115 protein-coding genes and 1 tRNA gene (1 of these 116 only partly in view) are annotated in these 111,246 nt (G+C 69.4%); 41 read left to right on the forward strand and 75 right to left on the reverse strand.

All coding sequences use genetic code 11. The features are described 5' to 3' along the window. Nucleotides 1–78: 78 nt before the first annotated feature. From EHW97_RS11010 to EHW97_RS11035, 6 genes are read right to left on the reverse strand one after another with little or no spacing between them, the layout of a single operon-like run. Entirely contained in the window at nt 79–432 is a 354-nt protein-coding gene (locus EHW97_RS11010; protein ID WP_124237223.1) for a hypothetical protein, read from the reverse strand. Beyond that, the gene (locus EHW97_RS11015) at nt 429–1,502 is read right to left on the reverse strand and encodes a serine hydrolase domain-containing protein (protein WP_243696409.1); all 1,074 of its coding nucleotides are present in this window, start codon (nt 1,500–1,502) and stop codon (nt 429–431) included. The genes EHW97_RS11010 and EHW97_RS11015 overlap by 4 nt, the downstream gene beginning before the upstream one ends. Continuing rightward, a complete protein-coding gene (locus tag EHW97_RS11020; RefSeq protein WP_124237224.1) occupies nt 1,502–1,987 on the reverse strand; it encodes an ArsR/SmtB family transcription factor in 486 nt (161 codons plus the stop codon). The genes EHW97_RS11015 and EHW97_RS11020 overlap by 1 nt, the downstream gene beginning before the upstream one ends. A 42-nt stretch (nt 1,988–2,029) precedes the next feature. Continuing rightward, nucleotides 2,030–3,139 (reverse strand): FUSC family protein, encoded by a 1,110-nt coding sequence (locus EHW97_RS11025; protein WP_166367485.1) that lies wholly within the window; start codon nt 3,137–3,139, stop codon nt 2,030–2,032. Beyond that, nucleotides 3,136–3,459 carry a GroES family chaperonin gene (locus tag EHW97_RS11030; RefSeq protein ID WP_124237226.1) on the reverse strand — a complete coding sequence of 108 codons (324 nt, stop codon included), beginning with the start codon at nt 3,457–3,459 and terminating at the stop codon, nt 3,136–3,138. The genes EHW97_RS11025 and EHW97_RS11030 overlap by 4 nt, the downstream gene beginning before the upstream one ends. 2 nt (nt 3,460–3,461) lie before the next feature. After that, nucleotides 3,462–3,710 (reverse strand): DUF3618 domain-containing protein, encoded by a 249-nt coding sequence (locus tag EHW97_RS11035; RefSeq protein ID WP_243696410.1) that lies wholly within the window; start codon nt 3,708–3,710, stop codon nt 3,462–3,464. A 47-nt stretch (nt 3,711–3,757) separates the two neighbouring features. On the opposite strand from EHW97_RS11035, the gene bcp reads away from it, so the two are divergent. Together bcp and EHW97_RS11045 are read left to right on the forward strand one after the other, a co-directional pair. Then, nucleotides 3,758–4,231 carry a thioredoxin-dependent thiol peroxidase gene (gene bcp / locus EHW97_RS11040; RefSeq protein WP_124237228.1) on the forward strand — a complete coding sequence of 158 codons (474 nt, stop codon included), beginning with the start codon at nt 3,758–3,760 and terminating at the stop codon, nt 4,229–4,231. Nucleotides 4,232–4,350: 119 nt separating this feature from the next. Next, nucleotides 4,351–4,432 (forward strand) — tRNA-Leu (locus tag EHW97_RS11045). A 17-nt stretch (nt 4,433–4,449) separates the two neighbouring features. On the opposite strand, the gene EHW97_RS15560 is transcribed toward EHW97_RS11045, so the two are convergent. Beyond that, a complete protein-coding gene (locus tag EHW97_RS15560; protein WP_208002001.1) occupies nt 4,450–4,923 on the reverse strand; it encodes a hypothetical protein in 474 nt (157 codons plus the stop codon). Nucleotides 4,924–4,945: 22 nt separating this feature from the next. After that, nucleotides 4,946–6,307, reverse strand: a complete 1,362-nt coding sequence (locus EHW97_RS11055) for an MFS transporter (RefSeq protein ID WP_243696411.1) — start codon at nt 6,305–6,307, stop codon at nt 4,946–4,948. 147 nt (nt 6,308–6,454) lie between these two features. Between EHW97_RS11055 and EHW97_RS11060 the strand changes: the two genes are divergently transcribed. The 4 genes from EHW97_RS11060 to EHW97_RS11075 are packed head-to-tail and all read left to right on the forward strand — an operon-like array spanning nt 6,455 to nt 9,573. Then, nucleotides 6,455–7,252, forward strand: a complete 798-nt coding sequence (locus tag EHW97_RS11060; protein WP_166367486.1) for a hypothetical protein — start codon at nt 6,455–6,457, stop codon at nt 7,250–7,252. 32 nt (nt 7,253–7,284) lie between these two features. Next, nucleotides 7,285–7,746 carry a tRNA (cytidine(34)-2'-O)-methyltransferase gene (locus EHW97_RS11065; RefSeq protein WP_124237231.1) on the forward strand — a complete coding sequence of 154 codons (462 nt, stop codon included), beginning with the start codon at nt 7,285–7,287 and terminating at the stop codon, nt 7,744–7,746. A gap of 51 nt (nt 7,747–7,797) precedes the next feature. Continuing rightward, nucleotides 7,798–8,742: a 2,3,4,5-tetrahydropyridine-2,6-dicarboxylate N-succinyltransferase gene (gene dapD, locus EHW97_RS11070; protein WP_124237232.1), complete on the forward strand. Its 945-nt coding sequence runs from the start codon at nt 7,798–7,800 to the stop codon at nt 8,740–8,742. Nucleotides 8,743–8,745: 3 nt separating this feature from the next. Then, complete coding sequence (locus tag EHW97_RS11075; protein WP_124237233.1) at nt 8,746–9,573, forward strand: hypothetical protein; 828 nt, start codon at nt 8,746–8,748, stop codon at nt 9,571–9,573. 20 nt (nt 9,574–9,593) lie between these two features. On the opposite strand, the gene EHW97_RS11080 is transcribed toward EHW97_RS11075, so the two are convergent. From EHW97_RS11080 to fdxA, 6 genes are all read right to left on the reverse strand, one after another. Further along, the gene (locus tag EHW97_RS11080) at nt 9,594–10,400 is read right to left on the reverse strand and encodes an ABC transporter permease (protein WP_124237234.1); all 807 of its coding nucleotides are present in this window, start codon (nt 10,398–10,400) and stop codon (nt 9,594–9,596) included. Next, complete coding sequence (locus tag EHW97_RS11085; protein WP_124237235.1) at nt 10,397–11,311, reverse strand: ATP-binding cassette domain-containing protein; 915 nt, start codon at nt 11,309–11,311, stop codon at nt 10,397–10,399. The genes EHW97_RS11080 and EHW97_RS11085 overlap by 4 nt, the downstream gene beginning before the upstream one ends. Nucleotides 11,312–11,373: 62 nt before the next feature. Further along, nucleotides 11,374–12,015, reverse strand: coding sequence for an ATP-binding protein (locus tag EHW97_RS11090; RefSeq protein WP_208002002.1), 642 nt, complete (start codon nt 12,013–12,015; stop codon nt 11,374–11,376). Continuing rightward, nucleotides 12,012–12,485 carry a pyridoxamine 5'-phosphate oxidase family protein gene (locus tag EHW97_RS11095; RefSeq protein ID WP_124237236.1) on the reverse strand — a complete coding sequence of 158 codons (474 nt, stop codon included), beginning with the start codon at nt 12,483–12,485 and terminating at the stop codon, nt 12,012–12,014. The genes EHW97_RS11090 and EHW97_RS11095 overlap by 4 nt, the downstream gene beginning before the upstream one ends. Before the next feature lie 113 nt (nt 12,486–12,598). Continuing rightward, nucleotides 12,599–13,696, reverse strand: coding sequence for a succinyldiaminopimelate transaminase (gene dapC, locus EHW97_RS11100; protein ID WP_124237237.1), 1,098 nt, complete (start codon nt 13,694–13,696; stop codon nt 12,599–12,601). 7 nt (nt 13,697–13,703) lie between these two features. Continuing rightward, nucleotides 13,704–14,027, reverse strand: a complete 324-nt coding sequence (gene fdxA / locus EHW97_RS11105) for a ferredoxin (protein ID WP_124237238.1) — start codon at nt 14,025–14,027, stop codon at nt 13,704–13,706. A gap of 101 nt (nt 14,028–14,128) precedes the next feature. Here fdxA and EHW97_RS11110 point away from each other — a divergent pair, with 101 nt between their 5' ends. Continuing rightward, complete coding sequence (locus EHW97_RS11110) at nt 14,129–14,956, forward strand: GNAT family N-acetyltransferase (protein ID WP_124237239.1); 828 nt, start codon at nt 14,129–14,131, stop codon at nt 14,954–14,956. A 243-nt stretch (nt 14,957–15,199) separates the two neighbouring features. Here EHW97_RS11110 and EHW97_RS11115 read toward each other — a convergent pair whose 3' ends face one another. From EHW97_RS11115 to mshB, 4 genes are read right to left on the reverse strand one after another with little or no spacing between them, the layout of a single operon-like run. Then, nucleotides 15,200–16,957, reverse strand: a complete 1,758-nt coding sequence (locus EHW97_RS11115) for a VanW family protein (protein ID WP_124237240.1) — start codon at nt 16,955–16,957, stop codon at nt 15,200–15,202. Then, nucleotides 16,954–17,487, reverse strand: coding sequence for a flavin reductase family protein (locus EHW97_RS11120; RefSeq protein WP_124237241.1), 534 nt, complete (start codon nt 17,485–17,487; stop codon nt 16,954–16,956). Before EHW97_RS11120 ends, EHW97_RS11115 begins: the two co-directional genes overlap by 4 nt. Before the next feature lie 9 nt (nt 17,488–17,496). Continuing rightward, on the reverse strand, nt 17,497–17,841 hold the full coding sequence (locus tag EHW97_RS11125; RefSeq protein WP_124237242.1) for a hypothetical protein: 345 nt from the start codon (nt 17,839–17,841) through the stop codon (nt 17,497–17,499). Further along, the gene (gene mshB / locus EHW97_RS11130; protein WP_124237243.1) at nt 17,838–18,743 is read right to left on the reverse strand and encodes an N-acetyl-1-D-myo-inositol-2-amino-2-deoxy-alpha-D-glucopyranoside deacetylase; all 906 of its coding nucleotides are present in this window, start codon (nt 18,741–18,743) and stop codon (nt 17,838–17,840) included. The genes EHW97_RS11125 and mshB overlap by 4 nt, the downstream gene beginning before the upstream one ends. A gap of 72 nt (nt 18,744–18,815) precedes the next feature. On the opposite strand from mshB, the gene EHW97_RS11135 reads away from it, so the two are divergent. Then, on the forward strand, nt 18,816–20,894 hold the full coding sequence (locus tag EHW97_RS11135) for a S9 family peptidase (protein WP_124237244.1): 2,079 nt from the start codon (nt 18,816–18,818) through the stop codon (nt 20,892–20,894). A gap of 51 nt (nt 20,895–20,945) precedes the next feature. On the opposite strand, the gene EHW97_RS11140 is transcribed toward EHW97_RS11135, so the two are convergent. Genes EHW97_RS11140 through EHW97_RS11155 form a run of 4 tightly spaced genes read right to left on the reverse strand, consistent with a single transcriptional unit; the run spans nt 20,946 to nt 24,862 of the window. Continuing rightward, entirely contained in the window at nt 20,946–21,959 is a 1,014-nt protein-coding gene (locus tag EHW97_RS11140; RefSeq protein WP_124237245.1) for a DctP family TRAP transporter solute-binding subunit, read from the reverse strand. Between the two features lie 26 nt (nt 21,960–21,985). Next, nucleotides 21,986–23,260 carry a TRAP transporter large permease gene (locus EHW97_RS11145; protein ID WP_124237246.1) on the reverse strand — a complete coding sequence of 425 codons (1,275 nt, stop codon included), beginning with the start codon at nt 23,258–23,260 and terminating at the stop codon, nt 21,986–21,988. Beyond that, complete coding sequence (locus EHW97_RS11150) at nt 23,257–23,802, reverse strand: TRAP transporter small permease (protein ID WP_124237247.1); 546 nt, start codon at nt 23,800–23,802, stop codon at nt 23,257–23,259. The genes EHW97_RS11145 and EHW97_RS11150 overlap by 4 nt, the downstream gene beginning before the upstream one ends. Then, entirely contained in the window at nt 23,786–24,862 is a 1,077-nt protein-coding gene (locus EHW97_RS11155; protein WP_124237248.1) for a Gfo/Idh/MocA family protein, read from the reverse strand. The genes EHW97_RS11150 and EHW97_RS11155 overlap by 17 nt, the downstream gene beginning before the upstream one ends. Before the next feature lie 102 nt (nt 24,863–24,964). Here EHW97_RS11155 and EHW97_RS11160 point away from each other — a divergent pair, with 102 nt between their 5' ends. Further along, nucleotides 24,965–25,723 carry an IclR family transcriptional regulator gene (locus EHW97_RS11160; protein ID WP_124237249.1) on the forward strand — a complete coding sequence of 253 codons (759 nt, stop codon included), beginning with the start codon at nt 24,965–24,967 and terminating at the stop codon, nt 25,721–25,723. Nucleotides 25,724–25,729: 6 nt separating this feature from the next. On the opposite strand, the gene EHW97_RS11165 is transcribed toward EHW97_RS11160, so the two are convergent. Next, nucleotides 25,730–26,020, reverse strand: a complete 291-nt coding sequence (locus EHW97_RS11165) for a hypothetical protein (RefSeq protein WP_124237250.1) — start codon at nt 26,018–26,020, stop codon at nt 25,730–25,732. Nucleotides 26,021–26,086: 66 nt separating this feature from the next. Next, on the reverse strand, nt 26,087–30,304 hold the full coding sequence (locus tag EHW97_RS11170) for a lamin tail domain-containing metallophosphoesterase family protein (RefSeq protein ID WP_124237251.1): 4,218 nt from the start codon (nt 30,302–30,304) through the stop codon (nt 26,087–26,089). A 321-nt stretch (nt 30,305–30,625) separates the two neighbouring features. On the opposite strand from EHW97_RS11170, the gene EHW97_RS11175 reads away from it, so the two are divergent. Next, nucleotides 30,626–32,206: an ABC-F family ATP-binding cassette domain-containing protein gene (locus EHW97_RS11175; protein ID WP_124237252.1), complete on the forward strand. Its 1,581-nt coding sequence runs from the start codon at nt 30,626–30,628 to the stop codon at nt 32,204–32,206. Nucleotide 32,207: 1 nt separating this feature from the next. On the opposite strand, the gene EHW97_RS11180 is transcribed toward EHW97_RS11175, so the two are convergent. The 3 genes from EHW97_RS11180 to EHW97_RS11190 form a co-directional block, all read right to left on the reverse strand. Further along, nucleotides 32,208–33,146 (reverse strand): bile acid:sodium symporter family protein, encoded by a 939-nt coding sequence (locus tag EHW97_RS11180; RefSeq protein ID WP_124237253.1) that lies wholly within the window; start codon nt 33,144–33,146, stop codon nt 32,208–32,210. A gap of 373 nt (nt 33,147–33,519) precedes the next feature. Continuing rightward, nucleotides 33,520–34,296, reverse strand: a complete 777-nt coding sequence (locus tag EHW97_RS11185) for a phosphotransferase (RefSeq protein ID WP_124237254.1) — start codon at nt 34,294–34,296, stop codon at nt 33,520–33,522. 23 nt (nt 34,297–34,319) lie between these two features. Further along, nucleotides 34,320–34,712, reverse strand: coding sequence for a VOC family protein (locus EHW97_RS11190; protein WP_124237255.1), 393 nt, complete (start codon nt 34,710–34,712; stop codon nt 34,320–34,322). Nucleotides 34,713–34,780: 68 nt separating this feature from the next. Here EHW97_RS11190 and EHW97_RS11195 point away from each other — a divergent pair, with 68 nt between their 5' ends. Both EHW97_RS11195 and EHW97_RS11200 read left to right on the forward strand, forming a co-directional pair. After that, nucleotides 34,781–35,482 (forward strand): YwaF family protein, encoded by a 702-nt coding sequence (locus EHW97_RS11195; RefSeq protein WP_124237256.1) that lies wholly within the window; start codon nt 34,781–34,783, stop codon nt 35,480–35,482. A 47-nt stretch (nt 35,483–35,529) separates the two neighbouring features. Then, nucleotides 35,530–36,810, forward strand: a complete 1,281-nt coding sequence (locus tag EHW97_RS11200) for a YibE/F family protein (protein ID WP_124237257.1) — start codon at nt 35,530–35,532, stop codon at nt 36,808–36,810. Here EHW97_RS11200 and EHW97_RS11205 read toward each other — a convergent pair. After that, nucleotides 36,800–37,210: a hypothetical protein gene (locus EHW97_RS11205; protein WP_124237258.1), complete on the reverse strand. Its 411-nt coding sequence runs from the start codon at nt 37,208–37,210 to the stop codon at nt 36,800–36,802. The genes EHW97_RS11200 and EHW97_RS11205 overlap by 11 nt on opposite strands. A 128-nt stretch (nt 37,211–37,338) precedes the next feature. On the opposite strand from EHW97_RS11205, the gene EHW97_RS11210 reads away from it, so the two are divergent. Further along, the gene (locus EHW97_RS11210; RefSeq protein ID WP_124237259.1) at nt 37,339–38,733 is read left to right on the forward strand and encodes an amino acid permease; all 1,395 of its coding nucleotides are present in this window, start codon (nt 37,339–37,341) and stop codon (nt 38,731–38,733) included. A gap of 57 nt (nt 38,734–38,790) precedes the next feature. Here the strand turns inward: EHW97_RS11210 and EHW97_RS11215 are convergent, their stop codons facing one another. The 7 genes from EHW97_RS11215 to thiO all read right to left on the reverse strand — a co-directional run bounded on the left by EHW97_RS11215 (nt 38,791) and on the right by thiO (nt 43,052). After that, nucleotides 38,791–39,441 (reverse strand): hypothetical protein, encoded by a 651-nt coding sequence (locus tag EHW97_RS11215; RefSeq protein WP_124237260.1) that lies wholly within the window; start codon nt 39,439–39,441, stop codon nt 38,791–38,793. A 192-nt stretch (nt 39,442–39,633) separates the two neighbouring features. Then, nucleotides 39,634–39,849 (reverse strand): hypothetical protein, encoded by a 216-nt coding sequence (locus tag EHW97_RS11220; RefSeq protein WP_124237261.1) that lies wholly within the window; start codon nt 39,847–39,849, stop codon nt 39,634–39,636. Nucleotides 39,850–40,127: 278 nt separating this feature from the next. Beyond that, entirely contained in the window at nt 40,128–40,553 is a 426-nt protein-coding gene (locus EHW97_RS11225; RefSeq protein WP_166367487.1) for a magnetosome magnetite crystal formation protein family, read from the reverse strand. Nucleotides 40,554–40,587: 34 nt separating this feature from the next. After that, nucleotides 40,588–40,905: a YchJ family protein gene (locus EHW97_RS11230; protein WP_243696412.1), complete on the reverse strand. Its 318-nt coding sequence runs from the start codon at nt 40,903–40,905 to the stop codon at nt 40,588–40,590. Further along, complete coding sequence (locus EHW97_RS11235) at nt 40,902–41,705, reverse strand: thiazole synthase (RefSeq protein WP_166367488.1); 804 nt, start codon at nt 41,703–41,705, stop codon at nt 40,902–40,904. Before EHW97_RS11235 ends, EHW97_RS11230 begins: the two co-directional genes overlap by 4 nt. After that, entirely contained in the window at nt 41,677–41,931 is a 255-nt protein-coding gene (gene thiS, locus EHW97_RS11240; RefSeq protein WP_124237264.1) for a sulfur carrier protein ThiS, read from the reverse strand. Before thiS ends, EHW97_RS11235 begins: the two co-directional genes overlap by 29 nt. Continuing rightward, nucleotides 41,928–43,052: a glycine oxidase ThiO gene (gene thiO, locus EHW97_RS11245; RefSeq protein WP_124237265.1), complete on the reverse strand. Its 1,125-nt coding sequence runs from the start codon at nt 43,050–43,052 to the stop codon at nt 41,928–41,930. The genes thiS and thiO overlap by 4 nt, the downstream gene beginning before the upstream one ends. A gap of 104 nt (nt 43,053–43,156) precedes the next feature. Between thiO and thiE the strand changes: the two genes are divergently transcribed. After that, on the forward strand, nt 43,157–43,831 hold the full coding sequence (thiE, locus tag EHW97_RS11250) for a thiamine phosphate synthase (protein ID WP_124237266.1): 675 nt from the start codon (nt 43,157–43,159) through the stop codon (nt 43,829–43,831). Nucleotides 43,832–44,380: 549 nt separating this feature from the next. On the opposite strand, the gene EHW97_RS11255 is transcribed toward thiE, so the two are convergent. The 5 genes from EHW97_RS11255 to EHW97_RS11275 form a co-directional block, all read right to left on the reverse strand. Continuing rightward, a complete protein-coding gene (locus EHW97_RS11255; RefSeq protein WP_208002003.1) occupies nt 44,381–45,085 on the reverse strand; it encodes a toll/interleukin-1 receptor domain-containing protein in 705 nt (234 codons plus the stop codon). Between the two features lie 76 nt (nt 45,086–45,161). Continuing rightward, nucleotides 45,162–45,503, reverse strand: a complete 342-nt coding sequence (locus tag EHW97_RS11260) for a hypothetical protein (protein ID WP_124237268.1) — start codon at nt 45,501–45,503, stop codon at nt 45,162–45,164. 264 nt (nt 45,504–45,767) lie between these two features. Beyond that, on the reverse strand, nt 45,768–46,226 hold the full coding sequence (locus EHW97_RS11265) for a hypothetical protein (RefSeq protein WP_124237269.1): 459 nt from the start codon (nt 46,224–46,226) through the stop codon (nt 45,768–45,770). Nucleotides 46,227–46,228: 2 nt separating this feature from the next. Next, nucleotides 46,229–47,335 (reverse strand): redox-regulated ATPase YchF, encoded by a 1,107-nt coding sequence (ychF, locus tag EHW97_RS11270; RefSeq protein WP_124237270.1) that lies wholly within the window; start codon nt 47,333–47,335, stop codon nt 46,229–46,231. Nucleotides 47,336–47,346: 11 nt separating this feature from the next. After that, on the reverse strand, nt 47,347–47,895 hold the full coding sequence (locus EHW97_RS11275) for a GNAT family N-acetyltransferase (RefSeq protein WP_124237271.1): 549 nt from the start codon (nt 47,893–47,895) through the stop codon (nt 47,347–47,349). An 18-nt stretch (nt 47,896–47,913) separates the two neighbouring features. On the opposite strand from EHW97_RS11275, the gene EHW97_RS11280 reads away from it, so the two are divergent. Beyond that, a complete protein-coding gene (locus tag EHW97_RS11280; RefSeq protein WP_124237272.1) occupies nt 47,914–48,663 on the forward strand; it encodes a methyltransferase domain-containing protein in 750 nt (249 codons plus the stop codon). A 63-nt stretch (nt 48,664–48,726) separates the two neighbouring features. On the opposite strand, the gene EHW97_RS11285 is transcribed toward EHW97_RS11280, so the two are convergent. Further along, nucleotides 48,727–49,284: a GNAT family N-acetyltransferase gene (locus EHW97_RS11285; protein WP_166367489.1), complete on the reverse strand. Its 558-nt coding sequence runs from the start codon at nt 49,282–49,284 to the stop codon at nt 48,727–48,729. A 157-nt stretch (nt 49,285–49,441) separates the two neighbouring features. Between EHW97_RS11285 and EHW97_RS11290 the strand changes: the two genes are divergently transcribed. After that, the gene (locus tag EHW97_RS11290; protein ID WP_124237274.1) at nt 49,442–49,768 is read left to right on the forward strand and encodes an antibiotic biosynthesis monooxygenase family protein; all 327 of its coding nucleotides are present in this window, start codon (nt 49,442–49,444) and stop codon (nt 49,766–49,768) included. Between the two features lie 30 nt (nt 49,769–49,798). On the opposite strand, the gene EHW97_RS11295 is transcribed toward EHW97_RS11290, so the two are convergent. The 9 genes from EHW97_RS11295 to EHW97_RS11335 all read right to left on the reverse strand — a co-directional run bounded on the left by EHW97_RS11295 (nt 49,799) and on the right by EHW97_RS11335 (nt 60,832). Further along, nucleotides 49,799–52,696: a PQQ-dependent sugar dehydrogenase gene (locus tag EHW97_RS11295; protein WP_243696413.1), complete on the reverse strand. Its 2,898-nt coding sequence runs from the start codon at nt 52,694–52,696 to the stop codon at nt 49,799–49,801. A gap of 80 nt (nt 52,697–52,776) precedes the next feature. Continuing rightward, on the reverse strand, nt 52,777–53,709 hold the full coding sequence (locus tag EHW97_RS11300) for a sugar phosphate isomerase/epimerase family protein (RefSeq protein ID WP_124237275.1): 933 nt from the start codon (nt 53,707–53,709) through the stop codon (nt 52,777–52,779). Further along, nucleotides 53,706–54,863: a dihydrodipicolinate synthase family protein gene (locus tag EHW97_RS11305; RefSeq protein WP_124237276.1), complete on the reverse strand. Its 1,158-nt coding sequence runs from the start codon at nt 54,861–54,863 to the stop codon at nt 53,706–53,708. The genes EHW97_RS11300 and EHW97_RS11305 overlap by 4 nt, the downstream gene beginning before the upstream one ends. Then, nucleotides 54,860–56,032 carry a Gfo/Idh/MocA family protein gene (locus EHW97_RS11310; protein WP_208002004.1) on the reverse strand — a complete coding sequence of 391 codons (1,173 nt, stop codon included), beginning with the start codon at nt 56,030–56,032 and terminating at the stop codon, nt 54,860–54,862. The genes EHW97_RS11305 and EHW97_RS11310 overlap by 4 nt, the downstream gene beginning before the upstream one ends. After that, nucleotides 56,025–56,816, reverse strand: a complete 792-nt coding sequence (locus tag EHW97_RS11315) for an ABC transporter ATP-binding protein (protein WP_124237277.1) — start codon at nt 56,814–56,816, stop codon at nt 56,025–56,027. Before EHW97_RS11315 ends, EHW97_RS11310 begins: the two co-directional genes overlap by 8 nt. After that, nucleotides 56,806–57,579, reverse strand: a complete 774-nt coding sequence (locus EHW97_RS11320) for an ABC transporter ATP-binding protein (protein WP_124237278.1) — start codon at nt 57,577–57,579, stop codon at nt 56,806–56,808. The genes EHW97_RS11315 and EHW97_RS11320 overlap by 11 nt, the downstream gene beginning before the upstream one ends. Then, a complete protein-coding gene (locus tag EHW97_RS11325) occupies nt 57,576–58,664 on the reverse strand; it encodes a branched-chain amino acid ABC transporter permease (RefSeq protein ID WP_124237279.1) in 1,089 nt (362 codons plus the stop codon). Before EHW97_RS11325 ends, EHW97_RS11320 begins: the two co-directional genes overlap by 4 nt. Nucleotide 58,665: 1 nt before the next feature. Continuing rightward, nucleotides 58,666–59,550 carry a branched-chain amino acid ABC transporter permease gene (locus EHW97_RS11330; protein ID WP_124237280.1) on the reverse strand — a complete coding sequence of 295 codons (885 nt, stop codon included), beginning with the start codon at nt 59,548–59,550 and terminating at the stop codon, nt 58,666–58,668. 4 nt (nt 59,551–59,554) lie between these two features. Then, nucleotides 59,555–60,832 carry an amino acid ABC transporter substrate-binding protein gene (locus EHW97_RS11335; RefSeq protein WP_124237281.1) on the reverse strand — a complete coding sequence of 426 codons (1,278 nt, stop codon included), beginning with the start codon at nt 60,830–60,832 and terminating at the stop codon, nt 59,555–59,557. Between the two features lie 128 nt (nt 60,833–60,960). Between EHW97_RS11335 and EHW97_RS11340 the strand changes: the two genes are divergently transcribed. From EHW97_RS11340 to ggt, 5 genes are all read left to right on the forward strand, one after another. After that, on the forward strand, nt 60,961–61,989 hold the full coding sequence (locus tag EHW97_RS11340; RefSeq protein ID WP_124237282.1) for a LacI family DNA-binding transcriptional regulator: 1,029 nt from the start codon (nt 60,961–60,963) through the stop codon (nt 61,987–61,989). Then, entirely contained in the window at nt 61,986–63,113 is a 1,128-nt protein-coding gene (locus tag EHW97_RS11345; protein ID WP_124237283.1) for a glycerate kinase, read from the forward strand. Before EHW97_RS11340 ends, EHW97_RS11345 begins: the two co-directional genes overlap by 4 nt. A gap of 39 nt (nt 63,114–63,152) precedes the next feature. Continuing rightward, nucleotides 63,153–64,217, forward strand: a complete 1,065-nt coding sequence (locus tag EHW97_RS11350; protein ID WP_124237284.1) for a DNA recombination protein RmuC — start codon at nt 63,153–63,155, stop codon at nt 64,215–64,217. Between the two features lie 2 nt (nt 64,218–64,219). Next, entirely contained in the window at nt 64,220–64,639 is a 420-nt protein-coding gene (locus EHW97_RS11355) for a DUF6542 domain-containing protein (protein ID WP_124237285.1), read from the forward strand. A 75-nt stretch (nt 64,640–64,714) separates the two neighbouring features. Next, nucleotides 64,715–66,541 carry a gamma-glutamyltransferase gene (ggt, locus tag EHW97_RS11360; protein ID WP_124237286.1) on the forward strand — a complete coding sequence of 609 codons (1,827 nt, stop codon included), beginning with the start codon at nt 64,715–64,717 and terminating at the stop codon, nt 66,539–66,541. 83 nt (nt 66,542–66,624) lie between these two features. On the opposite strand, the gene EHW97_RS11365 is transcribed toward ggt, so the two are convergent. Then, nucleotides 66,625–67,611, reverse strand: a complete 987-nt coding sequence (locus tag EHW97_RS11365; protein WP_124237287.1) for a 4-hydroxy-3-methylbut-2-enyl diphosphate reductase — start codon at nt 67,609–67,611, stop codon at nt 66,625–66,627. A 130-nt stretch (nt 67,612–67,741) separates the two neighbouring features. Between EHW97_RS11365 and xseA the strand changes: the two genes are divergently transcribed. Then, on the forward strand, nt 67,742–68,968 hold the full coding sequence (xseA, locus tag EHW97_RS11370; protein WP_124237288.1) for an exodeoxyribonuclease VII large subunit: 1,227 nt from the start codon (nt 67,742–67,744) through the stop codon (nt 68,966–68,968). Further along, nucleotides 68,958–69,200 carry an exodeoxyribonuclease VII small subunit gene (locus tag EHW97_RS11375; RefSeq protein WP_124237289.1) on the forward strand — a complete coding sequence of 81 codons (243 nt, stop codon included), beginning with the start codon at nt 68,958–68,960 and terminating at the stop codon, nt 69,198–69,200. Before xseA ends, EHW97_RS11375 begins: the two co-directional genes overlap by 11 nt. Here the strand turns inward: EHW97_RS11375 and EHW97_RS11380 are convergent. Beyond that, complete coding sequence (locus EHW97_RS11380; RefSeq protein WP_124237290.1) at nt 69,140–69,685, reverse strand: DUF4245 domain-containing protein; 546 nt, start codon at nt 69,683–69,685, stop codon at nt 69,140–69,142. The two genes, EHW97_RS11375 and EHW97_RS11380, sit on opposite strands and share 61 nt — an antisense overlap. A 67-nt stretch (nt 69,686–69,752) precedes the next feature. On the opposite strand from EHW97_RS11380, the gene glpX reads away from it, so the two are divergent. Beyond that, on the forward strand, nt 69,753–70,760 hold the full coding sequence (gene glpX, locus EHW97_RS11385; RefSeq protein ID WP_378079946.1) for a class II fructose-bisphosphatase: 1,008 nt from the start codon (nt 69,753–69,755) through the stop codon (nt 70,758–70,760). Then, nucleotides 70,760–71,377, forward strand: coding sequence for a polyamine aminopropyltransferase (locus EHW97_RS11390; RefSeq protein ID WP_124237292.1), 618 nt, complete (start codon nt 70,760–70,762; stop codon nt 71,375–71,377). Before glpX ends, EHW97_RS11390 begins: the two co-directional genes overlap by 1 nt. Here EHW97_RS11390 and EHW97_RS11395 read toward each other — a convergent pair. After that, the gene (locus tag EHW97_RS11395) at nt 71,319–72,248 is read right to left on the reverse strand and encodes a LysR family transcriptional regulator (protein ID WP_124237293.1); all 930 of its coding nucleotides are present in this window, start codon (nt 72,246–72,248) and stop codon (nt 71,319–71,321) included. The genes EHW97_RS11390 and EHW97_RS11395 overlap by 59 nt on opposite strands. A gap of 81 nt (nt 72,249–72,329) precedes the next feature. On the opposite strand from EHW97_RS11395, the gene EHW97_RS11400 reads away from it, so the two are divergent. Continuing rightward, nucleotides 72,330–75,743, forward strand: coding sequence for a proline dehydrogenase family protein (locus EHW97_RS11400; protein ID WP_124237294.1), 3,414 nt, complete (start codon nt 72,330–72,332; stop codon nt 75,741–75,743). 182 nt (nt 75,744–75,925) lie between these two features. Further along, entirely contained in the window at nt 75,926–77,311 is a 1,386-nt protein-coding gene (locus EHW97_RS11405; RefSeq protein WP_124237295.1) for a class II fumarate hydratase, read from the forward strand. Nucleotides 77,312–77,379: 68 nt separating this feature from the next. Here the strand turns inward: EHW97_RS11405 and EHW97_RS11410 are convergent, their stop codons facing one another. Both EHW97_RS11410 and EHW97_RS11415 read right to left on the reverse strand, forming a co-directional pair. Continuing rightward, nucleotides 77,380–78,798 carry a sodium:solute symporter family protein gene (locus EHW97_RS11410; protein ID WP_124237296.1) on the reverse strand — a complete coding sequence of 473 codons (1,419 nt, stop codon included), beginning with the start codon at nt 78,796–78,798 and terminating at the stop codon, nt 77,380–77,382. Nucleotides 78,799–78,852: 54 nt separating this feature from the next. Beyond that, nucleotides 78,853–79,701, reverse strand: coding sequence for a MurR/RpiR family transcriptional regulator (locus EHW97_RS11415; protein WP_124237297.1), 849 nt, complete (start codon nt 79,699–79,701; stop codon nt 78,853–78,855). Between the two features lie 83 nt (nt 79,702–79,784). Between EHW97_RS11415 and EHW97_RS11420 the strand changes: the two genes are divergently transcribed. Beyond that, entirely contained in the window at nt 79,785–81,029 is a 1,245-nt protein-coding gene (locus EHW97_RS11420; RefSeq protein ID WP_166367490.1) for a metal-dependent hydrolase family protein, read from the forward strand. On the opposite strand, the gene EHW97_RS11425 is transcribed toward EHW97_RS11420, so the two are convergent. Continuing rightward, nucleotides 81,026–82,339 carry a DUF2079 domain-containing protein gene (locus EHW97_RS11425; RefSeq protein WP_124237298.1) on the reverse strand — a complete coding sequence of 438 codons (1,314 nt, stop codon included), beginning with the start codon at nt 82,337–82,339 and terminating at the stop codon, nt 81,026–81,028. The genes EHW97_RS11420 and EHW97_RS11425 overlap by 4 nt on opposite strands. 125 nt (nt 82,340–82,464) lie before the next feature. On the opposite strand from EHW97_RS11425, the gene EHW97_RS11430 reads away from it, so the two are divergent. From EHW97_RS11430 to EHW97_RS11440, 3 genes are all read left to right on the forward strand, one after another. Beyond that, on the forward strand, nt 82,465–82,815 hold the full coding sequence (locus EHW97_RS11430; protein WP_124237299.1) for a PadR family transcriptional regulator: 351 nt from the start codon (nt 82,465–82,467) through the stop codon (nt 82,813–82,815). Continuing rightward, nucleotides 82,815–83,558, forward strand: a complete 744-nt coding sequence (locus EHW97_RS11435) for a hypothetical protein (RefSeq protein ID WP_124237300.1) — start codon at nt 82,815–82,817, stop codon at nt 83,556–83,558. Before EHW97_RS11430 ends, EHW97_RS11435 begins: the two co-directional genes overlap by 1 nt. Before the next feature lie 73 nt (nt 83,559–83,631). Next, nucleotides 83,632–85,104, forward strand: coding sequence for a hypothetical protein (locus EHW97_RS11440; protein ID WP_124237301.1), 1,473 nt, complete (start codon nt 83,632–83,634; stop codon nt 85,102–85,104). 88 nt (nt 85,105–85,192) lie between these two features. On the opposite strand, the gene EHW97_RS11445 is transcribed toward EHW97_RS11440, so the two are convergent. Both EHW97_RS11445 and EHW97_RS11450 read right to left on the reverse strand, forming a co-directional pair. Next, complete coding sequence (locus EHW97_RS11445; RefSeq protein ID WP_279432315.1) at nt 85,193–86,518, reverse strand: RNA 5'-3' helicase PhoH2; 1,326 nt, start codon at nt 86,516–86,518, stop codon at nt 85,193–85,195. A 198-nt stretch (nt 86,519–86,716) separates the two neighbouring features. Further along, nucleotides 86,717–87,478, reverse strand: a complete 762-nt coding sequence (locus tag EHW97_RS11450; protein ID WP_124237303.1) for an isoprenyl transferase — start codon at nt 87,476–87,478, stop codon at nt 86,717–86,719. 52 nt (nt 87,479–87,530) lie between these two features. Here EHW97_RS11450 and trhA point away from each other — a divergent pair, with 52 nt between their 5' ends. Continuing rightward, complete coding sequence (gene trhA / locus EHW97_RS11455; RefSeq protein ID WP_243696414.1) at nt 87,531–88,226, forward strand: PAQR family membrane homeostasis protein TrhA; 696 nt, start codon at nt 87,531–87,533, stop codon at nt 88,224–88,226. A gap of 98 nt (nt 88,227–88,324) precedes the next feature. Here the strand turns inward: trhA and EHW97_RS11460 are convergent, their stop codons facing one another. From EHW97_RS11460 to mca, 5 genes are all read right to left on the reverse strand, one after another. After that, a complete protein-coding gene (locus EHW97_RS11460) occupies nt 88,325–90,304 on the reverse strand; it encodes a thioredoxin domain-containing protein (RefSeq protein WP_124237305.1) in 1,980 nt (659 codons plus the stop codon). 81 nt (nt 90,305–90,385) lie between these two features. Continuing rightward, nucleotides 90,386–91,810: an alanine/glycine:cation symporter family protein gene (locus EHW97_RS11465; protein ID WP_124237306.1), complete on the reverse strand. Its 1,425-nt coding sequence runs from the start codon at nt 91,808–91,810 to the stop codon at nt 90,386–90,388. A 160-nt stretch (nt 91,811–91,970) separates the two neighbouring features. Further along, nucleotides 91,971–92,408 (reverse strand): ASCH domain-containing protein, encoded by a 438-nt coding sequence (locus tag EHW97_RS11470; protein ID WP_124237307.1) that lies wholly within the window; start codon nt 92,406–92,408, stop codon nt 91,971–91,973. After that, nucleotides 92,405–92,641: a hypothetical protein gene (locus tag EHW97_RS11475; protein WP_124237308.1), complete on the reverse strand. Its 237-nt coding sequence runs from the start codon at nt 92,639–92,641 to the stop codon at nt 92,405–92,407. Before EHW97_RS11475 ends, EHW97_RS11470 begins: the two co-directional genes overlap by 4 nt. A 48-nt stretch (nt 92,642–92,689) precedes the next feature. Continuing rightward, nucleotides 92,690–93,568, reverse strand: a complete 879-nt coding sequence (gene mca / locus EHW97_RS11480; protein WP_124237309.1) for a mycothiol conjugate amidase Mca — start codon at nt 93,566–93,568, stop codon at nt 92,690–92,692. 56 nt (nt 93,569–93,624) lie between these two features. Between mca and EHW97_RS11485 the strand changes: the two genes are divergently transcribed. Further along, complete coding sequence (locus tag EHW97_RS11485) at nt 93,625–94,002, forward strand: DUF4307 domain-containing protein (RefSeq protein WP_124237310.1); 378 nt, start codon at nt 93,625–93,627, stop codon at nt 94,000–94,002. A 66-nt stretch (nt 94,003–94,068) separates the two neighbouring features. Further along, a complete protein-coding gene (gene greA / locus EHW97_RS11490; RefSeq protein ID WP_124237311.1) occupies nt 94,069–94,569 on the forward strand; it encodes a transcription elongation factor GreA in 501 nt (166 codons plus the stop codon). Between the two features lie 161 nt (nt 94,570–94,730). Here the strand turns inward: greA and ilvA are convergent, their stop codons facing one another. From ilvA to EHW97_RS11515, 5 genes are all read right to left on the reverse strand, one after another. Then, entirely contained in the window at nt 94,731–95,921 is a 1,191-nt protein-coding gene (gene ilvA, locus EHW97_RS11495) for a threonine ammonia-lyase (RefSeq protein ID WP_208002005.1), read from the reverse strand. Between the two features lie 108 nt (nt 95,922–96,029). After that, a complete protein-coding gene (locus tag EHW97_RS11500) occupies nt 96,030–96,941 on the reverse strand; it encodes a glycine betaine ABC transporter substrate-binding protein (RefSeq protein WP_124237313.1) in 912 nt (303 codons plus the stop codon). Between the two features lie 58 nt (nt 96,942–96,999). Beyond that, nucleotides 97,000–97,956: an ABC transporter permease gene (locus tag EHW97_RS11505; RefSeq protein ID WP_124237314.1), complete on the reverse strand. Its 957-nt coding sequence runs from the start codon at nt 97,954–97,956 to the stop codon at nt 97,000–97,002. A gap of 52 nt (nt 97,957–98,008) precedes the next feature. Beyond that, on the reverse strand, nt 98,009–99,247 hold the full coding sequence (locus tag EHW97_RS11510) for a quaternary amine ABC transporter ATP-binding protein (RefSeq protein ID WP_124237315.1): 1,239 nt from the start codon (nt 99,245–99,247) through the stop codon (nt 98,009–98,011). 176 nt (nt 99,248–99,423) lie between these two features. Further along, nucleotides 99,424–100,539, reverse strand: a complete 1,116-nt coding sequence (locus EHW97_RS11515; RefSeq protein ID WP_124237316.1) for an AI-2E family transporter — start codon at nt 100,537–100,539, stop codon at nt 99,424–99,426. Between the two features lie 83 nt (nt 100,540–100,622). Between EHW97_RS11515 and msrA the strand changes: the two genes are divergently transcribed. After that, entirely contained in the window at nt 100,623–101,264 is a 642-nt protein-coding gene (gene msrA / locus EHW97_RS11520) for a peptide-methionine (S)-S-oxide reductase MsrA (protein WP_124237317.1), read from the forward strand. A 26-nt stretch (nt 101,265–101,290) separates the two neighbouring features. Then, complete coding sequence (locus EHW97_RS11525; RefSeq protein WP_124237318.1) at nt 101,291–101,857, forward strand: mismatch-specific DNA-glycosylase; 567 nt, start codon at nt 101,291–101,293, stop codon at nt 101,855–101,857. Here EHW97_RS11525 and EHW97_RS11530 read toward each other — a convergent pair. Then, the gene (locus tag EHW97_RS11530; RefSeq protein ID WP_124237319.1) at nt 101,854–102,207 is read right to left on the reverse strand and encodes a winged helix-turn-helix transcriptional regulator; all 354 of its coding nucleotides are present in this window, start codon (nt 102,205–102,207) and stop codon (nt 101,854–101,856) included. The two genes, EHW97_RS11525 and EHW97_RS11530, sit on opposite strands and share 4 nt — an antisense overlap. A gap of 74 nt (nt 102,208–102,281) precedes the next feature. On the opposite strand from EHW97_RS11530, the gene EHW97_RS11535 reads away from it, so the two are divergent. The 3 genes from EHW97_RS11535 to EHW97_RS11545 all read left to right on the forward strand — a co-directional run bounded on the left by EHW97_RS11535 (nt 102,282) and on the right by EHW97_RS11545 (nt 104,199). After that, nucleotides 102,282–103,139, forward strand: a complete 858-nt coding sequence (locus EHW97_RS11535) for an SDR family oxidoreductase (protein WP_124237320.1) — start codon at nt 102,282–102,284, stop codon at nt 103,137–103,139. 124 nt (nt 103,140–103,263) lie between these two features. Continuing rightward, nucleotides 103,264–103,746, forward strand: a complete 483-nt coding sequence (locus EHW97_RS11540; RefSeq protein WP_124237321.1) for an Hsp20/alpha crystallin family protein — start codon at nt 103,264–103,266, stop codon at nt 103,744–103,746. 30 nt (nt 103,747–103,776) lie between these two features. After that, on the forward strand, nt 103,777–104,199 hold the full coding sequence (locus tag EHW97_RS11545) for a VOC family protein (protein WP_124237322.1): 423 nt from the start codon (nt 103,777–103,779) through the stop codon (nt 104,197–104,199). Between the two features lie 3 nt (nt 104,200–104,202). Here EHW97_RS11545 and EHW97_RS11550 read toward each other — a convergent pair whose 3' ends face one another. From EHW97_RS11550 to EHW97_RS11565, 4 genes are all read right to left on the reverse strand, one after another. Further along, complete coding sequence (locus EHW97_RS11550; RefSeq protein ID WP_124237323.1) at nt 104,203–105,672, reverse strand: cytochrome P450; 1,470 nt, start codon at nt 105,670–105,672, stop codon at nt 104,203–104,205. After that, nucleotides 105,672–106,490, reverse strand: coding sequence for an SDR family NAD(P)-dependent oxidoreductase (locus EHW97_RS11555; RefSeq protein ID WP_124237324.1), 819 nt, complete (start codon nt 106,488–106,490; stop codon nt 105,672–105,674). Before EHW97_RS11555 ends, EHW97_RS11550 begins: the two co-directional genes overlap by 1 nt. Nucleotides 106,491–106,553: 63 nt before the next feature. Beyond that, complete coding sequence (locus tag EHW97_RS11560) at nt 106,554–107,453, reverse strand: pirin family protein (protein ID WP_124237325.1); 900 nt, start codon at nt 107,451–107,453, stop codon at nt 106,554–106,556. Beyond that, the gene (locus EHW97_RS11565) at nt 107,450–108,130 is read right to left on the reverse strand and encodes a tyrosine-protein phosphatase (RefSeq protein WP_166367491.1); all 681 of its coding nucleotides are present in this window, start codon (nt 108,128–108,130) and stop codon (nt 107,450–107,452) included. Before EHW97_RS11565 ends, EHW97_RS11560 begins: the two co-directional genes overlap by 4 nt. Nucleotides 108,131–108,224: 94 nt before the next feature. Here EHW97_RS11565 and EHW97_RS11570 point away from each other — a divergent pair, with 94 nt between their 5' ends. Then, nucleotides 108,225–109,130 (forward strand): SGNH/GDSL hydrolase family protein, encoded by a 906-nt coding sequence (locus EHW97_RS11570; RefSeq protein ID WP_124237327.1) that lies wholly within the window; start codon nt 108,225–108,227, stop codon nt 109,128–109,130. A gap of 160 nt (nt 109,131–109,290) precedes the next feature. On the opposite strand, the gene EHW97_RS11575 is transcribed toward EHW97_RS11570, so the two are convergent. Next, nucleotides 109,291–110,127: a Bax inhibitor-1/YccA family protein gene (locus EHW97_RS11575; protein ID WP_124237328.1), complete on the reverse strand. Its 837-nt coding sequence runs from the start codon at nt 110,125–110,127 to the stop codon at nt 109,291–109,293. Nucleotides 110,128–110,227: 100 nt separating this feature from the next. On the opposite strand from EHW97_RS11575, the gene trmB reads away from it, so the two are divergent. Then, on the forward strand, nt 110,228–110,947 hold the full coding sequence (gene trmB, locus EHW97_RS11580; protein ID WP_124237329.1) for a tRNA (guanosine(46)-N7)-methyltransferase TrmB: 720 nt from the start codon (nt 110,228–110,230) through the stop codon (nt 110,945–110,947). 115 nt (nt 110,948–111,062) lie between these two features. On the opposite strand, the gene EHW97_RS11585 is transcribed toward trmB, so the two are convergent. After that, nucleotides 111,063–111,246 carry the 3' end of a VOC family protein gene (locus EHW97_RS11585; protein ID WP_124237330.1) on the reverse strand. Its footprint extends 320 nt past the window's final position, so the window shows 184 of its 504 coding nt (coding positions 321–504); its start codon lies off the right edge, out of view; it ends in the stop codon at nt 111,063–111,065.

Here is a 111,246-nt window from a genome sequence, read left to right on the forward strand (position 1 = left end):
GAAACGGAACCTAGACAGCTCCACTCTCACCCGGAGGCCTTCACCTATCCAGAGAAACAACGTCCCTGGACATCACACCTAGACGAAGCTCAGAGTGACGGCCCCGCCGATCACGACGAGCGCCGCCGCGTAGACGACGGAGCCGGCGGTGCGCCACGTGGCGCTGCCGTGCTGGATCGTGGGCAGCTCACGCCAGCGCATCGCCGCGAGCGCCGAGCCGGCACAGAAGACGGCGACGCCGAGAACCCAGATCCATTGCGTCCACGCATCCCAGCCCACCAGCGCGCGCACGACGATCACGGTGACCAGCGCTTCGAGCACGACGACTGCTAGCCGGACGCGCGAGGGGGCATTGGGGCCGCCGAGACCCGCACGCACCAGCGCGCCGAGCTCGATCAGGAGTACCGCGATGAGAAACCAGCTGATGATCATGAGCGAGCAACGTCCCTGAGCAGGGCGAAACCGATCTCGTCCAGATCCACGGTGGTCGCGCCGGCGAGGTAGACCGCGACGCCGTGCTCGCGGTCCATGCCGAACCACGACCGGAAACCGCCGGTGCCTCCGTTGTGCCACGTCACGGTGCGACCCCCGACCTTCTCGGTGAACCAGGCCGCCCCGATCTGCAGCCCATCGCCGAAGTCGGCCTGCGGGTCCAGCGCCGCGACACCCGGGGCCGTCTGGTCGAGCAACCCCTGAGCAAGCGTGGCCATGTCGGCCGCACTCGCCCGGATACCGCCTGCTGGGGCGAAGCCCTCGTCCGCCCACGCCTGCTGCGCCCGGCCCGCGCGATCGCGGCCCTGTACTGCGTCGTCAGCTAGTTGGTCGGGGCTGAGCGGGACCGTGAAGGACGACAACCCCAGCGGCTCCGCGATGCGTTCGGCGACCAGTTCCGGGTACGTGGTGCCGGCGGCCGATGCGAGGGCGTGGCCGAGCACCGCGTAGCCGAGGTTGGAATACACCGGCTCCTTGTCCCCCACCTTGGCGGCTCGAACCTGGTCGACGACCTCGTCCGGCGTCTCCGCATAGGGGTTCCGGGCAAGCAGCGTGTCGAGCGCCGTCCGGGCGAAGAAACCGAGGCCACCCCCGAGCCGGGGCAGTCCGGAACGCTGCTGGCTCAGCTCCTCGAGCGTGATGTCGGCGGCGTCCGCGTCCCCGAGGTCGAGAAGATCGCCGAGTCGGGTCTCGGGACGCACCTCGCCCCGCTCGACCATGTCGGCGTAGAGCAGCCCGGTCACGCCCTTGGTGATCGACCCGATCTCGAAGGTCCCGTCCAGCGGGGCGCCGACCGTGGCGGTGCGCTGCCCCTCGGGTGTGACGGCCGCGATCGACAGCGCGTGCACTCCGACCGAGGGTACGTGGCCGACGGCCATCTGCCCGAGTTCCTCGTCGCCGGAGACGGGTGAATCCGGCGTGACCGCGCCCGCACCGGGGCGCAACCAGAACCCGACCGCGAACCCGACAACGGCCATGACCGCGGCCGCGATGGTCATCTGACGCTTCATCAACTGCTCACTCCCACGGCGACGAGAAGGGGTACGACGCGCTCAGCTGGCACCGTGACGTGACCGCGCGCCGCCTGGCGCAGCCATCCGGCGGCCGTGAGCGCCTTGATGTGGTGGTAGATCTGCCCGGTCGAGGCCAACTCGAGCTGCTCGGCGAGGTCCGTGACCTTGGTGGTGCCGCGCACGACGGCCAGCACCAAGGCGAGCCGAACCGGGTGTCCGAGCGCCGCGAGCCGCTCGGCGAAGTCGTCGAGGTGTCCAGGGTCGATGAGGTCGGCGACCGGACGGCCCATCTGCCACTCCACGGGACCCGCGCCGGTCTCGACGACGCCGGCCCACACCACGACGCCCTCGTTGCCCTGAGCAGCGGGCCGCAGGCCCTCCAACACCCAGAAATCGCCCGCGGAGAGGCCGGAGGGAACCGGAGTCTCCTCCAGTGCGGCGACCCGCTCCTCCAGGCGCGCGAGACGCTCTTCGATCGACATATTCCGAAACTACGAAATTTTGGAACTTTTGTCGAACGGGAGTCAGTCGAAGTCGAGACGCTCGTCCAGCTCGGACCGCGTGGCCCCGCTGGCGAGCATGAGATCCGCGGACAACGACCGGATCTGCGCGGCGATCGAGGCGGTGTTGACGGTCACGATCTCCGGCAGCGACGACATCGCGATGCGCGCGGCCTCGACGAGTTCCTCTCGCGCTTCGTCGAACTCGTCGCTCTGCGCGAGCTCGTCGGCGAAGATCCCCACGGCGGTGACGAGGCGGTCGACCGCCTCGTCGAGACCTGACGGAGCGCTCTCGTCGTGTCGCAGCATGGCCGAGACGCGCCGGGCGAGGACACGCGCGTCGCGGACGGCGTTGTCGAGGTCGGTCACCGAGTCGACGTAGCGGGCGACGTCGTCGCGCTGACGCCAGCGCATGGGCGACATCCGCGCGACCTCGGCGACATTGGTGGCGGTGTCGGAGACGGTGTCGACGAGGCTCTGCGCGGCTCGCGCCTCCTCGAGCGCCAGATCGGCCAGCGCCGCATCGTCGGTACGCAGAGCCTGAGCGATGCGACTGAGCACTCCGCCCAGACGCCGCAACAGCCGCTGCACGTCGACGTCGATGTCGCGAACCGGATTGCGCGGGATCAGCACGACCATCGCGAGGCCGAACAACCCGCCGACGAGCGCGTCGAGGAACCGGGTCAAGGCCGGGTCCGTGGCACCGGGCAAGGGGACGACGGCGGCCAGCAGCAGGCCGGAGTTGACCGCTTGGGTGAGCGCCATGCCCTTGATGCCGAGCAGGGTCGCGATGGCCACGGTCAACGCGGAGACGAGCGCGATCTGCCAGGCTCCTCGCCCGATGCCGAGGATCAGCAACTCACCGATGAGGACGCCGACGGCGACACCGAGCACGAGTTCGAAGGTCACCCGCACCCTCATGCCGACGCCCGCCATGAGCGCGAGCACCGCGGCGATGGGGGCGAAGAAGGCTTGCTGGTGGCCGAGGATGTAGGTCGCGACCGCGAACGCCCCGCCGGTGGCGATGCTGATCCGCAGGATCAGGCGCCAGCGATGACGCAGTGTCATGGCCCGGTCGGCGAACGTCGTCTGGGGCCGGGGAACCCTCAGCCGACGAAACGGGAGTTCACTCACAGGTACAGCCCGGTCTGCCCTTCCTCGATGCGCTCCGACGCGACGGCATGGAGGTCGCGTTCGCGCAGCAGGATGAAGCTCTCGCCACGCACCTCGACCTCAGCACGGTCCTCGGGGTCGAACAGCACCCGATCGCCGATCTGCACGCTGCGGACCTGCGATCCGGCGGCCTCCACCCGGGCCCACGCCAGGCGGCGGCCCATGGCGGCGGTCGCGGGGATCACGATGCCCCCGGAGGATCGGCGATCGCCGGCGCCCTTGTCGACCGACACGAGGAGCCGGTCATGCAGCATGCGGATGGGAAGTTTGGCGTCGGACATGCTCAGTCCAACAGGCGACGCACGACGATGATTCCGCCAACCACGGCGGCGGTGATGGCCACGACGGGGACGACGTTCTCGACGCGCACGGAACCGTCGGGAGCGACGAAGTGCGCCTTCACCTGCGCGATCTGGCGCCTGACGATGTTCTTGGGATTGGAACGGTCGATGAGTTCGTCGATCGTGCCCGCGAGCCGCACGCGGATGTCCTCGATCTCGTCGACGAGCTGGTCCGGGCTGGCTTGTGACACGTCATGCCTCTCGTTCGGTCCTTCTGTCATGAGCCAGGATAGTGCGTATGAGCACCCGACTGCAGCCCGGCGACACGGCACCCGACTTCACCCTCCCGACCGACACGGGCGACGAGGTCACGCTCTCGGATCTGCGCGGCCGGCGCGTCATCGTGTACTTCTACCCCGCCGCGATGACGCCCGGTTGCACCAAGCAGGCGTGCGACTTCAGCGACTCGATCGACCGGCTGCGCGGCGAGGGCTTCGAGGTCCTCGGCATCTCCCCCGACAAGCCGGAGAAGCTCGCGAAGTTCCGCGAGCGCGACGGCCTCACGATCACGCTGCTGTCCGACCCGGACAAGCAGGTACTGTCCGCGTACGGCGCGTTCGGTGAGAAGAAGCTCTACGGCAAGGTCGTCGAGGGCGTCATCCGGTCGACCTTCGTCATCGCCCCCGACGGCACGATCGAGCTCGCCCAGTACAACGTCAAGGCCACCGGCCACGTCGCCAAGCTCCGCAAGGACCTCGGCCTCGGCGCCTGACCCGCTCGGCGGCACGAGGCTTCGGCGCGGGTCGCGCGGTACCGGCGCTTCCCGCTTCGCTCGCGGGAGCGACGCAGGGGTCACCCCGCAAGAGCGCGTCGCCTATTCTTTGGGTCGGGGCCGGTGTGGTGGAACTGGTAGACACGCAGGATTTAGGTTCCTGTGTCCTTGGACGTGCAGGTTCGAGTCCTGTCACCGGCACCCTGGAGGCGCGGCGATCACCGCAGGGATCGGCGCGAAGGTGAGCGCCACAACAGCACGCACGCCGCCAGCCCGGGCAGGCACGGCCCCACCCCGATCCAGCTCAGCAACGGCGGCAGCCCCGTGTCGCCGGACGTGTCTTCGACGAAGACGTTGAACAGGGCGACGCTGGCGGCCAGCGCGAGGATCGCGGGCGCGACCATCCGCACCCACCGCTTCCCCTTGACGGTGGCCCAGATGGTTGTCGTCCACGCGACCACGCCGAGCGCACCCAGCGCCGTCAGGTAGATCAGGTACATCCGGGCGGCGCTGTCGATCTGGTCGTCCGAGTAGGACGGGTACCCCTCCCGGATGTGACGGGCGAGGATGTTCGCCCCGGCGTGGTCGACGTAGACGACGGCCAGCGCCACGACGGTCAGGACCAGTCCGATGAACATGGCCGCGAGCGCTCGGCGTCGATGGCGTACCGGTTCGGTGCTGATGGTGGTCATAGTGTGTCCTTTCTAACGCTGATCAATGGAGTGGGAGCTCGTCGCGGTGGCGTGGCAGCGCGACGACGGCGACGAGTACGGCCAGCGCGAAACTCGCGGCACACAGCCACAGGCCGAGGGCATACCCGTCGGCGAGGTCCGCTCTGCTCAGCGTCGCTCCGGTGCGCTGGGACGCTGCGGTCCCGAAGACGGCCAGGCCGAGCGCCGCGCCGATCTGACGAGAACTGTTGAGGAGCCCTGACGCCACTCCGACTTCGGCCACTCGCACGCCGATCGTGGCGACGGATACCAGTGGGCCGAGGCACAGCCCGAAGCTGCTGCCGGTGAGCACGGAGGGCCCGAGGACGTCGGCGAGGAAGGAGCCGTCCGCCCCGATGAACCCGAACCAGGCGAAACCGAGCGAGGCGCCGACCCCTCCGATGACCAACAGCGTGCGCGGCTGCACGCTCGCCCCCATCCGGACGGCGAGGAACGAGCCTGCGATGACGCCGCCGGTGAAGGGGAGGAACATCGCGCCCGCCGACGCCGGTCCGTGCCCGAGCACCTGCTGCAGATACAACGAGACGAAATAGAAGGCGGACGCCATCGCGGCGCCGAGGAGCAGGTTGTAGGCGTTCGCTCCGGCGACGGACCGAGTGGTGAGGAGCCCCAACCGGACGAGCGGGTCACGCGTCGTCGTCTTCTCGACGATGACGAAGGCGACGAGAAGGACCAGGCCGAGGGTCACCCCCAGGATCGTCGGCAGCGACGTCCACGACCCCTGATCGGAGTTGACGATCGCGAACACGACGAGCGTCATCCCACCGGTCGCGAGCAGCGCACCGGGGATATCGGGAGAGACATGGCGTTCCGGCCTCTCCCGCACCGCGACGGCGCGCCAGGCCAGGCCGAGAGCGGCCAAGGCCATCGGAGCGTTGACGAACATGACCCACCGCCAACTGACGTACTCGGTGAGCAGCCCGCCGATGAGGATGCCCAGCGCTCCCCCGGCGGCGTTGGTCGCGCTCCACACGCCGAAGGCGCGGCGTCGTGCCGCTCCCGAAGGAAACGTCTCGGTCAGCAGCGCGAGCGCGGCCGGCGCCACGGCCGCAGCGCCCACGCCTTGAACAGCGCGCGCCGCCACCAGGTGGCTGGCCTCCTGCGCGAATCCCCCCGCCAGCGAAGCCGCCGCGAAGAGCGTCAACCCGATGAGCAGGACGCGCCGTCGTCCATAGCGATCCGCCGCTTTGCCTCCGGCGAGCAGAAGCCCGCCAAACGTCAGCGCGTACGCATGAATCACCCACGTGACACCGGCACCGTCGAAGCGCAGGGCTGCGGCGATCTCGGGAAGCCCGACGTTCACCACGGAAAGATCCAGCGACACCATGAACTGGACCACCGACACCGTGAGTAGTGTCAAGCCCGCTGGTGTAGTTCCGCGAACCCTCGCGTCCGTCGATGTGCTCATCTCGTCCCCTCATTGCGACATCATGTCTCAAACTTCACGGTACAGTTAAGAGACACGATGTCGCAAGAGGCGGGAGTGAGAATGATGAGTCGGCGACCCCGACGCAGTGAGCAGGAGACGCGTGACTTGGTGATGCGAGCGGCGGTTCAGCACGTTTCGCTCCATGGACTGCGCGCCACCCTCGATCTGCCCATGGAGGAGGTGATCGCGGCGGCGGATGTGCCGCGCGCGGCCGCCTATCGGCTCTGGACGTCGCGGGAGCGCTTCACGAGCGACGTCCTCGAACAACTCGCCTTGGGCCAGACGCTGCCCAGCACGCTGCGCCCCGACGAGATCGACATCGTCGTCGACGAGGTGGCAGCTTCGACGAGCCCGCAGGACGATGCCCGCACTGTTCTGTGTTCGTTGACGGCGCTCGCGATCGAGCGCGAGTTCGACCTCCTGACGGACTCGGACGCCTGGCGCGCCTTCCTCGCCCTCGAGGCTGCCGTCGCCTCGCTGCCCGATCCCGGCCGCCGCACCACGTTGGTGCGCCGGTTCATCGAGGCCGAGGCAGCCAACGCGGCGCGGATCGCGGAGATCTACCGGGCGGTGGGCGCCGCGCTCGAGCTGCGGCCGAACTCCGAGCAGGCGCTCCTCGACGCGGCGCACGCCGCACGAATCCTGACCCGCGGCCTCATCGGTGAGGCGATCCGTGAGGGAGTCTCGCCCGCCGAACGCGCGGCGCTTCGGCGTCGCCTCAGTACCAGCACGTCGGCCATCTTCGGGCAGACGTTTCAGCCGGACGGCGACGGCACCGCTCCCGTCGATTGGCAACAGTCCGTGCTCGCTGTCTTTCGCCGCTCGCGCTCGACCGAGCGCGACCTGAGGAACACGACCTGATTCTCTGGCCGCGCCGGCAGTAAGCTGCCCGGGTGTTCCGGATTCTCTTCTTCGAGCCGCGCATCGCGGGCAACACCGGGAACGCGATCCGGCTGGCGGCCGCGACCGGCTCCGAACTGCACCTCGTCGACCCGCTCTTCGACTTCGAGGACACCAAGCTGCGACGTGCCGGCCTGGACTATCACGACCTCGCCGTCGTCACGGTGCACCAGACCCTCGCCGACGCCTGGGCCCAGCTCCTCCCCGCTCGCGTCTTCGCGTTCACGACGCAGGCCACCCGGCGCTACACCGACGTCGCCTACGAGCCCGGGGACGTGCTGTTGTTCGGTCCCGAGCCGACCGGGCTTCCGACCGAGGTGCTCGACGACGAGGCGGTCACCGACCGGCTCCGCCTCCCTATGCAGCCCGCACGCCGATCGATGAACCTCGCCAACTGCGCCTCGATCGCCGTGTACGAGGCGTGGCGGCAGCACGACTTCGCCGGCGGCGTCTGAGCGTCGGGGACGACGTCCACCGGCTGCGCCTCGCCCGATAGGTTGGGGGCCATGACGACCCCCGACCATCCCGGAGCATTCGGTTACGGCCTGGCCACCGTCACCCCCGACGGCACCGTCCTCGACGTCTGGTACCCCGAGCCGCAGCTCGGCGCCGCCCCCGAGAACCCCAGCGAGCCCGACGAGCTCACCGCGGCCGCCGGCGACGACCCCATCCGACAGGTGACACGCGCCGTCGTGTTCACCGTGATCGACGACCTCCAAGCGCCGCCGGCCGACGCCTACGACGTCTACCTGCGCCTGCACCTGCTGTCGCACCGACTCGTCGCACCGCACGGCCAGAACCTCGACGGCATCTTCGGCCTCCTCGCCAACGTCGTGTGGACGAACCTCGGGCCCTGCGCCGTCGAGGGCTTCGAGAGCACGCGCGCCCGCGCTCGCGCCGCCGGCCACCACCTCTCGGTCACGAGCGTCGACAAGTTCCCGCGGATGACCGACTACGTCGTGCCGTCCGGTGTGCGGATCGGCGACGCAGATCGCGTCCGCCTCGGCGCCCACCTCGCCTCGGGCACCACCGTCATGCACGAGGGCTTCGTGAACTTCAACGCCGGCACCCTCGGCACCGCCATGGTGGAAGGCCGCATCTCCGCGGGCGTCACCGTGGGCAACGGCTCCGACGTCGGCGGCGGCGCGTCCATCATGGGCACGCTGTCCGGTGGCGGCAAGGAAGTCATCTCCGTCGGCGAAGGCTGCCTCATCGGCGCCAACGCGGGCATCGGCATCTCGCTCGGCGACGACTGCGTCGTGGCCGCCGGCACGTACGTCACGGCCGGCAGCAAGGTCACGCTGCCTGACGGACGCGTCGTCAAGGCGGCCGAACTGTCCGGTGCCAGCGGCATCCTGTTCCTCACCAACAGCGAGACCGGCGCCTTGGAAGCCCGGCCGCGCGAGGGCCGCAGCAGCGTCGAACTCAACGCCGCACTGCACGCCAACTGAGCCGTGCGCTTCCGGTGGGTCCTCGTCGGCGGCCTGCTCGTGGCGGGTGGGCTCGTGGCCGCCGTCATCAACGACGCTGAGCCACGTCGCACCCAGTACTGCGTGGCCCAGGTGGGCGACCTCAGTGCTCGGACCGATCTCGAGCAGGCGAAGTGGACCACCCTGATGTCGGCGATCGCGGATCGTCGCGGCCTGCCACCGCGGGCCACGACGATCGCGATCGCCACGGCGTATCAGGAGTCGCGCATCCACAACATCGACTACGGGGACCGCGACTCGCTCGGGCTCTTTCAGCAGCGCCCGTCTCAGGGATGGGGTGCGCCGGAGCAGGTGATGGATCCGACCTACGCCATCAACCGGTTCTACGACGGGCTCGTGCAGGTGCCGGACTACGTCAATCTGCCGATCACGGAGGCCGCGCAGGCCGTGCAGCGGTCCGCCTATCCGGACGCGTACGCCGATCACGAACCGTTCGCCCGGGCCCTGGCGTCAGCGCAGCGGGGCCACTCCCCCGCGAGCTTCACGTGCCACATCAATCCCGTCGCGGGTGGCTCGGTCACCGCGATCGTGGCAGCTCTCGAGGGGGCCTACGGTCCGCTCCCGAACGAACCCGCGGAGGACGGCAACAGCGTGCGGCTTCCCGTCGGCGATACCGCGGAACCGTCCGTCCGAGGCTGGGCGCTCGCGCACTTCCTGGTCGGCAACGCCGCGGAACTGCGGATCGAGCAGATCGCCTTCGACGGGATGTCCTGGTCCGCGGACGACTACGAGCAGGGCTGGACCGAGGACGACGAGGCGCCTGCTGACGCCGTCGTCGCCCGCGTCAGCTGACGGGGCGACGACGGCATCACTCAGCCGATGTCGCGGCGGAGCGTGATGAAGCGGGCGCCGAGCGCGAAGATCGCGATGTACGCGAGCATCACGAGGCCGCCCGCCCAGCGGCTGAGCAGATCGGTCTCGCCCATCGAGCCGAAGAAGCTCGTCCCGAGGACTGCGTCGGCGGCGGCCCCGGGCAGGTACGCGGAGACGCCCTGCAAAGCGTCGACCGCGGTCATGGCGACACGCGCGATCGGCTCGACGAACTGGGTGAAGCCGATGATGACGATGATCGCCGCGACCTGGTTGGTCAACAGTCCGCCGATCGCGACGCCCAACACGTTCCAGATCGCCATCACGACCACCGACCAGCCGAGAAGCGACCAGACGTCGCTGTTGCCGAGGTAGGCGCCCTCGCCCATGAGGGCGAGGACCGGAGCTCCGCCGGCCACCGTGCCGGCAGTGGCGATCACGCCGATGATGACGCCGAAGATCGCCGCCACGACGAGCTTGGCCAGCACGAGCACCGTGCGGCGCGGCTCGACCAGCAGCGTCGGCGTGATGGTCTGGTGGCGGAACTCGTTCGTGAACAGCAGGCTGCCGATGATCAGCGGGAAGACATAGCCGAGCGGGCTGGTCAGCGAGTAGGTCATCGTCGCGGCGTCCTCGCCGGAGAGCAGCGGAGCCCCGGTGTCCACGCTCGCTGTCGTGCTGCCGTACGCGAACGAGAACGCCAGCACCGCGCCCAGGAACAGCAGGTAGGCGAACATCGCCAACCCGAGGATCCACCACATGCGGGTAGACAGGAACTTGCGGAATTCTCCACGGATCGCGGCGCTCATACGGCCACCTCCTGCGTCGGCTCTCCGGTGAGTCTCAAGAACACGTCCTCGAGGCCGACACCGACGTCGGCGAGGCGGTGCAGTTCGATGCCGGCGGCGAAGGCGGCCGCACCGACCTGAGCCGCGTCCGCGTTGTGCAGGACCACCAGGCCGTCGTGCTGCGGCTCGGCGCGCCACTGCTGGGCTTGGGCCAACTCGACGACACGCTGCGGCGTGGGGCTGAGCACCTCGACACTCGGCGCCGCGAGCCGGCGCAGGTCGCCCAACGACGACTCGTGAACGAGACGGCCCTTGGCGATGATGACGACGTCGTCGACGGTGCTCTGGACCTCGCTCAGCACGTGGCTGGAGACCAGCACGGTCTTCCCCTCATCGGCGAACGCGCGCAGCAACTGGCGGAGCCACACGATGCCCTGCGGATCGAGACCGTTGGCCGGCTCGTCGAGGATCACGACGGCAGGATCGCCGAGCATGGCGTAGGCGAGCGCGAGGCGCTGGCGCATCCCCATCGAGTAGCCACCCACCCGGCGCTTCTTGGCCTGGTCGAGGCCGACCAGTTCGAGCAATTCGTGGCAGCGCGACTCCGGGACGCCGACCTGCGGGGCGAACATGCGCAGGTGGTCGAGCCCCGAACGCCCCGGGTGGAAGGCGGACGCCTCGAGTGACGCGCCGACGGTCTGCGCCGGCTGGCGCAACTCCAGGTACGGCGTGTCGCCGATGAGCGCGCGGCCCGACGTGGGGCGCACGAGCCCGAGCAGCATCCGCAGTGTGGTGGTCTTCCCGGCACCGTTGGGGCCGAGGAAGCCGGTCACGGCTCCCGGGCGGACGGTGAACGACAGATCGTCGACCGCCCTGACAGGTCCGAAGTGCTTACTGAGTCGATCGATCGTCACCGCGGCGGGTGCCGTCATCGGTCGTCCTTCCCTCGTGGACTGGCTGGCGGTTCGACCCTATCGTCCGCTTTTCCCGCCGGTCACGAGGGTTCGGTCTCTTTTCGGGTGGTCACCGTCACAGCGACGGCGCCCGCCTGCTGCTCGCAGCGTCGTCGCACTTCGCCGATGTCGAGCCGGCCAGGTACGAGGCGCGGATCGGGGCGGAAGGTGATCGTCGTTCCCGTCGGAGCGTCGGAGTTGATCGGCTCGAGTCCGGTGACGGGCACTCCCTGTTCGTAGCGCTGTGTCCACGCGCCCGCGGCACGCCGGTTCTCGTGCACCAGCCATTCGCTGAGTGCGGCGACGACAGAGACGCCGCGGCGGGGGTGTCCGTCCGCGAGGGTCTCGGCGTCCGGATGGTCGAAGAACCGCAGGTCCTTCGTCGCGATGATGGGCTTGCGAACGGCCAGCCCCTCGTCGTCGAACCGGGTGTCCGTCCCCCGTCCGGTGTCAGCGATGCTCACCGAGCCGTCCGCACCGAGGGTCACGACGATGTGCTGGCGCTCGATGTAGGGCGCCTCGTCGACCGGGTACGCCAGCAGTTCGAGAACGAGGTGCAGGGGGTCCGGAGCGTACTGCTGCGGAGCCGATCGGATCTGCCTCAGATGTGCGGCGTCGACCTCGCTCGCCCACGCGTGGGTGGTCGGCGCCCACTCGTGCCGACTGGTTCTGGCCCCGCTCACAGCGTCTCAGAGCCGTGCCGCGCGTCGTACGTGTCGCCGGTGATCCTCGTCTTGAGGAAACTGAGCGCCGACGCGACCTTGCCTCCGGGCGTGTCCCAGTACTCGCCCTCCTGCAGATCGACACGCAGCAGAACGGCGTTCGGATCGTCGGGCCCACCGGGAAGCCACGCCTCGGCGAACGTCGTCCACAGTTCGCGCAGCTTCTCCGGGTCGTTGACCACGGTCGCGGTTCCCGACGCCGCGACCCAGACGTCGCGGGAACTGAACGTCAGCTGAACCCGCGGATTGGCGTTGATGTCTTGGACGTGGCGGGTGTCGCGCGCGCTGATGAACCACATCTGCGCGCTCGGCTCCACTTGCTGACGCGCCATGGGCACGGCGCGAAGCTCCCCAGCCGGACCGACGGTCGTCATCATGGCGATCGGCATGTCGTCCATGAGTTCGAGCAGATGGTCGCGATCCTCAGTCATGCCAGCCTCCTCGGCCTCGGGGTCCGTCTCCCCCACCGTAGGCACAGGAGCGGCTCCACCGCAGCGCACGAGAGCGTCGCCCCGCGCGCGCTCCGACGCAGACAGGCGCGACGTCAGGCGAGGCGTGCGGCCGCGGCCGCGATGCGCTCGTCGGTCGCGGTGAAACCGACCCGCACGTGGCGGGCGCCGGCCGGACCGTAGAACTCCCCAGGCGCGACGAGGATGCCGCGCTCGGCCAGCCACGCGACCGTGTCGCGGCAGTGCTCGCCGCGCGTCGCCCACAGGTACAGCGAGCCCTGCGAGTGCGTGATCTCGAAGCCGGCCTTCTCCAGCGCGGAGCGCAGCACGGCGCGTCGTCGCGCGTACCGCTCGCGCTGCGCGTCGACGTGGGCGTCGTCGCCGAGCGCCGCTTCCATCGCCGCGGCCACGGGGGCGGGAAGCATGAAGCCGAGGTGCTTGCGCAGCGCCAGCAACTCGCCGATCACCGCCTGGTCACCGACGACGAACGCGTCACGGTAGCCCGCGAGATTGGAGCGCTTCGACAGCGAATGCACCGCGAGGATGCCCTCGAGTGACCCGCCGTTGATGTCCGGGTGCAGCACCGACGTGGCCTCGCCCTCCCAGACGAACTCCAGGTAGCACTCGTCGCTGACGAGCAGCGTTCCTCGCTCACGGCACCACTCGACCGTCTTGCGCAGGTGGTCGGCGCCGAGCACCTGGCCGTGCGGATTGGCCGGCGAGTTCAGGTAGAGCAGTCGCGGCGCGGAGGGGCCGAAGGCAACCGTACTGTCCGCCGCCACCGGCTCGCAGCGGGCGTAGCGCGCGCCGACCTCGTAGGTCGGGTACGCGAGCGTCGGGAAGGCGACGACGTCCCCCGGGCCCAGACCGAGCTGGACGGGGAGGTTGCCGATGAACTCCTTCGAACCCACCGTCGGGAGCACCTGGTCGGGCGTCACGCCGGTGATGCCGAACCGCCGGGCCAGCCAGTCGACGACCGACTGACGAAGCGACACGGGCCCGAACACCGTCGGATAGCCGGGAGCATTCGCGGCCTTCGCGAGCGCGTCCTGGGCGACCTGCGGGGAGTCGTCGACGGGGGCGCCGACAGAGAGGTCGACGATGCCGTCGGGGTGCGCGGCCGCACGCGCCTTGGCCTCCGCGAGGGTGTCCCAGGGGAAGACAGGAAGGCGGGCCGAGACCGGGCCGGTCACGCCGCGCTCACTCCTGGTTCTGCGGCGGGAGCGCCTCGATGAAGGGATGGTCGGCGTCGATCACGCCCATCTTCGTCGCACCGCCGGGCGAGCCCAGCTTGTCGAAGAAGTGCACGTTGGCGTCGTAGTAGTCCTTCCACTCCTCCGGAGTGTCGTCCTCGTAGAAGATCGCCTCGACGGGGCAGACCGGCTCGCACGCACCGCAGTCGACGCACTCGTCGGGGTGGATGTAGAGCATGCGGTTGCCCTCGTAGATGCAGTCGACCGGACACTCGTCCACGCAGGCACGGTCCTTGATGTCGACACACGGCTGGGCAATCACGTAAGTCACGGGAAGCACTCCTTCGGAACGGTCATCACCAGTATCGCGGGAGTCGCGAACCGTCCGCACCTGAGGTCCACCTTATGAACGCACCCTGAGAGGCTGGAGGCGTGGAACCTCTCGACAGCGACGACGTCGGGCAGCGCGTCACCGTGCGTGCCGCGACGGGACAGACCGGTCCGACGGGTGGACCGCAGTTCACCGACACCGTCGGGCGCCTCGTCCGCGTCGAGCCGGACCACTTCGTCATCGAGCGTCGCGACGGGTCGACGCGGGCCGTCCCGCGTGCCGCGGTGGTGGCCGCCAAGCGCGTCCCGGCGCGTCCGAAGCGAAGCCGAGCCGCTCGTGAGGTGAGCGCTGACGACCTCATGCGCATCACCTCCCGCGGATGGCCGGCCGTGCACTCCGAGCCCCTGGGCGAGTGGGAACTGCGCGCGGCGGGTGGCTTCACCGGCAGAGCCAACTCCGTCGCCGTCCATGGTGACCCCGGGATGCCGTTCGCCGACGCGCTCGACGCGGTCGCGGCGTTCGCTGAGCGGCACGGCGTCGCTCCTGCCGCTCAGGTCGTGGTCGGCTCCCGGTGGCATCAGCGCTTTCTCGACGCGGGCTGGCAGCGGCCGCGAAGCACCCGCCCCGGCGCGATCGTCCAGGTCGCCGATCTCGGCACCTACGCCCCGGATCCGCTGGTGCGGATCGAACCGTCGGCCAGCGAGGCGTGGCTCGCGCATTACGGCCGCGTCGAGGACCTCGACGTGGCCCGGGCGGTGCTCGAAGGTCCCGAACGGGTCGGCTTCGCGATGCTGGAGGACGCGGCGATCGGCCGCGTCGTGGTGACCGGCGAATGGGCCGGGCTGGCCGCCGTGGAGGTGGACCCGGCCCACCGGCGCCGTGGCCTGGCCCGACGCGTCGTCGCCGCGTGTCTCGCCTGGGCCGCCTAGCACGACGCCGACAAGGCGTATCTGCAAGTCATGGAAGACAACAACCCCGCCCTCCAGCTCTACGCCCCCTTCGGCTTCGTCACCCACCACGAATACGTGTATCTCCAACCCCCGAACGCGAGTGACGGCGACACGGCTTAGGTGGTCGAGTAGCGACCGAGGAACCAGGGAGCGAGACCACGTCACGTGGTCTCGATACGTCGGTCGCTGGGCGACCTCCTACTCGACCACCTAGGGCAACCTTCAGCCTTCGGGTGGGGGCGGAGGGGCCGGTTGCGGGCCGCAGATGACGTGATCGGCGGCCTGGTAGCGGGCCGTGTTCGTCTCGGACTTCACCTTCTGCCCGTTCTGGTAGAACGTGCGATGAATGTCGATGTCGAAGCCCTGGATCGGCGCCTGCGGAACGCACCGGTTCGTGTCGTCGTAGCGCACGCCCGGCTGGCGGAAGTTCCGACGCGGCGACTCACCGGCCTCGATGTCGTACTCCTTCGTGCCCCACATCTCGACCGTCATCGCACCCTGCGTGCCCGGCGTACTCGGGTTGACGTAGGCGCGGATGAGCACGCCGTTCTTGAGCGAGTTCTTGAACCGCAGGTCCAGGTGGCCGTAGTACACGGTCGCTTCACGACCGACCGGATACCGGTTGATGTAGAAGGCGTGCGGATGATGTTCGACGTCCTCAAGCCCGGCGAAGAACGCGGCGTTGTAGGTCGTGGTGACGACCTGCGAGACGCCCCCGCCCATCTCCTCGCGGAACACGCCGCCGTTGATGACGGTGCCCATCGCGAAACCGTTGGCGACCGTGCGCTCACCGACGGTGTCGTTGAAGCTGAAGGTCTCCCCCGGTTCGAGGATCGTGCCGTTGATGAGCTCGGCAGCACGCGCTTGATTGATGTTGCGGTAGTCGGCGTGCGGATAGTTGGTGGTGAAGGTCGAGATCTTCTCGCGGATGCCGAGCGCCTCGGCGTCCTCGGTGGTGAACTCCGGCTCGACCGGCGTGGCCTCGACCGTGATCGAGCGTTCAGGACCCGTCTTGGTGATCACCGGAAGCAGTTGGTCGGCCATGGTCTTCGGATCGAGACCGACGCCGGGCTTGCTGGGGATGACGACCGGCTGGTTGTTCTGGATCTCGACGCGCGCGTCGACCGCTTTCTCCCCGATGCCGGTGGTGGAGTCCGTGAGCGGCTGCTCCAGCGTCTGCGGGTCGATCTTCGGCTGCATGGCTCCGTCGACGACCTCGACGGTCAGAGCAGGCGTGTAGGCGGTGATGGGCAGCTCGACCGTCTGCTCGCCGACGTTGAGGATGACCGGCCCGCTCACGGCGGGTTCGGCGATCGTGCGCACCGCCTCGGCCAATCCCTCGGAGTCGACCTCCGGTTCGACGGTGCTGGTCGGGACATCGACCGGCTCCTCGGTCATGAGGTACGCATCGGCGATCGCCTCGGACAGCTCCTCGCGCTCGACGAGTTCGCCTGCCACGGGTTCGCGCGGTTCCGGACGGCCTTCCGGGAACGAGATGAACGCTTCCACCACCGGCACGTCGACGGTCTCGGCGATCGTGCCGACGGCACCCTCGAGCTTCTCGTCGTCGACGTCGAGCACTGGAGCGTAGTCGCGGTCACCGAAGATCAGGGCCCACATGTCGCGCGGGTCCCACGTCCGCTCGCCACCGGCGGCATCGATGCTCTCCTCCGCGTCGAGCGCCAGTCCGATGTCCGCCGGCGCAAGCTCGAAGGTCTGCTCGCCGTGCTGCACGAGGATGGGCGCGTCGACCCGATCGGCGACGCCCTCCTCGAGGGTCGAAACCGCCGCCGCGGGCTCCATCCCGCCGACGTCGACCTGCGCGACGGTGGTGTTCGCGGGCAGCCGCTCGCCGGTGAGGAGGTAGCCGGCGACGTACGCGGCCGCGAGAACCGCCAGCACGCCCCCGAGCGTCCACCAGGGCCACCGCCGGCGCTTGCTTCCTTTCGCCTTGGCGGTGGTCGAGGTCTTCTTCGTCACTGAGATCCTCCGTAGACCGTCTTCTCCGACTCCGGAGATCGCACGATCGTCCCGTAGTGGGAACGGTAATACAGCAGCGGGTCGTCCGGTCCCTCGCGTACCGCCGCGTCGACGACACTGCCCACGAGGATCGTGTGGTCACCGCCGTCGTGGGCCGCGACGGTTTCGCACTCCAACCAGGCCAACGAGGCGTCGAGCAGCGCCACACCGGTGCTGCCACGGTGGTGCTTGATCTCGGCGAACTGCTGCTCGAGCGGTCGCCCGCGGTGGGCGAACCACGCCGAATCGTCCCGGCCCTCTTCGGCGAGAATCGAGACTCCCCAGACGCCCGACGCCAGCACTGCGTCGTGGAAGCGGCTCGTCTTGTGCGAGCACACGAGCACGAGCGGCGGGTCGAGCGACACGGAGGTGAAGGCGCTCGCGGTCATCGCATGGTCGACGCCCTCGTGGACGGTGGACACCACCGTCACACCGCTGGCGAATCGGGACAATGCGCCGCGGAAAGCGGCCTGATCGACGGGATCGGACACCCTCTCAGCCTATGAGGTGGAGCCTGATCTCCGGTGAGCGGACCGCCACGTGATCACCACGAAGATCACCAGCGACGCCAGCATGAACGTCCACCCCACCGCGTCGGACCCGACGAGCACGTCCCGACCGAGTTGCAGGAGCAGGACGACGAGCGCCCAGGTTCCGCCGGCCCAGGCGGGACCGAGTTCGGCGAGGTGAGCGGCGGACAGCGCGACGAGCCACACGAGGGTCAGGACGACGAGAAGCCCCCACGGGAGTGCCCAGCCGCCCACATCCGCGCGCTGGCGATGCACGAGCACGCCCAGGACCGCGGTGTACGCGCCGAGCGCGACGCAGACGAGACGGCCGATCACACGCCGGCGAACAGGTCGTCCTCGAAGCCGCCCTGGCCGACCGGTCCGCGCTGGCCCGCGGCCAAGCGGTAGTACTCGGTGCCCCAGACCTCGTTGCCGAGGTTGTTCGACAGCGCGAAGAAGGGCCCGTCGACGGCGATCTGCGAGGCGTGGGCGCGCATCGCGTCCAGTTTGGCCTCGACCCAGGCGTTGGCGTCGATGCGCGCGTCCAGGTACTCGTCCTCGACGGCGAACGGGGGCGCCTGGTCCGGGTCCCACTCGTCGAAGCTGGTGTCGCCACTGGCCTTGAGCCGGCGCAGGCCCTCCCGCAGATGACTGGCGGACATCGCCGTCCAGTAGATCTTGGCGATCTGCCAGGGGTCGCCCAGATCGGGGCGATACGACCGTACGGCGGCGAGCTGGGCGCCGTACATGGCGACCCGGTGCGCCTGGATGTGGTCCGGATGCCCGTAGTTGCCGAACTGGTCGTACGTCACCAGCACCTGCGGACGCACCTCGCGGATGATCTCGACGAGCAGATCGGCGGCCGTGGTGAGATCGGCCGCCCAGAACGCGTCGGGACGGATCTGCTCGCCCGCGGCGGCATTGCCGTCCTCGCCCCACACCATGCCGGAGTCGCGGAAACGACCCGGGCCGCCGAGGAAGCGGTGATCGGTCACGCCGAGCGCCTTCATCGCCTCGGCGAGCTCACCGATGCGGTGCTCCCCCAGCCGGTCCTCCTGGTCCGCGGCATAGTGGCCGATCTCGGGAGTGAGGATCTCGCCCTCCTCACCGAGCGTGCACGTCACGAGGGTGACGTGAGCGCCCTCCGCGACGTACTTGGCCATGGTGGCCCCGTTGTTGATCGACTCGTCGTCGGGGTGAGCGTGGACGAGCAGCAGGCGGCGATCCGGCAGCGACATAAGAGAAAGGCTAGTCGCCCCCTCTGACCAACCGGTCCCGATCGGCGCCCTCCTGTGCGCCAAGATGGTGACATGACCGTCTCGTACCCGCGCTTGGCCGCCCGCACCGTCCGGTTCACCCTCGGGATCCCGCGGAACATCACCGTCTCCCCCGACGGACGCACGGTGCGGTTCGTCCGGACACCTGACGGGGTGACCCGCACAGGACAGCTGTGGGAGTACGACGTGGAGACCGGGTCCGAGACCCTCCTCGTCGACCCGGCGGCACTGCTCGGTGCCGATGATGAGGAGCTGTCGCCCGAGGAGCGGGCTCGCCGCGAACGCAGCCGGGAGGCGGCGGGTGGCGTCGTGGCCTACGACGTCGACGCGACCGGTCGATGGCTGTGCTTCGGGCTCTCCGGCCGATTGTGGGCCACCCACCTGGGCGCCCGCTCCACGCGCGAACTCCCCGCGGCGGGTCCGGTCATCGATCCGCGCCTCGACCCCACCGGCCGCCGCATCGCCTACGCCTCGGGCGGCGCGCTGCGCGTCATCGGTGTCGACGGTGCTGACGACCGCGCCCTCGCCGAACCCGAGACGCCGACGCAGGTGTGGGGACAAGCCGAATTCATCGCCGCCGAGGAGATGGACCGCTTCCGCGGGTTCTGGTGGTCGCCGGACGGCAATTCGCTGCTGGTCGAGCGCTACGACGAGAACGACGTTCCGGTCTGGCACGTCGCCGATCCGGCCAACCCCGATCGCCCGGCCGCCGAGCAGCGCTACCCCGCCGCCGGCACGCCCAACGCCGACGTGACGCTGTGGCACGTCGGCCTCGACGGCAGCCGCAAGGAGATCGAGTGGGACCGCGAGACGTACGAGTACCTCGCCCGGGTCTCCTGGACCGAGCACGGCGCCCCCGTCCTGCAGGTGATCACGCGTGACCAGCGCCGGTCGCTGCTGCTCTCGGTCGATGTCGACTCCGGTGCCACCTCTCAGCTCGCGGAGCTCGCCGACGACGCCTGGGTCGACCTCACCGTGACCCCGCAGTTCGGGCCGGGCGGCCGCCTGGTCTGGTGCGACGACATGGACGATCGCCGCCGCCTCGTCGTCGACAGCTCCCCCATCAGCGACCCGCGCTGGCAGGTCCGCGGGATCGTCGGCATCTTCGATGACGCCGTGATCGCCACCGTCTCCGACGAGCCCACCGAGGTTCACGTCGTCCGCTTCGGCTTCGACGGCTCGGAGACGGTGCTCACCGCCGGCGCCGGCGTGCACGGGGCGGTCGTGGGCGGACCCACCACCGTCATCACCCGCTCGTCGCTCGCCAGTCCGACACCCGAGGTGCTCGTGCACCACGAGGACACGTCGGCTTCCGGGGCGATCCGCGTGGTCATGCAGGAGCCGCCGTTCGCACCGCAGGTGGAGCTGGTGAGTCTGGGCGAGCGCGAACTCCGCGCAGCCGTGCTCTTTCCCCGCGAGCACGACGGCAACCCGCTGCCGATCCTCATGGACCCGTACGGCGGTCCGCACGCACAGCGGGTCATGGCGTCGGCGCGGCTGTTCCTCGAGCCCCAATGGCTGGCCGACCAGGGCTTCTGCGTGGTCGTGGCCGACGGCCGCGGTACGGGCGGACGCGGACACGACTGGGATCGCGCCATCCTCGACTCCTTCGCCGAGGTGACGCTGCAGGACCAGGTGGACGCTGTCGCCGCGGTCGCGGAGCGCTACGGCGACCGGGTCGATGCCTCGCGCGTCGGCATCATGGGGTGGTCGTACGGCGGCTACCTGGCGGCCCTGGCGGTGCTCGCCCGACCCGACGTCTTCCACGCCGCCGTCGCCGGCGCACCCGTCACCGAGTGGCGCTTGTACGACACCTGCTACACCGAGCGCTACCTCGGACACCCGGCGACCCAGCCCGAGGTCTACGACCGCAACTCCCTGCTGCCACTCGCGGAGAAGCTCGAACGGCCGCTCATGCTGATTCACGGCCTCGCCGACGACAACGTCGTGTCCGCGCACACCTTGCGCCTGTCCTCGGCGCTCCTGGCAGCCGGCAAGCCGCACACGGTCCTGCCGCTCTCGGGGGTCACCCACATGACGCCGCAGGAGACCGTGGCCGAGAACCTCAAGCTTCTCCAGGTGCAGTTCCTCAGCGAGCATCTGCACCGCTGACGTGACGAAGGGGCGCCGAACCGCACGGTCCGGCGCCCCTGTCTCTGTGTCTCAGGAGCCCGGCTGGAACTCCACGATGTCCTGGTAGAGCTCGAGCTGTCGGCCCTCCAGGTTGTTCAGGAGGTAGTCACGGGCGCGGCTGCGGAACGCCTCCACGTCGACGTCCTCGACGACCTCGGGACCGCCGTTGGACGCCCACTCCTCGACGATGGATTCCGTCTCCTCCTCGATGCAGGCGCGGTCCTCTTCGCGGGTCTCGCGGACGGCCGTCTCCAGCGCGTCCTGCTGATCGGCCGACAGGCCCTCCCACGTGTCGCTGTTGACGACCACGAGCTGCGATCCGACCGAGTGGCGGTTGAGGCTCACGTAGTCCTGCACCTCGTCGTAGCTGTTGGCCGAGACGACGGCGATCGGGTTCTCCTGACCGTCCACCGTGCCCTGCTGCAGCGCGAGGTAGATCTCCTCGAAAGCGACGGCCACGGCCTCGGCGCCGAGCGCCTTGGCGTTCTGCAGGTGCACCGCCGAGTCCGGGAAGCGCAGGCGCTGGCCCGCCAGGTCCTCCGGCGTCCGGATCGGCTTGTTGGCCGAGAACGTGCGGTCGCCGTAGTACCAGACGTCGAGGATCTTGGCGCCGGTCTCCTGCTCGAACTCGTCGCGCAGCGCCTGGGCTTCCTCGGACTCGTCGAACCAGGCGAACAGGTGATCCGCGTCCTCGAACGCGTACGCCATGTCCATCACGCCGATGGGCTCGAAGGTGCCGGCAAGCCCGGAGGCACCTTGCAGGTCGATGTCGATGTCGCCGGACATCACGGAGGTGAACCGGTCGACGTCGCCGCCGAGCTGGCTCGACGGGAAGATCTCGATCTCGATGCCGTCCTCGGCGACGGCGTCGCGGACGAGCTCGGCGCCGCATGTGTTGTGCGGGTGGTTGTCGGGGTAGCTGTTGGCGAAGCTCAGCTTCGCCTCGTCGCCGCCGCCGGACTCGCCCTGCGGGCCGGCGCACGCGGCCAGTGCCACGGTCAACGGAAGTGCGGTCGCGAGAGCGCACAGCTGTCGGATTCTCATGTTTCTCCTTCGGGGGTGACGCGGGCTCAGAGCCCGAGCAAGTGGGGCAGAGTCGTGACGATCTGCGGGAACGCGGTGATGAGCAGCTGCACGATCAGCAGCGGGATCAGGAAGGGCACGACGCCGCGGAACACCTCGTCCACGCCACGTCGGGTCACCGAACTCATGACGTAGAGGACGCTGCCGACCGGCGGGGTGAGCAGCCCGATCATGAGGTTGACGATGATGATGACGCCCAGGTGCACGGGGTCGATGCCGAACTCGACGGCGATCGGCATGATCACCGGGACGACGATCATGATCACGGCGGTGGCGTCGATGACCATCCCGAGCACGATCAGCAGCACGTTGATCATCAGCAGGAACACCAGCTGGCTGTCCGTGATCGACGTGACCGCTTCGGCAACCGCCTGCGGCACCCGCTCGCGCGCGAGGATCCAGCCGAGCAGCACGGCCGACGCGAGGATCAGCGAGATCGAGGCGGTCGTGTGCGCGGTCTCCCGCACCGCATCCAGCAGCGAGCGCCAGGTGAGGGTGCGGTAGCAGAGGCCGAGGATCGCCATGTACGCCGCGCCCACGGCGGCGGCCTCGGTCGGCGTGAAGAGTCCCGACAGGATGCCGCCGAGGATGATGATCGGCGCCACCGCAGGACCGGCCATGCGGACCGCGGCACGACGCACACGGGCGCCGTCGAAGGGCGTGGTCTCCAGGTTCTCGTCGCGGCGGGTCAGGAAGAACACCGTGAGAACGAGGCTTCCGGCCATCATCAGCGCGGGAATCACCGATCCTGCGAACAGCGCGCCGGTCGACAGCGCTGCGACCGACGCGTAGATGACGGCCGGGATCGACGGCGGCATGACCGCCGCGATGAGCGAGGAACTCGCCGTCAGGCCCGAGGCGAAGCGGAACGAGTAGCCGGCCTTCTCCATCGCGTTGACCTGGATCTTGCCCATGGCCGCCGCGTCGGCGAGGGCCGATCCGCTCATCCACGAGAAGCCGACGCTGGTGCCGACGTTGACGTACCCGAGGTTGCCGCGGACCTTGCTGAGCAATGCCAGGGCGAACTCGAAGATGCGGTCTGCGACACCGCTGCGGTTGGCGATGGCACCGAGCAGGAAGAACAACGGGACGGCCAGCAGCGGGAAGGACGCCACGCCGTTGAAGGCCTGCCGGAACCCGAGCCCCACCGAATGTCCCTCGAGGAACATGTACAGCAGGCTGGGCCCGAGGAAGGCGAGTCCGACGGGGACCCGGATCGCGATGAGCGCGACGATCAGCGCTCCGAGAATCCACAAACTCATGCCTGCACCTCCGTGTCGTCGTTCTGGGGATCCACCGCGGTCGAGCCGGGCCACACGACCGCCAGCACCGCGCGCACGAGCAGCAGCGCCACGCCGATGAGCGGAAGCAGGTAGATCCAGGTCATGGGAAGACCCAGGGCCGGCGTGGACTGGTTGCCGGAGGACTGGAACAGGAGCCATGCCTCGTTCAGCAGCAGCAGTGCCGTGAAGGCCACGACCAGGTGCGTGATGACAGCCAGCACGCGCGCCGCCCGCCCGCGGACGTAACGTTCGATGACCCGCACGACGATGTGGCCGCTGCGTCCGTACAGCAGCCCGACGAGCAGGAACGTCAGCACGGGCAAGGCGAAACGTGCCATCTCCCCCGCGCCCACCCAGGTGGGACCGGGGGTGTAGCGCTGCACGGCCTGCAGCAGCACGAAGCCGAAGATGACGAGGACGAGGACGCCGCCGATGACCTCCTCCACCACCGCGATGTAGCGCAGGGGACCGCGTTCGGACGGTCCTTGCTGTTCGACCACGGGATCACCGGGCTGCGACATCAGCACTCCTCTCAGCGGCTGAGGCGCCGGAGGGCACCCTCAGGTCGACCGGGTTTCCGGTCAGCGCGCTCTCCTCGACTGCGGCGACGACGCGGACGGACTCGAGCCCGTCGGCCGCCGTGACCTTCGGCTGCGCCGTACCGGCGATGACGTCGGCGAAGTGGTCGAGCTGTCGGCGCAGCGGGTCGTGACGCTCCTGCGCCAGCTCCGTCACGGCGAAGGGCTCCCACCAGGAGCGCGTCTCGGGGTAGTACCGCAACCGCAAGGTGGGGACCGAGATCGATCCGCGGGTGCCGGCGATGTGGTAGCAGTCCTCGTCGGGCGCCGAGTCGTACCGCGGGTTCTCCCCCGACGTCTGCTCCCAGGAGCGGGCGGAAGCGGCGACGTCGGAGAGCAGGAAGGTGCCGAGCGCGCCGTTGGCGAACTCCAGGATCACCGCGGCGGTGTCCTCCACCTCGAATCCACGGCGAGCGGAGCTGGTCACCGACCGGACCCGCGTGATGTCACCGCAGAGGGCCCGCAGGTTGTCGACGTCGTGGATGAGGTTGATGAGGATGGGGCCGCCGCCGGGGCGGGTCGTGCGCCAGGGCCCGACATCGAAGTAGTCGTCGGGCTTGTGGAACAGCGCGAGGCCGTTCACCGCCACGATCTCGCCCAGCTCGCCGGCCGCGATGGTCTCGACGGCCTTGGCCAGCAGGGGCGAGTGCCGCCGGTGGTGCCCCACCAGAACGGGGGTTCCGGTCCGCTCGACCGCGTCGACGATCTCGCGGGCGGACTCGATGCTCTCGGCGAGCGGCTTCTCGACGAGCGCCGGGACGCCGGCCTCGAGCGCGAGCAGCGCGTACTCGCGATGCAGCGCGTTCGGGGTGGCCACGAGCACGCCCTCGACGTCGGAGAGCACCGGCTCGAGTCGCTCGACGACCGCGCCGGCGGGCACGTCGAGGTCGTCCGCTCGAACGAAGGGATCCACCACGTACGCGAGCTCGAGTCGGGGGTGCTCGGCGATCAACCGGGCATGCTGCCGACCGATCAGCCCCGCCCCTACGACGGCTATGCGCATCACATCTCGCTTTCAAATAATGGCAATTGGTTTCTAATAGTGACAATGGAGTATGGTGACGGTCACACGGCGATGTCAACTGCGACGTGTAGAAAGGTCCTCATGGCTCCGGATTCGGCCGGCACGGTCGGCAAGGCACTCGAGCTGCTCACGTGTCTCGGCTCGTTTCCGCACGGCGCCAGCGCTTCTCAACTCGCACAGCGCGTCGACTACCCGTTCAGCACCGTGTACCGGCTGCTCAACACGCTCGTGAGCACCGGGTACGCCAGCTTCGACCCCGAGACGAAGCACTATCGGCTCGGGCTGCGGGTGTTCCAGCTGAGCCACCAGGTCGCGAACGCGCGGGGACTGAACGGACTGGCACTCCCCGTGCTGGAATCGCTCACCGCCACGACTGGCGAGAGTTCACTGTTGTCGGTGCTCGACGGCGAACGTCACCTCACGGTGCACAAGGTCGACGGGCCGCAGTTCCGCATCACCACCGACCCGGGGGATCACGGCCCGCTCCACACCACGGCCTTGGGCAAGGCGCTCGTGGCGTTCAGCCCGCGCGATCAACGCGAACGTCTGATCTCCACACTCGAGCTGGCGCCGCAGACGCCACGGTCGATCACCGATCGCGATGCCTTCCGGGCCGAGATCGACTGGGTCGCGGAGCGCGGCTGGGCCACCCAGGACGAAGAGAACGACGTCGGGATGGCGGCGCTCGCGGTCCCCGTCATGACACCGGGCGGGCGCCTGCTTGCGGCACTGGCCGTGGCTGCGCCCGTCTTCCGGCGCACTGCGCTCGAACTCGAGGAGTTCTTGCCGGCACTGCGCGAGGCAGCGCACGAGCTCGGCCTGCAGCTGCCGGGACCATGAACCGGCTCAGCGCGACTCGGCCTGGCCCGGCGCGCGCTTGAGACGTCGCGGCGCTCGCGGCAGGTCGACTGGCACCGGCACGGCCGGTGGCGACACGGTCTCGGGCGCCCAGCCGCCGTGCCCGTCGGCGAGGTCGAGCACCGCCTCGTCGGCGGCGGGAAGCAGCACGACCCAGGCGTGGTCCTCGTCGTCCTCCTCGCCGGCGAACCCGACGCGACGGACGTCGGCCTCGTGCTGCAGCTCCTCGAGGAACGCCTCGGCATCATCCCGTTCGTCGAACCAGATCTCGACGCTCATGGCTGGGCATCCTAACGCCGCGAGGGCGGGTGGTCATCGACCACCCGCCCTCGCATCACCGCACCGTCAGGCGCGACGTCGCCGCCAGATCGCCCAGCCGGCCACCGTCGCCGCCGCTCCGGCGAGGAGGAGCAGCAATCCGATGTCCGAACCGGCGTCCGGCAGGTTCCCGGCCGCCGCTGGACGGTCGGCCGCATCCCGCGACGGACGATCCGCGCCACCGGGCGCCGGGTCCGAACCTCCAGGCGTACCCGGAGCGCCCGGGCCCGCCGGCGGGTTACCGGGCCCGCCCGGGGTGCCGGGGCCGCCCGGCCCCGGATCGACCGGCGGCTCGGGATCGCCGGGGTCGCCCGGGTCCGTCGGCTCACCCGGTCGGCTCTCGGTGCCGATCATCCGCGGGAAGGTCGCCACCATCGCGCCGCTGACCGCCGCCGGCTCCACCAAGGCGCGCAGACCCGGCTCCGCGCTCGGCTCGGGCGTCGGTTCCGGCTCACTCGGTGCTGTCGTCGGCTCCGCCGTCGGCTCACCCTCCGTCGGCTCGGCCTCCGTGGGCTCCGCGGTCGGCTCGCCTTCCGACGGCTCGGCCGTCGGCGCTGCGGGCTCGGCCGTCGGTTCCGCGTCGGACGGTTCCTGCGTAGCCGACGCCTCAGGAGCCGGGCGCTGCACCATGCCGGCCGGGTACGGCTCCGTCTCGGCCCGCTCGATCGACTGCTGCTGCAGGAGTTCCTCGAGCAAGGCGCCCTCAGCCGCGCGACCCTGCGCGTCCTCGGCCGACTCCTCGGCGACCGGGGCCGCTGCGGAGATCACCGCGTACCAGTTGAGGCCCTCGTCCTCGGCGGCCCACTCGTGCTCGGCGACCTCGCCGGACGCCACACGCACGGTCGCAGCCTCACTCGCCGTGCCCTGCACCGTCCAGGCCTGCGTCGCGAACGACGTCGGACGCTGGAGCGAGAGCTGGACGACGAACTCGTCGTCCTCAGGCCCGTAGCGGGCGTTCGCTCCCCGGAAGTCCGGCTCGTCGTACTTCCATGCCTCGAACGAATCGAGGGTCGGCGAGTACGCGTTGACGGCCATGAGGCCCGCGTCAAGGTCGAGCTGCAGCAGGCGCTGGAACCCGGTGTCGCGGTCGTGCACATCGGCGCGGGGGTTGGGCTGCGTCGAGCGGTAGCCCTGGTAGTCGGCGAGCATCTCGACGACGCGGCGACCGGAGGCTCCCACGTTGTCGATCACGACGGTGCTGTCGTTGAGCTGCGTCGCGTCGACCCGCTCCCCCGTCACCGGGTCGGCGTAGTTGGTGGCCACCCCGTGGTAGTGGCCGCCGAGCACGAGGAACACGTTGTCGTTCGGCGCGACTATGCGCTCCCAGATCTGCCGCCCCAGCGCGGTGTACCGGCGGTCGACGTCCTCGACGGTCCCGTCCGTGTACAGGTACGAGTGCGTCGCGAGCACGACGTTGAACGACGGGTTCGCCTGCGCGACCGACGAGGCCCACTCCATCTGCGCCTCCGAGGGACGGTACGGCAGGTTCACGATGAGGAACTTGGTGCCGTCGTGGACGAAGTAGTCGTAGTGGGCGCTGTTGTCACCCGGCTGCCAGGAGTTGCCCCACCACGGCTTGTCGGCGAACATCTCCGGACCGAAGTACTCGTTGTACATGTCGTTGTTGCGGCCCCAGAAGTTGTCGTGGTTGCCCGGGAGGACGCCGTTGGGGACGCCCGCCTCGTTGAGCAGGTTCACGATCTTCTTCGCATCGGAGAACTCACGGCGTGCCCGCAGCGGATCGGAGTTGCCGCCGATCCAGTTCTCGATGATGTCGCCGGTCAGCGAGTTGTAGGCGATGTTGCGCCCCTGAGCGTTGGCCACGACCCACGCCACCATGTCCGTGAAGACACTCACGAAGCCCTCGGAATAGAACTGCGTGTCGGTCATGTGGTTGATCGCGAGGTCGTACTCGCCGGGGTCGGCGAACGCGCCGTCGGTCACGGCGACCTCGTCGAACAGACCACCGGTGGTGCGCGGACCGTCGAGTACGAGGACGTTGACGACGCCCTCCGTGAACATCGCCGACGTGACGCGGCCGACGAGGGTCAACTCGCCGTCCGCAGACGGCTGCCCGGCCGCGATCGCCAGCCAGCTGCCCTGCTCGGCATCCCAGCCGTACAGCTGGATCTCGTTGCGCGGCTGCGTGATTCCCGTCCACACGACCTCGGCGCCCTCCTCCGGGACGTCCGCCATCGTGATCTCGTAGCGCTGGAACGGGTAGGCGCCCGTACCGCCCTCACTGATCAGGGAGGCGTCGGCCCCGAGGAGCTGCTCGCCCTCGATGGCGAGGCTCGCCGGCGGCACCGTCGCAGTCGTGCCGGACCAGATGCGCGTCGCGTCGCGGTCGATGTTGATCGGCGTGGCGGACCGGAAGCTCACGTCGAGCTGCGCGTCCCCGGCGTGCTCGGTACGCACCTGCGTGACGAAGCTGCCGTCTTCCTCGGCCTCCTCGCCGTCGCGCTCGACGATCGGGGTGCCGGGACGGTAGGAACGCTCCACCGTGACGGGATCGAGCTGACCGTCGCGCGGCGTGGCCTCGTCGCGCCACGTGTGCGCGACATACTGACCGGGCGAACGGTCCGCCTTGATGAAGTCGTCGTAGCTGCCGCCCGTGGACCGGGCACGCTGGTAGCTGATGCCGAGATCGCTCTTGGTGTTGTTCTGCAGCGTCAGACCGCGGCCGCAATGATCCAGCGGAATCGTGTCGTACACCGAGACGCCATCGACGCGAGCGCCGTCGGCGTCGACGACCATGGCGCCGTAGCCGTCGGTCTGATTGAGGCCCACGGAGTAGGTCGCCTGCGCCACGGCGAGCACCTCGGCCGAGGCGCTGCTCTGCGCCGCGACATAGGTCGCTCCCGGCGCGAGTGTGCCGCCGAGGTCGGCGACCTGCGGTTCGGCCGACCGGCGGCCGGTGCCCTCGCAGCGATGGAGTGACCAGCCCGTCAGATCCACGGGGGCGTCGCCGAGGTTGGTGATCTCGACGAACTCGTCGTTGCCGCCCGCGGGGCCGCTGCCGATGATCTCGGTGATCTGGACGCTGCCGGCGAACGCGGAATCGGCGATCTCGACCGGCTCGAGTTGGTCGGCCGCGAGCCACTCACCCGGCGTGCGCTTCGCGGCCTGGAAGTCCGTCGCGTTGTCGCCGGTGCGCGAGACGCGCTGGTAGCTCTCACCGTCGACGACGGAGAGGTCCATGACCTTGGCGTTGCCGTCGGTGCACGGGCTCACGCGGTTGGAGTAGATGCTCATCCGGTCGACGATCATGTCCTCCGCAGTCAGCACCATCGCGCCGGAGTTGATCCAGTGGACGCTCGTCGCGTACCGGAGGTCGGCGGGCGTCGGCGACGCGTTGCTGGCCAGGGTGAACGTCTGGCCCGGCTCGAGCACGGTGCCCGCCGGGAGCCCGTTCGACTGCGCGTAGGTCTGCGCGTTGTCACCGCACCGCCAGACCTTCCAGCCGCTGATGTCGACCGGCTCGTCTCCAGCATTCGCGAGCTCGATGAAGTCGTCGTTGTAGCCGGCGGGGCCGCCCGGTGCGTACTCGCTGATGACGATGTCGCCCGGTGCGGTGATGCTCTGCGGCTCGGTCGCGTTCGCAGCGCCGGGGGTGCGCTCGGCGACGATCCAGTCCTTCGTGACGTCGCCGGTCAGCGCGGCGCGCTGGTGCGACTGTCCGTGCGCCCAGCTGGCCTGGTTCTGCAGGCTGACCGGGTTCTTGCAGTCGCTGTCGACCGATTCGTGGTAGAAGCCGACGCGGTCGATCAGCTGGCCCTCGGCGTTCTGCAGGAAGGCGCCGAAGCCGAAGGAGTGCAGGCTCGTGTCGTACGTCGCGTCGGCCGTGCCGTCGTCGAGTCCGCCGCCTTCGCGCACTGCGGTGAACTGCGCGCCCGGCGCGAGGACCGTGCCGTCGGGCACCACGGCCTGCGGGCCGTAGCCGTCGCCGGTCTGCCCGCAGCGGAAGATCTTCCACCCGGAGATGTCGGCCGGCTCAGGGCCGTAGTTGGTGATCTCGATGAAGTTCTCGGAGCCTCCGCCGGGGCCGCCGGAGGCGACCTCGCTGACGAGGACGCCGCTGAGCGGGCCGGCCGGTGCGGGTGGGGGCAGTTCGACGGCCGGCGGGGCCGGCGGATCCGAGGGAGCTGGTGCCGGCGCGGCCATGGCGCCCGTCACCGGCAGGAAACCGGCGAGGAGCGAGGCCGACGCGAGGGCGAGAACCGCCCGGCGACGTGAGGATGACACGAGTCGATGACTCCGTTTCGATGAAGTAGTACGACAAAGGACGACTCGGAGCGTCTCGATCCCTGATGACCAATCGCCTGCTTCTCGGCGGCGCGCAGATGAACAGCAGACAACGCCCCCGCCGGTCTCGTGATGCGCTACAGTGGTCGGCACCGTTCCCCGATCACGAGGTATCCATCACCGTGAAGCTCTGAGGTTCCGAGACCTGCGCCGCGATGTCGCCGGCGCGCTTGTGACCTCTGCTCGCGAACGGTTCGTTCATCCCTGCGCAGCGTCTCCACGCGTCCTTCTCGTTCTCTTTCTGGACCCCTGGAGGTGCCTATGCGCCCATCGACCTCACTCACCACATCGCACCTGACGTTCCGTTGGCCCGACGGCGAACTCGTCCTCGACGACCTCACGATCGGCGTCGGTCCCGGCCGCCACGGCCTCGTCGGCCGCAACGGGACAGGCAAATCGACACTGCTGCGGTTGCTCGCCGGCGAGCTGACGCCGACGAGCGGAAGCGTCAGCGTCGACGGCCTGCTGGCCTACCTGCCGCAGGATCCGGCCGCCGACGCCGAAGCCCCTGTCGCCGACGTGCTGGGGGTCAGCCCCGTGCTCGCGGCGATCGCCCGCATCGAGGGGGGCTCGGTGGACCCGCGCGACTTCGACACGGTGGGCGACGACTGGGACATCGCGGAACGTGTCGCAGCGGCGCTCGCCCGAGTCGGCCTGGCCGCAGTCGGCCTCCAGCGTCCGGTCGGATCGCTTTCCGGCGGCGAACTCGTCCTCCTGTCGCTGACGGCCTTGTTGTTGCAGCGACCGGAGGTTCTGCTGCTCGATGAAGCGACCAACAACCTCGACCGTCGGGCCCGGCAACGCCTCTACGACCTCGTCACCGGTTTCGGCGGCACACTGCTGGTCGTCAGCCATGACCGAGAATTGCTCGAACTCATGGACGACATCGGTGACCTCCGCGAGGGCGGCATCCGGTGGTACGGCGGCGGTTTCAGCGCCTACGAGGAGGCCGTCGCGATCGAACAGGAGGCGGCCGAACGAGCCGTCACCGCAGCCGACGCCGAAGTGAGGAAGGAGAAGCGACAGCTCATCGAGAGTCAACAGATCCTCGCGCGCCGTGAGCGTTACGGGCGGAAGATGTACGCCACGAAACGCGAGCCCAAGATCGTCATGGGCGCCCGTAAACGGGCGGCGCAGGAGTCCGCCGGCAAGCTCCGCGGCATGCACGAGGAGCGCTTGGCGGAGGCGCGGTCTGCGCTGGCCGAGGCCGAGGAGCGCGTCCGCGACGACCGGGAGATTCGCGTGGATCTTCCGCAGACGCGGGTGCCCGCGAAGCGGCAGGTGCTCAGCGCGGTCGGCCTGGCGCCGGCGCACGGCGACGCGCTGCTCGACCTGGACGTCCGGGGGCCGGAGCGGATCGCGCTCACGGGACGCAACGGCATCGGCAAGACGTCGCTGCTGCGGACGATCACCGGAAGTGAGGAGCCACGGGACGGCACGGTGCAGGTGTTCGTGCCGTGGCGGTACCTCCCGCAGAACCTGCGGCTACTCGACCCGGCGCTGACCGTGGTCGAGAACGTGCGACGGTTCGCGCCCGATGCCGACCCGACGACGATCCGGGGGCAGTTGGCGCGCTTCCTGTTCCGTGGGCGTGCGGCCGACCAGCCCGCATCGACGCTGTCGGGAGGTGAACGATGGCGCGCCACCCTGGCATGTCTGCTGCTCGCCGAACCGGCGCCGCAGTTGCTCATCCTGGACGAGCCGACGAACAACATCGACCTCGCCAGCATCGGGCATCTCGTCGAGGCGCTCGAGTCGTACGAGGGAGCGCTGCTCGTGGTCAGCCACGACGAGCGTTTCCTGGACGAGCTCGGCTTGGACCGTCGCCTCGAACTGGGGTGAGTCAGTTCGCCCGGTGCCGTGGAGGCGCCGGTTCCGTCCCTCCGGCGGAACCGGTCTCCACGGGCCCGGCCGCGACCCGCGTCCCGCTCGGGAGGATCCAGCGAGTCAGCAGGAGGCCCCAGAGCGCGGCGAGAATGAACATGATGAGCCCGTACACGGCACCCGGCACCGACATCTCGACGCTGTCGAGCACTTCGACGGCGACGTAGATGGCGAGAGTGGCGTTGTGCACGCCGATCTCGAAGGACGAGGCGATCGCCTGCCGGTCGGTCACGCCGAAGGCACGGGGCACGAAGAACCCGACGGCGAGACTCGCGATGCAGAACAGCGCCGTGACCAGCCCGACCTGCGCCAGGTAGTCCATGGCGTTGTCGCGCTGGTCGATCAGGACACCCATCACGAGCACGAACAGGATCACCGCGGAGGCGATCCGTACCGGCCGGTCCATGCGGGCCGCGAAGTCCTGCCGCCGAGACCGCACGAGCATGCCGAGGACGACCGGTCCCAGCACCACCACGAAGACCTCGACGGCCTTGCGGAACTGGAGGTCGACGCTGTCGCTGAGTCCGAAGTACGCGATGGAGAGGTTGGTGATGAGCGGCAGCGTCACGATCGCGACGATCGAGTTCAGTGCGGTCAGCGAGACGTTGAGCGCGACGTCGCCACGGAAGATGTGGCTGTACAGGTTGGCACTCGTCCCTCCCGGCGAAGCCGCGAGCAGCATCATGCCGACGGCGAGCAGCGGCGGCAGATCGAGCAGCAGCACGAGGCCGAAACACAGGGCCGGGAGCAGGAGCAGTTGGCACGCCAGGGCGACGACGACGGCGCGGGGATGCCGCTGCACGTCGCGGAAATCGTCGACGGTCAAGGAGAGGCCGAGACCGAACATGATGATGCCGAGCGCGACCGGAAGACCGACGGTCGTCAGAGCGGAGTCCATGGCTCACTGTACCGTGACACACCTCACAACCGCCCTGTTTTCACCAGTGTCGCAAGCAACGACGAGGGAGCAATGGAGCTGCCGCAGAAGGGGCGTAGCCGCGACGGAGCGAGACCACGTTGCGCGAGTTCGGTCTCGATACGGTCGGTCGCTGAGCGACCTTCCTACTCGACCACCTAGGGCCGGTTAGGGGAACGAGCCGCGTATCGAGACCACGTTGCGCAAGTTCGGTCTCGATACGGTCGGTCGCTGAGCGACCTTCCTACTCGACCACCTAGGGCCGGTTAGGTGGTCGAGTAGCGACCGAGGAACGAGGGAGCAATGGAGCCGTCGCACAAGGGGCGTAGCCGCGACGGAGCGCGATCACCGTCGGCTAGTCGAGGGCGGCGAGGATGGCGGGCATGCGCTCGACGAAGGCCGCGACGCGATCACGTGTGCGCTGGGGCTCGCCCTTGCGGGCGAGATTCAGCATGCCCGGGTCGCCACGTTCGATCCCGGCGGCGATGCGCTCGGTGGCCGTGGTCATGCGGGCGACGACGGCGTCGAGCAGAGTCCGCGGACCCCACTCCCCGTACGCGTCGACGACGAGGTCGATGCGGCGGGCGACGTCCTCGACCGGGATCTCGCGATACAGCGGAATGCCCGTCCAGCAGAGGAAGGCGAGGTCGTCGATCCGCTCCCCCGGCCCCGCCAGGTCCCAGTCGATCATCGCGACGAAGTGGCCGCTCTGCACGATCCAGTTGTAGGCGCCCGGGTCGTTGTGGCAGATGATCTGCCCCGGCTCGAGTTCCGCCTCGCCGGCCTGCCGCCAGGTCCGAGGGCCGTCGGGCCGGAAGTCCTCGACGATGTCGTGAAAGTCCCGCAGCCAGGTCACCGCCTCCACGAGCACGGTGTCGAGCACCACCTCGTCGTCGACGGGGACACCGCGGCCCTCGATGTAGGACACGATCTCGCGTCCGTCCTCGTCGAGCCCGCCGACGTGCGGGATGCCACCGAGGCCCTGCTCGCTGAGCCAGCCGAGCAGTTCGTGCACGGCAGGGGTCCACGGGCCGGTGGGCCGGCGAACCGTGCGGCCGACCTTCCAGACGCCGCCGGAACCGCCGGGAAGGTGCTCGGGGACGGACTCGTTCTCGCTAGGCACGCCGTTCATCGTGGCAGCCCTGCGCTGACTCCTCAACCTCGCGGGTCACGGCGCATGGGGTGGTCGTCGGGGACCTCCACCAGCACGATGCGCACACCGTCGGGGTCGGCGATCCAGCACTCGGTCAGCCCCCACGGCTCCTCACGGGGCTCGCGCAGCACCTCGACGCCCAGGTCCCGCAAACGGGCGTGCTCGGCGCGCACGTCGCGGACCTGCAACCACAGGTCGACGTTCGCCCGAGGAGCGTCGTCACGTCCGCTGCCGGAGACCTCGAGGAAGCCGCCGCCGAGGACGAACACGACGCCGGGGTGGTCCGGTGGCCCGAACTCGCGGTAGACGGCGAGTCCCAGGACGTCGCGATAGAACCGCTGCGACCGTTCCAGGTCGAGCGGACGAACCAGAACACGCCCGGCGAGCACCTCCATGTCTCCTGCCTACACCGAGGGCGGTCCGATCGCATCGATTCGGTCCTGGGTCATGGCACAGTGGCGTCATGGGAGGCGAGTTCGAGCCGTACGGCACGACACACCTCGTGATGATCGCGGTGTGCCTGGCCGGAGTCGCCCCGATGGTCGCGCTCGGACGCCGTCACCGCGACGACCCCAGCCGGGTCAGCCGGTGGTTCGCCGTGGCCGTGGTCGTGTGCACTCTCCCGCTCCAGGTGATCGACCACCTTCCGGGCAACTTCGACCTCGAAACGAGCCTGCCGATCCAGCTGTGCGACCTCGCGTCGGTCGCGGCCGCCATCGCCCTCTGGACCCATCGCCCGACCGCCGTCGCGCTGACCTACTACTGGGGGCTGCTGCTCACTCCCCAAGCACTCCTGACTCCCGCGCTCGTCAGCGATTTTCCCGATTCGAAGTTCCTCGCCTTCTGGGCGATGCACATCCTCGTCATCTGGGCAGCGGTGTTCCTCACTTTCGGTCTCGGGCTGCGTCCGACGTGGTCAGGCATGGGGCGCACCGCGGCCATCACCGCCGTGTGGATGGCGGTGATGTACCCGCTCAACCTCGTCCTCGGCACCAACTACGGCTTCGTCAACGCCAAGCCGAGCACCGGTTCGTTCCTGGATCTGCTGGGCCCGTGGCCGCTCTATCTCGTGTTCGAGGCGCTCATCGTGGCGGTGTCCTGGGCGCTGATGACGTGGCCCTGGACTCGGCGTGACCGGCCGGTGCCGACGCCCGACATGCCCTGAACGACGCAGCACGGTGCCAGCCCGGTGCGCCTCCTAGGCTGTTCACCGTGGCTCACTCGCATGCGCACTCCTTCGACGCTCCGCCCCGCCCTCGCCTCGCGACGGCCCTCGCCGTCGTCGTCGGTGTCATCGCGGTCGCCGCGATCGCCGGCATGGTCGCGCTCTGGCCGAACAGCGAGGACGTCCCCAAGGGCGTGGGCCCGTACTCCGCCGAAGGCGTCGACCTCGTCGACGCGACCGTCGAGTCGGTGGAGCCGTTCGACTGCGGCAGCACGGGCATCGGCCCGGACAACACTCCGATGGTCGAGGGCGACTGCGCGCAGATCACCGCCACCACCGAGGCCGGTGACACGGCCGAGTTCACGCTCGACCCGACCCGCTACGTGGGCGCCGGGATGGTGGCAGGCGACGAGATCATCCTCATCGAGATCGCGCCCGAGGGACAGGAAGCCACCTACGAGTTCCACGACTACCAGCGCGGCAGTCAGCTGCTGGTGATGGCGATCGTGTTCGGCGTGCTCGTCGCGCTGATCGGCCGCTGGCGCGGCGTCTTCGCGATCCTCGGCATCGGCGTGACCCTGCTGGCGCTCGTGCGCTTCGTACTGCCGGCCCTGCTCGCGGGCGGGCCGGCGCTCGCCATCGCCATCGTCGGATCGACGGCGATCATGCTCGTCGTGCTGTATCTCGCCCACGGCATCTCCATCCGCACCACCGCGGCCCTGTTCGGCACGTTGTTCGGGATCGCGTTCACGGCGGTCGCCGGAGCGTTCGCGACGAGCTGGGCGCACCTGACCGGCGTCGGCTCCGAGGACGATCACCTGCTGGTGGCCAGCGCCCCGGACATGAGCCTGTCGGGCGTCGTCGCCGCGACCATGGTGATCGCCGGCCTCGGCGTCCTCAACGACGTCACCGTCACCCAGGCGTCGGCGGTCTGGGAGATGCGCGGGCTTCAACCCACCGCCGGGCCCGGGCAGCTGTTCCGCTCCGCGATGCGCATCGGTCGCGACCACATCGCCTCGAGCGTGTACACGCTCGTCTTCGCCTACGCCGGATCGGCGATGGCGGTCCTGCTGCTCATCACGGCCTACCAGCAGGAACTGCTGCAAGTTGCCACGACCGAGCAGATCGGTCAGGAGATCGTACGGACGCTGGTCGGTGCGGTGGGTCTCGTGCTGGCGGTGCCGGTCACCACGGCCATCGCCGTCGCGCTGGCGCCACCGGCGGCGGGCGACCATGCCGACGAGGGCGACCTCACGCTCCCCACGCCGGGCGGCGAGCACGCAGCCGAACCCGGAGCGCACGCCGCCCCGAGCGACGTCAGAGCGTAGCGAGCAGGACGACCATCAGGGCCACGACGACCACGAAGCCGAGGCCCACCACCACCGTGGCGGCCACCCCCTTGCGCTTCTGAGGTTCGTGACCGATGCTGCCGTCGCTGAACTGGTGCATCGGCGCCATGTAGAAGACGGGGACCGCCTCACCGGGTCGCACGTCGAACTCCAGGCTCGCGCGCCCGTACTCGAGCAGCCACTGGCACGAGATATCCACGCGGGCCCGACCAGGCGGCATCGGAATGCGGTTGAGGCCGTACTGGGCGCGCACCGGGTAACCGTTGATCCGGACATTCGGCGTGATCGCGTTGGAGGTCAGCATCGACCCCTGCAGAGTGAGGTCGATGGTGCCGGGCGGCGGAGGCACTGCGGACGGGTGCTCAGCGGGCGTCGTCATGGCGACATCGTACGGGTGGCGGTCGTCGGACTGTGGCCCGCGCGACGCGGCCGCGGCCGGCGCTCCTACCCTGGTCCGGTGCGCTCCGGCGCATCGGTTCCACGCACCACCTTGACCTCAGGACTTCGATGACCTCCGAACACACCCCCGTTCCGTCCGACGCCGAGCAGCTCGGCAAGGGGCTGCGGACCCGCCACCTCACGATGATGGGGCTCGGCTCCGCGATCGGTGCCGGGCTCTTCCTCGGCTCGGGCGTCGGCATCGCCGCCGCCGGGCCCGCCGTGCTCGTCTCGTACGCGGTCGCCGGCGTCATCGTCGTGCTGGTCATGCGGATGCTCGCCGAGATGGCGAGTGCACGGCCGGCGAGCGGTTCCTTCTCCGTCTACGCCGAGGAGGCGCTAGGCCGGTGGGCGGGGTTCCTGCTCGGGTGGCTCTACTGGTTCATGCTGATCATGGTGCTCGGCGCCGAGATCACCGGCGCTGCTCAGATCGTCAGCGGCTGGTTGCCCGACGTCCCGCAGTGGCTGGTGGCGCTCGTCTTCGTCTCCGTCTTCGCCGTGATCAACCTGTGGGGCGTGCGGCAGTTCGGCGAGTTCGAGTTCTGGTTCGCGTTCATCAAGGTGGCCGCGATCATCGCCTTCCTGGTGGTCGGCGTGCTCCTGGTCTTCGGGCTGCTCCCGGGGACCGACGCGGTCGGCACCAGCAACTTCCTCGGGCAGGGCGGATTCGCGCCGAACGGCATCAGCGGGGTGGCCGCGGGCCTGCTCGTCGTCGCTTTCGCCTTCGGCGGCATCGAGATCGTCACGATCGCCGCAGCCGAGGCCGAGGACCCCAAGCTCGCCGTCGCCCGCGCGACCCGCAGCATCGTGTGGCGCATCCTCGTCTTCTATCTCGGCTCGATCGCGATCATGGTCCTGGTGATGCCGTGGGACTCCCCCGACCTCCTCACCGGCCCCTTCGCCGCCGTCCTCGAGCTCGCCGGCCTGCCGATCGCGGCGGTGCTGATGGAGGTCGTCGTCGTGATCGCGCTGCTGTCGGCGTTCAACGCGCAGGTCTACGGCACCTCGCGCATGGCGTACTCGCTCGCCCACCGCGGCGACGGTCCGCACGCGCTCACCCGGGTGTCGCAGCGGAACGTGCCGTGGGTGTCGGTGCTCGTGTCGATCTTCTTCGGGTTCGTGGCGGTATTGCTGAACTGGCTGCTGCCCGACGACCTGTTGTCGATCCTGCTCAACGCCGTCGGCGCAGCGCTGCTCGTGGTGTGGGTGATCATCGCGGTCTCGCAGTTGAAGCTGCGCCCCCGGCTCGCGGCGGAGGCTCGGGAGCGGGGCGAATCGCTCGGCCTCACGATGTGGGGCTTCCCGTATCTGACGTGGGGCGTGCTCGTCGCGCTCGCCGCCCTCGCGGCATTGATGCTCACCGACGACGCCGCCCGGGCACAGCTGTTCTCCACCGCCGGGCTCGTCGCGATCATCCTCGCGATCTACGCCCTCACCCGCACCCGCCGCCCCGACGGACGCTGACCCACCGCCCCACTGAAGCGAAGCGAGCAAGCGCCCGTACCCGGGCTTGTTCGGCCCTCAGGCGTCGGCGGTGCGCTGGGCGAGCTGCTCAGCGCGTTCAGCGACTCGGGCGGCGATCCCGAGCCGCTGCAGGTCGTCCTCGAACGTGTAGGCGAGCGGATCGCACATGAGGATCGATGACCCGCCCGTAGCGAGCATGAGCCCCCGCCGATTGATCTCCGGTCCCCCGGGCGGGGACAACGGCGCTTCCAGCAACGGCTGCACCAGGTGCAGGAAGTACTGACCCGCACCCGGCTGACACCAGATCAACGAGCGGGAACCGAAGGCGTCGCGGTAATGCTCGAAGTCGCCGACGTGCGGCATCAGGTAGGCGCGCAGCTTCGCGTGGTTCAACGTCACCGCCCTGAACCCCCGAGCATCGCTCGGGAAGAGCACGAATGCCATCGGCAGGGACACCGCGACGCTCACCCCGCTGACACTCCGCATGAACTGGGACGGCTCCGTGCCTCCGACCAACGGGGCGCGGTCGTGCACGAACGCCTCCCGTCGGCCGTAACGTCCGCGGATCTCATCGGTGACCTCGACCGTAGGACGCCGGGGAACGCGTCCGGTCATCGCGTCGACGGGGACGATGGCCTTCTCTGCGAAGGCCCAGCCGTTCGCCGCCGCCCAGGCGCGGCGTCCCTCGACGCGCTTCGTCTTCAACATCCGCTGGCTCCCTCGAGATCCCGACCCGATGCCGGCCGTGGTGCGCGCTTCACGACGGCAGCCTACCGACAGCCGACCGTCCGCTCTCGGGTTCCTGTTGCAGGCCGAACCGCGGCGCCGCGCCGGGCGCCCGGCGACCGGGTGAAAGACCGCAGCTTCCTCCGTGCGCGGAGACGACAGGGCCTCACACGGCTAAAAGTCACTACTCCGGATACCGAGTCGAGCGCGCTCGTCGCCTGCCTGCTGAGGCGGCATCCACTCGACCTCGTAGCGGCCGAACCGGCTCGGATCGGCGCCGTCGTTCCAGTCGAGGTAGCCCGACCGCATTTCTGCCACGTAGGTCCACGGAGGGTAGTCCTCAATGGGGAACTCCTTCACGCCGTCGGCCCACACCACGACGATCCACACCCAGGGCTTGACTGGGCGCGACGCGAAGGCGTCCGGAAATTCGTCAGTGCCGTGGCGACGTGACCCACACGCTCGCCGTCGCGACGCAACACCCCGAGTCCGTCTCGGAACTGCGCGAACTCCCGTCCGAAGTCAGGTTCAGCGGGAGCCTTTCGGCGTCTACCCCACATGGGACCTCCCCTGTCGATCCGGTGCACGAAGCGCTGATTTTGGTTCCTCGGTCGCTACTCGATCATCTATCACGGTGATGTCGCTACCGGGCGGTCCTTCGCCGACACTCAGCGGAAGAACGGGATGCCGTTGATCCGAACCGGCCGCTGACCGCTGGCCCGAACGAGGCCAAAGATGGTGAAGACGATGTGCAGCACCGTCACGGCGGCCCAGGTCAGGATGATGAAGCCGAACGGGAAGAACCCGTCGATCTGCCGGAGCGCGAACAGGATGCCGAAGTGCGAACCGACGAGGACGACGGTGGCGAGCAGATAGGTCAGGCCCCAGTTCGCGGCGCGCTGCGCGTTGTCGCGGGCGAGGCCGCCCAGCTTCCGCTGCGACATGCCGACGATGAGCATCGTGATGGACGCGATCAGTGAACCGATGAACGGGATCGGGAAGAAGATCAGAAGGCCGAGACCCCAGGGCAGGGCGCCCGTGGGCGCGGACGGGTGGTGGCCGGGCGGCCCTTGCGGTGCTGGCTGCGCAGTCATACACACTCCTCGGGGCTCAGCGTGCGACGACCGATCACCGCAGCTCGCCGTCAACATACCGCCAGCGCCCGTCCTCTCGCGCGAACCGCGAGCGCTCGTGCACGATGCCGAGCTCCTTGCCGATCAGGTACGTGGCTCGGAATTCCACGACGCCCGTCTCGTCGTCGACGTCTCCGTCGACGGTGTCGAGGATCTGCAGCCCGCGCCATCGCGGGTTGTCGGACAGGTCGAGGTCGCGCGGCCGGGTCGAAGAATGCCAGCTCTCGAGCAGCCAGTCGGCGTCGCCGCGCTGGAACGCCGCGAAACGCGACCGCATGAGCGCCTCGGCGGTTGCGGGCCAGTCCTCGGTCACCACGCGTCGATCCGGCCCTCGTCCGGCGAGGAGGCCCGAGCCAGCGAGCGCCGCGGAATGCGGCCCGCTCGATAGGCGTCCCGGCCAGCTTGGACGGCGGCGCGCATCGCCCGGGCCATGAGGGGCGCGTCGTGGGCGCGGGTGACAGCACTCGCCAGCAGCACCGCGTCGCACCCCAGCTCCATCGCCAGCGCGGCATCCGACGCGGTCCCGACGCCGGCGTCGAGCACCACGGGGACCTCGGCTGCCGCGGCGATCATCTCGATGTGATGCGGGTTGAGGATGCCGAGTCCGGTGCCGATCGGCGCGCCGGCGGGCATCACCGCCACGACGCCGACGTCCTGCAGCCGCCGGGCGAGAATCGGGTCGTCGTTCGTGTACGCGAACACGGAGAAGCCGTCCGCCACGAGTTGGTCGGCGGCGGTCAGCAACTCGACCGGGTCCGGCAGCAGCGTGTCCTCGTCGGCGACGACCTCGAGCTTGATCCAGTCGGTCTCCAGCGCTTCCCGCGCGAGCTGAGCGGTGAGCACCGCGTCGCGGGCCGCGAAGCAGCCGGCGGTGTTGGGCAGCGCTCGCACGCCGAGACGCTCCAGCATGGCGAAGACCGAGTTGCCGCCCGCTGCGGCGTAGCGCCGGATCGCCACCGTGGTCACCTCGGTCCCGGACGCGACGAGCGACGCCTCCAGCGTCGCGAGGGAGGAGGCGCCGCCGGTCCCCATGATCAGCCGGCTGGTCAGCCGCTCTCCCCCGAGGACCAGTGCGTCGTCCATGTCAGCCTCCCTGGGTCGCGGTGACGACATCGATGGTGGAGCCGGCGGCGATCACGTGCGCGTGCCACTCACGGCGCGGCACGACGGCGCCGTCCACGGCGACCGCGACACCCAGACGCCCGCCGTCGGCGGGAGTTCCGTCGGGGTCGAGCTCTCGGCCGATGTGGCGGGCCACGGTCTCGCGCAGCGTGATGCCCTGCGCCAGTCGGGCCGTCTCCCCGTCGAGGACGACGGTGATCTCGTGCGATGACGTCATGGTGCTCCAGGAGTCGAATGCGGTCGGTCGAAACGGTGCGGGTCGAGTGCTGCGAGAAGCTCGTCGTCGATCTCGCGGGACTCGACGAGGTCGGCGGTGATGTCGCTGCCGAGCGGGGCGAGCAGGATGCCGTGGCGGAAGTAGCCGGTGGAGATGACGCGGCCGGGATCGAGGCGTCCGACGATCGGGACGTCGTCCGGTGTGCCAGGGCGGGCGCGTGCCGACACCTCGAGAATCCGGGTGTCCAGCACGCCCGGCACGATACGCCGGGCGTCGTCGAGCAGCCGGTGGACGCCTTCGGTACTGGGCAGCGGGTCGTCGTCTTCGCGGACGGTGGCACCGAGCACGAGGCCACCGTCCGCCCGCGGAACGAGGTAGACCGAGCGGCCGCGCACCAGCCCGCGGACGGTCCTCCCGAGCAACGGCGGGGTTCCGGTGGTCGGGACGAGACGCAGTATGTCGCCGAAGACGGGCCGCAGCGGCAGCGCCTCGAGACCGGGCAGGAGGCCTAACCCCGTGCAGACCACCGTCTGGTCCGCGTGGTGCGCCTCGCCGCCGGCCAGGACGACCCCGCGGGTGACGCCCCCACGTTCGACGAAGCCGGTCACTTCCTGGCGGACGACGCGGTCTCCGAGCCGGTCGAGCAGCACCGCGCACAGCGCGCGGGGGTCGATCTGGTGATCGTCGGGCAGGTGCACGCCGCCGACGACCGCCGGCCCCAGGCCCGGTTCGAGTCGCCGGGCGTCCAGCGAGGTGATCCGGTGAGCTTTCAGCCCGAGCGAGGTCTGGAGCGAGGTCCGTTCGTCGAGGGCGGTCCGGTCGGCGTGGTCCGCGGCGACGACGAGCGTCTCGCTCGGGAGGTACCCGACCTCCTGCGGGCGACCGGCGTAGAGGCGGTCGATCAGCTCGGGATAGCGGCGGGCGGACTCGACCATCAGCGGGTAGAGCGACGGTTGGCCCCAGACGACCTCGGAGGCGGGAGCCAGCATGCCGGCCGCGACGTGGCTGGCACCGGAGACCGGCGCTGGGTCGAACACGGCGACGTCCCAGCCTCGTTCCACCAACCGCCAGGCGGTGGTGAGGCCGATGATCCCGGCTCCGACGACGATGGCGCTCGCCACGTTGTTCCTTCCTCCGGCGGCATGACCCGCATCAGGTATGGCGGTCGGCACGTAGCCCTCTCAGCCCGTCTTGGGCTCCCGCGAACGCCACTAGTCTAGGCGACATGAGCGCCCCCTCCTTCGCCGTATCCGCGGACCTCGACCGAACGGCCCGCCGCCGGCGACTGGCCGACTCCCGGCTGTACGTCTGCACCGACGCGCGTCCCGAGGGCGATCTCGCCGGCTTCCTCGACGCGGCGTTCTCCGGCGGCGTCGACATCATCCAGGTGCGGGATAAGACGATCGAGGCCGCCGAGGAGGTGAGTGCGCTCGAGACTCTCGCGACGATCGCTCGCCGTCACGACGCGCTCTTCGCGGTCAACGACCGTGCGGACGTGGCAGCGCTGGTGGGCGCCGACATCCTCCATCTCGGGCAAGGCGATCTCTCGCCCCAGCAGGCGCGGTCGCTGCTCGGCTCGGAGTTCCTGATCGGGCGCTCGACGCACTCGGTCGACCAGCTCGAGGCGGCCAACGAGGACGAGGACGTCGATTACTTCTGCGTCGGTCCGGTCTGGGAGACGCCGACCAAGCCCGGCCGGGCCGCCGTCGGCGTTGATCTGCTGCGCCACGCGGCGGCCGTCGCGACGAAGCCGTGGTTCGCCATCGGCGGCATCGCCCCGGGCGATCGACTTGACGCGGTACTGGACGCCGGCGCGGAACGCGTCGTGGTGGTCCGCGCCGTCACGCAAGCGCCCGACCCCGCGGCCGCCGCCACCGAGATCCGCGGTCGCTTGCGCTGACCGGGCCGGCCGCCCTTAGACGTGAGCGGCAGCGCGTCGTGTCATCGCGGTCGCGCTGACGCCGGGCGCGAGGTCGATGAACCCTGCTGCTTTGAAGCCATGCCGTTCGTAGAGGCGCCGACTCGCGCGCGTGGCGACTTCGAGGTACGCGGGAAGATCTTGTCGGTGTGCGAGAAGGGCAGAGCCGACGCCGAGGCCGTGGCCGAGCGGTTCAAGCGCTCATCGCCCTCCGCTCGTTCGCCTGCCTGCGACTCTGTGAAGCCGCTGGGGTTCAGCTTGCTGACGTCGACTTCCTCCGCAAGTCGCTCAAGGTCTCCCGCCAGGTCCAGCGCGTCAACAATGGGGCTACCGACGGCAGACGCCGAAGTACGAATTAGAGCCCGTAGTCCTCGCCGACAGGCTCGTCAACTTGTTTGTGTGATTGTGAAAGTGTCCGGGCGGCTATCGCTTCTCGCCGAAGTCGCGCCGGGTTTAGTGAGGTTCGGGTGCTGGAGCGACAGAGGTCTAGGCTGCGCGCGAGATTCTCGACCGGGCGGGCTGCTTTCGGACCTAGGCTTCAGGGAGGGCGGCCGCAGCGGCGGCGACTTTCGCGGCCACGTTGTCCAACGATGAGTCCTTCGTGCTCAGTCCGGCGTGCGAAGCGAGCATCGGGCTGACGTCGTTCAGATCATTGAAGGTCACTCCGTGCAGGACCGGGATGACGCGACGAGACGAGAGCAACACAGCAAGTTCCTTCTCGGCCACGCCCTCGGCCTCGATGCTCTTGAGCAACGCGGGCGTGACCAACACGATCCCAACGCGGGAGTTCCGCAGACCCTTGTCGATCTCGCGGATCATCAGCGAGCCGAGAGGAAGATCCTCTTCGCTGAACCACACTGAAGCACCATTCGCCTTCAGGTAACCGTGCAACTCTTTCGCGCTGCCTTCTCGATCGTCCCAAGCGTGACAAAGGAAGAGGTCGCGCCGTTCCGGGTGCGCTTGCGCCTGCTCGCTTGCCTTCCTAGTGAAGGGTTCGACCGTGCGCCACTCGGTCGAGGTGTACGCCACCGACCGACCTGATCTCGTTCTACGCGAACCTCCGCCGCTACCCCTGGACGTGCTGCTGTAGCTCGACCCACCGCCGCTGTACGACGACCCACCGCCGTACGAGTACGACGGGTACGACCGGGAGTACCCCGTGCCACCACAGGCAGGACAGTTCGCACGCCCACTCGCAGTTCGGTGGCCTCGGGACGGTGCTGTGCATTGCGCCATACAACGAGACTAGGGGTGGGACCCGACAATACGACTATCCGTCGCCACAACTCCCCGATGGGAAGTCCCCTACAGATCAGTCCAGATCGTCTCGGACGGCTTCGACATAGTCTGATTCGGCTTCGGCAAGTTCGCCGAGTTTCTCGTTGTAGAGCCTCGCGGCCGCTACGTCGTTCACTTCCCGGGGCATGGCTCCAAGAGCCTGGCCAACGGCGTCCCGGATGCGTCTCGACTCGCGGTAGACGGCAGGATCGGCGGAGATCGAGATTAGACCCAGTGCCTGCTCGGATTCGAGTTGCACCTCTAAGAGGTCCGACTTCCTCTCTTCGAACTCTCGCTCGAACTCGGCACGTTCGCCAGACCCTGCCGGGTCGGCCTCAGCTCTCTGCAGCACGAGGGCGACCTGGAACAAGGTCACGCGGTGGTGGTGTGCCGTCCGAAGAAACTCGACGTCGGAATCGCGCCTTCGGTACGAGCCTGCTTCTGATCGTCATGATGGAACCCGCGAGGGTCACGAAGATCGAGATCGCCGCACCGATCAGAACACCGACGAGGCGGTCATCGCTCCGAAGAGCCGGGACGTCCGCTCGTCTGCTCGGACGACCGCAGCGTCACGGCGAGCCGCATCGCGCTTCATTCGGTCATCGGCTGCGGGAATCCGGCTATTCATGGCTTCCGCCCTTCAGCTCTGAAGCCTTCTCAAGGCGTCGGAGGCTGCGCTCGCAATCTTCTGCTGACTGGCGTTGCTCTTCTTCAAGATCGCTACCGCCTGGGCGGCGGCCTCTGCAGCCTTGTCATCCGGCAGGGAGTCCAGCAATTGCGGGAGAATCTCCTCAATCGAGGCGTCCAAACCTGACCCCCAAGTCGCAAGTTCCTTGAGCCCTTCCCGGGCGGCGTTCTTGAGCATGTCTTCCTCTGCGGCGAAGTCAGCGATGAGGTGGACAGTCGCCACCTGTTCCCCGACGCCGACCGCCTCCCGACCATCCGTGGGTCGTCCATGAGCCGTCGCAAAGAGGTCCAGAAACTGCCTTGAAGTGTCGAGACGTCTTCGGACGCCCAGATCTCTGAAACCCAAACGGGCAGACGCGACCGCAGCGATCGAGGGGATGACTGCGATGATCAACGCCTGCCAGAAAGCCATGTCTACTTCTTCGCCTGTGACGTTGTATTAAACCGGAACTCCACCACGTCGCCGTCGGCCATGACGTAGTCCTTGCCCTCCATGCGGACCTTGCCCGCGGCCTTGGCGGCGGTCATCGAACCGGCCTCGACGAGGTCGTCGAAGGAGACGATCTCGGCCTTGATGAAGCCGCGCTGGAAGTCGGTGTGAATGACGCCGGCAGCTTCGGGGGCCGTCGCGCCCTTCTTGATCGTCCACGCGCGGGCCTCCTTGGGCCCGGCGGTCAGGTACGTCTGCAGGCCGAGGGTGTCGAACCCGACGCGAGCCAGCGCGTCCAGGCCCGGCTCCTCCACGCCCATGTCGGCGAGCATCTCGGCGCGCATCTGCTCGGCCTCCTCGTCGTCACCGAGCTCGACGAGCTCCGCCTCGGCCTTGGCGTCGAGGAAGATCGCCTCCGACGGCGCCACGAGGTCGCGCATACGCGCCTTCAGCTCATCGTCCTGCAGCTCCTCGGCGTCGCAGTTGAACACGTAGAGGAAACGCTTGGCGGTCAGCAGGTGCAGGTCGCGCAGCAGCTCGAGGTCGAGACCGGCCTTGAGCACGCCGGTGCCCTCCTCGAGGACCTCCTTGGCCTTCTGCACCTCGGAGAGCTGGGCCGCGAGCGACTTGTCCTTGCGCGAGTCCTTCTCCAACCGCGGGATCGCCTTCTCCACCGTCTGCAGGTCCGCGAGGATCAGCTCGGTCGAGATGGTCTCGATGTCGCTGCTCGGGTTGACCTCACCGTCGACGTGGGTGACGTCCTCGTCGCGGAAGACGCGCGTCACCTGGCAGATCGCGTCAGACTCGCGGATGTGGGAGAGGAAGGCGTTGCCCATCCCCTCACCCTCGGACGCACCGCGCACGATGCCGGCGATGTCGACGAACTGCACCGTCGCGGGCAGGATCTTCTGCGATTCGAAGATCTCCGCGAGCTTCTCCAACCGTGCGTCGGGAACCCCGACGACGCCGACGTTGGGCTCGATCGTCGCGAACGGGTAGTTCGCCGCGAGGACGTCGTTCTTGGTCAGAGCGTTGAAAAGGGTCGACTTGCCCGCGTTGGGGAGTCCGACGATGCCGATGGTGAGTGCCACGGGGCTCAAGCCTACTGGTCGGCCGCGATCTCCTGGCGGTCGAGCCGAAACGCGCGCAGCGACCGGTCGTACCAGTCGTCGCGCAGGCCGAGATCGGTCATCCCCAGACGCCGGCACACCGCTTGGGAGCGCACGTTGTCCGAGTCGGTGACGGCGTAGAGCGCGGGGAACCCGGCGGCGAAGCCCCGCTCGACGAGAGCACGGCCCGCCTCGGTCGCGTACCCGTTCCCCCAGGCGTCGGGATGGAAATGCCACCCGATCTCGATCTCGCCCTCGCTCGTGCGCCCCGCGCTGGCCGGGATCGGCACGAGCAGCGCCATCCCCACGAGCTGACCGTTCGCCTCGACGGCGAAGACACCGCAGGCCGGATGATCACCGGCACGCTCGGGCTGGCGGCGGATGCGCTCGACCGCCTCCTCACGCCGCTCCATCGGGGTGCCTGAGCCACTCCACCGCGCGACCTCGGGACGAGAGAAGAGGTCGAACAGGAAGTCCGCGTCATCCAGTGTGAAACGCCGCAGGGTCAGCCGATCCGTGGTGATGACGGGATTCTCGTCCATTCCTCGTAGCCTACGGTCGTGAGCGACGACCTCGTAGAACGACTGCGCGCGGCGGGCTGCGTCTTCGCCGAGGACGAGGCAGCGGCCCTGCGCGCCGCCTTCTCCGGCGCTCCGCTCGAGGCAGCGGTGGCGCGGCGCGTTGCAGGGGTTCCGCTGGAGCAGGTCCTCGGTTTCGCCGAGATCGACGGGACCCGGATCGATGTGGGCGACGGCGTGTTCGTGCCGCGCGCCCGTGCTTTTGCCATCGTCGACGCGGTCGCGGGGATGGAACCCACCGTCGCCGTCGACCTCGGGTGCGGCGCCGGCACCCTCGCCGCGCTGCTCGCGCAGCGCTGGCCCGCCGCACGCGTCGTGGGCACCGACATCGACGAGCAAGCGCTGGCCAGCGCGCGCCGCACCGCCTCGCGGTACGGGTTCGAGGTGCGGCACGGCAGCTGGTGGGATGCGCTGCCGGCCGAGCTTCGAGGCCGCGTCGACCTCGCCGTCGCCTACCTGCCGCACGTGCCGAGCGACGAGGTCGAGCGCATCCACCCGGACTTCCGTGCCCACGAGCCGAGGCGCAGCGTCGACGGCGGACCAGACGGGCTCGACCACTGGCGGGCGGTCATCGAGACTGCCGCGGAATGGCTCGCACCCCGCGGCGTCTTCGCCACCCTCCTCGCCCCCGAGCAGGTGGCCGCAGCGCGCGCGGCGGCACCGCGGTGGCACCTCGACACCGTGCCCGCCGACGACGACGTCGTGCTGCTCGCCTCGCCACCGGGGCGGTGACTCTGCGTCCATTTCGGGTGCCCGAACGGACGCAAACCCACCGCCCCGGCAGAAGAACGGACGCTAACTCACCGCCCGAGGCGGGCGGAGGCGGAACATGAGGGAGTCGCCGCCGTACCAGGGGTCGGCCTGGACGCCGAGCTCCTCGGCTCCGAGCCGGCGCGCCACCGCCGCCGACGGCGCGTTGTCGGGGTACATGAGGATGGCGAGCTCATCGAGACCGATCGCGAACGCCGCCAAAGCCAGCGCCTGCGCCGCCTCGGTGGCATAGCCCGACCCGGTCGCGCCGGGCCGCAGCCGCCAGCCGATCTCGTATTCGCCGACGAAACCGCCGTCCTGGCGGACGAGGCGTTGGATGCCGACCTGGCCCACCGTCTCCCCGGTCTCGGTCACCTCGATCGCCCGCTGCAGCTGCCGGAAGTCCTCGGCCTCGATCTGGGCGCGACGATCGATCCAGGCGCGCGCCTCCTCGTGATCGGCCATCAGCACGAACGGCGGGTTGTCGAGCCAGCGGACGATCTCGAGGTCGCTGTGAATCTCGTAGACGGCTTCGACGTCCGGCTCGTGATCGACGCGGAACGGCCGCAGGGTCAGTCGCTCGGTCTCGATGAGGTCGCTCACTCCCCCAGCCTCCCATCCGCCGCGAAGACCCCTCACCTCACCGCCGGGGCGGTGGGTAAGCGTCCATTCGGAGGCCGAGGATGGACGCTTACCCACCGCCCCGGCGGGAGAACGGACGCTAACTCACCGCCCGGGGCGCGGGTGGGAGGATGAGGGCATGAGCGTCATCAAGATCAACGCCATCACCGTGCCGAAGGACAGCGGCGACGAGCTCGCCCACCGCTTCGCCAAGCGCGCCGGTGCCGTGGACGGCGCCGACGGCTTCGAGGGATTCGAGCTCCTCAAGCCCACCGACGACCGCGAGCAGTGGCTCGTCGTCACCCGGTGGCGCGACGAGGAGGCGTTCCAGGCGTGGGTGTCCTCCCCCGCGTTCGGCCACGGCCATCGCTCGGAAGGCGAACGCGCCGGTGGCGACGCGCCGAAGCCCGTCGCCACCCACAGCGAGTTGTGGTCCTACGAGGTGGCCGGCGGCTCCGAACGCTGAGCGCGCCCGGGACCGCCGGCCGTCCTCCTGTCAGTCGCGCACGAACGCGCGGTACTGCCGGGCCACATCCTGCTTGCTGGCGGCCGTGTCGAGGATCATCAACCCGTCCATCCGGCAGTCGCAGGGGTTCTGCTCGCGGGTGTTCTGCGGGTAGGACCCGCCGATCTTGATCCCGCGCGGCAGCGTCGGCGACGTTCCGGTGCCGTCGACCTGCCACGGGTCACCCTCGTTGACGTAGAACCCGTCGATCGGCTTGCCGTTGCGGTACAACGCCATGTCGCCGGTCGTGTAGTCGAACGTCGCGGCCAGGTGGACCCACTCGTCGCGCGGCAGGAGCTCCTGCCAGTCCTGGGACGCGGCGAACGTCTGCGACGCTCCCTCGTCCAGGCGCCGGCCCAAGGCCACGAGCCGCAGCTCACCGTTCACGTTGATGAGCTCGAGCAGGGCCCGCACCCCGTGGCCGTCGCTGTTGCCGGCCAGCACTCCGGCCAACCCGACCGCGTTGTACCGGTCGGCGGGATCCGGCGTGTTGCTGTTCAGCGCCGGATGGTCGCCGGTCATCTTGAACCAGCCCATGACGGTGATGCCCTCGGCGCCTGCGAGCCGCTCCAGACCCTTGACGCCGTTCGCGTCCCACAACCCGGCCTTCCAGTCGTCATTGCCCGGGGTCTCCGGGTTGACCTGGCGAGTCTGCAAGGAGTTGATGCTGCCCGGGTAGGCCCCGTCACGCACGCGCATGTCCTTGCCGCCGTTGACGAGGGACAGCAGCAGGTTCGCGTCGCCCTGGTCCTCTTCCAGGGCGCCGTTCTGCGCGAAGCCCCGGTCGAAGTCGTAGAACGAGACGAGATGGTCGCGCAGCTTCTTGTCGACGACCTCACGTGGCTTGACGCGCTCGGCGTCGGTCACCTTCCAGATCGTGCCGTTCGACTTCGCCAGCAGGTACAGGTTGCGGTCGGCGTCCGTGCCGAACCGCAGATCCACCCGCACGTCGTCGACGAAGTCCGTCATCCGGAGCTGGTTGCCGTCGGTGTCGCGCAGCTGCAGCTCGGTGATCGGCGCCTCCTGCTTGGCCTCGCGACGCATCTTCTTGACGTCGGTCGAGAACACCGATCCGTTGACGAGGTCGCCGAACACGTAGCGGCCGCGCAGCTCCTTGATCGGACCGCGATACACCTGGCCGCCGCTGATGGCGTGGCCGGAGTCCGCGTTGCAGTCCCAGTTCGTCGGTGAATCGTGATCGTACGACGCGACCGGGTAGACGTAGCCCTTCTGCTGCTGCTCGGGCGTCAACGGGAACAGCACGCACTGGCGGTCGTTCTCGTACCGGTACCGGCCCTCGATGTCGCTCCACCCGAAGTTGTCGCCCTTGCGCACCTCGTACACCGCTTCGACGGCGCGCTGGCCGATGTGCCCGAGGAACATCTGGTGCGAGCCCTCCGGGTCCCACGTGAACCGGTGCGGGTCGCGCATGCCGATCGCGTAGATCTCACCCAAGGCCCCGTCGGTTCCGACGAAGGGGTTGGAGGCGGGGATCCCATAGGCGCCGTCGGGACCGTCGGTGCCCAGCGGGTCGATCCGCAGGATCTTGCCGTCCGGCGTGTCCAAACGCTGCGGGATGTCGGTGTTCAGCCCGAGACCGCCGTCACCGACCGCGAGATACAGCAGACCGTAGTCCTCGTCGCCCGGCCGCGCCGTCGGATTGAAGTCGATCTGCTGGATCGCGTGGATCTGCGTGGCGAACCCGAAGCGGAAGATCTCGCGCCGCGTGCCGGCGAACACCGGAGCCGCAGGGTCGTCCGCGGTCCACTCGGTGACGACCGACTGCACCGTGGCGTTCGGCTGGTTCGGGTACGTCGGCTCGTTCGCCGCGATGCCCTCGGCGCCGACGGTGTGCACGGTATAGAACTTGCCGTTGCTCGCGAACTCGGGGTGGAACGTCACGAAGCCGAAACCGCTGCCCATCCCCCGTCCGGAGAAGAAGTGCGGGTCCTGTTCGCGCACGTTGAGGTAGACCTGCTCTTGCCCGGTCTCCTTGTCCAGCAGGTACATCGGCCCGTTGAGGTCGGGAACGTACAGCCGTCCCGAGCCGTCCGGCACCTCGCCCACGTAGTTGATCCGGTTGTGCCGCATGATGCGCGGGTCGGTCGGCGCAGGCGTCGGATCGGACTCCGGCAGCTGTGCAACCTCCTCGAGCACGAGCGCGAGGTCGGCGGGCGCCGGGCCCTCGGGCACGGGATCGGTGATCGGGGCGTTCGGATCGGGCTGGTCGCTCGCCGGGACGCCCGAGACCTTCACGTCGCGGATGCGCCCGTAGTTGTCGAACGACCCGAACCCGACCCGGCCGCCGGAGAACGTCGTGTCCGTCGCGGTCATGAGCGGTTCGCGAGCGCCGTCCATCCGCACCTCGACGGCACCGGTCGGCGCGTCGTACGTGAGCCGTACGTCGTGCCAGTCGGTGTCGTCGATCGCGGGCGCCGCACCGGTCGTGCCGTTCCACTGATCGTCGATCCGGCGGCGATCGGCGTTGTCGACCACGAAGATGCCGTTGTGCGCGTAGATGCCGTTGTCCTGCGACAGGTGGGCGTAGTAGAAGCGTGTCGGTGACTGGTAATTCCAGATCAGGACGACGTCGCGGTCGTTGCGCTCGACCGGCTCGTCGATGCGCACCGAGGCCCGGTAGTCGATCGACGCGAGGTCGGGGCCCTGGTTGACGATGGCGTACTCGAACGGGCGCCGCGGTCCTTCCGGAGCGGTGCCGGCCTCCTTCATCGCCACCTGACCCTTGGCGAACTCCCACTTGCCCGGAGTCAGCGGATCCCAGTGCTGGGGCGTCGGCCCGGGATGGACCCGCACCTCGCGTGGTCCCTTGTCCCGGTCGGCCGAAGCCGACCCCGGCGCCAGTCCCGCGATGAGGAGGGCGGCGGTCAAGACCGCCCCCCACCTCGCGAGACGTGATCGTGTGATGTGCATGTGCCGTTCCTCTCCCCCGAACGAGAAACGATCGGGTGTTATGGGGTGATGCGGGGGGACAAGTGCGGTTCCACCAGTTCGATGTAGCGGCGCGCCATGGTGGCGACGGTCTCGTCACCGGGCGCGGCCCAGACGTCGGCGTTGAAGATCTCCACCTCGACGTCGCCGTCGTAGCCGGTCGCGGCCACGGCGGCGGTCAGCGTGGCGAAGTCGATGTGACCGTCGCCCACCATTCCGCGCGACAACAGCGCGTCCGGCGGCAGCGGCGTGATCCAGTCGCAGACCTGGTAGCTGTAGATCCGATCGCCGGCGCGAGCGATCTGGTCCAGCACGCCCGGCTCCCACCACACGTGGAAGGTGTCGACGACGACGCCGACCACGTCCGGGTCGTGCGGCTCGGCGATGTCGAGCGCCTGCTCGAGCGTCGAGACGACGCCGCGGTCGGCCGCGTAGATCGGGTGCATGGGCTCGATCGCCAACCGCACTCCGCGTGCGGCGGCGTGCGGAGCCAGCTCGGCAACCGCCTCCGCGGCACGCGAGCGCGCGCCCCGGATGTCGCGATCGCCCTCGGGCAGACCACCGGGCACGAGCACCAGCGCGGCGGCGTCGAGCGCGGCCGTCTCGTCGAGTGCTCGCAGGTTCTCCTCGTAGGCGCGGCGGCGCTCGTCGGGGTCCGCCGAGGTGAAGAAGCCACCACGGCAGACCGACGACACGCGCAGACCCGCCTCCCGGATCCAGCGAGCACCCACCTCGACTCCGACCTCGGCCAACGGCTCGCGCCACACACCGAGCGAGGGGATGCCGGCGGCAACGCAACCGTCGATCGCCTCGCGGAGGGACCAGTTCGCCGTCGTGCGCTGGTTGAGTGCGAGCCGGGCAAGCCGCGGATCACCGGGCTCGGGCGTGGGCACGCGGGCCGGCAGCCCCGACGGGACGTCCGCGACACCCGCCGGCGCGTTCACCGCGGTCATCGGGTGAGTCCTGCCGACGCGAGCCACAGCTGCATGCGGTGGGCCGCGAGGTCCGGGTCGGGCAAGAGCCGCGCCTCGTCGGCGAGCTCGAGGACCCGAGCGAGGTGGACGACGCTGCGACCGGTCTGCAGACCGCCCACCATCGTGAATCCGGGCTGGTGGCCGCTGAGCCACGCCAGGAACGCGATACCGGTCTTGTAGAACCACGTCGGTGGCGCGAACACGTGGCGCGAGAGCTCGAGCGTCGGGTTCATCGCCGCGTCGTAGGCAGCGAGATCGCCGCGATCGAGGGCCGCGAGCGCCGCGCCGGCCGCAGGGGCGATCGCGGCGAAGGCCCCCAGTAGGGCGTCGGAGTGATGCGTACCGTCGCCCCGGATCAGCTCCGGATAGTGGTAGTCGTCGCCCGTGTAGAGGCGGACGCCTTCGGGCAGCCGGGCGCGCAGACTGCGTTCGTGCTCGGCGGACAGCAGCGAGACTTTGACGCCGTCCACGACGGCGGCGTGGTCGCGCACGAGGCCGAGGAAGGTCTCGGTGGCGGCGTCGACGTCCGCCGACCCCCAGTACCCCGCGAGCTGCGGGTCGAACATCTCCCCCAGCCAGTGCAGGATCACTGGACGGCTGACCTGCCCGAGGATCGCGTCGTACACCTTGCGGTACTCCTCGGCGTGCCGCGCCGTGGCCGCGAGCTGACGAGACGCCATGACGATGACCTGTGCGCCGGTCGACTCCACGAATTCGACCTGCTCGAGGTACGCGGCCGTGACCTCGTCGAGCGAGCTCAGCTCGGTACGGTGGTCGGTGCCGGCGCCCGCCGCGATGCGGGCCCCAGCTTCCTTCGCCTCGGCGGCGCTGCGCCGGATCAGCTCCTGGATCGCTGCCCAGTCCAGGCCCATGTTGCGCTGGGCGGTGTCCATCGCCTCCGCGACGCCGAGACCGTGCGCGAACAGGTGACGCCGGAACGCGAGGGTGGAGTCCCAGTCGACGACGGCCGGGGCCCCGGGCACGTTCTCGCCGAGCGGATCGGCCACGACGTGGGCCGCGGCGAACGCGATCCGAGACGTGAAACCGTCCGGGTGGCGCTCCCACTCCAACGGCTCGGCGAGCGTCCGGGTGCGCCAGGTTCCGTCGGCTCCGGGCAGGTGCACCGTCGTCATGCGTTCTGCCCCGTCGCGCCGGCCCGCACCTCGTCCATCGTCACCCGTCGGCCCTCCCGCGAGGAGGCGTAACCGGCGTCGACGAGCTCGAGACCGCGCACGCCCGCCGCGAAGTCGTAGGCGTGCTGACGGCCTGCGTGCACGTCGAGGAGGAACTGCTCCCACTGCGCGCGGAACCCGTTGGCGAACGTCGCGTTGTCGGGCACCTCGTCCCACTGGGACCGGAAGTCCTGGTCGGTCGGCAGGTCGGGGTTCCAGACCGGCATGGGCGTGCGCACGCGCGGCTGCACGCGGCAACCGAACAGTCCGGCCACTGCCGAGCCGTGGGTGCCGTCGACCTGGAACTCGACGAGCTCCTTACGCTCGACGCGCACCGCCCACGACGAGTTGACCTGGGCGATGACGTCGCCCTCGAGCTCGAAGATCGCGTACGCGGCGTCGTCGGCGGTCGCCTCGTACGGGCGGCCTTGTTCGTCCCAGCGCTGCGGGATGTGCGTGACGGCCTTCGCGGTCACGGCCTCGACCCGCCCGAAGAGGTTCTCCAGAACGTAGTTCCAGTGGCAGAACATGTCGAGGACCATGCCGCCGCCGTCCTCGGCGCGGTAGTTCCAGCTCGGGCGCTGAGCGGGCAGGTAGTCACCCTCGAAGACCCAATAGCCGAACTCGCCGCGCACCGACAGCAGTCGGCCGAAGAAGCCGGAGTCGAGCAGGCGGCGCAGCTTGCGCAGACCCGGCAGGTAGAGCTTGTCGTGGACGACGCCGTTGATGATCCCCGCCTCGTCGGCCGCGTCGGCGAGGCGCTGGCCGTCGGCGACGCTCTCGGCCGTCGGCTTCTCGGTGTAGACGTGCTTGCCGGCCTCCACGGCCTTGAGGATCGCTCCGACGCGCTCGCTCGTGACCAGCGCGTCGAAGTAGATGGTCGCGGAGGGATCGGCGAGCGCGCCGTCGAGGTCGGTCGTCCAGTCCGCGACGTCGTGACGCTTGGCGAGCTCCTGGAGCTTCTCGGCGTTGCGACCCACCAGGATCGGCTCGACCCGGATGCGCGACCCGTCCGGCAGCACGATGCCGCCGTCGTCGCGGATCGCGAGGATCGACCGGACCAGGTGCTGCCGGTAGCCCATGCGCCCGGTGACGCCGTTCATGATGATGCGGTAGGTGGTTTCAGACATGGGTCGCCTTTGCGGAGTCGTCGGTGTGAGGGCGGCCGCCGAGATAGAGCTCCGCCAACTGGGGATCGGCCAGCAGCTCCTGCGCCGGACCGGAGATGTGGACGCGGCCGAGGTCGAGGACGCAGCCGAGGTCGGCGGTCTCGAGCGCCCGGCGGGCGTTCTGCTCGACCATGAGCACGGCGAGGCCGGCGTCGCGCATCCGCACGACCTGTTCGAACACGGTCGCCGTGGCCTTGGGGTCCAGACCCATGGACGGCTCGTCGAGCAGCACGACCTTGGGATCGACCATGAGCGACCGGGCGAACTCGACCTGCTTCTGCTGGCCGCCGGAGAGCGCCCCCGCGAGGGCGTCCCACCGGTCACCGACCACCGGGAACAGCGACTTGACGAAGTCCACCCGCTCGGCGATGAACTGCTTGTCGCGCACCGTGTAAGCGCCGAGCATGACGTTCTCGCCGACGGTCATCTCCCGGAACACGCTGTGCCCCTGCAGGACGTGTGACAGACCGGCCGCGAGCATGTCCTGGGGGCCGTTGCGGGTCACGTCCTGGCCCAGCACCCGGACGCTGCCGGCGCGCGGGGTCAGCATGCCGCTCGCGACCTTCAGCACCGTGGACTTGCCGGCGCCGTTCGGTCCGACGAGGCACACCACGCTCGCCGGCGGCACCTTGACGGTCAGTCCTCGCAGCACGAGCGCCGCCCGGCCGTACCCGGCCTGCACGTCGTCGAGCTCGAGCAGATACTCCTGACGCCCCTGGGGAGCGTCGTGCTGTTCAGATGCCAAGGTAGGCCTCCAGGACTCGGGGGTCGTTCTGCACGAGCGACGGGGGACCCTCACAGATGGGGCGCCCGCGGTCGAACACGACCACGTGGTCGGACAGGCTCATGACGAGCTCCATGTTGTGCTCGACGACGATGAAGGTCTTGCCCTCGGCGTTGAGCGAGCGGATCAGGTTGGCGATGCGATCGATCAGCGCGGGGTTCACGCCGCCGGCCGGCTCGTCGAGCATGATCGTGTCGGGGTCGGCCATGAGGACGCCGCCGAGTTCGAGCAGCTTCTGCTGTCCGTACGACAGGTCCCGCGCCTCGGCGTGCTCGAGGTGGTCGATGCCCACGCGGGCGAGCAGTTCGCGGGCACGCTCCTGGTCGGCGGCGTCGCGCGCCGAGCCGAGCATCTTCCACACGGACTGCGGCCGGACGGCCGCCAGCATGTTCTCCATGACCGTCATGCGCGGGAAGATCCGGCACAGCTGGAAGCTGCGGCCGATCCCCTGCCGGGCGATGCGGTGCGGCGAGGCCGTCGTGATGTCCGTGCCGCGGAAGGTCGTGGTGCCCTCGTCGGCGCGGATCATGCCGGTCACGCAGTTGAAGAACGTGGTCTTGCCCGACCCGTTGGGGCCGATGAGGGCGTTGACCTTGCCGTCCTGAAACGTCACCGAGGCGCCGTCGAGTGCCGTCACCCCGCCGTAGGACTTGCGCAGGCCGTTCGTCTCGAGGCTGCGGCCGGTCGAGACCGGCGCGCTGCTCTCCTGCTGAGTCTGAGTCATCGACGTGCTTCCTCTCCTGAAACGGCCATCGCGTCGTCGCGGTCCGGTTCGGACGCCTCGCCGCGACGCTGCGCGGCGAGTTCGGCCTGCGTCTGCTCGCGGATCGACGCCGCCTGCGGACGGAACCGGGCGACGAGCTGCCCGACTGCCGGGATGATGCCGTCCGGCATGAACAGGACGACGAGCGCCAGCAGCAGACCGAGCGCCACGAGGTGGAACTGGGTGTCGCCGTACTGGGCCTTGAAGAACTCGAGCGCGTACCCGACGATCACGGCGCCGAGCAACGGCCCGAACAGGCTGCGGATGCCGCCGAGCAGGCTCATCAGGACCATGTAGGAGCCGACGAGGATCGAGAACTGGAAGATCGGGTCGAGGAACCCGAACCACAGGGCGTAGAGGCCGCCGCCGAGCGCCGTGAAGAACGCCGAGACGACGAACACCGCGAGCTTGTAGGAGAAAGTCGGCACGCCGAGCGCCTCGGCCTTGTCCTCGTCCTCGCGGATCGCCTTCAGGCCGATGCCGAAGCGGGACCGGTCGATCGCCCACCAGGTGAAGAGCGCGATGGCCAGCAGCGCCAGGTGCAGGTAGAAGAACCGCTCGTGCTGCTCCGGACGCAGGACCTCCGGGCCGAACGGACGCGGGACGCGCAGACCGTTCGATCCGCCGGTCACCGAGCCCCAGCTCTGGAAGGCCAGGAGCATGATGAGGACGAGCGCGATGGAGACGATGACGAACGAGGCGCCGCGGACCCGCAGGCTCGCGATGCCGATCGGCACGGCCAGCAGCGCGACCCCGACTGCGCCCAGGAGCATCGCGACCCAGGGGTTGAGTCCCGCGTCGAGGATGAGCAGGGCCGTGGCGTAGCCGCCGAGACCGGAGTACGCGGCGTGGCCGAGCGAGATGTAGCCCGTGAAGCCGCCGACGAAGTTCCACGACGTCGCGAGGACGGCGTAGCTCATGATGACGACGCCGACCGACAGGATGAAGGGGTCGGGAGCCAGGCTGGGGAACGCCAGGGCCAGCGCGATCAGCGCCAGGAGTCCGACGATCTTGACACCGCGGTTCACGGTGCGTGACGCGGTCATGTCAGAACCTCTGGGCAAGACGACCTCCGAAGAATCCTTGGGGACGCAGCATCAGCGTCGCGAACAGCGCGACGTAGAAGATGGTCTGCGCCCAGGTGGTGCCGAGCGGCAGCTGCAGCAGCGCCTGGCCGATGCCGAGGACCATCGCCGCGATCGCGGCGCCCGGGATGGAACCGAGACCGCCGACGACGATGATCGCCATCAGCGGGCCGATCCAGTGCCAGTGCAGCGAGGGGTAGATGGTGGAGTCGAGAGCGAGCGCCGTCCCACCGACCGCCGCGGTGGCGAGGCCGAGGCCGAAGCCGTAGCCCGCCACCCGGTCGGTGTTGACACCCACGAGGCGGGCGGCCTCGGGATGCTGGATCGTCGCGCGCAGCGCCTGACCGAAGCGCGTGCGCTTCATGATGAGGTACAGCGCCAGCAGCGACGCCGCCGCGAGCACGAACGCGATGAGCTTGACGACCGCGATGTTCGCCCCGAAGACCTCGAAGCTCGTGCCCGAGTACGGGAGCTGGATGCGGCGCTGCGTGCCGCTGAAGATGAACCCGAGCATGCCCTCGATCACGAGTGCGATCGAGAAGGTCAACAGCACCGACATCATCGTCAGGGTCGCCGGCCGGAGCCGGGAGATCAGCAGGCGCTGCATCACCACCCCCGCCACGAAGAACAGCGGGACGGTGATGATCAGCGAGAACAGCGGGTCGAGGCCGGTCTGGCTGGTGAAATACCAGGCGAGGTAGGCCGCGAGGATGAGGAACGCCGAGTGGGCGATCATCACCACCCGCATGACTCCGAAGTAGAGCGTGAGTCCGGCGGCCAGGAGGGCGTAGAGCCCTCCCAGCAACACGCCGAGCACGACGCTTTGGAGGATCAGGGAACCACTCATCGGATCACCAGGCCGGCTTCTCGGCGATGAAGTCGGCCTCGGCCGCTTCCTCGGGGAGGACGATCTTGATCTCGCCGTCGACGTACTGCTGGATCAGGTGGGCGCCCTGCGGGCGTCCGGCCTCGTCCCACGAGAGCGGACCGACGACGGTCTGGACCTCGTTCTCGCGCAGCCAGTCGATGAGCGACTGCTGGCACTCCGGTGACGCGTCCGCGCACTCGACGGCCTCGACGGCCGCCGCGACGACCTGACCGGTCGTCCAGGCGTTGGCCTCATCCTCGTTCGGCGGGGTGCCGTGCATCTCGGTGTAGAACTCGACGAATTCCGCGTTGGTCTCCCACGACGCCTCAGGCGTGTAGCCGGTGGGCGAGATGATGCCCTCGGTCTGCGCGCCGATGGCCTCGGGGAACTCCGGGTTCGTCGGCGCGGTCGAGAACGCGGCCATGCGCGGCTGGTAGCCGAGCTGGCGGACGGCGACGATGAGGTTGACCGCGTCCTGGTACTGCGTGCCGCCGACGAGGATGTCGGCGTCGGAGTCGGCGATCTTGTTGGCGATGGAGCTGAAGTCCGTCGTGTTCGGCGGGTAGACCTCGTCGACGACGGTCTCGACGCCCATCTCCTCGAGCCGGTCCTTGAGGCCGTACGCGGTGCCCTGGGCGAAGGGGTCGTCCATCGCCGCGTAGGCGGCGGTCTTCGGACGCTCAGCCTCGGGCATCTGCTCGATGTAGTCCGCGAGGTAGTCGTAGTGATCCTGCGCGACCGCCGGCGCGGCGTAGAAGAGGTTGTCGAAGCCCTGCGTGAAGATCTCCTCGGCGGCGCCCGCAGGCTCGACGAACAGGAAGCCGTAGTCCTGCGCGACCTGCGCGGCCGGGACCACGAGGCGCGTCGAGAACGGTCCGAAGACGAGGTCGACGCCGTCCTGGTTGATGAGCTTCTCGTAGTCCGAGGCGACGCGGTCGGCGTTCGACTGGTCGTCGAGGATCTTCAGCTCGACCTCGCGACCCAGCAGGCCGCCGTTCTCGTTCACGTACGCGGCCCAGGCCTCGTACCCGCGCTGCACGCCCTTGCCGGGCTCGGAGAAGTCGCCGGTCAACGGGAGCGAGATGCCGATCGTGATCGGTCCGTCCTCGTCGGAATCTCCTCCTCCGCCCCCGGCGCTGCCGCTGCTCAGGCAGCCGGCGAGCGTCAGCGCGGCCACACCGGCGACGACCGCCGACGACCCTCGCTTCCAGGCTCCGCCGACGCGGTGGCCGCGTCCTTCCCGCCGCTCGTGACCGATCATCTCTACTCCTCGCGCATGGTCGCTGCTGTGCTCGAAAGCGCTTTCGTAAGCGCTTGCGCTAAAGTAGAGCCGAACCCCCGGAGTGTGTCAAGGGTCACATCGGAATCCGAGTGAGAAGAGGTGCATCGATGCGAGCTCCACGCGCGTTGCGTCTGCAAGACGTCGCCGAGCGCGCGGGAGTGTCGCTCGCGACCGCTTCGCGAGCGCTCTCGGGACGGGACGGAGTCAGCAGCGGCGTCGCCGAGCGGGTCCGCGAAGTCGCGCGCGACATGGGTTACGTCGCCAATCCGCACGCACGCTCCCTCGCCGGCGGATCGACGCCCTCGGTCGGGCTCGTCGTCCACGAGATCAGCGACCCCTACTTCGCCGAGATCGCCACCGGGGTGATGCGCGTGGGCGACCGCGAGGGGCTCACCGTCCAGGTGTGTCACACCGGCCGGGACCCGGACCGCGAGGTCGCTCAGATCCGCGCATTGACCGCCAACCGGGTCGGTCGGATCATCATCGCCGGTTCCGGTTTCGTCGACGCCGCGGTCCAGCGCGAGACCCGCCGGGCGCTCGACGACTACCGCGCCACCGGTGGCCGGGTGGCGGTCATCGGCCGCCACCACCTGAGCGCCGACGCGGTGCTGCCGGACAACCGCGACGGGGCCCGTTCCATGGTCGAGCATCTCCTCTCCCTCGGACACCGCCGCCTGGCGATCGTCGCGGGATCACGTCTGCTCACCACCGTCGCCGACCGCCTCGCCGGCGCCACCGAGACCCTCACCGAGCACGGGCTCGATCCGGCCTCCATGCCGGTGATCGAGGCCGAGTTCACGCGGCGCGGCGGCAAGGAGGCGGCGCGCCGCGTGTTGGACGAGCACCCGGACGTCACCGCCATCCTCGCGCTCAACGACGACATGGCGATCGGCGTCCTCTCCGCGCTGCGGGGCGCCGGCGTCGACGTCCCCCGCGACGTCTCCGTCGCGGGCTTCGACGACATCGGCGTCGCACAGGACCTTGCGCCGTCCCTCACCACGGTGCGACTGCCGATGACCAGCATCGGCGAGATCGCGCTGTCCCTCACCTTGCAAGAGCCCGCGGCTCGGCCCCGGCGCCGCACCACCGGCCACGAACTCGTGATCCGCGACTCGACGGGAGCCCCACGCCCATGACCCATCACCGCCCGGCCGTGTTGCTCGCTCCGGACAAGTTCAAGGGGTCGCTCGACGCCGACGCCGTCGCTGCGGCACTCGAACGAGGGTTGCTCGGCGCGCGTCCCGACCTCGACGTCATCCGGCAGCCCATCGCCGACGGCGGCGACGGCACGATCGACGCGCTCGTGGCCGCGGGCTACGAGCGTCGGACCGTTCAGGTGCACGGTCCGACCGGCGAGGCCGTCACCGCCTCCTGGGCACGTCGCGACGACACCGCCGTCGTCGAACTCGCCGACGCATGCGGACTCAAGCGCCTCGACGGCCCGCTCGCGCCGCTGGACGCGTCCAGCCGGGGGCTCGGCGAGGTCGTGCGCGACGCGCTGGACGCGGGCGTGGATCGGGTCGTCATCGGGCTCGGCGGCAGCGCCAGCACCGACGGCGGCAGCGGTCTGCTCGTCGCGCTCGGTGCCACCATCCGCGACGGCGCCGGGCTCGACCTCGAACCGATCGGACGCCATCTCGCCGAGATCGCCTCGGTCGACCTCGCGGGCCTGCACCCACGCTGCCACGAGGTCGAGTTCGTGGTGGCCAGCGACGTCGACAACCCGCTGCTCGGCTCGCGCGGAGCGGCCGCGGTGTTCGCGCCGCAGAAGGGCGCCTCCCCCGCCGAGGTGGAGTTCCTGGAACGCGGATTGCGCCAGTGGGCGGATGTTCTCGCCGCGGCCTCGGGCAGCGATGCGCGCGAGGTACCCGGGGCGGGTGCGGCGGGCGGCGTGGGATTCGCGGCGCTCACGGCGCTCGGAGCGACGGCGCGGTCCGGCATTGACCTCGTGCTGGAGACCGTCGACCTGGATCAGCACCTCAAGCGCGTCGACCTCGTGATCACCGGCGAGGGCTCGCTCGACGAGCAGACGCTGGGCGGCAAGGCTCCCGCGGGCGTGGCTGCGGCGGCCCGGCGATTCGGTGTCCCGACCGTCGCGGTGTGCGGGCGTTGCGAGGTGGACGAGGCGCGGTGGACCGCTGCCGGCTTCGACGACGTACTGGCGCTCAGCTCCCTCGAACCCGACCCGGCCCGCAGCATGCGCGACGCGGTCGCGTTGCTCGAACGCCTCGGACAGCGACTCGCGTCGCGGCTGTCCTGAGCGCCTGGGTTTGTCAGTGGTCCGCGTGACAGTGGAGGCATGGACGCCCTGACCTTGCTGCTCGTCGCCGTTCTCGCCCTCGTGACCGGCTTCGCGCTCGGCCACGTCGCCGGGGCGCGCCGCCGTCCCGCAGCCCCCGCCGTGGAGTTCGACGCCGCCCACCGTGCCGTCGAGCCCGTCGCGGCCAGTCTGGACCGTTTCGACGCTCGGCTGCGGGAGCTGGAGTCCCAGCGGGTGGCCTGGCAGGCGCAGTTGCGCGAGCAGGTCGAGTCCGTCCGGCTCAGCAGCGACCAGTTGCGCCGCGAGACGGCCTCGCTCGCCTCCGCTCTCCGACGCCCGCAGGTCCGCGGGCGGTGGGGCGAGATGCACCTCAAGCGCACGGCGGAACTCGCCGGCATGCTCGAACACTGCGACTTCGACCTCCAGGTCTCGACGCGCAGCGACGACACGCTCCTGCGACCGGACATGGTGGTGCGGCTCGCTGGCGGGAAGTCGGTGGTCGTCGACGCCAAGGTGCCGCTCGACGCCTATCTCGACGTCGCCCAGGCCGAGGACGACGACGAAGCCGCCGCGCATCTGCGCCGTCACGCCCGCCAACTGCGCACGCACGTCGACCAGCTCGCCGCCAAGACCTACTGGCGCCAGTTCGACACGGCGCCCGAATTCGTGGTGCTGTTCGTGCCCGGGGAGTCGTTCCTGTCCGCAGCGTTGGAGACGGACGCGTCGTTGCTCGAGTACGCGGCCGCCAAGCAGGTCGTCCTCGCGACCCCCACGACGCTCATCGCGCTGCTGCGCACCGTCGCGTTCGCGTGGACGCAGGAGAAGCTCGCCGACAACGCGCGCGAGATCCACCGAGCCGCTCGCGAGCTGTACGAGCGCATCGGCACGGTGTCGGGTCACGTCGACCGGCTCGGCGCAGCGCTCGAGCGCGCCGTCGGCGCGTACAACGAGACGGTCGCGTCCGTCGAGTCGCGCGTCCTCGTCAGCGCCCGGCGCCTGCAGGATCTGCAGGTCAGCGACCGCCCGCTCGAGATGCCGCGGCTGGTCGACACGACACCCCGCGCGATGACGGCGCCCGAGCTCACGGATCGACTAACGTCGTGATCATGGCCTCGGCGCTGTGGCGCGCACCACGCAACCTGGCGAGTCACGACCTGACCGCCCGGCAGGCCGTCGTGCTGGCCGCGCTCGCGATGCTCATCGTCACGGCGCTCGACCTCATCGACGGTCGGCTGGGAGTGGCGTTCGGCGTCGGATTCGTTCTCGTCGTGGCCACGGTCCCGCTGGCCGTCCGATCCGATGCCTTCTTCACCGCGGGCGTCTTCCCCCCGCTGCTGTTCGCCGCGATCATCCTCGCGGTCGCGGCATTCTTCGGCTCGGCGCTCGTCATCGAGGGTCTGCCGGACTCCGCGGGCGTCCTCGGCAGGGCGCTCTCGGGCACGATCGCCTTCGGCGTCCCGCTGCTCGTGGGGCATGCCCTCGCACTGGCGGTCATCGTCGTGCGCATCCTCAAAGAGCCGGCCTAGACCCTCCGTTTCCTCGCTTGCCCCGGTCCGTTCCTCGTCCTACGGTGACGAGAACGACGATTCGGGGGGATCGACATGGCCACACGGCATTTCCTTCGCGCCACGGCAGCTGTCGCCGCGGCCACCACCACACTCGCGCTGCTGAGCGCTCCCGCCCTCGCCGGCCGAGGCGGCCACCGTCCCGGCACGGAGGCGGGTCCCACCGCCACCGGCACCCATGGGGCGGTCGTCTCGGTCGACGCCGACGCGACCCGGGTGGGGCTCGACGTCCTCAAACGCGGGGGTAACGCGGCCGACGCGGCCGTCGCCACCGCCGCCGCGCTCGGGGTCACCGAACCGTACAGCGCGGGCATCGGCGGCGGCGGGTACTTCGTGTACTTCGACGCCAAGACCGGCGAGGTCAGCACGATCGACGGCCGCGAGACAGCGCCGGCGGGCATCACGCCCGACGCCTTCATCGATCCCGCCACCGGGGAGCCCTACCGGTTCACGCCGGAACTGGTGTCCTCGGGCGTCGCGGTCGGCGTCCCGGGGACCGTCGCCACCTGGCAGCGCGCTCTCGAGCGGTTCGGCACGAAGCGCCTCGGGCAGGTGCTGAAGCCGTCGATCTCGCTGGCGGCGCGCGGCTTCGTGGTCGACGAGACGTTCCGCCAGCAGACGCTCGACAACGCGGAGCGGTTCGCCGCGTTCCCCGACACCGCCGAGCTGTTCCTCCCGCGCGGGGATGCGCCGAAGGTGGGGACGCGCTTTCGCAACCCGGATCTGGCCCGCACGTACACCCTGCTCGCGGCGCGCGGACCGGAAGCGTTCTACTCCGGCCGGCTCGCTCAGGAGATCGCTCAGACGGTCCAGGCACCGCCGAAGGACCCGGCCTCTCAGCTTCCGGCGCCCGCCGGAAGCATGACGGCGGAGGACATCGCCGGCTACGAGGTCCTCGACCAGGAGCCGACGCACGTCGATTACCGCGGCCTGAGCGTGTACGGGATGGCGCCGTCGTCGTCCGGCGGCACCACCGTCGGTGAGGCGCTCAACATCCTCGAGAACTTCCCGCTCGGACCCGGTGACGACCTCGCGCGGAGCCTCCACCTGTACCTCGAGTCCTCGGCGCTGGCCTACGCCGACCGCGGCGCTTACGTGGGAGACCCCGCCTTCGCCGATGTGCCCACCTCGACGCTGCTGAGCCAGGAGTTCGCCGACAGCCGCGCGTGCCTCGTCGACCCCGACACCGCGGCGCCCAAGCCCGTCGCCGCGGGTTCCCTCGACGGCGCCGCCTGTGGCACCGCGGCGCACGAGGAGAAGGCCGACACCGAGAACGTCTCGACGACACACCTGTCCGTGGTGGACCGGTGGGGCAACGCGGCCGCGTACACGCTCACGATCGAGCAGACCGGCGGCTCCGGCATCACCGTGCCGGGTCGGGGCTTCCTGCTCAACAACGAGCTGACCGATTTCACGACCGTCTACGATCCCGCGGATCCCAACCGCATCGAGCCGAACAAGCGGCCGCGCTCCTCGATGGCGCCGACGATCGTGACCGAGGGCGACCGCGTGCGGTTCGTCCTCGGCTCGCCGGGCGGTTCGACGATCATCACCACCGTCCTGCAGATCCTGCTCAACCGCGTCGACCTGGGCATGAGCCTCCCCGAGGCCGTTGCCGCGCCACGCGCCTCGCAGCGCAACACCGCCGCCACCACGGCCGAGCCCGCGTTCATCGAGCAGTACGGCGATCTGCTGACGCCGTACGGCCACGAGTTCGTGCCCGCCGGGGACGCCTTCACGTCGCAGGCCGAGATCGGTGCGGCGGCAGCGATCGAGGTCGACCGGCGGGGCCGGATCACGGCTGCTGCCGAGCCCGAACGCCGCGGCGGTGGCACGGCGATGGTGGTCCACCCGCGCCGGTGACCCTGCCAACGAGAAGTCCGACGTTCGATCTCGAACGTCGGACTTCTCGTTGCGCTAGGTTCGGTGAGTGCCGGGCGCGGTGGTTACTGGCCGGCGGCCTTGAGGTCGCGGCGGAGCTCGGGAGGCAGCGCGAACATCAGCGACTCCTCCGCGGTGCGGACGGCGCGGGCGTCACCGATGCCGCGCTCGGCGAGGTAGGCGAGGACGTCCTGCACGAGGTCGTCGGGGACCGACGCGCCGGAGGTGACACCCACGACCGAGACCCCCTCGAGCCACGCGTCGTCGATCTCGCTGACGTCGTCGATGCGGTACGAGGCGGCGGCGCCGGCCTCGAGAGCGACCTCGACCAGTCGGACGGAGTTCGAGGAGTTCGCCGAGCCCACCACGATCACCAGGTCGGCGTCCTTGGCGATCTCCTTGACCGCGACCTGACGGTTCTGGGTGGCGTAACAGATGTCGTCGCTCGGCGGGTCTTCGAGCTGCGGGAACTTCTCGCGCAGCCGGCGCACGGTCTCCATCGTCTCGTCGACGCTCAGCGTGGTCTGCGAGAGCCACGAAAGCCGGGTCCCTTCAGGGAACTCGAGAGAGTCGACGTCGTCGGGATGCTCGACCAACGTGATGTGGTCGGGCGCTTCGCCCGCGGTGCCCTCGACCTCCTCGTGACCGGCGTGACCGATCAGCAGGATGCGGTAGTCCTCCTTGGCGAAGCGCTTGGCCTCGTGGTGGACCTTGGTGACCAGCGGGCAGGTGGCGTCGATGGTCTTGAGTTGACGCTCGGCGGCCTGTGCGTGGACGGCCGGCGAGACGCCGTGCGCGGAGAAGACGACGGTCGATCCCTCGGGCACCTCGTCGAGCTCCTCGACGAAGATGGCGCCGCGCGCCGCGAGGTTCTGCACGACGTGCTTGTTGTGCACGATCTGCTTGCGCACGTACACGGGCGCACCATACAGATCGAGGGCCTTCTCGACCGTGATCACCGCACGATCGACGCCCGCGCAGTAGCCGCGCGGATCGGCCAGCAGCACCGAGCCGCCGACCGTGGGCATGCCGAGTTCGACCGAGGACGTCATGGTGGCCATCGTAACGAACGCGGAAACCCCCGGCGGGTGGGACGCGAGCGGGCCCGGGCGCAGAAAATCACGCTCCACACCTGGTCCGGTACTGCGCAAGAACGGCGGACCCTGCGCCTAGGGTGGACGCATGCCTCTCGAGACGAGTCCGGACTCTCCCGCGCCGCTGCGGCAGATCTCCGGGCTGATCGGCGGCTACGTCGCCCGCCTCGGAGCGGTGTGGGTCGAGGCCGAGATCGCGCAGCTGAACCGGCGACGCGGCGTGTGCTTCCTGACCCTGCGCGACCTCGAGGCCTCCTTGAGCATCTCGGCCACGTGCCACGCCTCCGTGCTCGACGCCTCGCCGTCGCCGGTCACCGAGGGCGCCCGTGTCGTCGTGCACGCCAAGCCGGACTTCTATCAGCCGAGCGGGCGGCTCTCCCTCGCGATCCGCGAGATCAGGCCCGCCGGCGAGGGCGAACTCCTCGCGCAACTCGAGCGCCGCAAGCAGCTGCTCGCCGCCGAGGGGTTGTTCGACCCGCGGCTCAAGCGCCCCCTGCCCGCGCTCCCCCGCGGCATCGGACTCATCACCGGCAAGGACTCCGCGGCCGAGCGCGACGTCATCGAGAACGTCCGACTGCGGTGGCCCGGCGCCACGCTCCACGTCCGGCACGCCCTCATGCAGGGCGGTCAATGCGCCGGACAGGTCATCACCGAGCTCCGCCTCCTCGACGACCACGACGACGTGGACGTCATCGTCATCGCGCGCGGCGGCGGTAGCGTCGAGGACCTCCTTCCGTTCTCCGACGAGGCCCTCATCCGCGCGGTCCACGCCGCCACCACACCTGTAGTCAGTGCGATCGGGCACGAGCCCGACACCCCGATCCTCGACCTCGTCGCCGACCTTCGCGCCTCCACCCCCACGGACGCGGCCAAGCGCATCGTCCCCGATGTGCGCGAGGAGATCGCCGCGCTGGGGCAGATGCGAACCCGGGCCCGCCATGCCCTCCGCACGCGACTCGAACGCGAGCAGCACGGCCTCGACGCGCTGCGCAGCCGCCCGGTGCTCGCCACCCCCACGACGGTGGTGGAGATGCAGCAGGACCTCGTCGACCACCACCGCGACCGGGCACGGCGTGCCCTCACCGCGCGGCTCGACCGGGCCCACGACGAGATCGGCCACCACCTCGCACGCGTCCGCGCGCTGTCGCCACTCAACACCCTGCAACGCGGGTACGCCGTCGTCCTGGGGCCCGACGGGCACCCCGTCGTCCGGACCGAGCAGGTCACGTCCGGCGACGACGTCCAGATCCACCTCACCGACGGGCTGCTCACCGCCCGCATCGAGCACATCGAGGAGCACCACCATGACGACTGACGCGCTGCCGGGCACGGGCCCGGAACTCAGCTACGAGCAGGCGCGCGACGAATTGATCTCGATCGTGCAGCGCCTGGAGACCGGCGGCACCTCGCTCGAGGAGTCGCTCGCGCTGTGGGAACGCGGCGAGGAACTGGCGACGATCTGCCAGACGTGGCTCGACGGAGCCCGTCAGCGGCTCGCGGCGGCCTCGGGCGAGAGCGTCGAGAACGGCACGAGCGACGCCACGTAGTCCTCGGTGTCCTCGGGTGAGGCGGTCGAGCGCACGACCGTCGTGATGTCCCCGTCGGTCAGGGCGTACACGATCTCGTCGCGGGTCTCCCCGACCCGCCACTCCCGGCCCTGCAGCGACACCTGCTGCCCGTCGTCCTCGACGGCGCGGCTGTAGGCCTCACCCTCGCCGTCGCGCAGCTGACGGATGCCGAGGAACTGGTCGTCGTCGGTCACGACGCCCATCTCCCACGTTCCGGCGTCGATGCGCGCGGAGTTGGAGATCCAGCCGTCGGGCAGGCGCTCGGGCACGAACGGATCGAAGCCTGCGGCGGGCTCGACGGCCGACGCGGCCTCCTGATAGTCGACGGCCGAGACCGGGTGATCGGGCTCGACGGTGAAGAACACCCGACCGATGAAGAAGAGGGCGAGAACCCCTGCTGCGAGCACCAGGACGGTGCGCAGGACGTCGCTCATCTTGGCATTCGCGCCGCCGTAGTTGCTCATGCCGCCACGATAGGGGGCCACCCCAGAGCCTCGGCGATCAGCTCCGAGCACCGCTAGGATGCCGGATGTGGAGAGCCTGAAGCCTGCTGCCGACGCCCCTGACCGTAACCTCGCGCTCGACCTGGTCCGCGTGACCGAGGCCGGCGCCCTCGCGGCGGGCCGGTGGGTGGGCCGCGGCGACAAGAACGGCGCCGACGGGGTCGCCGTCAACGCCATGCGCTCGCTCATCAACACCGTCGCGATGGACGGCGTCGTGGTGATCGGCGAGGGCGAGAAGGACGCCGCCCCGATGCTGTACAACGGCGAACGCGTCGGCGACGGCACCGGCCCGGAGTGCGATGTCGCCGTCGACCCGATCGACGGCACCACGCTGACCGCCAAGAGCCTGCCCAACGCGATCTCGGTCATGGCCGTGGCTCCTCGCGGCGCCATGTACGACCCCTCGGCGGTGTTCTACATGGAGAAGCTCGTCGCCGGTCCCGAGGCCGCCGACCAGGTCGACATCCGCCTGCCTGTCGCCGAGAACATCTCGATCGTCGCGAAGGCCAAGGGCGTCTCGAACGCCGACGTCACGGTCTGTGTGCTCGACCGTCCGCGCCACGAGCACCTCGTCGAGGAGATCCGCGCGACCGGCGCTCGCATCAAGTTCATCCTCGACGGAGACGTCGCGGGCGCCATCACGGCGGCCCGGCCCGGCACCGGCGTCGATCTGCTCGTGGGCATCGGCGGCACGCCCGAGGGCATCATCACCGCCTGCGCGATGAAGGCGATCGGCGGCGTCATTCAGGGCCGGCTGGCGCCGAAGGACGACGAAGAACGCCAGAAGGCGCTCGACGCCGGTCACGACCTCGACCGCATCCTGCTGACCGACGACCTCGTGAGCGCCGACGACTGCTTCTTCGTCGCCACCGGCATCACCGACGGCGAGCTCATGCGCGGTGTCCGGTACGGCAGCGGCCTCGCCTTCACCGAGTCGATCGTCATGCGCTCCCGCTCGGGCACGATCCGCAAGATCTTCAGCGAGCACCAGCTTCACAAGCTGCGCGCCTACTCGGCGGTCGACTACGACGGCTGATGACTGCGCAGCTGCGCCGGCGACCCGATGGCGCGCTGGAGCTGCGGGTCAATGGCGTCTTCGTCATGGACGACGCCGAATCGACGTCCGAGCGGCTCCTCGCCCGGACGGTCCTCGACCTGGGTGCGCGTGAGGTGCTGGTCGGCGGCCTCGGACTGGGTTTCACGCTGCGCGAATTGCTCGACGGCGGCGCCGAGCGGGTGATCGTCGCCGAGATCGAGCCCGAGCTCGTCGACTGGCTGGCCGACGGCACGATCCCGGGCGGCACGGCGCTGCTGGAGAACGAGCGGACCGAGGTCGTCGTGGCCGACGTCCGCGAGGTCGTGGCTGCCCAGTCGCCCGATTCGCTCGACGCGATCGTGCTGGACGTCGACAACGGGCCGGACTTCCTCGTGTACGAGCAGAACGCGGCGGTCTACGGGGACGACTTCGTCGCCGAGTGCGCGGCCAGGCTCCGGCCGGACGGGCAGCTGTGCGTCTGGTCGATGGCCGACTCCCCCGCGGTGCGCGACCGGCTGGCCCGGCGGTTCCACGAGGTCGAGGCCCTCGAGGTGCCGGTCACGCTGCAGGAACGCCGGGAGTCGTACTGGGTGCTTCGAGGCTCGCGGCGACGCTGACCAGGGTCTCGCGGCACGCCACGATCGCCGGGCTCTGCGCGATCGACGGACGGGTCGCCGTGAACACCTGGCGCCGAGGGTCGCCTGCGAGGTCGTGCAGCAGGACGTCGGCGCTGCGGCCGAGCCACAGCAGATCCGGGATCAGCGCGACCGCGAGCCCGGACTCGACGAGGTCGATCTGGGCCTGCAGATCCGGCGTCTCGTAGCGCACGTCCGGCTCGAACCCCGCCTGCCGGCACGCCTGCTCCGCCCAGTGCCGTGAGGCGACGTCGTCGGGTTCCATCGTCCACGGGGCCGTGGCGGCGTCGGCGATCGTGCGGATCTGCGAGAGCGGACCGCGGCGCGGTGTGGCCAGGCGGATGCGGTCGGCGATGAGGCCGACGCGATCGAGCTCGGCGTGCCAGGGGGCCGCGTGGCCGGGGTACTGCTCGGCGACGACGAGGTCGAAGTCCCCGATCGATGTCGCACCCAGCGCCGTCTCAGGCTCGCGCTGGTGCATCTCGACCCGCACCAGCGGGTGACTCGCCTGCAGCGAGAGCAACGTCCGGGGCATCAGTGCGAGTGCCGCAGACTGGAAGATGCCGATCCGCACGGTGCCGACCGCCGCGTCGAGCGACTCCTCCAGATCCGTCTCCGCCTGTTCGAGCCGGGCCAGGATCGCCGCCGTGTGGCCGACGAGGATCTCGGCCTGCGGCGTCAGCTGCAGGCGCCGTCCGACCTTGCGCAGGAGCGGGACTCCCACCTCCCGTTCGAGCTGGCTCAGCTGCTGCGAGACCGACGACGGGCTCTGGTGGAGGGCCGCCGCGACCCGGGCGATGGTGCCGCGGTGATGGAGCTCGCGCAGGAGGCTGAGGCGGCGGACTTCGAGCATGGTGAACCTTCGGCAAGAGCGAACGATAATCGTAAGAAAACGTCACTTTACCCGAAGAATCCGGATTTCCATACTGGTGTCATGTCCGCCCCCCTTCCGATCCCCGATTCCCTGGCCGACGACGCCGTTGCGCTCGTCCGCCGCTGGCTGCGCGACGCCGAGTCCGAGCCGGTCGACCGCTCCGCAGCCCAGCTCGCCGGGCTGCTCAAGGACCCCAAGGGTCTCGACTTCACGGTCGGCTTCATCGACGGCGTCATCCGCCCCGAGGATCCGCGGATCGCGGCCCGGCGTTTCGCCGAGCTGGCGCGCGACGTCCCGGACTTCCTCTCCTGGTACCTCAAGGTCGCCGTCAAGCTCGGCGCCGTCGGTGGCCGCATGCTGCCGCGCCTCGTCATCCCGATCGTGCGCCGTGTGCTGCGGCAGATGCTCGGCCACCTCATCATCGATGCCCGCGACGACCAGCTCGGCTCCGCGATCGCCAAGATCCGCAAGCCCGGCACCCGGCTGAACATGAACCTGCTCGGCGAGGCCGTCCTCGGCGAGCAGGAGGCCGAGAAGCGCCTCGAGGGGACTCACCGCCTCCTCGCCCGCGAGGACGTCGACTACGTCTCGATCAAGGTGTCCTCGACCGTCGCCCCGCACAACCGGTGGGCCTTCGACGAGGCCGTCGACCACATCGTCGAGAGCCTCGTGCCGCTGTACCGCCGCGCCGCGGAGTCCCCGCGCCCCAAGTTCATCAACCTCGACATGGAGGAGTACCACGATCTCGATCTGACGATCGCGGTCTTCACCCGCATCCTCGATCTCCCCGAGTTCGAGAAGCTCGAGGCCGGCATCGTCCTCCAGGCCTACCTGCCCGACGCCCTGGGTGCGATGCAGCACCTGCAGGAGTGGTCGGCCAAGCGCGTCGCACGCGGCGGCGCCCCCATCAAGGTGCGCGTCGTCAAGGGCGCGAACCTGCCGATGGAGCGCGTCGAGGCCGCCCTTCACGGCTGGCCGCTCGCGACGTGGTCGAGCAAGGCCGAGTCCGACGCGAGCTACAAGAGCGTCATCGACTACGCCCTGCACCCTGACCGCATCGACAACGTGCGGATCGGCGTCGCCGGCCACAACCTCTTCGATCTGGCGTGGGCCTGGCTGCTCGCCGGTGAGCGCGACGTCCGCCGCGGCGTCGAGTTCGAGATGCTGCTCGGCATGGCCCCCGGACAGGCCGCCGCGGTCCGCCGCGAGGTGGGTGAGCTGCTGCTCTACACGCCGGTGGTGCACCCCGACGAGTTCGACGTCGCCATCGCCTACCTGATCCGCCGCCTCGAAGAAGGCGCGAGCCAGGACAACTTCATGTCCGCCGTGTTCGAGCTCTCGACCCACGAGGACCTGTTCCGCCGCGAGGAGGAGCGGTTCCGCACGTCGCTGGGCCTCATGTTCACCGAGGCGCCCCAGCCCAACCGCGGCCAGGACCGCCGGTCTCTCCCCGAGCCCTACCCCTCGGAGTTCGCCAACGCGGCGGACACGGACCCCGCGCTGCCGGGCAACCGCGAGTGGGCGCGCGCCATCCTGACTCGCGTGCCGGAGTCCACCCTCGGCGACGATCTGGTCGAGCGGCACACGATCGTGCACCCGCACGACCTCGAGGAGCAGATCTCCGGTGCCGTCGCCGCAGCCCCGTCCTGGGGTGCGCTGAGCGGCGCCGACCGGGCCGACATCCTCGTCCGTGTCGCGCACAGCCTGGAGAAGCACCGCGGCGAACTGCTCGAGGTCATGGCGTCCGAGTGCGGCAAGACCCTCGACCAGGCCGACCCCGAGGTGTCCGAGGCGATCGACTTCGCCCTCCACTACGCCGAGCTCGCTCGTGAGCTCGACGAGGTCGACGGCGCCCGATTCCAGCCGGTCAAGCTGACGCTCGTGGTGCCGCCGTGGAACTTCCCGGTCGCGATCCCGGCCGGCTCGACGCTCGCCGCGCTGGCCGCCGGTTCCTCGGTCGTCATCAAGCCCGCCCCCCAGGCTCGCCGCTGTGGCGCGATCATGGTCAAGGCCCTGTGGGAGGCCGGCGTCCCCGAGGACGTGCTGCGTCTCGTGAACGTCGGCGAGGACCAGCTCGGCCGCCAGCTCATCTCCGACGAGCGGGTCGATCGGCTCATCCTCACCGGCGCGTTCGAGACCGCCGAGCTGTTCCGCAGCTTCCGTCCGGACCTGCCGCTGTTCGCCGAGACGAGTGGCAAGAACGCCATCATCGTCACCCCGAGCGCCGACCTCGATCTCGCCGTCAAGGACGTCGTGTACTCGGCGTTCGGCCACGCCGGTCAGAAGTGCTCCGCCGCGTCGCTGGTGATCCTCGTCGGTTCGGTGGCGACCTCGCCGCGCTTCCGCCGCCAGCTCCTGGACGCGGTCCGCTCGCTCAAGGTCGCCTGGCCCTCGGACCCGACGGCGCAGATGGGCCCGATCATCGAGCCGGCACAGGGCAAGCTCCTGCGCGGCCTCACCAAGCTCGGCCCCGACGAGACGTGGCTCGTGCGCCCCGAGCAGCTCGACGAAACGGGTCGACTCTGGAGCCCCGGCGTGCGTGACGGCGTGCAGCCCGGCTCGGAGTACCACCTGACGGAGTACTTCGGCCCGATCCTCGGCATCATGACCGCCGAGACCCTCGAGGAGGCCATCGAGCTGCAGAACGCGGTCGACTACGGCCTGACCGCCGGCCTGCACTCGCTCGACCCGGCCGACATCGAGCTGTGGTTGCACAAGGTCCAGGCCGGCAACGTGTACGTCAACCGCGGCATCACCGGCGCGATCGTGCGCCGCCAGCCCTTCGGCGGCTGGAAGAAGTCGGCCGTCGGTGCCGGCGCGAAGGCTGGTGGCCCCAACTACCTCGTCGCGCTCGGCAACTGGGAGAGCGTCGAAGCGACCGTCGAGGACCGTCCCGCCGCTGCAGTGACGCGATTCGTCGAGGAGGCGTCGCGCATCCTCGCGCTCGACGAGGCAGCCCGCGCCCGGCTCGACCGTGCCGCCCAGAGCGACGCGGCCAGCCTGCGGGCCGAGTTCGGCGTGCGCAAGGACGTCAGCGGCCTGTGGGCCGAGCGCAACGTGTTCCGCTACGTCCCCTCCCCCGCGGTCATCCGGCTCGAGGAGGACGGCGACGTCGCCGACCTGGTCCGCGTGGCGGCCGCCGCCGTGGCCGTCGGCGCACCCGTCACGGTCTCGCTGCCGACGAGCCAGTACAGCGCGCTCTTCGAGGGCACGGGCCTCGCCGTCGAGGTGCTCGCCGAGGACGCGTGGCGACGTGCCCTCGCCGGTGGTCCGGCCCAGCGCGTTCGCCTCGTCGGCGGCTCGGCCTCCGACGTGCTGCGGGCCGTGGACGGCCGCCCGGACATCGCGGTCTACGACCACCCGGTGACCGAGGCGGGCCGGATCGAGCTGCTCCCGTTCGTGCTCGAGCAGGCGATCAGCATCACCGCTCACCGGTTCGGCACGCCGAACCACCTCACCGACGCGATCGTGTGAACCTGCGGCCGGTGACGGCAGCCGGTCAACCTCTCTCGACCTGCCGTCACCGCCGCCTCCGAGTGCGCCGCCGCCCTGCTCGTCGCAGGCCGGCGGCGCACTGCTGTTGACGGGAAACGACGCCCCCGCTGCAGCCACCACCGGAAGCCACCAGAGAGCCTGACAACGATAGGGTGCGAGACATGACCGAATACCGCATCGAGCACGACACCATGGGCGAGGTCCGGGTCCCGGCCGACGCCTTGTGGCGCGCGCAGACGCAGCGCGCCGTCGAGAACTTCCCGATCTCGGGAACGCCGATCGAGTCCGCCCAGATCCGTGCCCTGGCACAGATCAAGGCGGCCTGCGCCCGCGCCAACGCCGAGCTCGGCATCCTCGAGCAGGACGAGGCCGATGCCATCGTCGCGGCCGCCGCCGAGGTCGCGGCCGGGCAGCACGACGACCAGTTCCCGATCGACGTCTTCCAGACCGGATCGGGCACGTCGAGCAACATGAACACCAACGAGGTCATCGCCACGATCGCCTCGACGTCGCTGGGCCGCGAGGTGCACCCCAACGACAAGGTCAACGCCTCGCAGTCGAGCAACGACGTCTTCCCGACGTCGATCCACGTCGCCGCGACGGAGTCGGCGCTGCGCCAGCTCGTCCCGGCCCTCGACCACCTGGCCAGCAGCCTCGAGCGCAAGGCCGAGGAGTTCGCGACCGTCGTGAAGTCCGGCCGGACGCACCTGATGGACGCCACCCCGGTCACCCTCGGTCAGGAGTTCGCCGGCTACGCCGCCCAGATCCGCAAGGGCATCCGCCGCGTCGAGGCGGCCCTGCCCGCCACCGCCGAGGTACCTCTCGGCGGCACCGCCGTCGGCACCGGCATCAACACGCCTCAGGGCTTCCCGCAGCGGGTCATCGCGATCCTCGCCGAGGAGACCGGCCTGCCGATCACCGAGGCCACGGACCACTTCGAGGCTCAGGGCGCGCGCGACGGGCTCGTGGAGATGAGCGGTGCGCTCAAGACCGTCGCGGTCAGCCTCACCAAGATCTGCAACGACCTGCGCTGGATGGGCTCGGGCCCCCGCACCGGCCTGGCCGAGATCAACCTGCCGGACCTGCAGCCCGGATCGAGCATCATGCCCGGCAAGGTCAACCCGGTGCTCCCCGAGGCGACGCTCATGGTGGCCGCCCAGGTCATCGGCAACGATGCCACGATCGCCTTCGCCGGCGCGTCCGGCTCGTTCGAGTTGAACGTCATGCTCCCGGTCATCGGCCGCAACCTGCTGGAATCGATGCGCCTGCTCGCCAACGCCTCGGTCACGTTGGCGGACCGCTGCATCGACGGCATCACGGCCAACGTCGACCGCTGCAAAGAGTACGCGGAGTCGAGCCCCTCGGTCGTCACCCCGCTGAACCGCTACATCGGGTACGAGAACGCCGCGGCCATCGCCAAGAAGGCCGTCAAGGAGCGCAAGACCATTCGTCAGGTCGTGCTCGAAGAGGGCTACGTCGAGCGAGGCGAGATCAGCGAGTCCGATCTCGACACCGCTCTGGACGTCATGAGCATGACGCACCCGTGAGCTGAACCGCAGCTACGAGAAGGGGCGCCGTCCGGCTGGACGGCGCCCCTCGTCGTAGCTGTGCGCGGTCAGCGCTGGTCAGCCGCTGCCGTCGCTTCCACCGGTCGGGCCCGGGCCGGTGTCAGCAGTGAGACCACCACCAGCGTCACGATCGCCGCCGGCAGCGAGATGATCACCGAGTTCACGTCGGCCGACCGTCCGGTGGCCTCCCAGAACACGGTCACCGCGCCACCGACCAGGATCGTCGCGATGGCACCCGCCGCGGTGGCGCGCTTCCAGAACAGCGCGGCGAGGATCACCGGCGTCAACGCGGCGCCGTACATCGTGTAGGCGTACATCTGCAGTTCCAGCACCGACGGGAAGAACTGCACCATGATGTAGGCGAACACCGCGATCGCGAGCACCGATGTCCGGCCCACCATGACGCCCGCACGCTGGTTGGCGCGCTCGGGCTGGTTCACGAAGATGAGGTCGTAGACGAAGTTGCCCGAGCAGGTGAGCAGGTACGACGAGCCGGTCGTGATGATCAGCGCGAGGGCCGCCACCAGGACGATCCCGCCGATCAGTTCGGGCGTCGTCTCCGCTCCGGCGAGCCCGAGGATCGCCATGTCCGGCTCGATGCCGGGCAGCAGGAAGCTCGACGACGAGGCGAGCAGGATGATCGGGCCGATGATGAAGATGGCGCCCACGAAGAACATGATGGTCGCCTTCGTCGCGGTGCCACCGTCCTTCGCCGCCGCCAAGCGCTGGTGCATGTTCTGGTCGCCGAGGATGAGCAGGAACAACGGCAGGAAGTACCCGAGCATCTGCACCGGTCCGAGGCTCCCGGTGAAGGTCCGCAGCGCCGGGTCGAGGCGGTCGACGTAGCTGCCGACGCCGCCCACGTCCTGGGTGAAGACGTAGACCAGGCACACCAGCAGACCGAGGACGATCAGGGCCGCGGAGTAGAAGTCCGTCCACGCGACGGACTTCAGGCCACCTCCCAGCGTCAGCACCGTGATCAGCACCGCGGCGATGACGGTGCCCTGAGCTGCCGAGACCGGCAGGATGAGCGAGAGGATGTTCCCCGCCCCGGTGAACTGGTATGCGGTGATCCCGACGAAGGCCAGCAGCACCATCGCCGTTCCGACCACGCGGGTGGCCCGGCCGAAGCGGGCCTGGAACAACTCGGGCACGGTGCGAAATCCGTTCGCTCGCACCTTCGGTGCGAGGGCGAGCAGGCACAGGATGCCGACGAACGTCCCGAGGAAGAAGATGATGCCGGGAATCGGCCCGTAGGAGTAGACGAAGTTGGCGCCGCCGATGATCGATCCGCTGCCGACGAACGTCGCGAGCATCGTGCCGGCGAGGACGGGGGCGGGGAGGGACTTTCCGGCGAGGACGAAGTCCTCGCCGTCCTTCATGACCGCCGCGCGGGAGAACCACAGCGCGACGGCGATCATCAGGGCGCCGTAGAGCACCATGAGCGTGAGGTAGGTCGCAGACATGACCCCCACCCTAAACGCAATGAACGTTGCAGTGGGTCACGATCGTGTTACGTCTCATTCGTCGTCGACGATGCCGAGGCGCTCCCACAAGTCGTCCAGCTCGCGCAGCCGAGCCCGCGTCGCGGCTCGGTCCGCGTCGGCGAGCAGGCGGAGAATCGACTGGCTGACGCTCACCGCGCAGGTGATCGAGGGGACGAAGCTGCGGCCCTCGCTCGGAACTGCGATGAACACGTCGGCGAGTTCCGCGACGGCCGAGCGGCGGTCGGCGATGGCGACCACGGTGGCACCGCGCTGCTTGGCCACGTCCGCCAACTCCCGCACCAGGGACGTGGTCTTCCAGATGCTGTAGGTGAAGAAGCAGTCGCCCTCCCCCAGCAGCCGCGCACTGTTGAGCATGGCGGTGGATGCACCCGACTGCAGCATCACGTCGTATCCCAGCATCTGCCCGACGTGGGCGAGCTGTTGCGCCGGCGCAGCATAGGTGCCCGTGGTGAAGACGACGGTTCGGCGGGACGTGCGGATGACCTCGCTGGCCGCTCGCACCGCGGCCGTGTCCAGACTCGTCAGCATCGTCTCGAGCAACCGCAGGTCCTGACCGATGGTCTGGCCGACGGGGTCCGCATCGTCGGCGGAGTACAGGTCATAGACCCGCTCGACGGTGAGCGACGAGAGGTACCGGTTGCGGACTTCGGTCGACAGATCGGGCCACCCGCTGAAGCCCAGGAGCTGCGCCGCGCGGACGACGGTCGCAGCGTTCACACCGGCTCGGCGGGCGAGTTCCTGCGCGGACGCGTACGCGCTGTCCTCCGGGTCGGCGATGATCGCGTCGATCACCGCTTTGGTGCCGCGGCCGACCTTGCGTTCGCCGACCAGATCGGCCAGCCACTGCCGGATGTCGCCCATCGCGACCCCTCCCACCTTCTTGCAATAAACGTTGCACCAGCGCTACGGTGACCGCAATTCATCCCACGTCGCCAGGAGGCCCTGTGTACCTGTCCCGCGAGTTCCGTGCTGTCACCCAGGCGAGGATCCTCGACCCCGAGGGTGGGACGCTGAGCGATCCCCGCGACATCATCCTCCATGAGGGGCGCATCGCGGCCATCACCGCGCCCGGCGAGGTGGACGCCCGCGATGACGAGGTACTCGACGCCGGCGGTCGGGTCGTGATGCCCGGCCTCATCGACGCCCACGTGCACGTCACCGCATCGACGGCCGATCTGGCTCGCCTCGGTGAGACGTCACCTTTCCTCGTCGCGGCTCAGGCTCAGCAGCTCATGGGCCAGATGCTGCTGCGCGGCTTCACCTCGGTCCGCGACGCGGCCGGGGCGGACTACGGACTCGCCGAGGCCGTGGACCGCGACCTGTTCGTTGCTCCCCGGCTCTTCTTCGGCGGCAAGGCCCTGTCGCAGACCGGCGGCCATGGCGACGTCCGCGGCCCCGGCTCGCAGATCGTCGACGATCACGCGTGCTGCCCGCACATCGGGATCGTCTGCGACGGCGTGAGCGAAGTGCGCCGCGCGGCCCGCGCACAGTTGCGCACGGGAGCGCACCACGTGAAGGTCATGCTGTCCGGCGGTGTGGCGTCTCCCACCGACCGCGTCGACTCCACGCAGTTCTCCGACGAGGAGATCCTCGCCATCGTCGAGGAGGCGACCGGCGCGAACCGGTACGTGCTCGGCCACGCGTACACGGCCCGGGCGGTCAACCGCGGCCTGCGGTTGGGCGTGCGCTCGATCGAACACGGCAACCTCATCGACGAGACGAGCATCCCGCTGTTCCGCGAGTACGACGCCTTCCTCGTGCCGACGCTCGTGACCTACGACCGGCTCAAGGCCGAGGGCGCCGAGCACGGTCTCCCGCCGGCCAGCCAGCGCAAGGTCGACGACGTGCTGTCCTACGGCCTGGGCGCGCTCAAGCTCGCCACGGAGGGCGGCGCGAACGTCGTCTTCGGCACCGACCTGCTCGGCGGCATGCAGCAGCACCAGTCGCGTGAGTTCCTCATCCGCGCCGAAGTGGCCTCCCCCCAGCAGATCCTCCGCTCCGCCACGACCACGGCTGCCCGGCTCCTGCAGGCCGAGGGTGAGCTCGGTGTCGTGGCCCCCGGAGCGCACGCCGACCTCCTGGTCGTCGAGGGCAACCCGCTCGAGGACATCACACTGCTCGCCGATCCCGCCACCACCCTCGCGGCCGTGCTCAAGGGCGGCCGCCAGGTGGTCGACCCGGCCGCCTAATCCGCGCCGCCGCGGCGCGCCACGACGTAACCGCCCTCGTCGAAGATGACGGTGTAGGTCGTGCCGTGCGCGCGGCGGCCGTACTCGACGACGTCGTCCTCGGAGTACATCGCGTCGAACACGATGTAGTCCGGAACGGCGTCGCCGACGGTGCCGCGCCAGTACACGTGATGGTCCGTGACCAGGTGCGTCAGCAGACCGAGGTCGGATTCCACGTAGGCGCCGTCCGGCACATGCTCCATCGCGCCCTCGGCCGCCTCCGCGCGAGGCGACTCCTGCCACGTCTCGGCCTTCGCGAGCGTGGTCAGCGGGGAATCCACGACCGTCACCGCGGTGACCGCCACCGCGGCCAGGGTGGCCGGCCAGATGAGCCGGCGGCGGCGAGCGAGCACGTCGATCATCGCGACGACGACGATAGGCATGAGCACGAGCGAGTAGTGCCACTCGGTGCCCCAGTAGTACGGGTTGTCGCCGACGAAGCGCCACGCGAAGGTCGGCACCGCCACGACCGCCCACGGCGAGAGCAGCGCCGCGAGCCCGGTGATCGCGAAGGTGAGGGCGAGCGTCGACAGCTTGCGCTGCGGCTCGGCGGCGAGCGTCGCGAGCACACCGGACTCGCCGCCCAGAGCGCCGGTGTAGTCGTAGGCGTCGCCGGAGTTGAAGTGCGGAATGACGAGTCCCACGACCACGCCGACGGCCACGACGCCGGTGACCGCAAGTGCGACGCCGCGCCGCCGCTCCCCTGCCAACCACAGGGCGACCCCGATCGCGGCCACGGTGAACCCCATGTCCTCCTTGACCAGGAGCAGCGGCAGCGACCACAGGACCACCCGCGAGTAACGCGCCTCGACGAAGGCGACTCCCGCCAGCGCGAGGAAGGGCAGGGCGAACGCCACCTCGTGGAAATCGGCCGCGACCGCCGACTGCACCCCGAAGGACACCGCGTAGAGCAGGCCCACGATCGACCCCGCGACGCCTCCGAGGTAGCGGATGCCCAAGGCCGTGATGATGCCCGCCGAGATCGCGATGAGCACCGCTTGCGCGACCAGCAGCGTCTGCGCATGCGGAAAGACGCGGTAGATCGGCCCGAGTACCGCGTAGATGGGCGAGAAATGGTCGCCGAGGATGTGATAGCCCGGGCCCTTCACCGGAACGATGGGTGCCTCGAAACGCGAGTAGGCGGCGACGGCCTGCTCGAAGATGGCGTTGTCCCAGGAGGTCACGGTGAAGCGCCGGAAACGAAGGACGGACAGGGTCGCATACACCACAGCGGTGAGCGTCCCGACGATCCACGGCATCCGGCGTTCCATAGCGCCCCCACCGTAGCGGCCGTGAGCGACGACGGCGGGCGCGGGCGGACCGCCCCGTCGGCGCCATGGCGCCTCCCGGAGCCCGCTAGGTTGTGACACTACCTAGATAGCGATACGATGCAGCCGTGGAGACCGAGAGAGCCTGGCCGGCGGAGTGGCTGCGCGCTGTTCTCTCACTCGCTGTCCTGCGGGCGATCGACGACGGCGCGACCTACGGCTACGCGATCGCGGTGCGTCTCGAGCAGGCCGGACTCGGGACAGTCAAGGGCGGCACGCTGTACCCGCTCCTGGGCCGGCTCGAGGACGGCGGTCTCGTGGAGGCCGAGTGGCGTGCGGGCGAGGGCGGTCCCGGCCGCAAGCACTACATGTTGACCGCAGAAGGCAACCGGTCCCTGCAGGAGCAGGCCGAGCGGTGGGGACGATTCGCCTCACTCATGCACTCGCATCTGCTCGACACCATGACGGAGGAAACCTGATGACTGACCGACTCGAGGCCCGGCTGGCACCTGATATGGAGCCCACCTGGGTCGAGCAGTTCATCCTCGAGGCGCGCCTGCGCGATGTGCCGGGCGACCGGATCGGCGACGCGCTGACGGAGGCCAATGCTCACTGCCGCGATGCCGGAGAGACTGCCGAACACGCTTTCGGCGACCCGGCCGCCTACGCCCGCGCGATCGCCAGTGGCCGGCCAGCGGAGAGAACCGACTGGTTCCGCCTTCTGGCGCCGAGCGTCGTGCAGCTCGTCGGCGTCGTGGTCACATTGAACGGCGTCGGCGCGTGGGCGGCCGGCGACGCCGTGACCGTGACGTGGGGCATGGCCGCGATGCTCGTGCTGCTGTGTCTCAACGTCGTGGCTCTCGCACTGGTGCTCGATCGCGCGTTGAGCACGATCGTGCGCCGACCCGTTCTCTCAGCGGTCGTCGCCGGAGGTGCCGCCGCGGTGGCCGCCGGCGCCGTCGCCGCGCTGCTTCTCATCGAGACTCCACTCGTCGTGCTTCCGTTCGGCGCAGTCCTGGTCGTCGGAGTGATCATTCTCGCTGCCGGCATCGCCGCCGAGCAGGCGGCGATGCGGTCGGGTGTCGCGCACGATCCCATCACAGCGCCCGGAAACCCCGAGGACGACGCGGAACGTCCAAGCCGTTTCCCCTGGACGTCGTTGACCTCGCTCGCCTGGGTCGCGATCGGCGCGGCAGTGATCGCGGTGCTCAACGGGCGCTGACCCGGGAGAAACGGACGCGGACCCACCAGCACGCCGCGACTCGTAGCGGCGACCGCGTCGCTAGGGTGGCATCGTGACCCGCTCGCGCAGCCTGCTCGTCGCGCTTGCCGTCGTTGCCGCCGTCGCCGCGCGGGTGCCTCGCCTTCGCTATCCCCTGTCGCCCGACGAGGCCGGCTTCCTCACCGTCGGCGGAGGCTGGAACTCCGCCGGGCCCTATCTGTACGGCGAGCACTGGGTCGACCGGCCACCGCTGCTCATCACGATCTTCCGCCTCGCGGAGGCCACGGGCGGGATGGTCTCCTTGCGCGTCATCGGCCTTCTCGCCGCTGGCATGTCGGTGTGGCTGGCCAGTCGCGTCGCCCGGTCCTTGGCCGGGCCTGCTGCTGCCGTGCCCGCGGCGTTCGCCGCCGCCCTGCTCTTCAGCACTCCGGTCGTGGCGAACGGCCGGGTCGACGGCGAACTCCTCGCCGCCCCGTTCGTGCTAGCCGGCATGTGGGCCGCCGTCAGTGCGCTGCACCCCGACCTCACCATTCGGTCCGCGTCCCTTCGCGCCGCGCTCAGCGGCGCCGCCGGCGCGGGCGCGATCCTGGTGAAGCAGAACTTCGTCGACGTCGTGGTGTTCGTGGGCGTCGCGGGCCTCGCCGCGCTGATCCGGCACCAGCTCGGTTGGGTGCGCGCACGCGCCTTGATCCTGGGCTTCCTGGGCGGCATCGTCGGCGCTGGCCTCGTCATCGTCCTGTGGTCGTGGAATCGCGGCACCTCCCCCGCCGAGCTCTTCGAGGCGATGTACCCGTTCCGCCTGCAAGCCGCGGAGGCGATCAACCATGACAGCCCGCGCGTGCTGGATCGGCGCGAGAACCTGCGGTGGGCGGCGTTCCTCGGCGGTGCGATCCCGGTGACGCTCGCGGCGTTGCCCCTGCTGTGGAAGCGCCCCCGCCCGACGACGTGGGCACTCTTCGCGGTGATCGGGTACGGCGGTGTCTCCGTCGCGGCCGGAGGGAGCGCCTGGCTGCACTATCTGGTGCAGCTGTCGGGTCCGGTCGCCGTGGTCGCGGGAATCGCGGTGGTCTCGTTCGGACCTCGCGGGCGATGGGTGCTGCGCTCCGTCCTGGCGGCCGTCCTCGTGGCGGCGCTCGTGGCCGCCTGGGTCGAGCGCGACGTGGAGCCGCCGGCGAAACGCGCGGAGGTCGGCGCGGCGATCGCCGCGGTCGCGGAACCGAACGACGGCATCGTCGTGTTCCCCTTCGGGGTCAACATCGCCTATGCCACCGGCCTTGACACGCGGTATCCGTACCTGTGGCTGCTGCCCGCCCTCGTGCGCGACAACGACCTGGAGCGCCTCGCCGCCACCATCGAATCGGACGATGCGCCGACGTGGATCGTTCTGACAGCCACGCCCTCGAGCTGGCCGGGTTACGGGTTCAGCGGCCCGACGGATCTGCTCGACGACCGCTACGCCGAGGTCACCGAATTGTGCGGCCGCCCCCTCTATCTCCTCCGCGGCGCCGCCCGCGACACTCCGGTGGACCCCTGCGGCACTGGCTGACTGCGGGGCGCCTCCCAGCAGGGTTGCTCGGGGGACGTTCGGCAGGGCTTCGGGCCGGTGGTGCCTGCCGAACGTCCCCTCCGCGCGTTCAGAGGGTCACGTCCTCCAGCATCTCCGTGACCAGCGCGGCCACGGGCGAGCGTTCGGAACGAGTGAGGGTGACGTGCGCGAACAGCGGGTGGCCCTTGAGTTTCTCGACCACCGCGACGACACCGTCATGGCGCCCCACCCGCAGGTTGTCGCGCTGCGCGACGTCGTGCGTGAGGACGACCTTGGAGTTGGCGCCGACGCGCGACAGTACCGTCAGCAGGACGTTGCGCTCCAGCGACTGGGCCTCGTCGACGATGACGAACGAGTCGTGCAGCGATCGCCCGCGGATATGCGTCAACGGCAGCACCTCGAGCATGTCCCGATCGAGGATCTCCTCGACGACCGCCTGCGAGGTGACGGCGCTGAGCGTGTCGAAGACCGCCTGCGCCCACGGCCCCATCTTCTCGGACTCGCTGCCCGGCAGGTACCCGAGTTCCTGCCCGCCGACGGCGTAGAGCGGCCGGAACACGACGACCTTCTTGTGCTGCCCGCGTTCGAGCACCGCTTCGAGGCCGGCGCAGATCGCCATCGCCGACTTGCCGGTTCCGGCGCGACCTCCGAGCGAGACGATCCCGACGCTGGGGTCGAGGAGGAGATCGAGCGCGACCCGCTGCTCTGCGGAACGGCCGTGGATGCCGAAGGCGTCACGGTCGCCGCGGACGAGCTGGACGCGCTTGTCCGCGGTCACCCGCCCGAGTCCGCTGCCGGCGGCCGACAGCAGGACCAGGCCGGTATGGCACGGCAGTTCGCGCGCCTCCTCAAGGTCGACGATGCCGTCGTCGTACAGGGCGTCGAGGTCGGCCGTCTGCACCTCGAGTTCGCGCATCCCCGTCCAACCGGTCTCCAACGCCCATTCCGCGCGGTACTCCTCGGCCTTGAGCCCGACGGCAGACGCCTTGACCCGCATCGGCAGGTCCTTGGACACGAGCGTCACGACGTGTCCCTCGTTCGCCAGGTTGCGCGCCACCGCGAGGATGCGCGTGTCGTTGTCGCCCAGACGGAAGCCCGCCGGCAGCGACTCGGGATCGGTGTGGTTCAGCTCGACTCGCAATGTTCCGCCCTCGGTGCCGATCGGAAGCGGCGCGGCGAGCGTGCCGTGAGCGAGGCGCAGGTCGTCGAGGAAACGCAGTGCGTTGCGGGCGAAGTACCCGAGCTCGGGATGGTGTCGTTTCGCTTCGAGCTCGCTGATCACGACCACCGGGATGACGACCTCATGCTCATGGAAACGCTGCATGGCTGCCGGGTCCGCGAGCAGGACGCTCGTGTCCAGGACATACGTGCGGCGCGGGGCATCGGTCGGGGCGTTGCTCTGTGTCACAGCCACGGCTGTCTCCTCGAGAGCCTCGTGCGCACCCTGCACCCGGCCCTCAGTTAGTGATCGAGTCTGACCAAGGGCACCGTTGTCTCAGGGGCGAGCGTCGGCACATTCTGAACGTACGACCGATGCAGGCCCGCGGCGCGGCGACACGCGGTGACAGCGCGTGACGGGAGGGTCAATTCCCGGTGACGAGCCGGCGACGGGTCAGGCGCCGAAGCGCCGCTCCCGCGAGGCGTACGAGCGCATCGCGCGCAGGAAGTCGACCCGGCGGAATGCCGGCCACAGTGCGTCGGAGAAATAGAACTCCGAGTGGACGCTCTGCCAGAGCAGGAAGCCGCTCAATCGCTGCTCGCCGGAGGTGCGGATGACGAGATCCGGGTCGGGCTGGCCCTTGGTGTAGAGGTGCTCGGCGATGTGGTCGACGTCGAGCGTGCTGGCGACCTCCTCGAGCGACTTGCCCTTCGCCGCTTGATCGAGCAGCAGCGAGCGCATCGCATCGGTGAGTTCCTGGCGTCCGCCGTAGCCGACGCAGATGTTGACGTTGAGGCCGTCGATGCCCTCGGTACTTTCGGCGGCGCGTTTGAGCCGAGCCGCCGACTCCGGCGGCAGCATGTCGAGGTTGCCGATGAGCTGGAGCCGCCACCGGCCCAACTGCGCGAGTGACTCGACCATCTGCTCGATGACCGACAGGAGCGCCGCAAGCTCGTCGGGGGGACGACGGAGGTTGTCGGTACTCAGCACCCACAGGGTCACGATCTTGACGCCGAGTTCGTCGCACCAGCCGAGGAACTCGGTGATCTTCTCGGCGCCTGCCTGGTACCCGAAGTCGACGCCGGCGCCGGCTCCGCGCGCCCACCGTCGGTTGCCGTCGACGATCGCGCCGACGTGATGCGGCAGTCGTTCGGGGTCGAGCATCTTGGACAGCCGACGCTCGTACACGCCGTACAGCAGGTCGCTCATCCCCATGCCGCTCAGCCTACGCTCTGCCGATACTGGGTCGAGCCACTATCCTCGACCTGTGACGCGACGGTCCTCAGAACGAGTTCTCGACGACGTCTCCGACCGTCTTCAATCGAGGGTCGAGGACATCAAACCCAAGCTCCGCGGCTGGCTGCATCTGGCCACGGCGCCGCTGGCGTTCTTCTCCTTCATCGTGATGCTGGTGCTCGCCGACGACCCCGAGGCGCGCGCCGGTGCCGCCGTGTTCATGGTCAGTTCGCTCGCGCTCTTCGTCGTCTCGGCCGTCTACCACACGGGGACATGGCGCGGGAGCGTCATGCAGACGCTCAAACGCGTCGACCACTCGAACATCTTCATCATGATCGCGGGCTCGTACACCCCGTTCTCGCTGTTGCTGCTCAACGGCCGGCACGCCGCGATCATGTTGAGTCTGGTCTGGGGCGGGGCGTTGCTGGGCGTGCTGTTCAAGGTCTTCTGGCTCCACGCGCCACGGTGGAACTACGTCCCGCTGTATCTGCTGCTCGGATGGGCCGCGGTCCTCTACTGGCCCGAGTTCGCGGAGGCTGCGCCGACGTCCGTGCTCGTGCTGATGGTCGTCGGCGGCGGGCTCTACACGCTCGGTGCGCTCGTCTACGGGTTCAAGCGCCCCGACCCGTTCCCCCGCTGGTTCGGCTTCCACGAGGTCTTCCACGCGCTCACGATCGCCGCGTTCATCGTCCACTACATCGGTGTCAGCCTCCTCGTCTACGGCTGACTCGCGGTCGCGATCCTCCCCGCTGATGGAGGATTACCAGGTGACGTAGGTTTTCTTCACTTCTCCGGGTGAACTCACCCGGAGAAGTGACAAGAAAACTACATCACCTGGTAATCCGCGGTCAGGTCAGCGGGGTCGGTGATGGGGCGCTGGCAGGTGTGATCACGGCAGACGTAGACGGCCGTCCGGCCGTCGATGCGGGTCTTGGCCTCGAACAACGGGATCGCCGCCCCTTCGTCCGCGCGGACGACCACCGCGCCCGCCGTCGTCAGTCCGAGAGCAGCCCGGTAGAGCACCGGGTCGTCGCCGACGACCGCCACTTCCGCCGGGCCCGCGAGCACCGCTTCGGCGGCGGCCAGCGTCCAGCCCGCGTACCGGGGCACCTGCTGCGCCAGCGGAGCCGCCGCGCTGATGGACTCCTCCGCGGCCTCGCGGTAGCGCTGCTCCCCCGTCACCGCCGCCATCGCGAGCATCGCGTGCGCGACCGCTGACGTGCCCGACGGCGTGACGTTGTCGGACGGATCCTGGGGCCTCACCAGCAGTTGCTCGGCGTCGTCGGCCGTGTCGAACCAGCCGCCGTCGGGATCGGCGAAGTGCTCGAGCACCCGGTCGAGCAGACTCTGGGCGCGATCCAGCCAGGCCGGATCCCCCGTCACACCGAGGACGGCGATGAACGCCTCGGCCATCGTGCCGTGATCCTCGAGGACACCGGCGTTGCGGGACGGCTCACCGTCGCGCGAAGTCCGGACCACGCCGTCGCGCACGTGGACCCGCCACAGCAGCTGGGCGGCCTCGACCGCCGCCTCCACGAAGGCCGGTTCCTCGAGGAGCACGCCCGCTTCGACGAGCGCCGACACCGCCAGCGCGTTCCACGCCGCGACGACCTTGTCGTCACGCGCGGGACGGGTGCGCTCCGCGCGGGCCTCGAGCAACGCCGCCCGCACCCGTTCCCAGCGCTCGGGATCGTCGGGGTCCTCGCGCAGTTGCAGCGTCGACAGCCCCCGTTCGAACGTGCCGGCGGCCGTCACGCCGAGCAGCGACGCCGCCCACGCCCCGTCCACCGCTCCGAGCGTGCGCATCAGCTGGTTGGGGTTCCAGACGTAGAACGTTCCCTCGTGACCGTCGCTGTCGGCGTCGAGGGCCGAGGCGAACCCGCCCTCCGGCGTTCGGAGCTCCCGGAGCAGGAACCACGCGCTCTCGCGCGCGATCCGCTCGCCGAGCGGCGCGCCGGTCTGGCGCCACCAGTGCAGATAGAGGCGCAGCAGCAGCGCGTTGTCGTAGAGCATCTTCTCGAAGTGCGGCACACGCCAGTGGCGATCGACGCTGTACCGGGCGAAACCGCCCCCGAGCTGGTCGTACATGCCACCGCGGGCCATCGCCTCGCACGTGCGCTCGACCATGGAGAGCGACACCTCGTCCCCGGTGCGCGCGTGATGACGCAAAAGGAACTCCAGCACCATGGACGGCGGGAACTTGGGCGCGCTACCGAACCCGCCGAAGTCGCTGTCGAACTCCCCGATGAGCGCGTCGACGGCTCCGGCGAGATGGTCCGGTGTCAGCGCTCCCCCGCCGCCTGCTCCGCGGTCGGCGAGGAAGGCCCGCACCTGCGCGCCCGCCTGGACGATCTCCTCGCGACGGTCGCGCCACGCCTCGGCGAGCGCCTGGAGGACCTGGGGGAACGCCGGGTGCTGACCCGCCGGCTCGGGCGGGAAGTAGGTGCCCGCGAAGAAGGGCTCGCCGTCGGGCGTCAGCACGCAGGTCATGGGCCAGCCGCCCTGACCGGTCATCGCCTGCGTCGCTTGCATGTAGATCGCATCGACGTCCGGGCGTTCCTCGCGATCGACCTTGATGTTGACGAAATGCTCGTTCATGAACGCCGCCGTGGCCGGGTCCTCGAAGGACTCGTGCGCCATGACGTGGCACCAGTGGCACGCGGCGTATCCGACGCTCAGGAGGATGGGGCGATCGGTGCGCCGCGCCTCCTCCATCGCTTCGGGGCCCCACTCCCACCAGTCCACCGGGTTGTCGGCGTGCTGACGCAGATAGGGCGACTGGGCCTGAGCGAGGCGGTTCGTCATACCTCCACGCTGGCACACCCGGCCCGACGACGCATCGAGCGGCGGCGGTGGCGCTCCCCGGGGGAAGCGCCACCGCTCACCTCAGCGTGCCTCGTGCTCGGCGTTGCGCGCCGGCTCGGCCGCCGCCGCGTCGGACTCCCAGAAGTCGGCACCCTTGATGCCGAGTTCGGAGGGACGGAACACCGGATCGAGACCGGCGCGACGCTGCCGGTCGTAGTCGCGGGTCACCTTGATGACCGTGCCGGACAGGGCCAGGATGCAGAGCATGTTGACCCAGCCGAGCGTGCCGTAACCGATGTCGCCGATCCCCCACATCGCGTCGGCGCTGATGATGGCGCCCGTGAACGTGATGACGAGCATTCCGAGCTTCAGTACGGGGTCACCGACGCGGCTGGACTCGGTGCCGGTGAGGTAGACGAGGTTGGTCTTGGCGATGTAGAAGAACGCCACCAGCGTCGTGAAGGCGAAGAAGAACAGGGCGATCGCCACGAACGCCGACCCGAAGCCCGGCATGACGGTGCTGATGACCTCCTGCGTGTAGGCGGCCCCCGCCTCCAGACCCGGCACGTGCTCGACGATCGGCTCGCCATCGGCGGCGAAGACGTTGTACGAACCGGTCATGACGATCATCAACCCGGTCGCGAAGCAGACGACCACGGTGTCGATGAAGATCGAGAACGACTGCACGAGGCCCTGCTTGACCGGGTGCGTGACCGACGCGGCGGCCGACCCGTAGGTGCCCTCGCCGACGCCGGCGACGTTGGAGAACACAGCTCGGCGCACACCCCATGCGACAGCTGCGCCGACGATGCCGCCGAACACCTGATCGGTGCCGAACGCCGAGGCGAAGATGAGTCGGAACGTCGGGACGATCTGGTCGACGTTCACCAGGGTGATGACCAGCGCGGCGAGCACGTAGCCGACGGCCATGATCGGCACCATGATCTGCGCGGCGGCGACGATGCGCTTGGTGCCTCCCACGATCACGAACGCCATGAGGGCCGTGATGAAGACCGCGGTCACCCAGGTGGGGATGCTGAACGCGCCTTCCATGCTCGAGGCGATGTTGTTGGACTGGACACCCGGGAAGACGAATCCGTAGCCGACCATGGCCAGCGTCGAGACCAGGACCGCCAGCCACTTGAGCTTCAGCCCGTGCTCGATGTAGAACGGCATGCCACCGCGGTGCTCATCGTTGACCTTGCGCTTGAACACCTGCGCGAGCGTCGACTCGGCGAACGAGCTGGCCGAGCCGAGCAGGGCGCAGATGACCATCCAGACCAGCGCTCCGGGACCACCGGCAGCGATCGCGGTGGCGACGCCGGCGATGTTGCCGACGCCCACGCGGCTGGCCAGGGTCAGCAGCAGAGCCTGCAGTGAGGAGATGCCATCGTCCGACTGTCGCTTGTCCGTGATGAGCCGGCCAGCGCGAAGTACGCCATGGGATTCCAGATGGAATCGTTGATGAGGTGAGATTGGAAGGCGGGTGGTTGCCCGCCCCTGGATGCACGACTCGTCGCCAGCGCCCGAGGACCGCTGTGGCTGCCGTCACACCGGGGTAGCATATTACACAGCACATATCACCCAATGCGCGCGAAGGACCCCCTTTTTCGTGGTCGCGATCGCATCGCGCCTGGTCAGAAGGGGGTGAGGAAGGAGAGGTGCGTCACAGGTCGGACGGCGGCCAGACGAGATCGAACCGCTCGAAAACGATCTCGAGGGCGTTCAGTTCGTCGTCGGTCGGCGTCGGCTCGACGACCCGACGGAAGTACCGGCGGTGGGCCTCGAGCCAGTAGCGCCGGCTGCGGTCGCCCTCGCCCTCGTCCCAGGCGAACTGGTCGTCGACGCTGTCGAGACGTCCGACCCGGACGTCGGTCGTGCGGAGAATGGCGCGCTGCCGACCGGCACCGTCGGTCATGACCCAGTGCGTGCCGACCGCCGGGATGCCGTAGGTGGCAAGGCCGGCTGTAGCGCGTTTAGGACCGCGCAGCACCAGCTCGAGGAGCTCGTCCGCGAGCTCGGGCGAATCGCCGAACTGGTCGATTTCGGGCACCTCGGCCGCATACTGCGGATAGGCCTGGACGTAGTCGTCCCAGAGGGTCACGGCGTGGTGTCGTCGTCGCCTGGGGTCTCCGGCGACGACGTGTCCTGCTCGTCCTCGCCCTGCCACGGCTCGCGGGCCCGCCGCGCCATCCGCGCGAACGACCACAGCAGTAGCGCGACCACGATGAACAGAAGCAGGGTGAAGCCACCCGCGAGCCAGCCGATCGACTGGTTGCCTTCGGGGTCGATCTCCTCGGCGGCGATCATGACCGACGGCAGATAGCTGAAGTCCACGCCTTCAGACTAGGCCGTGGCGCCATCAGGAGCCCCGCGGGCCCGCGGTCAGCGCAGCCCGGCGAACAGGTCGTCCTCGGGAAGTGTCGTGTCGACGAAGCTCTTGACGAGTTCGTAGTCCTCGGTGGGCCACGCTTCCTTCTCGATCTCGCGCGGCACGGCGAACCAGAAGCCGTTCGGGTCGATCTGCGTCGCGTGGGCGATGAGCGCCTCGTCGCGCACGTGGAAGTAGTCCGCACACGGCACGTGCGTGGTGACTCGCTTCTCGCGTTCAGGGTCGAAAGGACGATTCATCCGCTCGGCGTAGGGCGATTCGAGTCCGTGCCGGCGCATGGCCGCCTCGATCGCCTCCATACGGCGCCGCGACCATCCGAAGTGGTAGTAGAGCTTGCTGACCTGCCACGGCTCGCCCAGCTCGGGGTACCGCTCCGGGTCAGCCGCCGCCTCGAAGGCGTAGACGCTGATCTCGTGGCACTTGATGTGGTCCGGGTGGGGATAGCCGCCGTTCTCGTCGTACGTCGTCATGACGTGGGGACGGAAGGAGCGGATGAGCCGGACGAGCGGCGCGGCCGCCTCTTCCAACGGAACGAGTGCGAAGCACCCTTCAGGCAGCGGCGGCTTGGGGTCGCCTTCGGGCCATCCGGAGTCGACGAAGCCGAGCCAGTCCTGCGTGATGCCGAGGATGTCGCGCGCCCGCTCCATCTCCTCGCGCCGGATCTCCGAGATGAGGTCGGGGTTCTCCAAGATCCCCGGGTGCTCGAAGCCCGGGTTGAGGATGGAGCCCCGCTCACCGCCGGTACACGTCACGACGTGCACGTCCACACCCTCGGCCACGTACTTGGCGGTCGTGGCTGCTCCCTTGCTGGACTCGTCGTCCGGGTGCGCGTGCACGTGCATCAGTCGAAATCGTTCGTCCACGGGCTCCATCTTTTCACGGCGATGGTGCGGACCTGACGTCACGACCGGTTTGAGACACTGGGGGCATGACCGATCTGTCCGAGCGGTACGGGCGCCGCGCGACCCCACGCTGGGTGTGGCCGCTCGTGGCCGTGCTCGGGATCTCCGTCGGCGTTGCCTGGGCGGCATGGGTCGCGTGGGACGACGTCCCGCCGTACCAAGCAGAGGTGTTCGGCTACGAGGTCGAGTCCGACGAGCTCACCTCGATCACCGTCAACGTGTACCGCAGCGAGGACGATCTTCCTCTGGAGTGCGAGGTGTACGCCCAGGCGGAGAACAAAGCGGTCGTCGGCGAGACGATCATCGAGGTTCCCGCCGACCCCCGCCACACCCGAGTCCGCGCGGACATCGTCACCGAGCAGCGCGCCACCACGGCGACGCTTCGGGCCTGTGAACCCGCCTGATTCCTGGTAGACTCGGAGTTTCAACCCCGGGTGGTGACCCGGGGTTCCGTACGTGGAGGAGGCATCATGACGTCTACCGAGTCCGACACCATCTGGGTCACTCAGGAGGCTTACGACCGCTTGACGGCGGAGCTCGAGCATCTCAAGTGCGAGGTGCGTGCCGACATCACGGCCAAGATCGCCGCCGCCCGTGAGGAGGGCGATCTGCGCGAGAACGGCGGGTACCACGCCGCGCGCGAGGAGCAGGGCAAGACCGAGGCTCGCATCCGCCAGCTCGAGGACATGCTCCGCCGGGCCGAGGTCGGCGAAGCACCCGCGGACGACGGACTCGTCGAGCCGGGCATGAAGGTCACGATCCGCTTCGCTGGCGACAGCGACACCGAGACGTTCCTCCTCGGCTCGCGCGAGCTGCTGAGCATGGACTCCAGCGTCGACCTCGACGTCTACTCGCCCACCTCGCCGCTCGGCGCGGCGATCTCCGGCAAGAAGGTCGGCGACGAGGCGACTTACGAGGCCCCCAACGGCAAGAGCATCACCGTCGAGATCCTCGACGCCACGCCGTTCTGAGTCGACACCCGAACGCCCCCGGCACGATGCCGGGGGCGTTCGTCATTCCCCTGCGGCCCGGGCGGTGAGTGAGCGTCCATTCCCCGCGCCGAGCGGTGAGTATGCGTCCATACTGACCCTCCGAATGGACCCATACCCACCGCCCGGCGCGGGAGAGGGCGTCAGAAGAGGTCGTACCCGAGGCGGGTGAGGTGTTCGCGCAGTTCCTCACGGTGCTCGGGGCCGCGCGTGGCCACCTGCAGTGCGACCTCGACCTGGCGCACGCCCAACGCCTCCGACGCGCGGTCGTGATTCACGTTGAGCACGTTGACGTCGTTGCGCGCCAGTTCGGTGAGCAGCCGCATCAGCTCGCCCGGGCGGTCCGAGATCCGCACGCGGAACATCATGAAACGCCCGGCCGAGGCGAGACCGTGCCGGATGACCTCGAGGAGCAGGAGCGCATCGATGTTGCCGCCGGACAGCACCGAGACGACGGGGCCCGCGAAAGCGTCGGGACGTTCGAGCAAGGCGGCCACCCCCGCGGCCCCGGCAGGCTCGACGAGCAGTTTCGCGCGCTCCAGGAGTCCGATCAGCGCCGTGCTGAGCGTGTCTTCACCGACGGTGACGACCTCGTCGACGTAGTCGCGGATCACCCCGAAGGGAACGTCGCCGGGGCGCGCGACCGCGATGCCGTCGGCCATCGTCGGTTCCAGCGCAGCCAGCTGGGGCTCGCCCTTGGCCAACGAAGGCGGGTACGCGGCGACGGCCTCGGCCTGCACGCCGACGATCTGCAGGTCCGGACGCTCCTGCTTCAGCAGGGCGATACCCGCCGCCAGCCCTCCCCCGCCGAGCGGCACGAGGATCGTCCGCACGTCCGGCTGCTGCTCGACGATCTCGAGCCCGACCGTGCCCTGCCCAGCCAGGATGTCCTCGTGGTCGAACGGGTGGATCAGCACGGCACCGGTGCGCTCGCTGAACTCGACGGCAGCCTCGAGCGCGTCGGTGACGCCGGCCCCGTGGAAGCGAACGTCTGCCCCGTAACCGAGCGTCGCCTGCACCTTGGGAAGCGCGGCGCCCTCTGGCATGAAGATCGTTGCCGTCGTGCCGAGCTTGCGCGCCGCAAGTGCCACGCCCTGCGCATGATTGCCGGCGCTCGCCGCGACGACGCCGCGAGCACGCTCGGACTCGGCGAGTCGCGCGATCCGCACGTAGGCACCGCGCACCTTGAACGAACCGGCCCGCTGCAGGTTCTCGCATTTGAGATACACCGGAGCACCCACAAGATCGGCCAGCCACCGCGAGTGGGCGACCGGCGTCACCTCCGTGACACCGTGGAGGAGAGCACGGGCGGCGCGTACATCGTCGAGGTCCACCGAGCCAGAATAGGCCGCCGCCCCGGTCACCGATCCGCGTGGACACGGCGACGCCCGGTCGCCCCCTGCCGGAGCAGGCGACGACCGGGCGTCAGCGTCCGTGAAGGGTCAGCCCTTGAGGCTCTCGATGAAGTTCGGGTTCTCCTCGAGCCACGCCTCGACGGCCTCGTCCTCGCGGCCCTCCCCGTACTCGTTCACCACCAGGTTCTCGAGCGAGCCGTAGGCCTCATCGTCGAGCTTGAAGTTCGCGAACATCTCCGCGAGCTCGGGGTACTCCTCGGAGAAGCCGGCGGTGGCGATCGCGTTGAGCGTCTCGGCCTCACCCAGCGCGCCCTCGGGGTCCTCGAGGTCCTTGACCGGGAACTCGGAGTTCGCCCAGAACGGCTTCCAGAGCGTGACGACGATGTCCTCCTGCGCGCCGGTGGCCTTCTTCAACTCCGCGAGCATCGCGGTCGTCGAGGACTCCACGAGCTGGTACTCGTCGTCGAGTTCGTAGGTGGGGATGACGCTCTCCTTGGTCTGCTTGGTCAGACCCGCGCCGGGCTCGATGCCGACGATCTTGCCGTCGAACATGTCGGCGTTGCCCTTGAGGTCGGCGATCGAGTCGATGTCGGTGTACTCGGGCACCGCGAAGGTGAGCTTGGCCCCGTCGTAGTACGCGCCGAGGTCCTCCAGGTCGTCGCCGTACTCCTCCATGTACGAGGCATGGGTGACCTCGGGCCAGGCCGAGGGATACACGTCGATGTCGCCGTTCGCGACGCCGGTGTAGAGCGGAGCGGCCTCGGAGATCTCCTCGATCTTGACCTCATAGCCCTCCTCCTCGAGCACGTGCTTCCACAGGTGCGCGGTGCTCAAGCCGTCGGTCCACGAGGGGATGATGCCGAGCGTGATCGACTTGTCAGCGCCGTCGCCGCCATCGCCGCTCGCATCGTCGCCGCCACCACAGGCACCCAGGGTCAGGCCCAGCGCGACAGCTCCGGCGAGCAGGCCGGTCGCGCGCTTACGTCCACTCAACTTCATGTTCTCCTCTTTCGATTCGTTGTCAGCGTGCGTTCAGTTCGTTGCGTTTGACTCGAGGTCACGCGGTGGCGGGGGTGCGGGCGGACGCGTCGTCCGTCGCCGTCCGGCTCGCCGGCGGGGTCCGGCGACCGGCCCGGCGGCCGCGGAGACGACCGAGACCGCCCTCACCCACAGCGGCCGTCACCCGATCCAGGTAGATCGCGAGCACCACGACGGACAGTCCGGCCTCGAAGCCGAGGCCCACGTCGAGGCGTGAGATCGAGCTGGTCACCTCACTGCCGAGGCCTCCGCCACCCACGAGCCCGGCGATGACGGCCATGGACAGCGCGAGCATGATGACCTGATTGATGCCGGCCATGATCGTGGGCATGGCGAGCGGGAGCTGGATGCCGCGCAGGATCTGACCCGGGGTGCCGCCGAAGGCCTGCCCGGCCTCGACGACCTCCGGGTCGACTTGGCGGATACCCAGTTCGGTGAGCCGCACCCCTGGCGGCAGCGCGAAGATCACGGTCGCCACGAGACCGGCGGGCACTCCGATGCTGAAGAGCGTCACCACCGGTACGAGCCACACGAACGCGGGCATCGTCTGCATGAGGTCCATGACGGGTCGCACGACCCGGCTCACCCCGTCCCAACGTGCCGCGGCGATTCCGATGGGAATGCCGATCACCAACGCGACGATGGTGGCGACCAGCACGAGCGACAGCGTCTGCATCGCGTTGTCCCACTGGTCCATGCCGACGACCGCCAACAGGCTCACTGCGGCGAGGAGTGCGAGCTTCCAGTCCCGCAGCAGCCAGGCGATCAGCGCGAACACGGCGACGAGCACGACGGCCGGCGGCGCCTGCAACATGTCGGTCAGACCACCGACGGTCGTGCCGATCAGGTCGGCCACCGCGCCGAAGAACGTGCCCATCGAGTCCTGGACCCAGTCGAAGGCGGTCTCGACCCAGTCGCCGACAGGGATGCGGGGAACGCCGGACTCCACGGTCTCGGTACGCAGGACGGAACTCATCGGATCACCTCGGTCACTCGCACGGGGGTCGCTGGACTCGACGCGCGGCCCATCACGCGGTGGGCTCCGCGACGGGGGCGGTGAACCCGATTCCGTCTGGCGCGTCGGTCACGGCGTCGCCGCCGACCGCCCCCAGGGCGCTGAGCAGCGTCACCCGAGGAATGACGCCGACGAGCCGCCCGTCCTCGACGACCGCGAGCGCAGCGGGGCTCTCGGCCGACACCGTGAACAGATCGGCCACGGCCACGTCCGGCGTGACGGTGGTCGCGGGGACCACGAGTCCGTCCAGGTCACCCTGGCCCCGTTCGACAGCGCGGACGACGTCCTTCTCCGTCACGGCGCCGACGAGGCGATGCTGGCGGTCGACCACCAGGAGCGAACCCAGCTGGTGCTCGCGCATGAGCTTGTGCGCCGTGCGCGGCCCTTGCGTGGACCCCAGGACGGCGACGGGTCGCTCCATCACCGACGAGGCGGTGAGGACGCGAGTCCGGTCGACGTCCTGGACGAACTGCGCGACGTAGTCGTTCGCAGGGTTGTTGAGAATCTGCTCTGACGTGCCGATCTGCTCGATCCGGCCGTCGCGCATCATCGCGATGCGGTCGCCGAGACGCATCGCCTCGTTGAGGTCGTGCGTGATGAAGACGATCGTCTTGCCCAGGCGCGACTGCAGTTCGACGAGCTGGTCCTGCATCTCGCGGCGGATCAGCGGATCGAGGGCGCTGAAGGCTTCGTCCATGAGCAGGATCTCGGTGCCGGCGGCGAGGGCGCGGGCGAGTCCGACCCGCTGGCGCATGCCGCCCGAGAGCTCGCCCGGCAGCGAACCGCCCCAACCGCCGAGGCCGACCATCGCGAGCGCGTCCTCGGCGCGCTGCTCCCGCTCGCTGCGGTTCATGCCGCGCAACTGCAGCCCGTACGCAGCGTTCTCCCCGACCGTGCGGTGCGGCAGCAGAGCGAAATGCTGGAAGACCATGCTGACCTTCTCGCGGCGCACCGCGCGCAGGCCCTTGGCGTCGAGGGCGTTGATGTTCTGCCCGTCGATGCGGATCTCGCCGGCGGTGGGCGTCAGCAGACCGTTGATCATGCGGATCAAGGTGGACTTCCCGGAGCCGGACAGACCCATCGCCACGAAGATCTCGCCGCGTTCGGCGGTGAAGCTCGCGTCGATCACCGCGGCCGTCAGGCCGTCACGACGCAAGTCGTCTCGGGATTCGCCGCGCGCCAAGCGGGGGACACCGCGCTCGGCACCGCGGCCGAACACCTTGTACAGCTGGTCGGCATCGATCAGTGCCACGTCAAAAGCCTCGTCTTCCGGGCTTACCGTCGCGTCCCCCCGGCCGCGTAAGCCACTGCCATCGGTTGCGTTCTCTGTCGGTCTCAGTCAGCGACAGGTGACTCTACCAGCGATTCTCAGCAGCCGTTCAGGGGGGCTTCAGGAATGCTGAAAGCGGAGGGTGGTGGCGCGTGGCGCTACAAGTCCTGCGATTCGTCCCCCACGACGCCGTCGGTGACGGGTGGTTCGCCTTCGGCGAGGTGCCGGACGATGCTGTTGACGCACGCGGCGAAGGGCACCGCGAGCAGCGCGCCGACGATCCCCGCGACGACGATGCCGGCGGCGATCGCCACGATGATCGCCAGCGGGTGAATCGCCACGATGTGCCCCATGAGGAAGGGCTGCAGGACGTGCGATTCGATCTGCTGGACGGCCACGACCCCGGCCAGCATCAGCAGTGCAGTGATGGGGCCGTGCGCCACGAGGGCCACCAGCACCGCGACCATGCCCGAGATGAGAGCGCCCACGATGGGGATGAAGGCGCCGAGGAACACGAGCACACCGATGGCCAGCGCAAGCGGCACCTGCAAGATGACCGCGACCAGCGCGATCCCCACGGCATCGGCGAGGGCGACCAGGACCGTCGCCCGGACGAACGCGGTGAGCGACCCCCACGCCGCACGCCCCGACGAGCGCACCTTGTCGCGCGAGGCACGCGGGAAGAACTGCACGACCCAATCCCAGATCTTCGCGCCGTCGTAGAGGAAGAAGAAGGTCGCGAAGATCGCGATGAAGAAGCCCGCGACGAAGTGGGTGACCCGGGTACCGACTTCGGTGGCCTGACTGACGACGGAACTGTCGCTCGACGCGATCGCCGCCTGGACTCGATCGATCCACTGGGCCAGCTGGGCGTCGCTGAGGTTGAGCGGCCCTTGCTTGGCCCAATCCTGAAGTTGAGCGATGCCCTCGACCACGGCGTCGCGCAAATCGTTGAACTGCGTGGACAGCTGCGTCCCGACGACCGTGATGAGGCCGCCCACGGCGACCAGCATGCCGATGACGACGATGAACGTGGCCACGATCCGCGGCACTTTGCGCCGGTGCATCGCGTCGACGGCACCGGCGGTCAACGCCGTGAGCAAGAGGCCGACGGCGAGCGGGACCGTGACTTCGGAGAGGAAGCCGAGCAGCCACGCGAGCGCATAGCCCGCCACGGCGATGACGATCAGGCGCCACGACCAGGCCGCGGCGATCTCGATGCCGACCGGAACCTCGTAGCGCCGGCCCTCCGGACGCGGACTCTGACTACTCACTCTTCGAGACTAAGGGAACAGACCGACGCCGCACGGCGTTGTGTGACATGTCCGCACCTTCTCGACCAGTGATGAGGCGAACCATGATCTTCGGTCGCGACAAGACCCAGCTCCCCACCCCCGAGACCGCGTTGCCCGGACGCGAGTCCAGGCCGTTCGCGGTGGGTGACCGGCACCTCGTGACCGGCAACCCGATCGAGACGGATGGGCCTGAGGGCTTCGAGGTGGCCGTCTTCGGACTCGGGTGCTTCTGGGGCGAGGAGAAGACGTTCTGGGAGCAGCCCGGCGTCTGGTCGACCTCCGTCGGGTACGCGGGCGGCATCACGCCGCATCCGACGTACGAGGAGGTCTGCACGGGCCTGACCGGTCACGCGGAGGTCGTGCGGGTCGTCTTCGACCCCGCGGTCACCAGTTACGACCAGCTCCTCAAGGTGTTCTGGGAGAACCACGACCCGACCCAGGGCATGCGCCAGGGCAACGACCGCGGCAGCCAGTATCGCTCCATCCTGCTCACCACGAGCGAGGAGCAGCAGCGCAAGGCGGAGGCGTCGCGCGATGCCTACCAGCGGCAGATGACCGCCCACGGCTATGGGCAGATCACCACGCAGATCCGGCCGCTCGACGAGTACTACTACGCCGAGGAATACCACCAGCAGTACCTGGTGAAGAACCCGTTCGGCTACTGCCCGCTGCACGCGACCGGGGTGCAGTACGCCGACGTCTGAGCCCGCGAGGCCCTAGGCTGGCCGTCGTGAGCGTCAGGAGTCGGTGGAGCCGCGCGGAGCTCGAGTCCTTCGCAGGACGCACGATCCCCGACCTCCTCCCCGAGGGCGAACTCGCACTGCTGTTCGTGGGCATCAATCCCGGACTCGTGAGTGCCGCGACGGGTCTGCACTTCGCGCGGCGCGGCAACCGTTTCTACCCCGCGCTGCGCGACGCGGGCCTGATCGAGACGATCGACCCCGAGGAAGCGCGTCCGCAGCTCGCCGCATGCGGCGTCGGCATCACGAACCTCGTCGCCCGCGCGTCAGCTCGCGCTGACGAACTCGATCGCACCGAGCTAGTGGAAGGACGACAGCGGCTCGCCCACCTCGTCGAGGAACGCCGCCCGCGCGTCGTGGCCGTGCTGGGCGTGACCGCGTATCGCACCGCCTTCGGCGAGCCGCGCGCCGCGACGGGACGGCAGCCTCGGGACCTGGCTGGAGCGCAGTTGTGGGTGGCGCCGAACCCCAGCGGGCTGAACGCGCACGCCACGCCGGAGACCCTCGCCGCGGACTACGCCGAGATCGCCCGCGCCGCGGGCCTGCTGGACGCCTAGCCGGCACTCCGGGGCGCCAGCAGCGTCGGCATGACCTCGTACAGCGCGTCGATGAGGTGGCGTGTCGCGTCGGCGATCCGCTCCCCCTCGGGCGTGAGGGCGTACTCGACCCGCTGGCCGCCGGGCTGCTGATCGCGGACCACGAGTCCGTCACCTTCCAACGTCTTCAAGGTCTGCGAGAGCATCCGATCGCTGATGCCACCGATCGCACGTGCGATGTCGTTGAAGCGGCGAGGGCCCGGCCGCAGCGCGGCCAGGGTCAGTGCTCCCCACCGGCTGGTCACGTGATCGAGCACTGAGCGCGACGGGCAGTCGGTCGCGAACACGTCGAAGGCTCGCAGATCGACCATGGGGCACCTCCCGGCTCGTTTACTTACTCCAGTATAGTGCTTACGAAATGTAAGTACTCGACCAGGAGAACCCCATGACCATCGCCGTGACCGGATCGACGGGCGCCCTCGGCACCCTCGTCATCGACGCACTCGCTGCGCACGTCAACCTCGACCAGGTCGTCGCCCTCGCGCGCGACCCCCAGCGAGCGGCCCACCTCCGCGAGCGCGGAGCCCAGGTGCGCGCCTTCGACTACGACCAGCCCGAGCAACTGGAGGACGCACTCGCCGGCGTCACCGACCTGTTGCTGATTTCGAGCAACGCGGTCGGCCAGCGCGTCGATCAGCACCGCGCCGTCATCGACGCGGCCCGCGCCGCCGGCGTGGGCCGGATCGTCTACACCAGCGCGCTCGGAGCCAGCGACACCTCCCTCAACCCCGTCGCGCCCGACCACGTCGAGACCGAACGACTCCTCGCGGCCTCCGGCCTCCCTCACGTCATCGTGCGCAACGGCTGGTACAGCGAGAACTACCTGGGCGAACTCGAGAACGCCCGCCAGCACGGGGCCGTGATCACCAGCGCCGGAGACGGCACCGTCGCCTCGGCCGCTCGCGCGGACTACGCCGCGGCCGCCGCGGCCATACTCGTGGACCCCGACGCGAAGCCGGTCTATGAGCTGTCGGGCGACACCGCCTGGACATTCGACGACCTCGCGAAGGCGCTGGCCGCCGCCACCGGCGCGGACGTGGAGGTGCGCCGCGTCTCCGCGGACGAACACCGCGACGTGCTCCGCGAGGCGGGGCTGCCTGAAGGTGCGATCGAGTTCGTCGTCGGCGTCGACGCGGCCATCGCGCAGGGCGAGCTGGGGGTGACGACGAGCGAGCTCGCCGCGCTGATCGGACGACCCACCACGCCACTGAGCGACACCCTCGAGGCCGCCACTCGGGCCTGAAACGGCAGCGTTTTCGCCATCAGCGAAATGTAGGTGCGCGGACTTGGGTGAGCAAAGTTGAGTGACCTACACTCAACTTGTGACCGGTCGTGGGGACCGGGAACGTGAAGAAGGAGGACTGCCCATGTCGACCACACTTTCCCTGTTCACTCGCCGTGACCCCTTCGACGCCCTCATGCGCTCCGCGTTCGGCACCGGCACGTGGCCCGAGCCCCTGCGCACGGACTTCATGCCGGCCGCCGAGGCGGTACGCGACGGCGACGACGTCATCGTCCGGCTCGAAGTACCCGGTATCGACATCGAGTCCGACGTGACCGTCGAGGTCGTGCAGGACCGCCTCGTCGTGCGCGGCGAACGCCGTGACGAGCGGGCCGAGGACCGCGAAGGCCGCAGCATCCGCGAGATCCGTTACGGCCAGTTCGAGCGTACGTTCACGCTGCCGTCGCACATCGGCGCCGACGCAGTCAGCGCCTCGTACGACCGCGGTGTGCTGAACATCCGGGTGAGCGGCGTCTATGCGGGCACCGAGCCGACACGCATCACGATCAGCGAAGGCAGCACCACGAAGGCGCTCACGGCGGACGAGGACGACGCGACGGAGCGCTGATCGTCAGGGGACGCCGCCAGCGTGACGAGCATGGAGCAACGTCTCAGTCTCATCACGCTCGGCGTCACCGACCTCACCCGCGCGCGGGCCTTCTACGAGAGCGGCCTCGGGTTCGTCAAGAACAACGACGAACCCGAGGTCGCGTACTATCAGCTCCCGGGCCTGGTCCTCGCGTTGTGGTCGCGCGCCGAACTCGCGGCCGACACCGGCGTCGGCGACACCGGCTCCGGCTTCTCCGGGATCGCGCTTGCGTACAACACCCGCACGCGTGACGAAGTCGACGCGGTCGTCGAGCAGGCCGTCCAGGCCGGTGCCACCCTCACACGCGCGGCCGCGCCGACCCCATGGGGCGGGTACTCCGCCTACGTCGCCGACCCGGACGGCCACCTGTGGGAGGTCGCTCACAACCCGTTCTGGACGGTCGATGCCGACGGCCGGACGAGCCTGCGCTGAGCGTCAGTGCGAGACCGGGCATCGGCCCGCCCGGTCGTCACCACCATCGGCGTGGCCCGACGGTGCCTCCGACGACGGCGTCCGCGGCTGCAGCTCGAGCCGGAAGCCCTTCGGGACGATCGTGAGCCGTTCATCGATCCGCAGTTCGTAGTCCGGGTCTCCGCTGATCTCATAGCGGTGCAGGATGCGCGCGAGGACGAGGATGGCCTCGTGCAAGGCGAACTGCCGGCCGATACAGGCTCGTTCGCCCGTCCCGAACGGCTTGTAGATGTTCTTGGCCCTGCCGCGGCTGTTCTGTGGCAGGAAGCGATCCGGGTTGAACTGATCGGCGTCCTCACCCCAAACCCGCTGATCACGGTGCGTCAGCGGCAGGATGATCAGCGCCCAGTCGTCAGGCGTCATGCGGTACGTCCCGGCCAGCATCGTCTCCTCGCGCGGGCTGCGTGAGAACGCCGGAGCGGTCGGCCAGAGCCGCAGCGCCTCGTCGAGGATGCGGCGCAGGTAGCGGAACTTCGGCACCTGCTCGAACGTCGGTTCGGCGTCGGGATCAGGGCCCAGGATCGCGTCCGTCTCTGCGTGGGCCCTCGCCAACACGTCCGGGTGCCGCGAGAGGTAGTAGAGCGAGAAGCTGAGCGCGCCCGAGGTCGTCTCGTGGCCGGCGACCAGGAACGTGAGGATCTGGTGCCGGATGTTGACGTCGTCGAGCTTCTCGCCCGTCTGCGGGTGCGCGGTCCGGAGCATGAGATCGAGCAGGTCGCCCCGTTCTTCCCCACTGGCCCGCCGATCCGTGATGAGGCCGTCCACCAGTTCATCCACGTACGCGAGGTGATCGGCGTTCTCCGCATCGATCTTGCGGGCGATGCGCTTGCCGCCGGGAATGGTGTCGAGCGAGGACTTGCGCATGCCGGTGGTGAGCGCGGCGATCATCGCCGGCACGAACGGATGCACCTCGCGGGAGGTGAACGAGCCGAAGTCGCGACTGAAGGCGGTGCGACTGATCGTCTCCATCGTCAGCTTGGTCATGTCGGCGGTGACGTCGATCGGACCGTCCACCGCATCCCAGACATCGAACATCTCGCGAGCGGTGTCCAGCATGGTGGTGTGGTAGCCCCGCATCGAGTCCTTCGTGAAGGCGGGCATGAGGAGGTCGTGGGCGCGTTGCCAGTTCGGCTCGCCGTCGTACGCGGTGAACAAGGCGTCTCCGACGAACTCGCGGAGCGCCTCGAGGGCCGGCGACAGCGCCTTGCGGAACCGGCTCTCGTCGCAGAGCTCGGCCGCGAGTTCGGCGCTCTGCACGAAGACGAACTTCTGGCCGAACACGCGGATCTCGAAGATGTCGCCCATCGAGGGGGCGAGCCGCATGACGTTGGAGAGCGGCGTCCCGGTGCGCAGGTGCAGTGCGTCGCCCGCGATCGGGACCCGTCCGGCGGGATGCTCGAAGGTGTGGCCCGACCAGTCGTTCCGGACCGCCATCAGAGCTTCGTCCTCGAGGCGGCGAGGGCGAGCAAACGCTGGTATCCCGGGCCCACCGCGCGGCTGAGGATGTCGAGCGCCACCGCGTCGGGTCCGATGAGCACCCGGGCTTTCCGCTTCTCAACACCCCGCAGGATGATCTCGGCGGCGCGCTCAGGTGAGGTGCGGGCGATCCGGTCGAAGACTCCCTCGATGGTCTCGCGATCACGGTCGCCGGTCTTTCCGGCGTTACGAGCGACGTCCGTGCGGATGCCGCCGGGGTGGACGGAGGTGACGGCGACCGGTCGCTTGCGGAGCAGCATCTCGATGCGCAACGTCTCGGTGAAGCCACGCACCGCGAACTTGGCCGCGTTGTAGGCACCTTGCGTGGGCGATGCCATGATGCCGAAGACGCTGGAGACGTTGACGACGTGACCGTCGCGCGAGGCGATGAGATGGGGGAGGAAGGCCTTCGTCCCGTTCACCACGCCCCAGTAGTCCACATCGGTGACACGCTCGAGATCGGCGAACTCGAGTTCCTCGATGTCGCCGACGAACGTGATGCCGGCGTTGTTGATCACAAGATGCACGACGCCGAACTGCTCGACCACCTGTGATGCGTACGCGAACATGGCCTCGCGGTCGGCGACGTCGAGATGGTCCGCCCGGACCTCGGTGCCGTACTGCGCGGCCAGCGCTTCGGTCTCCTTGAGGCCCTCGTCATCGATGTCGCAGATCGCGATCCGCGCGCCCCGTTTGGCCAGTTCGAGAGCCAGCGCGCGACCGATGCCGGCGGCCGCTCCCGTCACGACCGCCACGCGGCCGGTGAAATATGTCATCCCTGCTCACCCCTTCGGCTCCAGATACCGACAGTATCCGTTTTCGGCGGGATGTGCGACGCCTCACATCTGGCGTCGGCGGGGCCGAAGCCGCAAGTCTGGCATCGGCGGTGCGGGGATGATCGCTCCATCATGGCCGTCGACGTGACCGAAGCGCGCTGCCTGGGCCTGCCAGTCCTCGCGCGCCTGCGCCACGTCCTCGTGCGTGCGGCCGATGAAGTTCCACCACATCACGAGCTCCTCCTCGAACGGTTCTCCGCCCAGCAGCATGATGATCGTGCTCTGATCGGCGTGAACCTCGACGCTTTCGCGTCCCGGTGCGAGGTACCGGAGACTGCGATGCTCGACCCGCTCCCCTTCGACGGTGAGGTCGGCGTCGACGGCGAGGATGCCGTGCTCGAATGCTGGAGAGACCGGCAGCCGGTGCGAGCCCGGCTGCAGCCGCACCTCGGCACCTATGGCCGGCGAGAACAGGGTGGCTTTCGAGCGCTCGCCCGCGAACTCCCCGACGAGGACGGTGGCCTGCCACCCCTGCCCGACGACGCGAGGAAGATCCGGGTGGTGCTCGAAGGCCGCGGGACCAAGGCGGGCGGCGTCGGGCAGCGCGACCCACAACTGGATGCCGTGCATGTCGGCGGGACCGTCGTCGACGACCGAGAACTCCGAGTGGGACACCCCGTCGCCGGACGTCATGAGGTTGAGTTCGCCCGGTTCCAGCACGACGTCGCTGCCGAGACTGTCGCGGTGGCGGATACGGCCGGTGATCGGCCAGGTGACGGTCTGCAGCCCCGTGTGCGGGTGCGGCAGCACCGTCATCGTCGCCGTGGTGGGCCCGAAGTGGTCGACGAAGCACCACGGCCCGATGGTCGGGAGACCGCGGCTGGGCAGGGTGCGGTGCACCGTGAGCTGGCGAAGCCCTCCGAGCGGGACTTCGCGGGCGGGGACGTTGTAGTCGCCGATCATGCGAGGAGCCGTTCGTGGAGGCGCTTGACGGTCTCGGCGTCGCCGCCGGCAGCGCGGAACCAGCCGTGCACGCCGTCCTCGTGCTGGTCCCATGCGTCGAGCACGGCGACGATGGCATCGACCGGGGTGGTGAAGTAGGCCGTCGGGAGCTCGGCGCGCCGTGGGCCGAAGACCCTTCGGAAACGCGCCTCGATCTCCTCCTCGTTGCGGGCGGTGACGAGGTAGTCGTCGACGATGTCATCGCGCTGCACGCCGAGCAGCGACAGGGTCAGCGCGACGGAGACGCCCGTGCGGTCTTTGCCGGCCGCGCAGTGCACGAGCGCGGTGCCGTCGGCGCGGGCGATCTCGTCGACGACCTCGACGAGATAGGGCGCCGAGGTGCGGAGCATGAGCAGGTAGAGATCCCCGAGGCTCTCCGGCGGCGCCACGCCCGGCTGCAGCGCGCTGAGCAGCGGGAAGTTGCGGATGCGGGCTCCCGTCGCCGTGAGCGGGTGCTCGGGCTCGACCTCATGGTGAGAGCGCAGGTCGAGCACCAGCCGCGGCGGCCAGGTGATGTGCTCGGGCACGCGGTCGTCGGACAACGGCAAGGCGCTGCGGAGCAGACGCCCCGGCTGAATCGCGCCGTCCGCGGCATGGAGACCGCCGACGTCGCGCAGATTGGGCACGTACTCGCTCACAGGACCATCGTAGGTGAGCGAACCCACACCCGGGTCAGCCTCATTCTCCCCCGCTCCCGGCGCAGGTGTCGCATGACGGAACTAGAATCGGCGCATGCCCCTGCTCCCCAAGACGACCGCGAAGGCCGCCGCCGGCGCAGTCGCAGCGATCTCGGGGGCGTACGGACTCCTCATGGGTGAGGTGCTGCTGGCTCGCCGCCGGATCGGCACGACCGACGAGGTGCCCCCGCTCGCCGATGGCGTCTATGGGGTCGACTTCCCCGGCACGCCGGTCAAGGTCCTCGTCATGGGCGACTCCACCGCCGTCGGGTATGGCATGAAGCGCGCCGACCAGACTCCCCCGGCCCTCATCGGCCTGGGTCTGTCGCACCTGTTCGACGCCCCCGTGGATGTGCGTTCCGTCGCCAAGGTCGGCGCTCGCTCGTCCCACCTGGCCGGACAACTCGAGGCGGCAGCCGACCACCAGCCCGACCTCGCGATCATTCTCGTCGGTGCCAACGACGTCACGCACCAGGTCTCACCGGGCCGGGCGACGCGTTTCCTCAGCGAGACGATCGCTCGTCTGCGCGCGGAGGGAGCAGAGGTCGTCGTCGGCACGTGCCCGGATCTCGGCACCGTCAAGCAACTCCCCCAGCCGCTGCGCTGGGTCGCGCAGTTGCTCAGCCGGCAGATGGCGCGAGCGCAGACCGTCGCCAGCGTCAAGGCCGGAGCTCGTGTCGTATCGCTCGCCGACCTGCTCGGCCCGCTGTTCGTCTCCAAGGGCGACGCCCTCTTCGGCGAGGATCGCTTCCACCCCTCGGCGATGGGCTACGCCACGATGGCGTCCTTCCTCAACGCCGCAGCGGCCGCGGCCTGGCGCGAGCGCGCCCATCAGGGCTACGCCGGGACTCCGCGCGACTACATGACCGTGACCGACGCGGCCGTCGAGGCCTCGGAGCACGGCGGCACCCAGGTCGTGCCCGACGGTCGCTGGGCGAGCGTGCTGCGGCGCCGGCGCTGAACGAACGCCAGCGGCGCGTGAGCACGCAGCCAGCGCACTCAGCGGTGCGCCACCACCCACCCGACCAGCTCAGCTGCGTACTAGCTCACCGCCCGACCTCTCATCGAGCATGCGAAAGGGCCGGCACCCGCGGGTGCCGGCCCTTTCAGCGCGAACGCGGTCAGTCGTTGTTGGCGAAGATCGCGAGGATGCGCAGGATCTCGATGTACAGCCAGATCAGCGTGACGGTCAGGCCGAAGGCTGCACGCCAGGACTCACGCTGCGGCAGACCCGCGGCGACACCCTGCTCGACGTAGTCGAAGTCGAGGATCAACATGAACACGGCCAGCACGACGGCGATCGCCGAGACGATGAGGCCGAGGGTGTTGAACCCGCGCAGTCCGCCGGACTCGAAGACGCCGAACATGCTGAGCACGAAGTTGACGAGCACGACACCGACGAAGGCGAAGACCGAGATCGTCACGACGCGGCGGAACTTGTCCGTGACCTGGATGTTGAAGAACTTGTACGCCGCGAGGGTGCCTGCGAACGCGATGATGGTGCCGAGGACGGCCTGGAAGACGATCGACGGCTGGCCGACCCAGGTCGCGACGATCTTGGAGAAGGCGCCGACGAAGACACCCTCGACGACCGCGTAGGCCATCACGAAGGCCGGGTTGACGACCTTCTTGAAGGAGTTGACGAGCGACAGGACGAGGCCGATGATCGCGCCGCCCATCGCGAACGCGTACGCACGGCCGACCGCGCTCTCGTCAGCCGCCAGGTCGCCGACGAGGAACCAGGTGACGGCCGCGGCGACTGCCACGAGACCGAGCGTGATCCCGGTCTTCTCGACGACGGAGTCGATCGTCATGCGATCGGTACGGGTGGGGGTCTCGCTCGTAGTCGAGCCGGCGTCGCCACTCAGATCGATCGTCCACTGGGACGGATCGGAGTACGGCGTCGTGGCGCGGTTGAACTCCTCGCTTCGGGCGAAGACGGGGTTGTTGCTGCGCATCGTTCCTCCGGTGGGAATGTGACCTCTGTGGTCCCATCGTAGTAGAACGGTCCAACGACGTCTGCACCTCGGGCAGATCGGTCGGCGGTAGGGTTCGGGGGTGTCCGAGTGCCCCGTCGACCCGCGTCATCACCGCGATGTCGTGTCTTTCATCCGGCGCGGCGGGCGGCTCACCGACCGCCAGCAGCTCGCCTGGGACGAGTTGTCCGACCGCTACGTGCTCGACGTTCCCCGGGCCGTCTCCAGCACCTCGGTCGACCCGGAATTCCGGCTCGACCTCAGCGAGACCTTCGGCCGCGAAGCGCCGGTCATCATGGAGATCGGCAGTGGCCGCGGCGAGTCCCTCGTCCATGCGGCGGCCGAGCATCCGGAGGTGGACTTCCTCGGGCTCGAGGTCTATGTGCCGGGCGTGGCACAGACCCTCGTGACGATGCGGCACGAGAACGTGACCAACGTGCGGCTCGCCGTCGTCGACGCGGTGCCGGCGCTCTCGACCATGCTCCCCGCAGGAGCACTCGACGAGTTGCGCGTCTGGTTCCCGGACCCCTGGCACAAGAAGCGGCACCGCAAGCGCCGACTGATCACCGACGACTTCGTTCCGCTCGCCGCCCGGGTGTTGAAGCCCGGTGGCGTGTGGCGGCTCGCGACCGACTGGGAGGACTACGCCGAGCAGATCCGTGAGGTCCTCGACCGCGCCGGACCTTTCGACTTCTCCGGCGACTGGTCCGAACGATTCGCCGGGCGTCCCATCACGAAGTTCGAGGCCAAGGGCCTCGCCAAGGGTCGCACCATCCGCGACCTCTCAGCCGTCCGCCGCTGATCCGGAGCGGTGACTCAGCGTCCCTTTCTCCGCCGGGGCGGTGAGTCAGCGTCCGTTTCCCGGTAGCGGATGGACGCTGATCCACCGCTCGCGGGCGACGACCCTGCGGGGCGAGTCAGGTGGCGGACTGTTGTGCCGCCCACTCCTTCACCCGGCGCCGGCTCTCCTCGGGTGCGAGGTCTTCGACACGCGTCATGATGGACCAGCGCACGCCGAACGGGTCCAGCACCGACCCGAAGCGGTCGCCCGACACGAACGTGGCGACGGCCTCGCGCAATGTCGCTCCGCGCTGCACGGCG

The sequence above is a fragment of the Aeromicrobium camelliae genome (genome assembly GCF_003850045.1).
In the GTDB taxonomy this organism is placed as follows: domain Bacteria; phylum Actinomycetota; class Actinomycetes; order Propionibacteriales; family Nocardioidaceae; genus Aeromicrobium; species Aeromicrobium camelliae.

Coding starts and splice junctions, on each gene's coding strand:
- EHW97_RS11010 (WP_124237223.1), bottom strand. CDS start 432: ATGATCATCAGCTGGTTTCTCATCGCGGTACTCCTGATCGAGCTCGGC.
- EHW97_RS11015 (WP_243696409.1), bottom strand. CDS start 1,502: ATGAAGCGTCAGATGACCATCGCGGCCGCGGTCATGGCCGTTGTCGGG.
- EHW97_RS11020 (WP_124237224.1), bottom strand. CDS start 1,987: ATGTCGATCGAAGAGCGTCTCGCGCGCCTGGAGGAGCGGGTCGCCGCA.
- EHW97_RS11030 (WP_124237226.1), bottom strand. CDS start 3,459: ATGTCCGACGCCAAACTTCCCATCCGCATGCTGCATGACCGGCTCCTC.
- bcp (WP_124237228.1), top strand. CDS start 3,758: ATGAGCACCCGACTGCAGCCCGGCGACACGGCACCCGACTTCACCCTC.
- EHW97_RS15560 (WP_208002001.1), bottom strand. CDS start 4,923: ATGACCACCATCAGCACCGAACCGGTACGCCATCGACGCCGAGCGCTC.
- EHW97_RS11060 (WP_166367486.1), top strand. CDS start 6,455: ATGAGTCGGCGACCCCGACGCAGTGAGCAGGAGACGCGTGACTTGGTG.
- dapD (WP_124237232.1), top strand. CDS start 7,798: ATGACGACCCCCGACCATCCCGGAGCATTCGGTTACGGCCTGGCCACC.
- EHW97_RS11080 (WP_124237234.1), bottom strand. CDS start 10,400: ATGAGCGCCGCGATCCGTGGAGAATTCCGCAAGTTCCTGTCTACCCGC.
- EHW97_RS11085 (WP_124237235.1), bottom strand. CDS start 11,311: ATGACGGCACCCGCCGCGGTGACGATCGATCGACTCAGTAAGCACTTC.
- EHW97_RS11095 (WP_124237236.1), bottom strand. CDS start 12,485: ATGACTGAGGATCGCGACCATCTGCTCGAACTCATGGACGACATGCCG.
- mshB (WP_124237243.1), bottom strand. CDS start 18,743: ATGTCGCTGCCGGATCGCCGCCTGCTGCTCGTCCACGCTCACCCCGAC.
- EHW97_RS11135 (WP_124237244.1), top strand. CDS start 18,816: ATGACCGTCTCGTACCCGCGCTTGGCCGCCCGCACCGTCCGGTTCACC.
- EHW97_RS11140 (WP_124237245.1), bottom strand. CDS start 21,959: ATGAGAATCCGACAGCTGTGCGCTCTCGCGACCGCACTTCCGTTGACC.
- EHW97_RS11145 (WP_124237246.1), bottom strand. CDS start 23,260: ATGAGTTTGTGGATTCTCGGAGCGCTGATCGTCGCGCTCATCGCGATC.
- EHW97_RS11150 (WP_124237247.1), bottom strand. CDS start 23,802: ATGTCGCAGCCCGGTGATCCCGTGGTCGAACAGCAAGGACCGTCCGAA.
- EHW97_RS11155 (WP_124237248.1), bottom strand. CDS start 24,862: ATGCGCATAGCCGTCGTAGGGGCGGGGCTGATCGGTCGGCAGCATGCC.
- EHW97_RS11160 (WP_124237249.1), top strand. CDS start 24,965: ATGGCTCCGGATTCGGCCGGCACGGTCGGCAAGGCACTCGAGCTGCTC.
- EHW97_RS11165 (WP_124237250.1), bottom strand. CDS start 26,020: ATGAGCGTCGAGATCTGGTTCGACGAACGGGATGATGCCGAGGCGTTC.
- EHW97_RS11175 (WP_124237252.1), top strand. CDS start 30,626: ATGCGCCCATCGACCTCACTCACCACATCGCACCTGACGTTCCGTTGG.
- EHW97_RS11180 (WP_124237253.1), bottom strand. CDS start 33,146: ATGGACTCCGCTCTGACGACCGTCGGTCTTCCGGTCGCGCTCGGCATC.
- EHW97_RS11185 (WP_124237254.1), bottom strand. CDS start 34,296: ATGAACGGCGTGCCTAGCGAGAACGAGTCCGTCCCCGAGCACCTTCCC.
- EHW97_RS11190 (WP_124237255.1), bottom strand. CDS start 34,712: ATGGAGGTGCTCGCCGGGCGTGTTCTGGTTCGTCCGCTCGACCTGGAA.
- EHW97_RS11195 (WP_124237256.1), top strand. CDS start 34,781: ATGGGAGGCGAGTTCGAGCCGTACGGCACGACACACCTCGTGATGATC.
- EHW97_RS11205 (WP_124237258.1), bottom strand. CDS start 37,210: ATGACGACGCCCGCTGAGCACCCGTCCGCAGTGCCTCCGCCGCCCGGC.
- EHW97_RS11210 (WP_124237259.1), top strand. CDS start 37,339: ATGACCTCCGAACACACCCCCGTTCCGTCCGACGCCGAGCAGCTCGGC.
- EHW97_RS11215 (WP_124237260.1), bottom strand. CDS start 39,441: ATGTTGAAGACGAAGCGCGTCGAGGGACGCCGCGCCTGGGCGGCGGCG.
- EHW97_RS11225 (WP_166367487.1), bottom strand. CDS start 40,553: ATGACTGCGCAGCCAGCACCGCAAGGGCCGCCCGGCCACCACCCGTCC.
- EHW97_RS11235 (WP_166367488.1), bottom strand. CDS start 41,705: ATGTCGTCACCGCGACCCAGGGAGGCTGACATGGACGACGCACTGGTC.
- thiS (WP_124237264.1), bottom strand. CDS start 41,931: ATGACGTCATCGCACGAGATCACCGTCGTCCTCGACGGGGAGACGGCC.
- thiE (WP_124237266.1), top strand. CDS start 43,157: ATGAGCGCCCCCTCCTTCGCCGTATCCGCGGACCTCGACCGAACGGCC.
- EHW97_RS11255 (WP_208002003.1), bottom strand. CDS start 45,085: ATGGCGCAATGCACAGCACCGTCCCGAGGCCACCGAACTGCGAGTGGG.
- EHW97_RS11265 (WP_124237269.1), bottom strand. CDS start 46,226: ATGGCTTTCTGGCAGGCGTTGATCATCGCAGTCATCCCCTCGATCGCT.
- EHW97_RS11275 (WP_124237271.1), bottom strand. CDS start 47,895: ATGGACGAGAATCCCGTCATCACCACGGATCGGCTGACCCTGCGGCGT.
- EHW97_RS11290 (WP_124237274.1), top strand. CDS start 49,442: ATGAGCGTCATCAAGATCAACGCCATCACCGTGCCGAAGGACAGCGGC.
- EHW97_RS11300 (WP_124237275.1), bottom strand. CDS start 53,709: ATGACCGCGGTGAACGCGCCGGCGGGTGTCGCGGACGTCCCGTCGGGG.
- EHW97_RS11305 (WP_124237276.1), bottom strand. CDS start 54,863: ATGACGACGGTGCACCTGCCCGGAGCCGACGGAACCTGGCGCACCCGG.
- EHW97_RS11310 (WP_208002004.1), bottom strand. CDS start 56,032: ATGTCTGAAACCACCTACCGCATCATCATGAACGGCGTCACCGGGCGC.
- EHW97_RS11320 (WP_124237278.1), bottom strand. CDS start 57,579: ATGACTCAGACTCAGCAGGAGAGCAGCGCGCCGGTCTCGACCGGCCGC.
- EHW97_RS11325 (WP_124237279.1), bottom strand. CDS start 58,664: ATGACCGCGTCACGCACCGTGAACCGCGGTGTCAAGATCGTCGGACTC.
- EHW97_RS11330 (WP_124237280.1), bottom strand. CDS start 59,550: ATGAGTGGTTCCCTGATCCTCCAAAGCGTCGTGCTCGGCGTGTTGCTG.
- EHW97_RS11335 (WP_124237281.1), bottom strand. CDS start 60,832: ATGATCGGTCACGAGCGGCGGGAAGGACGCGGCCACCGCGTCGGCGGA.
- EHW97_RS11340 (WP_124237282.1), top strand. CDS start 60,961: ATGCGAGCTCCACGCGCGTTGCGTCTGCAAGACGTCGCCGAGCGCGCG.
- EHW97_RS11345 (WP_124237283.1), top strand. CDS start 61,986: ATGACCCATCACCGCCCGGCCGTGTTGCTCGCTCCGGACAAGTTCAAG.
- EHW97_RS11350 (WP_124237284.1), top strand. CDS start 63,153: ATGGACGCCCTGACCTTGCTGCTCGTCGCCGTTCTCGCCCTCGTGACC.
- EHW97_RS11355 (WP_124237285.1), top strand. CDS start 64,220: ATGGCCTCGGCGCTGTGGCGCGCACCACGCAACCTGGCGAGTCACGAC.
- ggt (WP_124237286.1), top strand. CDS start 64,715: ATGGCCACACGGCATTTCCTTCGCGCCACGGCAGCTGTCGCCGCGGCC.
- EHW97_RS11365 (WP_124237287.1), bottom strand. CDS start 67,611: ATGACGTCCTCGGTCGAACTCGGCATGCCCACGGTCGGCGGCTCGGTG.
- xseA (WP_124237288.1), top strand. CDS start 67,742: ATGCCTCTCGAGACGAGTCCGGACTCTCCCGCGCCGCTGCGGCAGATC.
- EHW97_RS11375 (WP_124237289.1), top strand. CDS start 68,958: ATGACGACTGACGCGCTGCCGGGCACGGGCCCGGAACTCAGCTACGAG.
- EHW97_RS11380 (WP_124237290.1), bottom strand. CDS start 69,685: ATGAGCAACTACGGCGGCGCGAATGCCAAGATGAGCGACGTCCTGCGC.
- EHW97_RS11390 (WP_124237292.1), top strand. CDS start 70,760: ATGACTGCGCAGCTGCGCCGGCGACCCGATGGCGCGCTGGAGCTGCGG.
- EHW97_RS11395 (WP_124237293.1), bottom strand. CDS start 72,248: ATGCTCGAAGTCCGCCGCCTCAGCCTCCTGCGCGAGCTCCATCACCGC.
- EHW97_RS11400 (WP_124237294.1), top strand. CDS start 72,330: ATGTCCGCCCCCCTTCCGATCCCCGATTCCCTGGCCGACGACGCCGTT.
- EHW97_RS11405 (WP_124237295.1), top strand. CDS start 75,926: ATGACCGAATACCGCATCGAGCACGACACCATGGGCGAGGTCCGGGTC.
- EHW97_RS11410 (WP_124237296.1), bottom strand. CDS start 78,798: ATGTCTGCGACCTACCTCACGCTCATGGTGCTCTACGGCGCCCTGATG.
- EHW97_RS11415 (WP_124237297.1), bottom strand. CDS start 79,701: ATGGGCGACATCCGGCAGTGGCTGGCCGATCTGGTCGGCGAACGCAAG.
- EHW97_RS11425 (WP_124237298.1), bottom strand. CDS start 82,339: ATGGAACGCCGGATGCCGTGGATCGTCGGGACGCTCACCGCTGTGGTG.
- EHW97_RS11435 (WP_124237300.1), top strand. CDS start 82,815: ATGACTGACCGACTCGAGGCCCGGCTGGCACCTGATATGGAGCCCACC.
- EHW97_RS11450 (WP_124237303.1), bottom strand. CDS start 87,478: ATGGGGATGAGCGACCTGCTGTACGGCGTGTACGAGCGTCGGCTGTCC.
- EHW97_RS11460 (WP_124237305.1), bottom strand. CDS start 90,304: ATGACGAACCGCCTCGCTCAGGCCCAGTCGCCCTATCTGCGTCAGCAC.
- mca (WP_124237309.1), bottom strand. CDS start 93,568: ATGGAGCCCGTGGACGAACGATTTCGACTGATGCACGTGCACGCGCAC.
- EHW97_RS11485 (WP_124237310.1), top strand. CDS start 93,625: ATGACCGATCTGTCCGAGCGGTACGGGCGCCGCGCGACCCCACGCTGG.
- greA (WP_124237311.1), top strand. CDS start 94,069: ATGACGTCTACCGAGTCCGACACCATCTGGGTCACTCAGGAGGCTTAC.
- EHW97_RS11500 (WP_124237313.1), bottom strand. CDS start 96,941: ATGAAGTTGAGTGGACGTAAGCGCGCGACCGGCCTGCTCGCCGGAGCT.
- EHW97_RS11505 (WP_124237314.1), bottom strand. CDS start 97,956: ATGAGTTCCGTCCTGCGTACCGAGACCGTGGAGTCCGGCGTTCCCCGC.
- msrA (WP_124237317.1), top strand. CDS start 100,623: ATGATCTTCGGTCGCGACAAGACCCAGCTCCCCACCCCCGAGACCGCG.
- EHW97_RS11530 (WP_124237319.1), bottom strand. CDS start 102,207: ATGGTCGATCTGCGAGCCTTCGACGTGTTCGCGACCGACTGCCCGTCG.
- EHW97_RS11535 (WP_124237320.1), top strand. CDS start 102,282: ATGACCATCGCCGTGACCGGATCGACGGGCGCCCTCGGCACCCTCGTC.
- EHW97_RS11540 (WP_124237321.1), top strand. CDS start 103,264: ATGTCGACCACACTTTCCCTGTTCACTCGCCGTGACCCCTTCGACGCC.
- EHW97_RS11545 (WP_124237322.1), top strand. CDS start 103,777: ATGGAGCAACGTCTCAGTCTCATCACGCTCGGCGTCACCGACCTCACC.
- EHW97_RS11550 (WP_124237323.1), bottom strand. CDS start 105,672: ATGGCGGTCCGGAACGACTGGTCGGGCCACACCTTCGAGCATCCCGCC.
- EHW97_RS11555 (WP_124237324.1), bottom strand. CDS start 106,490: ATGACATATTTCACCGGCCGCGTGGCGGTCGTGACGGGAGCGGCCGCC.
- EHW97_RS11560 (WP_124237325.1), bottom strand. CDS start 107,453: ATGATCGGCGACTACAACGTCCCCGCCCGCGAAGTCCCGCTCGGAGGG.
- EHW97_RS11570 (WP_124237327.1), top strand. CDS start 108,225: ATGCCCCTGCTCCCCAAGACGACCGCGAAGGCCGCCGCCGGCGCAGTC.
- EHW97_RS11575 (WP_124237328.1), bottom strand. CDS start 110,127: ATGCGCAGCAACAACCCCGTCTTCGCCCGAAGCGAGGAGTTCAACCGC.